At 68.4% G+C, this 114,154-nt stretch carries 108 protein-coding genes and 2 pseudogenes (1 of these 110 cut by a window edge); 73 read left to right on the forward strand and 37 right to left on the reverse strand.

What is annotated here, in order from left to right:
• Positions 1–280: 280 nt before the first annotated feature.
• From pgl to tkt, 5 genes are read right to left on the reverse strand one after another with little or no spacing between them, the layout of a single operon-like run.
• The gene (gene pgl / locus MELE44368_RS19610) at positions 281–1,015 is read right to left on the reverse strand and encodes a 6-phosphogluconolactonase (RefSeq protein WP_128110032.1); all 735 of its coding nucleotides are present in this window, start codon (positions 1,013–1,015) and stop codon (positions 281–283) included.
• Positions 1,012–1,923 (reverse strand): glucose-6-phosphate dehydrogenase assembly protein OpcA, encoded by a 912-nt coding sequence (opcA, locus tag MELE44368_RS19615; RefSeq protein ID WP_128110033.1) that lies wholly within the window; start codon positions 1,921–1,923, stop codon positions 1,012–1,014. The genes pgl and opcA overlap by 4 nt, the downstream gene beginning before the upstream one ends.
• Entirely contained in the window at positions 1,920–3,479 is a 1,560-nt protein-coding gene (gene zwf / locus MELE44368_RS19620) for a glucose-6-phosphate dehydrogenase (protein WP_128110034.1), read from the reverse strand. Before zwf ends, opcA begins: the two co-directional genes overlap by 4 nt.
• A complete protein-coding gene (gene tal, locus MELE44368_RS19625; RefSeq protein ID WP_128110035.1) occupies positions 3,476–4,594 on the reverse strand; it encodes a transaldolase in 1,119 nt (372 codons plus the stop codon). Before tal ends, zwf begins: the two co-directional genes overlap by 4 nt.
• A gap of 15 nt (positions 4,595–4,609) precedes the next feature.
• The gene (tkt, locus tag MELE44368_RS19630) at positions 4,610–6,700 is read right to left on the reverse strand and encodes a transketolase (protein ID WP_128110036.1); all 2,091 of its coding nucleotides are present in this window, start codon (positions 6,698–6,700) and stop codon (positions 4,610–4,612) included.
• A gap of 210 nt (positions 6,701–6,910) precedes the next feature.
• Here tkt and MELE44368_RS19635 point away from each other — a divergent pair, with 210 nt between their 5' ends.
• Positions 6,911–7,831: a heme o synthase gene (locus MELE44368_RS19635; RefSeq protein WP_128110214.1), complete on the forward strand. Its 921-nt coding sequence runs from the start codon at positions 6,911–6,913 to the stop codon at positions 7,829–7,831.
• Between the two features lie 22 nt (positions 7,832–7,853).
• Here MELE44368_RS19635 and MELE44368_RS19640 read toward each other — a convergent pair whose 3' ends face one another.
• A complete protein-coding gene (locus MELE44368_RS19640) occupies positions 7,854–8,825 on the reverse strand; it encodes a quinone oxidoreductase family protein (RefSeq protein ID WP_128110037.1) in 972 nt (323 codons plus the stop codon).
• 29 nt (positions 8,826–8,854) lie between these two features.
• Here MELE44368_RS19640 and MELE44368_RS19645 point away from each other — a divergent pair, with 29 nt between their 5' ends.
• Positions 8,855–9,553 carry a DcsG N-terminal domain-containing protein gene (locus tag MELE44368_RS19645; RefSeq protein ID WP_128110038.1) on the forward strand — a complete coding sequence of 233 codons (699 nt, stop codon included), beginning with the start codon at positions 8,855–8,857 and terminating at the stop codon, positions 9,551–9,553.
• Here the strand turns inward: MELE44368_RS19645 and MELE44368_RS19650 are convergent.
• From MELE44368_RS19650 to MELE44368_RS19675, 6 genes are read right to left on the reverse strand one after another with little or no spacing between them, the layout of a single operon-like run.
• On the reverse strand, positions 9,503–10,453 hold the full coding sequence (locus tag MELE44368_RS19650) for a COX15/CtaA family protein (RefSeq protein ID WP_128110039.1): 951 nt from the start codon (positions 10,451–10,453) through the stop codon (positions 9,503–9,505). The two genes, MELE44368_RS19645 and MELE44368_RS19650, sit on opposite strands and share 51 nt — an antisense overlap.
• A gap of 59 nt (positions 10,454–10,512) precedes the next feature.
• Positions 10,513–11,190, reverse strand: coding sequence for a DUF429 domain-containing protein (locus MELE44368_RS19655; protein ID WP_128110040.1), 678 nt, complete (start codon positions 11,188–11,190; stop codon positions 10,513–10,515).
• A 32-nt stretch (positions 11,191–11,222) separates the two neighbouring features.
• Positions 11,223–12,002: an ABC transporter permease gene (locus MELE44368_RS19660; protein ID WP_241566698.1), complete on the reverse strand. Its 780-nt coding sequence runs from the start codon at positions 12,000–12,002 to the stop codon at positions 11,223–11,225.
• Complete coding sequence (locus MELE44368_RS19665; RefSeq protein ID WP_241566699.1) at positions 11,999–12,943, reverse strand: ABC transporter ATP-binding protein; 945 nt, start codon at positions 12,941–12,943, stop codon at positions 11,999–12,001. The genes MELE44368_RS19660 and MELE44368_RS19665 overlap by 4 nt, the downstream gene beginning before the upstream one ends.
• Positions 12,940–14,658: a polyprenol phosphomannose-dependent alpha 1,6 mannosyltransferase MptB gene (mptB, locus tag MELE44368_RS19670; RefSeq protein WP_164890164.1), complete on the reverse strand. Its 1,719-nt coding sequence runs from the start codon at positions 14,656–14,658 to the stop codon at positions 12,940–12,942. The genes MELE44368_RS19665 and mptB overlap by 4 nt, the downstream gene beginning before the upstream one ends.
• Positions 14,659–14,683: 25 nt before the next feature.
• The gene (locus MELE44368_RS19675) at positions 14,684–15,691 is read right to left on the reverse strand and encodes an NADP-dependent oxidoreductase (protein WP_128110042.1); all 1,008 of its coding nucleotides are present in this window, start codon (positions 15,689–15,691) and stop codon (positions 14,684–14,686) included.
• Between the two features lie 86 nt (positions 15,692–15,777).
• Between MELE44368_RS19675 and MELE44368_RS19680 the strand changes: the two genes are divergently transcribed.
• Genes MELE44368_RS19680 through MELE44368_RS19710 form a run of 7 tightly spaced genes read left to right on the forward strand, consistent with a single transcriptional unit; the run spans position 15,778 to position 21,960 of the window.
• Entirely contained in the window at positions 15,778–16,506 is a 729-nt protein-coding gene (locus tag MELE44368_RS19680) for a helix-turn-helix transcriptional regulator (RefSeq protein ID WP_409366141.1), read from the forward strand.
• Positions 16,503–17,948 (forward strand): Fe-S cluster assembly protein SufB, encoded by a 1,446-nt coding sequence (gene sufB, locus MELE44368_RS19685; protein WP_128110044.1) that lies wholly within the window; start codon positions 16,503–16,505, stop codon positions 17,946–17,948. The genes MELE44368_RS19680 and sufB overlap by 4 nt, the downstream gene beginning before the upstream one ends.
• The gene (sufD, locus tag MELE44368_RS19690) at positions 17,945–19,123 is read left to right on the forward strand and encodes a Fe-S cluster assembly protein SufD (RefSeq protein WP_128110045.1); all 1,179 of its coding nucleotides are present in this window, start codon (positions 17,945–17,947) and stop codon (positions 19,121–19,123) included. The genes sufB and sufD overlap by 4 nt, the downstream gene beginning before the upstream one ends.
• A complete protein-coding gene (gene sufC, locus MELE44368_RS19695) occupies positions 19,124–19,891 on the forward strand; it encodes a Fe-S cluster assembly ATPase SufC (protein WP_128110046.1) in 768 nt (255 codons plus the stop codon).
• 1 nt (position 19,892) lies between these two features.
• The gene (locus tag MELE44368_RS19700; protein WP_128110047.1) at positions 19,893–21,155 is read left to right on the forward strand and encodes a cysteine desulfurase; all 1,263 of its coding nucleotides are present in this window, start codon (positions 19,893–19,895) and stop codon (positions 21,153–21,155) included.
• Positions 21,156–21,164: 9 nt separating this feature from the next.
• Complete coding sequence (gene sufU / locus MELE44368_RS19705) at positions 21,165–21,635, forward strand: Fe-S cluster assembly sulfur transfer protein SufU (RefSeq protein ID WP_128110048.1); 471 nt, start codon at positions 21,165–21,167, stop codon at positions 21,633–21,635.
• Positions 21,613–21,960: a metal-sulfur cluster assembly factor gene (locus MELE44368_RS19710; RefSeq protein ID WP_128110049.1), complete on the forward strand. Its 348-nt coding sequence runs from the start codon at positions 21,613–21,615 to the stop codon at positions 21,958–21,960. Before sufU ends, MELE44368_RS19710 begins: the two co-directional genes overlap by 23 nt.
• 34 nt (positions 21,961–21,994) lie before the next feature.
• Here MELE44368_RS19710 and MELE44368_RS26745 read toward each other — a convergent pair whose 3' ends face one another.
• Both MELE44368_RS26745 and MELE44368_RS19720 read right to left on the reverse strand, forming a co-directional pair.
• Positions 21,995–22,135 (reverse strand): hypothetical protein, encoded by a 141-nt coding sequence (locus tag MELE44368_RS26745; RefSeq protein WP_164890165.1) that lies wholly within the window; start codon positions 22,133–22,135, stop codon positions 21,995–21,997.
• An 84-nt stretch (positions 22,136–22,219) separates the two neighbouring features.
• On the reverse strand, positions 22,220–22,948 hold the full coding sequence (locus tag MELE44368_RS19720; protein ID WP_128110050.1) for an MSMEG_1198 family transcriptional regulator: 729 nt from the start codon (positions 22,946–22,948) through the stop codon (positions 22,220–22,222).
• 188 nt (positions 22,949–23,136) lie between these two features.
• Here MELE44368_RS19720 and MELE44368_RS19725 point away from each other — a divergent pair.
• The 6 genes and pseudogenes from MELE44368_RS19725 to MELE44368_RS19750 all read left to right on the forward strand — a co-directional run.
• Positions 23,137–23,352, forward strand: a pseudogene (locus tag MELE44368_RS19725) (LuxR C-terminal-related transcriptional regulator); the annotation flags it as partial.
• 61 nt (positions 23,353–23,413) lie between these two features.
• Positions 23,414–23,803 (forward strand): hypothetical protein, encoded by a 390-nt coding sequence (locus tag MELE44368_RS19730; RefSeq protein WP_128110052.1) that lies wholly within the window; start codon positions 23,414–23,416, stop codon positions 23,801–23,803.
• Between the two features lie 99 nt (positions 23,804–23,902).
• A complete protein-coding gene (trxA, locus tag MELE44368_RS19735; protein WP_128110053.1) occupies positions 23,903–24,268 on the forward strand; it encodes a thioredoxin in 366 nt (121 codons plus the stop codon).
• A 26-nt stretch (positions 24,269–24,294) separates the two neighbouring features.
• Positions 24,295–25,116, forward strand: coding sequence for an enoyl-CoA hydratase (locus tag MELE44368_RS19740; RefSeq protein WP_128110054.1), 822 nt, complete (start codon positions 24,295–24,297; stop codon positions 25,114–25,116).
• 24 nt (positions 25,117–25,140) lie between these two features.
• Positions 25,141–26,778 carry an ABC-F family ATP-binding cassette domain-containing protein gene (locus MELE44368_RS19745; RefSeq protein WP_128110055.1) on the forward strand — a complete coding sequence of 546 codons (1,638 nt, stop codon included), beginning with the start codon at positions 25,141–25,143 and terminating at the stop codon, positions 26,776–26,778.
• 125 nt (positions 26,779–26,903) lie between these two features.
• The gene (locus tag MELE44368_RS19750; protein WP_128110056.1) at positions 26,904–27,098 is read left to right on the forward strand and encodes a helix-turn-helix domain-containing protein; all 195 of its coding nucleotides are present in this window, start codon (positions 26,904–26,906) and stop codon (positions 27,096–27,098) included.
• On the opposite strand, the gene MELE44368_RS19755 is transcribed toward MELE44368_RS19750, so the two are convergent.
• Complete coding sequence (locus MELE44368_RS19755) at positions 27,095–27,664, reverse strand: TetR/AcrR family transcriptional regulator (protein ID WP_128110057.1); 570 nt, start codon at positions 27,662–27,664, stop codon at positions 27,095–27,097. The two genes, MELE44368_RS19750 and MELE44368_RS19755, sit on opposite strands and share 4 nt — an antisense overlap.
• Positions 27,665–27,667: 3 nt before the next feature.
• On the reverse strand, positions 27,668–30,484 hold the full coding sequence (acnA, locus tag MELE44368_RS19760; protein WP_206613818.1) for an aconitate hydratase AcnA: 2,817 nt from the start codon (positions 30,482–30,484) through the stop codon (positions 27,668–27,670).
• A gap of 146 nt (positions 30,485–30,630) precedes the next feature.
• Here acnA and MELE44368_RS19765 point away from each other — a divergent pair, with 146 nt between their 5' ends.
• The 10 genes from MELE44368_RS19765 (at position 30,631) to MELE44368_RS19810 (ending at position 40,579) form a co-directional block, all read left to right on the forward strand.
• Complete coding sequence (locus MELE44368_RS19765; RefSeq protein WP_128110059.1) at positions 30,631–31,155, forward strand: Rv1476 family membrane protein; 525 nt, start codon at positions 30,631–30,633, stop codon at positions 31,153–31,155.
• Positions 31,156–31,402: 247 nt separating this feature from the next.
• Positions 31,403–32,836: an NlpC/P60 family peptidoglycan endopeptidase RipA gene (ripA, locus tag MELE44368_RS19770; RefSeq protein WP_128110060.1), complete on the forward strand. Its 1,434-nt coding sequence runs from the start codon at positions 31,403–31,405 to the stop codon at positions 32,834–32,836.
• A 14-nt stretch (positions 32,837–32,850) separates the two neighbouring features.
• Complete coding sequence (ripB, locus tag MELE44368_RS19775; RefSeq protein WP_206613813.1) at positions 32,851–33,552, forward strand: NlpC/P60 family peptidoglycan endopeptidase RipB; 702 nt, start codon at positions 32,851–32,853, stop codon at positions 33,550–33,552.
• A 148-nt stretch (positions 33,553–33,700) separates the two neighbouring features.
• Entirely contained in the window at positions 33,701–34,852 is a 1,152-nt protein-coding gene (gene moxR1 / locus MELE44368_RS19780; protein WP_128110061.1) for a chaperone MoxR1, read from the forward strand.
• Positions 34,849–35,796: a DUF58 domain-containing protein gene (locus tag MELE44368_RS19785; protein WP_128110062.1), complete on the forward strand. Its 948-nt coding sequence runs from the start codon at positions 34,849–34,851 to the stop codon at positions 35,794–35,796. Before moxR1 ends, MELE44368_RS19785 begins: the two co-directional genes overlap by 4 nt.
• A 31-nt stretch (positions 35,797–35,827) precedes the next feature.
• Entirely contained in the window at positions 35,828–36,835 is a 1,008-nt protein-coding gene (locus MELE44368_RS19790; RefSeq protein ID WP_128110063.1) for a VWA domain-containing protein, read from the forward strand.
• A gap of 18 nt (positions 36,836–36,853) precedes the next feature.
• Positions 36,854–37,864 (forward strand): VWA domain-containing protein, encoded by a 1,011-nt coding sequence (locus MELE44368_RS19795; protein WP_128110064.1) that lies wholly within the window; start codon positions 36,854–36,856, stop codon positions 37,862–37,864.
• Positions 37,865–37,990: 126 nt separating this feature from the next.
• Entirely contained in the window at positions 37,991–38,758 is a 768-nt protein-coding gene (fabG1, locus tag MELE44368_RS19800; RefSeq protein ID WP_046751148.1) for a 3-oxoacyl-ACP reductase FabG1, read from the forward strand.
• Between the two features lie 15 nt (positions 38,759–38,773).
• A complete protein-coding gene (gene inhA, locus MELE44368_RS19805; RefSeq protein ID WP_128110065.1) occupies positions 38,774–39,583 on the forward strand; it encodes an NADH-dependent enoyl-ACP reductase InhA in 810 nt (269 codons plus the stop codon).
• A complete protein-coding gene (locus MELE44368_RS19810; RefSeq protein WP_128110066.1) occupies positions 39,584–40,579 on the forward strand; it encodes a ferrochelatase in 996 nt (331 codons plus the stop codon).
• Positions 40,580–40,683: 104 nt separating this feature from the next.
• Here MELE44368_RS19810 and MELE44368_RS19815 read toward each other — a convergent pair whose 3' ends face one another.
• The gene (locus MELE44368_RS19815) at positions 40,684–41,529 is read right to left on the reverse strand and encodes an Rv1486c family protein (RefSeq protein WP_128110067.1); all 846 of its coding nucleotides are present in this window, start codon (positions 41,527–41,529) and stop codon (positions 40,684–40,686) included.
• A 59-nt stretch (positions 41,530–41,588) separates the two neighbouring features.
• On the opposite strand from MELE44368_RS19815, the gene MELE44368_RS19820 reads away from it, so the two are divergent.
• Together MELE44368_RS19820 and MELE44368_RS19825 are read left to right on the forward strand one after the other, a co-directional pair.
• A complete protein-coding gene (locus MELE44368_RS19820) occupies positions 41,589–42,020 on the forward strand; it encodes an NfeD family protein (protein ID WP_128110068.1) in 432 nt (143 codons plus the stop codon).
• A gap of 22 nt (positions 42,021–42,042) precedes the next feature.
• Positions 42,043–43,275, forward strand: a complete 1,233-nt coding sequence (locus tag MELE44368_RS19825) for an SPFH domain-containing protein (protein WP_128110069.1) — start codon at positions 42,043–42,045, stop codon at positions 43,273–43,275.
• Here the strand turns inward: MELE44368_RS19825 and MELE44368_RS19830 are convergent.
• Positions 43,179–44,012 carry a TVP38/TMEM64 family protein gene (locus MELE44368_RS19830; protein WP_128110070.1) on the reverse strand — a complete coding sequence of 278 codons (834 nt, stop codon included), beginning with the start codon at positions 44,010–44,012 and terminating at the stop codon, positions 43,179–43,181. The genes MELE44368_RS19825 and MELE44368_RS19830 overlap by 97 nt on opposite strands.
• Positions 44,013–44,115: 103 nt before the next feature.
• Between MELE44368_RS19830 and mutA the strand changes: the two genes are divergently transcribed.
• Genes mutA through lipL form a run of 4 tightly spaced genes read left to right on the forward strand, consistent with a single transcriptional unit; the run spans position 44,116 to position 50,508 of the window.
• Positions 44,116–45,939, forward strand: coding sequence for a methylmalonyl-CoA mutase small subunit (gene mutA / locus MELE44368_RS19835; RefSeq protein WP_128110071.1), 1,824 nt, complete (start codon positions 44,116–44,118; stop codon positions 45,937–45,939).
• Position 45,940: 1 nt separating this feature from the next.
• Positions 45,941–48,199 carry a methylmalonyl-CoA mutase gene (gene scpA, locus MELE44368_RS19840; protein WP_128110072.1) on the forward strand — a complete coding sequence of 753 codons (2,259 nt, stop codon included), beginning with the start codon at positions 45,941–45,943 and terminating at the stop codon, positions 48,197–48,199.
• Entirely contained in the window at positions 48,200–49,174 is a 975-nt protein-coding gene (gene meaB, locus MELE44368_RS19845) for a methylmalonyl Co-A mutase-associated GTPase MeaB (RefSeq protein ID WP_128110073.1), read from the forward strand.
• 59 nt (positions 49,175–49,233) lie between these two features.
• On the forward strand, positions 49,234–50,508 hold the full coding sequence (gene lipL / locus MELE44368_RS19850; protein ID WP_128110074.1) for an esterase/beta-lactamase LipL: 1,275 nt from the start codon (positions 49,234–49,236) through the stop codon (positions 50,506–50,508).
• 4 nt (positions 50,509–50,512) lie between these two features.
• Here the strand turns inward: lipL and MELE44368_RS19855 are convergent, their stop codons facing one another.
• Together MELE44368_RS19855 and MELE44368_RS19860 are read right to left on the reverse strand one after the other, a co-directional pair.
• On the reverse strand, positions 50,513–51,250 hold the full coding sequence (locus tag MELE44368_RS19855; RefSeq protein WP_128110075.1) for a hypothetical protein: 738 nt from the start codon (positions 51,248–51,250) through the stop codon (positions 50,513–50,515).
• A gap of 43 nt (positions 51,251–51,293) precedes the next feature.
• Positions 51,294–51,656, reverse strand: a complete 363-nt coding sequence (locus MELE44368_RS19860; protein ID WP_164890167.1) for an XRE family transcriptional regulator — start codon at positions 51,654–51,656, stop codon at positions 51,294–51,296.
• Between the two features lie 136 nt (positions 51,657–51,792).
• Here MELE44368_RS19860 and MELE44368_RS19865 point away from each other — a divergent pair, with 136 nt between their 5' ends.
• Positions 51,793–52,449 (forward strand): hypothetical protein, encoded by a 657-nt coding sequence (locus MELE44368_RS19865; protein ID WP_164890168.1) that lies wholly within the window; start codon positions 51,793–51,795, stop codon positions 52,447–52,449.
• Between the two features lie 218 nt (positions 52,450–52,667).
• Positions 52,668–55,889, forward strand: a complete 3,222-nt coding sequence (ileS, locus tag MELE44368_RS19870; protein ID WP_128110077.1) for an isoleucine--tRNA ligase — start codon at positions 52,668–52,670, stop codon at positions 55,887–55,889.
• 80 nt (positions 55,890–55,969) lie between these two features.
• Here the strand turns inward: ileS and MELE44368_RS19875 are convergent, their stop codons facing one another.
• Complete coding sequence (locus MELE44368_RS19875) at positions 55,970–56,185, reverse strand: RNA-binding S4 domain-containing protein (RefSeq protein WP_128110078.1); 216 nt, start codon at positions 56,183–56,185, stop codon at positions 55,970–55,972.
• Between the two features lie 37 nt (positions 56,186–56,222).
• On the opposite strand from MELE44368_RS19875, the gene MELE44368_RS19880 reads away from it, so the two are divergent.
• Positions 56,223–57,587 (forward strand): DNA polymerase IV, encoded by a 1,365-nt coding sequence (locus MELE44368_RS19880; RefSeq protein ID WP_128110079.1) that lies wholly within the window; start codon positions 56,223–56,225, stop codon positions 57,585–57,587.
• Here the strand turns inward: MELE44368_RS19880 and MELE44368_RS19885 are convergent.
• The gene (locus MELE44368_RS19885; protein ID WP_128110080.1) at positions 57,569–58,024 is read right to left on the reverse strand and encodes a hypothetical protein; all 456 of its coding nucleotides are present in this window, start codon (positions 58,022–58,024) and stop codon (positions 57,569–57,571) included. The genes MELE44368_RS19880 and MELE44368_RS19885 overlap by 19 nt on opposite strands.
• A 12-nt stretch (positions 58,025–58,036) precedes the next feature.
• A complete protein-coding gene (locus MELE44368_RS19890) occupies positions 58,037–58,954 on the reverse strand; it encodes an asparaginase (RefSeq protein ID WP_128110081.1) in 918 nt (305 codons plus the stop codon).
• Between the two features lie 42 nt (positions 58,955–58,996).
• On the opposite strand from MELE44368_RS19890, the gene lspA reads away from it, so the two are divergent.
• The 6 genes and pseudogenes from lspA (at position 58,997) to MELE44368_RS19920 (ending at position 66,263) form a co-directional block, all read left to right on the forward strand.
• Positions 58,997–59,620 (forward strand): signal peptidase II, encoded by a 624-nt coding sequence (lspA, locus tag MELE44368_RS19895; RefSeq protein WP_409366140.1) that lies wholly within the window; start codon positions 58,997–58,999, stop codon positions 59,618–59,620.
• A complete protein-coding gene (locus MELE44368_RS19900) occupies positions 59,620–60,549 on the forward strand; it encodes an RluA family pseudouridine synthase (RefSeq protein ID WP_128110082.1) in 930 nt (309 codons plus the stop codon). Before lspA ends, MELE44368_RS19900 begins: the two co-directional genes overlap by 1 nt.
• On the forward strand, positions 60,546–61,460 hold the full coding sequence (gene rarD / locus MELE44368_RS19905; protein WP_128110083.1) for an EamA family transporter RarD: 915 nt from the start codon (positions 60,546–60,548) through the stop codon (positions 61,458–61,460). Before MELE44368_RS19900 ends, rarD begins: the two co-directional genes overlap by 4 nt.
• Before the next feature lie 57 nt (positions 61,461–61,517).
• Entirely contained in the window at positions 61,518–62,222 is a 705-nt protein-coding gene (locus MELE44368_RS19910; protein ID WP_264030919.1) for a TetR/AcrR family transcriptional regulator, read from the forward strand.
• A 78-nt stretch (positions 62,223–62,300) separates the two neighbouring features.
• Positions 62,301–65,843: a DNA polymerase III subunit alpha gene (gene dnaE, locus MELE44368_RS19915; RefSeq protein ID WP_128110085.1), complete on the forward strand. Its 3,543-nt coding sequence runs from the start codon at positions 62,301–62,303 to the stop codon at positions 65,841–65,843.
• Positions 65,844–65,860: 17 nt separating this feature from the next.
• Positions 65,861–66,263 (forward strand): annotated as a pseudogene (locus MELE44368_RS19920) (SRPBCC family protein).
• 1 nt (position 66,264) lies between these two features.
• On the opposite strand, the gene MELE44368_RS19925 reads toward MELE44368_RS19920, so the two are convergent.
• On the reverse strand, positions 66,265–66,459 hold the full coding sequence (locus tag MELE44368_RS19925) for a hypothetical protein (protein WP_128110087.1): 195 nt from the start codon (positions 66,457–66,459) through the stop codon (positions 66,265–66,267).
• 89 nt (positions 66,460–66,548) lie between these two features.
• Between MELE44368_RS19925 and MELE44368_RS19930 the strand changes: the two genes are divergently transcribed.
• Complete coding sequence (locus MELE44368_RS19930; RefSeq protein WP_128110088.1) at positions 66,549–67,019, forward strand: nitroreductase family deazaflavin-dependent oxidoreductase; 471 nt, start codon at positions 66,549–66,551, stop codon at positions 67,017–67,019.
• Complete coding sequence (gene ilvA / locus MELE44368_RS19935; RefSeq protein ID WP_128110089.1) at positions 67,016–68,305, forward strand: threonine ammonia-lyase; 1,290 nt, start codon at positions 67,016–67,018, stop codon at positions 68,303–68,305. The genes MELE44368_RS19930 and ilvA overlap by 4 nt, the downstream gene beginning before the upstream one ends.
• Here ilvA and treZ read toward each other — a convergent pair.
• From treZ to MELE44368_RS19955, 4 genes are read right to left on the reverse strand one after another with little or no spacing between them, the layout of a single operon-like run.
• Entirely contained in the window at positions 68,302–70,044 is a 1,743-nt protein-coding gene (gene treZ / locus MELE44368_RS19940) for a malto-oligosyltrehalose trehalohydrolase (protein ID WP_128110090.1), read from the reverse strand. The genes ilvA and treZ overlap by 4 nt on opposite strands.
• A complete protein-coding gene (gene treY / locus MELE44368_RS19945; RefSeq protein WP_128110091.1) occupies positions 70,037–72,322 on the reverse strand; it encodes a malto-oligosyltrehalose synthase in 2,286 nt (761 codons plus the stop codon). The genes treZ and treY overlap by 8 nt, the downstream gene beginning before the upstream one ends.
• 3 nt (positions 72,323–72,325) lie before the next feature.
• Positions 72,326–74,473 carry a glycogen debranching protein GlgX gene (gene glgX / locus MELE44368_RS19950; protein WP_128110092.1) on the reverse strand — a complete coding sequence of 716 codons (2,148 nt, stop codon included), beginning with the start codon at positions 74,471–74,473 and terminating at the stop codon, positions 72,326–72,328.
• A complete protein-coding gene (locus tag MELE44368_RS19955; RefSeq protein WP_164890170.1) occupies positions 74,473–76,653 on the reverse strand; it encodes an acetyltransferase SucT in 2,181 nt (726 codons plus the stop codon). Before MELE44368_RS19955 ends, glgX begins: the two co-directional genes overlap by 1 nt.
• 23 nt (positions 76,654–76,676) lie before the next feature.
• Here MELE44368_RS19955 and MELE44368_RS19960 point away from each other — a divergent pair, with 23 nt between their 5' ends.
• The 4 genes from MELE44368_RS19960 (at position 76,677) to MELE44368_RS19975 (ending at position 80,388) form a co-directional block, all read left to right on the forward strand.
• Positions 76,677–77,969 carry an adenosylmethionine--8-amino-7-oxononanoate transaminase gene (locus tag MELE44368_RS19960; protein WP_128110094.1) on the forward strand — a complete coding sequence of 431 codons (1,293 nt, stop codon included), beginning with the start codon at positions 76,677–76,679 and terminating at the stop codon, positions 77,967–77,969.
• Positions 77,970–78,068: 99 nt separating this feature from the next.
• On the forward strand, positions 78,069–79,217 hold the full coding sequence (locus MELE44368_RS19965; RefSeq protein ID WP_128110220.1) for an 8-amino-7-oxononanoate synthase: 1,149 nt from the start codon (positions 78,069–78,071) through the stop codon (positions 79,215–79,217).
• Positions 79,214–79,882 (forward strand): dethiobiotin synthase, encoded by a 669-nt coding sequence (gene bioD, locus MELE44368_RS19970; RefSeq protein ID WP_128110095.1) that lies wholly within the window; start codon positions 79,214–79,216, stop codon positions 79,880–79,882. The genes MELE44368_RS19965 and bioD overlap by 4 nt, the downstream gene beginning before the upstream one ends.
• Entirely contained in the window at positions 79,882–80,388 is a 507-nt protein-coding gene (locus tag MELE44368_RS19975; RefSeq protein ID WP_128110096.1) for a 2'-5' RNA ligase family protein, read from the forward strand. The genes bioD and MELE44368_RS19975 overlap by 1 nt, the downstream gene beginning before the upstream one ends.
• A 28-nt stretch (positions 80,389–80,416) precedes the next feature.
• Here MELE44368_RS19975 and MELE44368_RS19980 read toward each other — a convergent pair whose 3' ends face one another.
• On the reverse strand, positions 80,417–81,007 hold the full coding sequence (locus MELE44368_RS19980; RefSeq protein WP_128110097.1) for a TetR family transcriptional regulator: 591 nt from the start codon (positions 81,005–81,007) through the stop codon (positions 80,417–80,419).
• 70 nt (positions 81,008–81,077) lie between these two features.
• Here MELE44368_RS19980 and bioB point away from each other — a divergent pair, with 70 nt between their 5' ends.
• From bioB to MELE44368_RS19995, 3 genes are all read left to right on the forward strand, one after another.
• Positions 81,078–82,073 carry a biotin synthase BioB gene (gene bioB / locus MELE44368_RS19985; protein ID WP_128110098.1) on the forward strand — a complete coding sequence of 332 codons (996 nt, stop codon included), beginning with the start codon at positions 81,078–81,080 and terminating at the stop codon, positions 82,071–82,073.
• A gap of 24 nt (positions 82,074–82,097) precedes the next feature.
• Complete coding sequence (gene bsaP, locus MELE44368_RS19990; protein ID WP_128110099.1) at positions 82,098–82,289, forward strand: biotin synthase auxiliary protein BsaP; 192 nt, start codon at positions 82,098–82,100, stop codon at positions 82,287–82,289.
• A 93-nt stretch (positions 82,290–82,382) separates the two neighbouring features.
• A complete protein-coding gene (locus MELE44368_RS19995; protein ID WP_241566700.1) occupies positions 82,383–83,033 on the forward strand; it encodes a DUF2567 domain-containing protein in 651 nt (216 codons plus the stop codon).
• On the opposite strand, the gene MELE44368_RS20000 is transcribed toward MELE44368_RS19995, so the two are convergent.
• Positions 82,990–84,327 carry a lipase family protein gene (locus tag MELE44368_RS20000; RefSeq protein WP_128110101.1) on the reverse strand — a complete coding sequence of 446 codons (1,338 nt, stop codon included), beginning with the start codon at positions 84,325–84,327 and terminating at the stop codon, positions 82,990–82,992. The genes MELE44368_RS19995 and MELE44368_RS20000 overlap by 44 nt on opposite strands.
• Positions 84,328–84,361: 34 nt before the next feature.
• Positions 84,362–85,075 (reverse strand): NUDIX hydrolase, encoded by a 714-nt coding sequence (locus tag MELE44368_RS20005; protein ID WP_128110102.1) that lies wholly within the window; start codon positions 85,073–85,075, stop codon positions 84,362–84,364.
• A gap of 66 nt (positions 85,076–85,141) precedes the next feature.
• On the opposite strand from MELE44368_RS20005, the gene nadA reads away from it, so the two are divergent.
• From nadA to nadC, 3 genes are read left to right on the forward strand one after another with little or no spacing between them, the layout of a single operon-like run.
• Positions 85,142–86,167 (forward strand): quinolinate synthase NadA, encoded by a 1,026-nt coding sequence (gene nadA / locus MELE44368_RS20010; protein WP_206613820.1) that lies wholly within the window; start codon positions 85,142–85,144, stop codon positions 86,165–86,167.
• Positions 86,164–87,741, forward strand: coding sequence for an L-aspartate oxidase (locus MELE44368_RS20015; RefSeq protein ID WP_128110104.1), 1,578 nt, complete (start codon positions 86,164–86,166; stop codon positions 87,739–87,741). The genes nadA and MELE44368_RS20015 overlap by 4 nt, the downstream gene beginning before the upstream one ends.
• The gene (gene nadC, locus MELE44368_RS20020; RefSeq protein WP_128110105.1) at positions 87,741–88,607 is read left to right on the forward strand and encodes a carboxylating nicotinate-nucleotide diphosphorylase; all 867 of its coding nucleotides are present in this window, start codon (positions 87,741–87,743) and stop codon (positions 88,605–88,607) included. The genes MELE44368_RS20015 and nadC overlap by 1 nt, the downstream gene beginning before the upstream one ends.
• Here nadC and MELE44368_RS20025 read toward each other — a convergent pair.
• Positions 88,604–89,014, reverse strand: a complete 411-nt coding sequence (locus MELE44368_RS20025) for a nitroreductase family deazaflavin-dependent oxidoreductase (RefSeq protein WP_128110106.1) — start codon at positions 89,012–89,014, stop codon at positions 88,604–88,606. The two genes, nadC and MELE44368_RS20025, sit on opposite strands and share 4 nt — an antisense overlap.
• A gap of 164 nt (positions 89,015–89,178) precedes the next feature.
• Here MELE44368_RS20025 and MELE44368_RS20030 point away from each other — a divergent pair, with 164 nt between their 5' ends.
• The 10 genes from MELE44368_RS20030 (at position 89,179) to MELE44368_RS20075 (ending at position 97,094) form a co-directional block, all read left to right on the forward strand.
• Positions 89,179–89,676 carry a hypothetical protein gene (locus MELE44368_RS20030; protein ID WP_128110107.1) on the forward strand — a complete coding sequence of 166 codons (498 nt, stop codon included), beginning with the start codon at positions 89,179–89,181 and terminating at the stop codon, positions 89,674–89,676.
• A gap of 79 nt (positions 89,677–89,755) precedes the next feature.
• Complete coding sequence (gene hisD, locus MELE44368_RS20035; protein ID WP_241566701.1) at positions 89,756–91,129, forward strand: histidinol dehydrogenase; 1,374 nt, start codon at positions 89,756–89,758, stop codon at positions 91,127–91,129.
• Complete coding sequence (locus tag MELE44368_RS20040) at positions 91,126–92,232, forward strand: histidinol-phosphate transaminase (protein ID WP_128110108.1); 1,107 nt, start codon at positions 91,126–91,128, stop codon at positions 92,230–92,232. Before hisD ends, MELE44368_RS20040 begins: the two co-directional genes overlap by 4 nt.
• The gene (hisB, locus tag MELE44368_RS20045; protein WP_128110109.1) at positions 92,229–92,855 is read left to right on the forward strand and encodes an imidazoleglycerol-phosphate dehydratase HisB; all 627 of its coding nucleotides are present in this window, start codon (positions 92,229–92,231) and stop codon (positions 92,853–92,855) included. Before MELE44368_RS20040 ends, hisB begins: the two co-directional genes overlap by 4 nt.
• A complete protein-coding gene (gene hisH / locus MELE44368_RS20050; RefSeq protein WP_128110110.1) occupies positions 92,852–93,472 on the forward strand; it encodes an imidazole glycerol phosphate synthase subunit HisH in 621 nt (206 codons plus the stop codon). The genes hisB and hisH overlap by 4 nt, the downstream gene beginning before the upstream one ends.
• Positions 93,473–93,477: 5 nt before the next feature.
• Positions 93,478–94,218: a bifunctional 1-(5-phosphoribosyl)-5-((5-phosphoribosylamino)methylideneamino)imidazole-4-carboxamide isomerase/phosphoribosylanthranilate isomerase PriA gene (gene priA, locus MELE44368_RS20055; protein ID WP_128110111.1), complete on the forward strand. Its 741-nt coding sequence runs from the start codon at positions 93,478–93,480 to the stop codon at positions 94,216–94,218.
• The gene (locus MELE44368_RS20060; RefSeq protein WP_128110112.1) at positions 94,219–95,037 is read left to right on the forward strand and encodes an inositol monophosphatase family protein; all 819 of its coding nucleotides are present in this window, start codon (positions 94,219–94,221) and stop codon (positions 95,035–95,037) included.
• A complete protein-coding gene (gene hisF / locus MELE44368_RS20065; protein WP_128110113.1) occupies positions 95,034–95,816 on the forward strand; it encodes an imidazole glycerol phosphate synthase subunit HisF in 783 nt (260 codons plus the stop codon). The genes MELE44368_RS20060 and hisF overlap by 4 nt, the downstream gene beginning before the upstream one ends.
• 13 nt (positions 95,817–95,829) lie before the next feature.
• Positions 95,830–96,174 carry a phosphoribosyl-AMP cyclohydrolase gene (gene hisI / locus MELE44368_RS20070; protein ID WP_128110114.1) on the forward strand — a complete coding sequence of 115 codons (345 nt, stop codon included), beginning with the start codon at positions 95,830–95,832 and terminating at the stop codon, positions 96,172–96,174.
• Positions 96,171–97,094: an alpha/beta fold hydrolase gene (locus tag MELE44368_RS20075; protein WP_128110115.1), complete on the forward strand. Its 924-nt coding sequence runs from the start codon at positions 96,171–96,173 to the stop codon at positions 97,092–97,094. The genes hisI and MELE44368_RS20075 overlap by 4 nt, the downstream gene beginning before the upstream one ends.
• On the opposite strand, the gene MELE44368_RS20080 is transcribed toward MELE44368_RS20075, so the two are convergent.
• Positions 97,086–97,550, reverse strand: a complete 465-nt coding sequence (locus MELE44368_RS20080) for a peroxiredoxin (protein ID WP_164890172.1) — start codon at positions 97,548–97,550, stop codon at positions 97,086–97,088. The genes MELE44368_RS20075 and MELE44368_RS20080 overlap by 9 nt on opposite strands.
• A 236-nt stretch (positions 97,551–97,786) precedes the next feature.
• Between MELE44368_RS20080 and MELE44368_RS20090 the strand changes: the two genes are divergently transcribed.
• The 7 genes from MELE44368_RS20090 to MELE44368_RS20120 all read left to right on the forward strand — a co-directional run bounded on the left by MELE44368_RS20090 (position 97,787) and on the right by MELE44368_RS20120 (position 106,604).
• Entirely contained in the window at positions 97,787–99,313 is a 1,527-nt protein-coding gene (locus tag MELE44368_RS20090; RefSeq protein WP_128110117.1) for an anthranilate synthase component I, read from the forward strand.
• Positions 99,310–99,903, forward strand: coding sequence for a TIGR02234 family membrane protein (locus MELE44368_RS20095; RefSeq protein ID WP_128110118.1), 594 nt, complete (start codon positions 99,310–99,312; stop codon positions 99,901–99,903). The genes MELE44368_RS20090 and MELE44368_RS20095 overlap by 4 nt, the downstream gene beginning before the upstream one ends.
• A gap of 72 nt (positions 99,904–99,975) precedes the next feature.
• Positions 99,976–100,794, forward strand: coding sequence for an indole-3-glycerol phosphate synthase TrpC (gene trpC, locus MELE44368_RS20100; protein ID WP_128110119.1), 819 nt, complete (start codon positions 99,976–99,978; stop codon positions 100,792–100,794).
• 3 nt (positions 100,795–100,797) lie between these two features.
• Positions 100,798–102,057, forward strand: coding sequence for a tryptophan synthase subunit beta (gene trpB, locus MELE44368_RS20105; RefSeq protein ID WP_128110120.1), 1,260 nt, complete (start codon positions 100,798–100,800; stop codon positions 102,055–102,057).
• Positions 102,054–102,842: a tryptophan synthase subunit alpha gene (gene trpA, locus MELE44368_RS20110; protein WP_128110121.1), complete on the forward strand. Its 789-nt coding sequence runs from the start codon at positions 102,054–102,056 to the stop codon at positions 102,840–102,842. Before trpB ends, trpA begins: the two co-directional genes overlap by 4 nt.
• Positions 102,839–105,136, forward strand: a complete 2,298-nt coding sequence (gene lgt, locus MELE44368_RS20115; protein WP_128110122.1) for a prolipoprotein diacylglyceryl transferase — start codon at positions 102,839–102,841, stop codon at positions 105,134–105,136. The genes trpA and lgt overlap by 4 nt, the downstream gene beginning before the upstream one ends.
• A gap of 199 nt (positions 105,137–105,335) precedes the next feature.
• Positions 105,336–106,604: an HNH endonuclease signature motif containing protein gene (locus MELE44368_RS20120; RefSeq protein ID WP_128110123.1), complete on the forward strand. Its 1,269-nt coding sequence runs from the start codon at positions 105,336–105,338 to the stop codon at positions 106,602–106,604.
• Between the two features lie 39 nt (positions 106,605–106,643).
• Here the strand turns inward: MELE44368_RS20120 and MELE44368_RS20125 are convergent, their stop codons facing one another.
• Complete coding sequence (locus MELE44368_RS20125) at positions 106,644–108,101, reverse strand: flavin-containing monooxygenase (protein ID WP_128110124.1); 1,458 nt, start codon at positions 108,099–108,101, stop codon at positions 106,644–106,646.
• 78 nt (positions 108,102–108,179) lie between these two features.
• Between MELE44368_RS20125 and MELE44368_RS20130 the strand changes: the two genes are divergently transcribed.
• From MELE44368_RS20130 to MELE44368_RS20145, 4 genes are all read left to right on the forward strand, one after another.
• Positions 108,180–108,578 (forward strand): TM2 domain-containing protein, encoded by a 399-nt coding sequence (locus MELE44368_RS20130; RefSeq protein WP_046753408.1) that lies wholly within the window; start codon positions 108,180–108,182, stop codon positions 108,576–108,578.
• Positions 108,568–108,978: a DUF2752 domain-containing protein gene (locus tag MELE44368_RS20135; protein ID WP_128110125.1), complete on the forward strand. Its 411-nt coding sequence runs from the start codon at positions 108,568–108,570 to the stop codon at positions 108,976–108,978. The genes MELE44368_RS20130 and MELE44368_RS20135 overlap by 11 nt, the downstream gene beginning before the upstream one ends.
• A 114-nt stretch (positions 108,979–109,092) precedes the next feature.
• Positions 109,093–110,511, forward strand: a complete 1,419-nt coding sequence (pyk, locus tag MELE44368_RS20140; protein ID WP_128110126.1) for a pyruvate kinase — start codon at positions 109,093–109,095, stop codon at positions 110,509–110,511.
• An 8-nt stretch (positions 110,512–110,519) separates the two neighbouring features.
• Positions 110,520–111,422 carry an acyl-CoA thioesterase II gene (locus MELE44368_RS20145; protein ID WP_128110127.1) on the forward strand — a complete coding sequence of 301 codons (903 nt, stop codon included), beginning with the start codon at positions 110,520–110,522 and terminating at the stop codon, positions 111,420–111,422.
• On the opposite strand, the gene MELE44368_RS20150 is transcribed toward MELE44368_RS20145, so the two are convergent.
• The 3 genes in view from MELE44368_RS20150 to cydD are tightly spaced (each overlapping or abutting the next) and all read right to left on the reverse strand, a layout consistent with a single transcriptional unit that may run on beyond the window.
• Entirely contained in the window at positions 111,419–111,928 is a 510-nt protein-coding gene (locus MELE44368_RS20150; protein WP_128110128.1) for a DUF4190 domain-containing protein, read from the reverse strand. The genes MELE44368_RS20145 and MELE44368_RS20150 overlap by 4 nt on opposite strands.
• Positions 111,925–113,409 (reverse strand): ATP-binding cassette domain-containing protein, encoded by a 1,485-nt coding sequence (locus tag MELE44368_RS20155; protein WP_128110129.1) that lies wholly within the window; start codon positions 113,407–113,409, stop codon positions 111,925–111,927. The genes MELE44368_RS20150 and MELE44368_RS20155 overlap by 4 nt, the downstream gene beginning before the upstream one ends.
• Positions 113,402–114,154: the 3' portion of a thiol reductant ABC exporter subunit CydD gene (cydD, locus tag MELE44368_RS20160; protein WP_128110222.1), read on the reverse strand. It continues 798 nt past the right edge of the window; the window shows 753 of its 1,551 coding nt (coding positions 799–1,551); the start codon falls outside the window, past its right edge — the gene reads right to left on this strand; its stop codon occupies positions 113,402–113,404. The genes MELE44368_RS20155 and cydD overlap by 8 nt, the downstream gene beginning before the upstream one ends.

Here is a 114,154-nt window from a genome sequence, read left to right on the forward strand (position 1 = left end):
TCCTCACCCATGTAGTCGATGAGCTCCGCATCCGACACCACTTCGAACATACGTTCGACACTACCCCGCCCCACTGACTCATACTTTTTGGCAGGGTTGCAGCTGTGGATAACTGCGGGCGGTGTCGGAAGGGTTGTGGATATGGCGCGATCACGACGGACAAAGATTGCTGCCGCGGAGAAAACCCGTCGAAACAGGCATACCTCAACAACAAAAACCTGCCAACTTCTTGACTCAAGACACGACGCCGCCGACAAGGCCGGGGGTCGCTAGACGAGTCTCAGAGGTTGGCGGCCGCGTCCTCGTCGAGCAGCCAGACCGTCGCCTCGCGGCCAACCGCGCCCGCCGCGGGCCAGTCGTCGGGGTCAGCACCGCCGACCGCCGCGGCCACCGCGTCGGCCTTGCCCGCGCCCGAGACCACCAGCCACACCTGCCGGGACCGTTGCACGGCGGGCAGCGTCAGCGTGATGCGCCGCGGTGGCGGTTTGGGGGAGTCGGTCACGGCCACCACCAGCCGGTCCTTCTCGCGCACGGCGGCGGTATGCGGAAACAGCGAGTTGATGTGGCCCTCGGGCCCCATCCCCAGCAGGTGCACATCGAAATACGGGCTCGGCTCGCCGGATTCGGCGGCGGCCAGCACGCGCTCGTAATCCCGCGCGGCGGCCTCGATGTCGTCGTCGAACGCGCCGCCGCTCGGCGCCATCGGATGCACGTTGGCCGCGGGGATGTCGATGTGGTTCAGCAGCGCCTCGACGGCCTGCTTGTGGTTTCGCTCGTCGTCGTCTGCGGGGACGAACCGGTCGTCGCCCCAATACAGATGCACCTTCGCCCAGTCGATTTCGGAGCCCCGCGCCCGGACCCGGTCGAGCAGGGCGATGCCCGTGCCGCCTCCGGTCAGCACGATGTGGGCGGTGCCCCGTTCGGCCAGCGCATCGTTGATCGCGCCGATCAGCCGATCACCGGCGGCCTCGACCAAAGCGGTGGTGTCCGGGTACTTCTCGACGATCGTGCTCATGCGTATTGCACCCTGTCTATGCCCTGTAGAGCTTCGTGGTAGATCTCGTCGGGGTCGAGCCTGCGCAGATCCTCGGCCAGACATTCCTTGGCCTCCCGGCGCGCCAGCGGGATACGCGCCTCGGGCCTGCTGGTGCGGGTCAGCGTGGCCGTGACGCCGGTCTGCGGCCGCTGCAGCGTGATCGTCTCGCCGGGGCGGACCAGTTCCACCTTGAGCTCACCTGCCACCCGCTGGACCTGACCGTCGATCCTGCTGGCCAGCCAACCGGCCAGGATGTCGAGCGCCGGTTCGTTCTTCAGGCCCGACACCAGCGCCGAATCGATCTCTTCGTGCGGCTCCAGTTCGACGGCGGCCGCCAGCAGCGCCCGCCAGTAGGTCACCCGGCTCCACGCCAGATCCGTGTCACCGGCGGAGTAGCCGTCCAGCCGGCTCTTGATGGCGGCCAGCGGGTCGGGGCTGTTGGTGGCATCGGTGATACGGCGAATCGCCAACTTGCCCAACGGATCCTGCGCGGGAACCGGTGGGGCGGCACCGGGCCACCACGCCACCACCGGGGTGTCGGGCAGCAAGAACGGCAGCACCACGCTGTCGGCGTGTTCGGCGAGTTCGCCGTGCAGCCGCAGCACCACCACCTCGCCCGCACCCGCGTCGGCGCCGACACGGATCTCACCGTCCAGTCGAGGTTGTGCGGCATCCCGGTCGCCGGCGATCGCCACGATCACCCGGCACGGGTGTTCACGGCTGGCGTAGTTGGCCGCCTCTACCGCGTCCTCGAGGCACTGGTCGGAATCGGGCGCGATGACCAGCGTCAGCACCCGGCTCAGCGTGATCGCGCCACCCTCCTCGCGCAGCCCCGTGATCTTCCGGCTGACGTCGGTGGTGGTGGTATCCGGCAGGCTGACGATCACGGCCGCCTCCATTCCCGCCCCATCCGGTGCAGCATGTCGACCGCCGACTGCGGGCCCCACGTCCCGGCCTTGTAGGGCTCCGGTTTGCCGTGGGCCGCCCAGTAGTCCAGCACGGGATCGAGTATCTCCCAAGACAATTCGACTTCAGCATTGACCGGGAACAGCGACGGTTCGCCGAGCAGCACATCCAGGATCAACCGCTCGTAGGCCTCCGGGGAGTCCTCGGCGAACGCAGAGCCGTAGGAGAAGTCCATGTTGACGTCGCGCACTTCCATCTGGGTGCCCGGCACCTTCGATCCGAACCGCGTGGTGATGCCCTCGTCGGGCTGGATTCTGATCACCAGCGCGTTCTGCCCGAGCTCCTCGGTCATGGTCTTGTCGAACGGCAGAAAGGGCGCCTTCTTGAAGATCAGCGCGACCTCGGTGACCCTGCGGGCCAGCCGCTTGCCCGTGCGGAGGAAGAACGGCACCCCGGCCCAGCGCCGGTTGTCGACCTCGAGGGTGATCGCGGCGAAGGTCTCCGTCGCCGAATCCTTCGAGAACCCTTCCTCATCGAGCAACCCGGGAACCTTCACGCTGCCCTGCCAACCGGCGGCGTACTGCCCGCGCGCGGTCGTCTGATCCAGCGGGCGCATCAACCGCGTCGCCGACAACACCTTGATCTTCTCGGCCTGCAGATGGCGCGGCCCGAAGTTGACGGGCTCCTCCATGCACACCAGGGCCAGCAGCTGCAGCAGGTGATTCTGGATCACGTCCCTGGCGGCGCCGACGCCGTCGTAGTAGCCGGCCCGCCCGCCGAGACCGATATCCTCCGACATCGTGATCTGCACGCTGTCCACGTAGTTGGCGTTCCAGACCGGCTCGTACAGCTCGTTGGCGAAGCGCAGCGCCAGGATGTTCTGCACGGTCTCCTTGCCGAGGTAGTGGTCGATCCGGAACACCGACTCCTCGGGAAACACGGCGTTGACGACCGCGTTGAGCTCACGGGCGCTCTGCAGGTCGTGACCGAACGGCTTCTCGATGACCACCCGGCTCCAGTGACCGTCCTGCGGACGCGCCAGACCGGACTTCTGCAGCTGTTCGCAGACCACCTGAAAAGCGTTGGGCGGGATGGAGAGATAGAACGCGTGGTTGCCCGCGGTGCCGCGTTCGGCGTCCAGCTTCTCCAGCGTCTCGGCGAGCGGCGCGAACGCCGCTTCGTCGTCGAAAGTGCCTTGGACGAACCGGATTCCCTCGGCCAGACGATCCCAGACCTCTTGGCGGAACGGGGTGCGCGCATTCTTCTTGACGGCCTCGTAGACCACCTGGCTGAAGTTCTCGTCGGCCCATTCCCGCCTGGCGAAGCCCACCAGGCTGAAGCTGGCCGGCAGCAGGCCGCGGTTGGCCAGGTCGTAGATGGCCGGCATGAGCTTCTTGCGGGCGAGGTCTCCGGTAACGCCGAAGATGACCATTCCGCATGGTCCGGGGATGCGGGGCATTCTCTTGTCCCGCTTGTCCCGCAACGGGTTACGCCATCCCTCGCCGCCCGAGGCGGCTCGTTGGGCCGCCGAGGTCATTTCTTCGCGGCGTCGAGCTGACCCTGCGTCGCCTCGAGCAGTTCGAGCCAGGACTTCTCGAACTTCTCAACCCCTTCGTCTTCCAACACCTTGAACACGTCAGGCAGATCGATGCCGACGCCTGCGAGCTTGTCGAACAGATCCTGGGACTCCGCGGCCCTGCCGGTGACCGTGTCGCCGGTGATGACGCCGTGGTCGGCGACCGCCTCAAGCGTGTTCTCCGGCATGGTGTTCACCGTGTTGGGGGCGACCAGTTCGGTGACGTAGAGCGTGTCGGAGTACTCGGGGTTCTTCACGCCGGTGGACGCCCACAGCGGACGCTGCACCCGGGCGCCGTCGGCCTTGAGCGCCTCGTAGCGCGAGCCACCGACGAACACCTCCTCGTAGGCGGCGTAGGCCAGCCGCGCGTTGGCGATACCCGCCTTACCGCGCAGCGCCAGCGCCTCGGCCGACCCGATCTTCTCCAGTCGGTTGTCGATCTCGGTGTCCACCCGCGACACGAAAAAGGATGCGACGGAATGGATCTTGGACAGGTCGTGGCCGGCCTCCCTGGCCTTCTCCAGCCCGGCCAGGTAGGCGTCCATGACCATTCGGTGCCGCTCGACGGAGAAGATCAACGTGACGTTGACCGAAATGCCCTCTGCGAGCACTGCGGTGATCGCGGGCAGGCCGGCCATGGTGGCCGGGATCTTGATGAACAGGTTGGGCCGGTCGACGATCTTCCACAGCTCGATGGCTTGCAGGATCGTCTTGTCGGTGTCGTGCGCCAGCCGCGGGTCCACCTCGATGGACACCCGGCCGTCCACTCCGTCGGAGGCCTCGTGGACCTTGGCGAAGACGTCGCAGGCGTTGCGCACGTCGTCGGTGGTAACGGTGCGGACCGTGGCGTCCACGTCGGCACCGCGCTCGGCGAGCTCGGTGACCTGAGCGTCGTAGGCAGTGCCGTCGGCCAGCGCCTTCTGGAAGATCGTCGGGTTGGTGGTGACGCCCACCACGCACCTGGTGTCGATCAGCTGCTGCAGGTTGCCGGTCTGCAGGCGCTCCCTGGAGAGGTCGTCGAGCCACACCGACACGCCCGCGGCGGACAGCGCCTCCAGGTTCGGATTCTGGGCCATTGGTTTACCTTTCCTTCAGTTGTCCAGCGAACGCTCCGCGGCGGCCACCACAGCTTCTGGGGTGAACCCGTACTCGCGGAACAGCGTCTTGTAATCGGCGGATTCCCCGTAATGCTCGATCGACACGATCTCGCCGGTGTCACCGACCAGCTTGTGCCAGCTCTGCGCGACCGCCGCCTCCACAGCGACCCGGGCGGACACCGCGGGCGGCAGCACGCTGTCGCGGTACTCCACCGGCTGCGCCTCGAACCACTCCACGCACGGCATGGACACCACCGACGCGGTGATTCCCTTGCCCGCCAGGATCTTCTGCGCTTCCACACACAACTGCAGCTCTGAGCCCGTGCCGATCAACGCCACATCCGGCTGCTTGTCGGGGGCGCCGCCGAGCACGTATCCGCCCCTGGCCACGCCTTCGGCGCTGGTCCCCTCCAGCACCGGGATGGGCTGGCGGGTCAGGATCAGGCCGACCGGACCGCTGTTGGCGCCGCGTTCGATGATCGTGCGCCACGCGTAGGCGGTTTCGTTCGGATCGCCGGGACGCACCACCGACAGGTTCGGGATGGCGCGCAGGGCCGCGAGGTGTTCGATCGGCTGGTGGGTGGGACCGTCCTCACCGAGCCCGATCGAGTCGTGGGTCCAGATGTAGATGGTGTCGATGTCCATCAGCGAGGCCAGCCGCACCGCCGGGCGCATGTAGTCCGAGAACTGCAGGAACGTGCCGCCGAACGCGCGGGTCGGACCGTGCAGCACGATGCCGGACAGGATCGCGCCCATGGCGTGTTCGCGAACACCGAAGTGCAGCACCCTGCCGTACGGGTCGGCGGTGTACTCCTTGGTCGAAATCGACGGTGGGCCAAACGATTTGGCGCTCTTGATCGTCGTGTTGTTACTACCGGCCAGGTCGGCTGAGCCGCCCCAGAGCTCGGGCAGTTTCGGCGCGACGTCGTTGAGCACCTGGCCGAAGGCGGCGCGGGTGGCGATCTCCTTGGAGCCGGGCTCCCAGTGCGTCAGGTCGGCGTCCCAGCCCTCCGGCAGCTTGTGCGCCAACAGCCGGTCCAGCAGCGCCTTGCGTTCCGGCTCGCGCTCGGCCCAGGCGTCGAACTCGCTCTGCCACTTCGCGCGGGCCTCCTTGCCGCGGTCGACCAGTTTGCGGGTGTGCTCGAGCACCTCGGGAGCCACCTCGAACGACTTGTCCGGGTCGAAGCCGAGGATCTTCTTGACCGCGGCGACCTCGTCCTCGCCGAGCGCGGCGCCGTGCGCCTTGCCGGTGTTCATCAGGTTGGGCGCGGGATAGCCGATGACGGTGCGCAGCGCGATGAACGACGGCCTGTCGGTCACCTTGCGTGCGGCCTCGATGGCTTCCTCTATCCCGGTGACGTTCTCGCCGCCCTCGACCTCCTGCACGTGCCAGCCGTAGGCGCGGTAGCGCGCGGCGGTGTCCTCCGACAGCGCGATGTTGGTGTCGTCCTCGATTGAGATCTGGTTGTGGTCGTAGAAGACGATCAGGTTGCCCAGCTGCTGGGTGCCGGCCAGCGAGCAGGCCTCGCTGGTGACGCCCTCCTCGATGTCGCCGTCGGAGGCGATCACGTAGATGTAGTGGTCGAACGGGCTGGTGCCCGGTGCGGCGTCGGGATCGAACAGGCCGCGCTCGTACCGCGACGCCATCGCCATGCCGACCGCCGACGCCAGCCCCTGGCCCAGCGGGCCGGTGGTGATCTCCACGCCCTTGGTGTGACGGAACTCGGGGTGCCCCGGCGTCTTGGACTTCCAGGTGCGCAGCGCCTCGATGTCGGAGAGCTCCAGCCCGAAGCCGCCCAGGTAGAGCTGGATGTACAGGGTCAGGCTGGAATGACCGCAGGACAGCACGAAACGGTCGCGGCCCAGCCAGTGTTGGTCGGTGGGGTCGTGGCGCATCTGACGCTGAAACAGCGTGTACGCCAAGGGAGCCAGGCTCATCGCGGTGCCGGGGTGGCCGTTGCCGACTTTCTGCACCGCGTCCGCGGCGAGCACCCGCACCGTGTCGACCGCACGCGAATCGACCTCCGTCCAGTCGTCCGGGTGGTTCGGGCGGGTGAGGGCGGAAATCTCTTCGAGTGTGGTCACTAGGCGCTCCTGGTCGAGGGTCGGGCTCGGCACGCTGCTCGTAAAAACACCCTAGTGTGGGATAGTCATCCTCGGCAGTCAGCTCGGGGGAGGATTAGGCCGCGGTTGAGGCGAGGTCTACCATCGTCTGTAGTAGACGCCGCGCGCTGGCGCCATTTCTGAGGAGTTACCTGCGTGAGAATTCGGGAAGGCCACCTCGCCGAGGGGACGCTGGACCGGACCTCGACCGCCGCGCGGCTGCGGCGCCAGGTCATCACCAAGGTGATCGGCTACGTCGCGTTGACGAAGCCGCGGGTCATCGAGCTGTTGCTGGTCACCACGATCCCGGCGATGCTGCTGGCGCACCGCGGAAGCGTCGACCCGCTGTTGATTCTCAACACGCTGGTCGGCGGGCTGCTGGCCGCCGCGGGCGCCAACACGCTCAACTGTGTGGCCGACGCCGACATCGACAAGGTGATGAAGCGCACCGAGCGCAGGCCGCTGGCCCGCGCCACCGTGCCGCGCAGCCACGCGCTGGTGTTCGGGCTCGCGCTGTCGGTCACCTCGTTCTTCTGGCTGTGGTGGACCACGAACCTGTTGTCGGCGCACCTGGCCGGCCTCACGATCGCGTTCTACGTGCTGGTGTACACACTGCTGCTCAAGCGCCGCACGTCGCAGAACGTGGTGTGGGGCGGCGCGGCCGGCTGCATGCCGGTGATGATCGGCTGGTCGGCGGTCACCGGCACCATTGAATGGCCCGCGCTGGTGATGTTCGCGATCATCTTCTTCTGGACGCCGCCGCACACGTGGGCGCTGGCCATGCGCTACAAGGAGGACTACCGCGCGGCCGGGGTGCCGATGCTGCCCGCGGTGGCCACCGAGCGCCAGGTCACTAAACAGATCGTCATCTACACGTGGCTGACGGTGGCCGCGACGTTGGCGCTGGTGCCCGCGACCGGGTGGCTGTACGCGGCGGTGGCGCTGCTGGCGGGCGCCTGGTTCCTGCTGATGGCCCACCAGCTCAACGCCGGCGTCCGCCGCGGTGAACCGGTCAAGCCGCTGCGGCTCTTCCTGCAGTCCAACAACTATCTGGCCGTGGTGTTCTGCGCGCTGGCCATCGACTCGGTGCTGGCGCTGCCGACGGTGTTCTGACCCCGACTCCGACCCGCGCCGGTTACGGCACCAGCACCACCGAACCGATCGTTTTCCGGCCCTCCAGATCGCGGTGCGCGGTCTCGGCGTCTTCGAGGCGGTAGCGCTCGCTGACCGTGATGTTGAGGGTGCCGTCGGCGATCGCTTCGAGCAGTTCCCCCGCGCGCCAGGCGAATTCGTCGGGTGTGCGGGTGTAGTGCACGAGGGTCGGGCGGGTCAGGAACACCGAACCCGCGGTGTTGAGCCGTTGCGGGTCGAACGGCGGAACGGGTCCGCTGGAGGCGCCGAACAACGCCAGCGTGCCCCGTACCGCCAGGCTGGCCAGGCTGGCGTCGAAGGTGGCCGCGCCCACGCCGTCGTACACCACCGAGACACCGCCGTCGGTGAGCTCCTTGATCTTCGCGCCGAACTCGGCCGGGTCGTCCGGGTAGTCGAGCACCTCCACGGCACCGGCGTTGCGCGACATCTCGGCCTTCTCCGGGGTGGACACCGTGGTGATCACCCGGGCGGCCATGCTGGTCGCCCACTGCGTCAGGATCAGGCCCACCCCGCCGGCGCCCGCGTGCAACAGCACGGCGTCGCCCTGCTGCACCGGGTATGTCGACTTGATCAGGTAGTGCGCGGTCATCCCCTTGAGCAATGACGCCGCGGCCACCTCGGGGCTGACCCCGTCCGGCACGTAGGCGCAGAAATCGGCTGCGGCGACGCTGTATTCGGCGTAGGCGCCGTTCGCCTGTGCGGTGACGACGCGGTCGCCGACCTTCAATGCGGCGACGTCCTGGCCGACGGCCTCGACGGTCCCGCACACCTCGTTGCCGACGACGAACGGTGTCTCCCGCGGATACAGCCCGGAGCGGAAATAGGTGTCGAGGAAGTTCACGCCGATCGCCTCGGCTTTGATCAGTACCTCGCCGGGGCCGGGAGCGGGCTTGGATTTCTCGACGTAGCTGAGGACCTCGGGTTCGCCCGTCTCGGTGATCTCGATTGCGTGCATGCTCACATCCTGCCAATATCCTTGCCGTTGTGAAGCTGGCCCGTCCCGACGTCTTCCACCCGCGCATCGTGTTGGCGGGTTCACCGGCGCTGCCCGAGGGTGACCGCGACGACGCCGGGCTGATCCCGGCGTTGCGTAAGCACGGGCTACATGCCCGGTGGTTGCCCTGGGACGACCCGGCCACCCTGAAGGCCGACCTCGTGATCCTGCGCGCCACCCGCGATTACGGCGATCGGCTCGACGAGTTCCTGGACTGGACGCGTCGGGTGCGCAACCTCGTGAACGCGCCCGAGGTGGTGGCCTGGAACACCGACGAGCGCTACCTGGCGGACCTGGCCGACGCCGGCGTGCCGACGGCGACATCGGCGCATGACCACGCGACCCCCGAAACCGCGCTGGTGTTCCTCGGTGGCAGCCAGTCGCACGCGTTCAGCGACCGCGGTGAGGCCGAGCCGGATTTCGAGGTGTGGGACCTGGGCCACGCGGCGCTGGCCGCCGCAGCCGAGCGTCTGCGGCTGGCGCCGACCGACCTGCTGTACGCGCGCGCCGATGTGGTCGGGGAGCGGACCGATCCGCGCCTGCGGCGCCTCGACCTCGTCGCGCCGTCGCTGGGTTGGCAGCGACTGGACGCCACTACCCGGGCACGACAGCAGCGTGTGTTCGTCCTCGGCGTGGAGTCAGCCCTGGACCGGCTCGGGCTCGGCCCGCTGTCGCATCGACGCCCATAGCGCGGCGGTGGCGGCGGTGCACAGCGCGGCACCCGCCACATGCACCGCTACCAGCGCCGCGGGAACTCCGGTGTAGAACTGCACCACACCCACCAGCCCCTGCGCGCACACCAACACGAGCAGCACCGCCAGCCGGACGAGCACCGGGCGAGCGGCGTGCACGGCCAGCAGGCCGAAGCCGAGACCGACCAGCAGCGCCAGATACGCCACCAGCAGCGACGAGTGCAGGTGCACCAAGGTGGTGATCTCGACCTCGAGCCGCGGGATCGTGCGGGCGATGCTCCTGTCGCCGGCGTGCGGGCCCGCGCCGGTCACCAACGTCCCGGTCACCAGCACCGCGGCCAACGTCACAGTGCTGAGAAACGTCAACTGCCGCAACGGTTTCGGCACACGGCGCACGACGACGCCGTCGTCGGGCTCGCCGACCTTGACGAAGAGCAGCACCGCGAGCCACACCATGGTCATCGACGCCAGCAGGTGGACGGCCACCGTCCACCACAGCAGTCCGGTCAGCACCGTGATGCCGCCGATCACCGCCTGCACGACGGTCGACGCGGGCATCAGCCACGCGTAGACGAGCACCTCACGTCGGCGCCGGGCGCGGGTGACCGCGAGCACCGCTGCGGCCGCGGCCAGCACCACCAGAAACGTGACCAGGCGGTTGCCGAACTCGACCACCTGGTGCAATACCGGCACCTCGGCCACCGGAACTGGGGTGAAGCTGCCCGGAAAGCACTGCGGCCACGTTGGGCACCCGAGGCCGGAGGCGGTGACGCGCACGATCGCGCCGGTGACCGAGATGCCGCCCTGGGTCAGGATGACCAGGAACGCGATGACGCGCTGAGCCCGCAGGCTGGGCAGCGGCAGCAGGTCGACCAGCCGCAGAAAGAGGCGTCGCACGACCCGATCCTAGATCAGCCAACTACAGGCCGTAGTAGCGGGTGACGGAGGCCCGCCCGTCACTGCCAGATCGCCATCGGCTGACCGCGTTCGTTGCGCTGCGGCGGATCCGGCAGACAGGTCGCCTGCCCGTGCGCGATGCGCTCGGCGCTCCACGCGGCCGCCGCCGCGTCCAGCACGTCGTCGGCAGGCACCTTCGCGACGGGCGCGCCGAGGTCCTCGGGCAAGACGATTCCCGCGCGGGCCAGCACCCGCAGCCTCGCCCGCTGCCCGCGCCAGGACTTCTTGGTGCCGTCCTCGTAGCGCAGGCCGAGCCGCTGAAACGACAGCTCCGGATGGACTTCGTGCAGCACCGTGCCGGCGTCGTAAAGCCGGTTGGCCTCAAGCACTTTCGCGCGCAGCCCCCAGGCCTGCCTGCTGGGCATCCAGCCGACCAGAGACTGGCAGCGGCGCTTCGCCGCGTCGTAGTCGGGCTCGTCGAAGACCGGCCGCGGCGGCGTGATGAACACGCTGGATCCGCGGCGGCCCAGCATCGCGCGGGCCGCCCGGTCGGCGACGCGTTCCCCGGAATGCGTCAGGCCGAGCGGAATGTCGACGGCGATCACGTCGGCATCCGGGACATGCGTGACGAGATCGCTGATCAGCACGGCGCAGTGGGCGGCGGCGAAGCGGCCGTCGCGCAGCTGCACGCCGACCCAGCCGCCGCGCCAGGCGTCGACGCCGAGCACGGTCGTCATGGCCGGCGAGGCGCGACGAACGGCACCAGCACTCAGGTGAACCGGAACCAGCGCAGCGCACACAGCGCGGCGACCAGGCCCCACACGAACAGCACCAGAAGGCCGAACCAGTCCACTGACAGCGTCATCGCCTGCGACAGCGCCTCGGTCAGCGCACCCGACGGGGTCAGCCGGGCGATCAACTGGACTGCCTGCGGCACCATGCCGCCCTCGAGGGTCAATGCGCCGAGCCCGGCGAACACGAACCACAACAGGTTGGCGACCGCCAACACGATCTCGGCGCGCAGTGTGCCGCCAAGGAGCAGCCCCAGCGCCGCGAATCCCGCGGTGCCCAACGCGATGATGGCCGCGCCGAGCGCCAGCCCCGCCGGCTCCGGGCGCCAGCCCAACGCAAAGCCGATGCCGCCCAACACGATCGACTGCAGAAAGACCACCGCCACCACGGCGAGGGACTTGCCGGCGATGATGCCCCACACCGGAAGGGCCGTCGCGCCGAGTCGTTTGAGCGCGCCGTAACGGCGGTCGAAGGCCACCGCGATCGCCTGCCCGGTGAACGCCGTCGAGATCACCGCGAGCGCCATGATCGCGGGCACGAACGTCGCCGGCCGGTCCGGGCCGAACGATCCCAGCGGCAGCAGGATCAACCCCACGAGCAGGGTGATCGGGATGAACATCGTCAGCAGCAGTTGCTCGCCGTTGCGCAGCAGCAGCCGAAGCTCCAGCCCGAACTGCGCGGCCAGCATCTTCGGCACCGGCGCGGGGCGCGGGTCCGGTGAAAACGTCCCTGGGGCAAAGCGATTCGGAGCGGTCACGGTCGCAACTCCCTACCGGTGAGCTCGAGGAACACGTCCTCGAGGCTGCGCTGTTCGACGCGCATGTCGGTGGCCAGCACGTCCAGGCGCGCACACCACGCCGTCACGGTGGCCAGCACCTGCGGGTTGATCGCGCCCTCCACCAGATACTCGCCGGGCGCGGCCTCGGAGGCCTGATAGTTCTCCGGCAGCGCCGAGATCAGCAGCGAAAGGTCCAGCCTGCGCGGCGCCCGGAAGCGCAGCTGGTTCTGCGCGCCGCTGCGCATCAACTCCTCGGGCGTGCCCGTCGCCACCGCCGACCCGTGGTCGATGATCAGAATCCGGTCGGCCAGCTCCTCGGCCTCGGTGAGCTGGTGGGTCGTCAGCACCACCGTCACCCCGTCGCGGCGCAGCGCATCGATCAACTCCCACACCACGATTCGGGCGTGGGCGTCCAAACCGGCGGTCGGCTCGTCGAGGAAGACCAGTTCGGGGCGGCCGACGACCGCGCACGCCAGCGCCAACCGCTGCTGCTGGCCGCCCGACAGCCGTCGGTAGGTGGTGCGCGCGGCATCGGTCAGCCCCAGGGTGTCCATCAACCACTTCGAGTCGAGCGGGTTGGCGGCGTAGGCGGCGACGAGGTCGAGCATCTCGCCGGCGCGCGCCGCCGGATATGCGCCGCCGCCCTGCAGCATCACCCCGATGCGCGCCCGCACCTGGGCGTTGTCATCGAACGGGTCGAGCCCGAGAATCTCGATGGTTCCCGAGTCGGGCTTGACGAACCCCTCGCACATCTCGACCGTGGTGGTCTTGCCCGCGCCGTTGGGGCCGAGTAACGCGAAGACCTCTGCGGCCTGGACCTCCAGATCCAGGTTCGACACCGCGGTCGTCGAGCCGTAACGCTTGCTGACGCCGCGCAGGCGCACGGGCACCGACGAAGCCCGCGATCCGAGATCGGTCACGGGGAATCAGCGTAGGCGTCGGGCTTCACCGGTGGTGGGGGCGGTAGCGACGGCTTGTCCGGGAGCGTGTTCGTGATGCGGTCGGGCGCCGGCTCGTCGTCGGTCGGCACTTTGCGCCAGGGCAGGCGGTTGTAGGTCAGCACCATCAACACCAGCACGGTCACGGTGCTCGCCACGACGGCGAGCAGGATCTGGAAGAGCGTGAACCGGTCCCCGTTGGCCGTCGGGCCGAAGATGCCGACCACCAGGGTCACGACGATCGTCGTGCTGCGGAACGCGGGCCGGGTGGCCCACGCCGCCAGCGGGATCACCGCCCACAGCACGTACCACGGCTGGACCACGGGGAAGAGCAGCACCGTCATCCCGAGCGCGACGCCGAGCCCGCCGACCGGGTGCAGCCGGCCCCGCAGCACCGCCAACAGCAGCCACGTCACCAGGATCGCGATGAGCAGCACGCCGATCCCGCGGGTCAGACCGAGCACCGCGGTGGTGTGATCACCCAGCCCGAGCAGGATGCCGACCTGGCCGGTGCCAAGGGCCAACAGGGTGGGCAGCGACATCCAGCTGCGTACGACGTTGGCGGTGCCGAGGGTGAACAACCAGCCGAAGCCCAGCCCGCTGGCCCAGCCGATCAGCGCCATCACCGCCACCGACACCGCGGCCAGCGAACCTGACGAGACGACAAAGGCCTTGACGGTGCCGCCCCAGCGGTGCGCCAGCGCCATCGCCGCGAAGCCCAGTGCGAGCAGCGACGGCAGCTTGACCTGCGAGGACATCGTGATCAGCACGACCCCGAGCAGCAGCATCGCCAGCGGCTGCCACTGCATCCAGTCCGCGCGGGTGTGCGGCCACGACAGCGGTCGCGGAAGAAGCGAGGTGGCGCCGTCGACCCCGCGCAGGGCGAACTCCGTGCCCGCCAGCATCAGGCCGAGCATGAGCGCTTCGTTGTGGATGCCTGCGACCAGATGCATGATCAGCAGCGGGTTGGCCGCACCCAGCCACAGCGCGCTGACCTCGGCCACCCCGCACCGGTGCGCCAGCCGGGGCGTGGCCCACATGATGAGCGCCACCCCGAGCAGCACCACCAGCCGGTGGCACAGCACCGCGGCGACGATGTTCTCGCCGGTGATCGCCGAAATGCCTTCGCCCAGCCACACGAAAAGCGGGCCGTAGGGCGCGGGCGTCTCGCGCCACATGGTCGGCACCGACAGCGTGAAGACGTGGTCGAGACCGAGACCGGTGGCGGGACCCACCCGGTAGGGGTCCAGGCCCTTGCTCGCGATCTCGCTTTGCGCCAGGTAGGAGTAGATGTCGCGGCTGTACATCGGCGGGGCGATGAGCAGCGGCAGCACCCAAAGCAGCAGGGTGCGGTCGAGCTGGCTGCGCGACATGCGGCGATCGCCGAGCACGAAGCGGCCCAGCATCAGCCACGCCAGCGCCATCATCACCGCGCCGGTGGTGGTCATGGTCAGCGACACCGTCTGGATCCGCGACGGGAGGTTGAGCAGCCGCACCCCGAAGGTGGGGTCCTGCACCACCGGCCGGGCGCCGACGCCCAGGGCCCCGATCGCCATCAGCACTGTGCCGGTGGCTCCGAAGATGCGCGTGCGGCGCAGCGCGATGACCTCGGCGTCGTTCAGTGGCGAGCCGACCGGCGGCTCGTCGGCGTGCCAGCGGGCGATCGACGACGACAGGGATTTGAGGCGGGCAGCCACCACAGCAGCGTAGCGGCCGCAGTTCTCAGACCTCGACGATCACCTTTCCGGTGTTCCCACCGGAGAACAACAGGTTGAGCGCGTCCGGGGCGTTCTCGAGGCCCTTGACGATGTGCTCGGAGGACTTGATCTTTCCCTCGGCGAGCCATCCACCCATTTCGGCCTGCGCGGGCGGAAAGCGGTCGAGGTAGTCGAGGACGATGAAGCCCTCCATGCGTCCACGGCGGATCAACAGGCTGAGATAGTTGGACGGGCCCGGCGGAGAGTCGTCGCTGTTGTAGGTCGAGATCGCGCCGCACAGCACCACGCGCGCGCGCATCGCCAGGTTGGCCAGGCAGTCGTCGAGGATCGACCCGCCGACGTTGTCGAAGTACAGGTCGATGCCGTCCGGACATGTCTCGCGCAGCCGGGCGGCGACGTTCTCGTTCTTGTAGTCGATGGCGTCGTCGAAGCCGAGTTCTTCGACGATGTAGCGGCATTTCTGCGGTCCGCCCGCGATGCCGACAACCTTGGCGGCGCCCTTGAGCTTGGCGATCTGGCCCGCGGTGGAGCCGGTGGCGCCCGCGGCGCCGGAGATGACGACGACATCGCCGGGTTTGACACCGCCCACGTCGGTCATGCCGAAGTACGCCGTCATCCCGGTGACGCCCAGCACACCGATGGCCAGCGGGGGAGGCACGCCGTCGGGCAGCACCTGCATCGCGCGCTCGCCGGCGTCGATGACGACGTAGTCCTGCCAGCCGGTCATGCCGAACACCGACTGGCCGGGCTGGTAGGCCTCGCAGCGGCTTTCGACGATTTCACCGACCCCGCCGCTGCGGATGACCTCGTCGATCTGGATCGGCGGCAGGTAGCTGGGGACGTCGTCCATCCAGGTGCGGATGGTCGGGTCGATGGACAGGTAGCGGACTTTGACCAGGGCCTCGCCGTCGGATATCTCGGGTACTGGTTGAATCTCCATGCGCGTGGTTGATTCGTTCACCAGGCCGGAGGGTCGTTGTGCCAGCACCAGACGGCGGTTCTGTTCGGTCATCCGGTGATATTAGGCACGATCCCACCGGATAAGGGTGCCCTTGCTTTACATGGGTTTTCGAATTCCGTCACAATGGTGTTGTGAAAATCAGTCCGGAAGTCGGCAGCGACCGCCACACGCGTGGCGCGATCGTTCAGATGCTGCTGGAATCCGGGCCCATCACCGCAGGTGAGATAAGCGAACGGCTCGGCATCTCCGCAGCGGGCGTGCGCAGGCATCTCGATGCGCTGATGGAGGCCGGCGACGCGCAAGCCAGCGCCGCGGCGGCCTGGCAGCACAGCGGCCGCGGCCGCCCTCCCAAGCGCTATCGGCTCACCGCCGCGGGCCGGGCCAAGCTCGGCCACCGGTACGACGACCTGGCCGCCGCGGCGATGCGGCGACTGCGCGAGATCGGCGGCGACGACGCCGTGCGGACCTTCGCCAGGCAGCGCGTCGACAGCATCCTGGCGGGAGTAACCGATGGGTCCGATGACGTTGCATCTACTGCGGACCGAGTGGCGGCGGCGCTGACAGAGGCCGGCTACGCCACCACCACGACACCGGTCGCCGGTCCGGTCGACGGCATCCAGCTGTGTCAACACCACTGCCCGGTGTCGCATGTCGCCGAGGAGTTCCCGGAGCTCTGCGAGGCCGAACGGGAGGCGTTCGCCGAGGTGCTCGGTACGCACGTGCAGCGGCTGGCCACCATCGTCAACGGCGACTGCGCGTGTACCACGCACGTGCCCCTTGCCGAGAAGAGCAAGGCGAAGCAGAAGACCCTTCGGCGCACAGCCCGCGCCGAAGCCCCTACAAGCAAGCAAGGAGCGTCGCGATGACGACCACCCCCGAGGTTCAAAAGGTAGGCGAACCGCTCAGCCAGGAAGAGGCCATCGCCTCGCTGAGCCGGTACGGCTACGGCTGGGTGGACTCCGACGACGCGGGCGCGTCCGCTCAGCGCGGGCTGTCCGAAGCGGTGGTGCGTGACATCTCGGCGAAGAAGAACGAGCCGGAGTGGATGCTCGAGAGCCGGCTGCGTGCGCTGCGCACCTTCAACAAGAAGCCGATGCCCAAGTGGGGCTCCAACCTCGAAGGCATTGACTTCGACAACATCAAGTACTTCGTGCGCTCGACCGAGAAGCAGGCCGCCTCCTGGGAGGACCTGCCGGAGGACATCCGGAACACCTACGACAGGCTCGGGATTCCAGAAGCCGAAAAGCAGCGGTTGGTCGCCGGTGTGGCCGCCCAGTACGAGTCAGAGGTGGTCTACCACCAGATCCGCGAAGACCTCGAGGCGCAAGGCGTCATCTTCCTGGACACCGACACGGGCTTGAAGGAGCACGAGGACATCTTCAAGCAATATTTCGGCACGGTGATCCCGGCCGGCGACAACAAGTTCTCCGCGCTGAACACCGCGGTGTGGTCGGGTGGTTCGTTCATCTATGTGCCGCCGGGTGTGCACGTCGACATCCCGCTGCAGGCCTACTTCCGGATCAACACCGAGAACATGGGCCAGTTCGAGCGGACGTTGATCATCGTCGACGAAGGCGCCTACGTGCACTACGTCGAGGGCTGCACCGCGCCCATCTACAAGTCGGATTCGCTGCACTCCGCGGTGGTGGAGATCATCGTCAAGCCCGGCGGCCGGTGCCGGTACACCACGATCCAGAACTGGTCGAACAACGTCTACAACCTCGTCACCAAGCGCGCCCGTGCCGAGGCCGGCGCGACGATGGAGTGGATCGACGGCAATATCGGCTCGAAGGTCACGATGAAGTACCCGGCGGTCTGGATGACCGGTGAGCACGCCAAGGGCGAGGTGCTGTCGGTCGCGTTCGCCGGCGAGGGCCAGCACCAGGACACCGGCGCGAAGATGCTGCACCTGGCGCCGAATACGTCGAGCAACATCGTGTCGAAATCGGTGGCCCGTGGCGGCGGACGTGCGTCCTACCGCGGCCTGGTTCAGATCAACAAGGGTGCGCACGGCTCCAAGTCGAGCGTGAAATGCGATGCGCTGCTTGTTGATACGGTCAGCCGCAGCGACACCTACCCGTACGTCGACATCCGCGAGGACGACGTGACGATGGGCCACGAGGCCACCGTGTCGAAGGTCAGCGAGAACCAGCTGTTCTATCTGATGAGCCGCGGCCTGACCGAGGACGAGGCGATGGCCATGGTGGTGCGCGGCTTCGTCGAGCCGATCGCCAAGGAACTCCCGATGGAGTACGCGCTGGAGCTCAACCGGCTGATCGAGCTGCAGATGGAAGGCGCGGTTGGGTGACGACTCACAACTTGACCACGGCCGTCGAGGGCCAGAACAAGGGCGAGCTGTTCACGTCGTTCGACGTCGAAGCCTTCGAGGTGCCCCGGGGGCGTGACGAGATCTGGCGGTTCACCCCGCTTCGGCGGCTTCGCGGTCTGCACGACGGCACCGCGCCCGCAACCGGAAGTGCCCGCATCGACGTGTCGCAACGTGACGGCGTGACGGTGGAAACCGTGCGCCGCGGTGACCCGCGGCTGGGCGAAGGGGGCGTGCCCGCCGACCGTGTTGCCGCGCAGGCGTTCTCGTCATTCAACAACGCGACGATCGTCACCGTGGGGCGGAACAGGGTGGTGGACGACCCGATCGACATCGTGGTGACCGGTCCCGGTGAGGGCGCGACGGCATACGGCCATCTGCAGGTGCGAGTCGAAGAACTCGCCGAGGCCGTGGTCGTGATCGACCAGCGCGGCAGCGGAACCTACGCCGACAACATCGAATTCGTCGTCGGTGACGCCGCGACCCTGAAGGTGGTGTCGATCGCCGACTGGGCCGACGACGCGGTCAACGTCAGCATGCACCACGCGTCGCTGGGCAAGGACGCGGTGTTCCGGCACACGGCCGTCACGCTGGGCGGCGACCTGGTGCGGATGACGGGACGGGTGCGCTACTGCGCGCCGGGCGGGGACGCCGTGCTGCTCGGCCTGTACTTCGCCGACGACGGACAGCACTTCGAGTCGCGTCTGCTAGTCGACCACGCCGAGCCCAACTGTCGTTCACAGGTGACGTACAAGGGTGCGCTGCAAGGCGATCCGGCGTCGCCCAAACCCGACACCCGCACGGTGTGGATCGGCGACGTGCTGATCCGCGCGGAGGCCGAGGGCACCGACACGTTCGAGACCAACCGCAACCTCGTGCTCACCGACGGCGCCCGCGCCGACTCGGTGCCGAACCTGGAGATCGAGACCGGCGAGATCGCAGGCGCCGGGCATGCCAGTGCGACAGGACGATTCGACGACGAGCAACTGTTCTATCTGCAGGCTCGCGGCATCCCCGAGGATCAGGCCCGACGGCTGATCGTGCGGGGGTTCTTCGGCGAAATCATCCAACAGATCACCGTGCCCGCCGTACGCGAGCGGCTCACCGACGCCATCGAAAAAGAGCTCGAGCTCACCGAAACACTGCAAGGAAGCTAGATGACCACGCTTGAAATCAAAGACCTGCACGTCAGCGTCGCAGCGACCGAAGCCGCTGACGAGATCCCCATCCTCAAGGGCGTCGACCTCACCGTGAAGTCGGGGGAGGTGCACGCGCTGATGGGCCCCAACGGTTCCGGGAAGTCGACGCTGTCCTACGCCATCGCCGGGCACCCGAAGTACACGGTGACATCGGGTTCGATCACACTCGACGGCGAGGACGTGCTGGCGATGTCCGTCGACGAGCGTGCCCGCGCCGGGCTGTTCCTGGCGATGCAGTACCCCGTGGAGGTCCCCGGGGTGTCGATGTCGAACTTCCTGCGCACGGCGGCCACGGCCGTCCGGGGCGAGCCGCCCAAACTGCGGCACTGGGTCAAAGAGGTCAAGGGCGCGATGGAGGCCCTCGAGATCGATCGGTCGTTCGCCGAACGCAGCGTCAACGAGGGCTTTTCCGGCGGTGAGAAGAAGCGTCACGAGATTCTTCAGCTGTCGTTGCTGAAGCCCAAGATCGCGATCCTCGACGAGACCGACTCCGGTCTGGACGTCGACGCGCTGCGCGTCGTCAGCGACGGGGTGAACCGGTATGCCGAGTCCGAGAACGGTGGCATCCTGCTCATCACGCACTACACCCGGATTCTGCGGTACATCCGGCCGCAGTTCGTGCACGTGTTCGTCGGTGGCCGCATCGCCGAGTCCGGCGGCCCCGAACTGGCCGACGAGCTGGAGGAGCACGGCTACGAGCGGTTCGCGCAGGCTGTGGGGGCGTGACGTGACGACCGCGCAGACTCTGGACGTCACCAGGATCCGGGCTGACTTCCCGATCCTGAAAAAGGTGATGCGCGGCGGAAACACGTTGGCCTACCTGGATTCCGGGGCCACGTCGCAACGTCCGGTGCAGGTGCTCGAGGCGGAGCGGGAGTTTCTGACCAACTCCTACGGCGCAGTGCACCGTGGTGCGCATCAGCTGATGGAGGAGTCCACCGACGCCTACGAGCAGGGCCGTGCGGACATCGCCGCGTTCGTCGGTGCACAGCCCGACGAGCTGGTGTTCACCAAGAACGCGACCGAGGCGCTCAACCTGGTGTCCTATGCGCTGGGCGACAACCGGTTCGCCCGTGCCGTCGGCCCCGGAGACGTCATCGTCACCACCGAGCTGGAGCACCACGCGAACCTGATCCCGTGGCAGGAGCTGGCCCGGCGTACCGGCGCGACGCTCAAGTGGTATCAGATCACCTCCGAGGGACCCGACGCGGGACGCATCGACCTCGACTCGCTTCAGCTCGACGAACGCGTGAAAGTCGTTGCGTTCAGCCATCACTCGAATGTGACCGGTGCGTTGGCCCCGGTCGAGGAACTGGTGGCACGGGCCAAGGCGGTCGGTGCGCTGACCGTGCTGGACGCCTGCCAATCGGTTCCGCACCAACCCGTGGACTTCGGTGCGCTGGACGTGGACTTCGCGGCCTTCTCCGGGCACAAGATGCTGGGGCCCACCGGTATCGGGGTGTTGTACGGGCGACGTGAACTGCTCGAGGCGATGCCGCCGTTTCTCACCGGCGGCTCGATGATCGAGACCGTCACGATGGAGGGCGCCACCTACGCGCCGCCGCCGCAGCGCTTCGAAGCCGGCACGCCGATGACCTCTCAGGTCGTCGGATTGGGCGCGGCCGCACGGTATCTGACCGAGGTCGGGATGCACGCCGTCGAGGCGCACGAGGCCGAATTGGTGGCCGCCGCGCTCGAGGGGCTGGCCGGTGTCGACGGCGTCCGCATCATCGGGCCCACGTCGCTGGAGAACCGCGCATCCCCGGTGGCGTTCGTGGTCGACGGTGTGCACGCCCACGACGTGGGGCAGGTGCTCGACGACGACGGCGTCGCGGTGCGCGTCGGACACCACTGCGCGTTTCCGCTGCACCGCAAGTTCGGCATCGCCGCGACCGCCCGCGCGTCGTTCGCGCTGTACAACACGCTCGATGAGGTCGATCGCCTGGTCGCCGGTGTGCGCCGGGCCGTGGAGTTCTTCGGCAGGGCCTGAGGTTTCGCGATGCGGCTGGAGCAGATCTATCAGGAAGTGATCCTCGATCACTACAAGCACCCGCACCACCGCGGACTCCGTGAACCGTTCGCCGCTGAAGTGCACCACGTCAACCCGACCTGCGGTGACGAGGTGACGCTGCGGGTGGCGCTGTCCGAGGACGGGGAGACGGTCACCGACATCTCCTACGACGGGCAGGGCTGTTCGATCAGCCAGGCGGCGACGTCGGTGCTCACCGATCAGGTCATCGGGCAGAGCGTGGGCGATGCCCTCAAGACGGTCGCGGCGTTCAGGGAAATGGTTTCGTCACGCGGGACCGTTGAAGGAGATGAAGACGTGCTCGGCGACGGCGTCGCGTTCGCGGGGGTGGCCAAGTACCCCGCGCGCGTGAAGTGCGCGCTGCTGGGCTGGATGGCTTTCAAGGATGCGCTCGCGCAGGCCAGTGAGGAGATGTCAGATGAGCGACACCGCAGTGCCTAACGAGGAGCTGTTGTTCGATCTCGAAGAGGCGATGCGCGACGTCGTCGATCCCGAGCTGGGGATCAACGTCGTCGACCTCGGCCTCGTCTACGGTCTGAACGTCGAGAAGGGGGAGCAGGGCACCGTCGCGTTGCTCGACATGACGTTGACTTCGCCGGCTTGCCCGTTGACCGACGTGATCGAGGACCAGTCGCGCAACGCGCTGGTGGGCAGCGGCCTGGTCAGTGAGATGAAGATCAACTGGGTGTGGAACCCGCCGTGGGGCCCGGACAAGATCACCGAGGACGGTCGCGAGCAGCTTCGCGCACTGGGCTTCACCGTCTAGCCGACCCGGTCCGGGCGTGAGCCCCAGTCCTCGACTACCGCACCGGAATCCACGCGGCGGCCGAGGAAGCCAAGCCGCTGCGCTGGCTGTTGCCCGTCGTCCTGGCTGTCGGTGTGGTGACCGCCGGGTGGGACGCCGTCTTCGGATCCTGGGGCAACGCGGTGGCGTCGTTCATCTACCTGGTTCTGCTACTGGCGCAGTTGTTCTGGTGGCCGAAAGAGACGCGCGCAACTTCTGTCCAACGTCGACTGCGCGGCGCTCAGCCCCGGATGACCGAGCTGTGCCCGTTGCGGCGGCACCAACTCACCAGATAGCTCGCGTGCAGGCCGCACCAGCGGTACACGGCCGCAAGCGTCAGAGGTAGCTCGGGATCGTGCTCACCGCGCTGGCTGATGATCGGGCCGAGGTAGTGGGTCGCGACCTTGGTGGCGGTGTTCAGCGCGACGCCGGCGGCCGCCGCCAGGCTCGCGCCGTCGGACGCGCGCCCGGACGCGATGGCGCCCGCGAGCCTGCCGGCGGTCTGGCCCTTGCGTCCGTCGAACAACTCGTACAGCGGCGGCTTGGGTGGCCGGCATCCGGCGCGGGGATCGCGCTTGCCGACGGCGGCGTCGCGGATCACCGACGGCAGTGCTTCCGCACCGGTGGACTTCGAGATCACGTACGCGACCTCGGGACGTAACCGCGCCTCGTCGAGGTGATCCTGTTCCATGCGGTGACCCTGCATGGCGATCACCACCGGGGCCAGACGGTCGGCGTCGCGTAGCACGTCGATGACGTCCAGGCCGTCGAACCGGAACTCCAGCGCGGGGTTGTTCCACACCAGGTCGGCGACCACCACGTCGAAGCGGACCCGACCCGTCACCTCGCGCCGTACCGCGGCCTCGTCGACCGCGACCCGCACCGTCGCCTCGGGAAACGCCGTGGTCAGGATCGGTAGGACGACCTTTCCCAGCGGAGATGCCACCAGAATCCGCGATTGCCCGTGCACGCTGACATTCTGTGCGTTCAAGCAAGATCTTGCCTGAGCATCACCGATTTTGTGGCTGTGCGCCTGATTCCCGAACTGATGGGTGACTGCCGACGCTGTTTTCCTTGTCGTCCGAACGGACGATATGGGAATCGGGTGTTCGAGGAGACAAACCCATGGGCCGCGGCGACACGATTCCGAAACCGTGCCTGGCGGCGCGCGAGATAGAGGTGCTTCTGAGTTGGCTGCAGACCGAGAGCAAGGAGATGGTCGCGGAGCACTTACACATTTCACCGACGACCGTGCGCACTCACCTGCAACGCATCCGGGCGAAGTATGCCGCGGTGGGCAGGCCCGCACGAACCAAAGCAGCGCTGGCCGCACGCGCGATCCAGGACGGGCTTCTCACGGTCGACGACCTGTGACCGCTTCAGAAGTGTCGAAACCACCGGCGGCGCAACGAAATCAGAAAGAGGGTTGGGATAGATGAGCCACACGTTCCAGGGGCGCTGTCGGTTCTGCGACGAGTCGTTCACGGTGAGCCAGGGCGACGGCGTGTTCTTCCACCTTCTGCACTGCGATCGCTGCGGCGAGGCCGAGCCGATCGGCTTCGAGGAACTCGGCGAGTTGCACCTGCGCTACCTCGAGTCGCTGCCCAACGGTCACTGCCTGCTCGACGCGCATCGCGACGCCTACGTCCGCGTCCACATCCCGGTGGAACCCGTCTCCACCGCCGACTACCGCGCCGGTGTGCACGCGCTCGCCGGAGAGTGCGGCTGTGGCGGGCGGTTTCGGTTCGACGCCCCGCCGCGGTGCCCGGTGTGCCGCTCGACCCGGATCACGCTGGCACAGGGATCCGGCAGCCAGAGCATGTGACCATCACCGCGCCGGGCCAAGCCGCGATAACCCGGTGGCCGGTCTGCGCGGACCCCTATGGTGGGAACATCGAGCCCGTCCCCGGCGTTAGGAACAATCGTGGCTACGAAAGACATCACCGCCGAAGAGTTCAACGACACCATCAACGACAACGAGATCGTGCTGGTGGATTTCTGGGCGTCGTGGTGCGGCCCTTGTAAGGCGTTCGCCCCGACGTTCGCGGCGTCCGCGGAGGCACACCCCGACGTCGTGTTCGCGAAGGTTGACACCGAGGCGGAGCAGGAACTCGCGGCCGCGGCAGACATCCGCTCCATTCCCACCCTGATGGTGTTCAAGAAGGGCAAGCTGGTGTTCAACCAGGCCGGCGCATTGCCGCCTGCGGCCCTGGAGGAACTGGTGCAGAAAGTCAAGGAGTTCGACGTCGACGCGGCGATCGCGGCGCAGAACGACGGCCACAAGGAGTGAGCGAGCGCACGCGATAGCGTGCATCCGTGACCGAGCAAACCGACTTCGTACTCGTCAACCGCCCGCGCCCCGGTATCGCGCTGGTGACCCTGAACCGGCCCGAGCGCATGAACTCGATGGCGTTCGACGTCATGGTTCCCCTTCAGAAGATCCTCGACGAGCTGAACGACGACAACTCCGTGCGCGTGATCGTGCTCACAGGCGCGGGCCGCGGCTTCTCCTCGGGCGCCGACCACAAGTCGGCGGGCAGTGTGCCACACACCCAGGGCCTGACCCGGCCGACGTTCGCGCTGCGGTCGATGGAAGTCCTCGACGACGTGATCCTGACGCTGCGCAGAATGCATCAGCCGGTCATTGCCGCGGTCAACGGGGCGGCGATCGGCGGAGGCCTGTGCCTGGCCCTGGCCTGCGACATCCGGGTGGCGGGCGCCGGCGCCTACTTCCGCGCGGCCGGGATCAACAACGGCCTGACCGCCAGCGAGCTGGGACTGTCCTATCTGCTGCCGCGCGCCATCGGGACCTCGCGGGCATTCGAGTTGATGCTCACCGGCCGCGACGTGGACGCCGAGGAAGCCCAGCGGATCGGCCTGGTGTCTCAGTCGGTACCCGACGACCAGCTGCTCGAGGTCTGCTACCAGATGGGCGAACGGATCGCATCGTTCTCCCGGCCCGGAATCGAGTTGACCAAGCGCACGCTATGGAGTGGACTGGACGCCGCTAGCCTGGAAGGGCACATGCAGGCCGAAGGCCTGGGCCAACTCTATGTGCGTCTGCTCACCGCCAACTTCGAAGAGGCGGTGGCCGCGCGCGCGGAGAAACGGGCCCCCATCTTCACCGACGACAAGTAACACGAGCAGTAGGAGAGCAGCAGCGTGATCACCGCAACGGACCTCGAGGTCCGCGCCGGCGCGCGCACGCTGCTGTCCACCGACGGTTCGGCGCTGCGGGTGCAGCCCGGCGATCGCATCGGGCTGGTCGGCCGCAACGGCGCGGGCAAGACCACCACCATGCGGATTCTGGCGGGCGAGGGCGAGCCGTACGCCGGAACGATCTCACGGTCGGGCGAAATCGGTTACCTGCCACAGGATCCCAGAGAAGGCGACCTCGACATGCTGGCGCGCGACCGGGTGCTGTCCGCACGCGGTCTCGACACGCTGCTCGCCGACCTGGAGAAGCAGCAGGTGCTGATGGCTGAGGTCGCCGACGACGCCGCCCGCGACAGAGCCGTTCGGCGCTACGGCCAACTGGAGGAGCGGTTCGCCGCGCTGGGCGGCTACGCCGCCGAGAGTGAGGCCGGCCGGATCTGCGCGAGCCTCGGCCTGCCCGAACGCGTTCTCACCCAGCCGCTGCGCACGTTGTCGGGCGGACAGCGGCGCCGGGTGGAGTTGGCCCGCATCCTGTTCGCCGCGTCGGAAGGCGGCGCCGGCGCTTCGGGTTCGACGACGACCCTGCTGCTCGACGAGCCGACCAACCACCTCGACGCCGACTCCATCGGGTGGCTACGCACATTCCTGCAGAACCACACCGGCGGGTTGGTGGTCATCAGCCACAACGTCGATCTGCTCGCCGACGTCGTCAACCGGGTCTGGTTCCTGGACGCCATCCGCGGTGAGGTCGACGTCTACAACATGAGCTGGCAGCGCTACCTCGACGCCCGTGCCACCGACGAGCAGCGCCGCCGCCGTGAACGCGCCAACGCCGAACGCAAGGCCGCCGCGCTGCGCACCCAGGCCGCCAAGATGGGCGCCAAGGCGACCAAAGCCGTTGCTGCGCAGAACATGCTGCGTCGAGCCGACCGGATGATGGCCGCGCTCGACGAGGAACGGGTCGCCGACAAGGTGGCCCGGATCAAGTTCCCGACGCCTGCCCCCTGCGGACGCACGCCGTTGGTGGCCAAGGGACTGACCAAGAATTACGGTTCGCTGGAAGTGTTCTCGGGTGTCGACCTGGCCATCGACCGCGGCTCACGCGTGGTGGTGCTCGGCCTCAACGGCGCGGGCAAGACCACCCTGCTGCGTCTGTTGGCCGGTGCCGAGTCACCGGATGCCGGTGTGATCGAACCGGGCCACGGCATGAAGGTCGGATACTTCGCCCAGGAGCACGACACCCTCGACAACGCGGCCACGGTGTGGGAGAACATCCGGCACGCCGCGCCCGACACCGGCGAGCAGGATCTGCGGGGCCTGTTGGGTGCATTCATGTTCAGCGGTCCGCAACTCGACCAGCCGGCGGGCACGCTGTCCGGTGGCGAGAAGACCCGGCTGGCACTGGCCGGCCTCGTCGCGTCGACGGCCAACGTGCTGCTGCTCGACGAGCCGACCAACAACCTCGATCCCGCGTCGCGCGAACAGGTGCTCGACGCGCTGCGCAGCTACGTCGGCGCGGTGGTGCTGGTGACCCACGACCCCGGCGCGGCCGAGGCGCTGGATCCCCAGCGCGTCGTGCTGCTGCCCGACGGCACCGAGGACTTCTGGTCCGAGGACTATGCGGAGCTGATCGAGTTGGCCTGACCCGCTCGGGCGCCAGATAGCCGAATTGCGAACCGTTTCACTCAATTCCACCCGCCGGGTGTAGCCGCTTCCTACCCTGGGTATCCGTCGGGGCATCACAACTGTGCGGGGAGGTGCCAGGCACGATGACGCAGAAGAAGGCCGAAAAGCCACGGGATCAACTGTTGACCGAGTTGCGGAGCGCATACGAGAACGGCGCGAGCATCCGGACGTTGGTCGCATCGACCGGCCGCTCGTACGGCTCGATTCACAGCATGCTGCGCGAATCGGGTACCACGATGCGCAGCCGCGGCGGCCCGAACCACCGCAGCCGTCGTTAGCCTTGCTGCTGGCGCAGCGACGCCTCGACCAGGTCCAGTACGGCGCTGAGCTTTTCGGGATCGTCGCCGGACGCCAGCCGTGCGACCAGGCCGTCGAGCACGAGGTCGAGGTACGTCTGCAGCACGGCGCTGGGAACGTCGTCGCGTAGCCGTCCGGCCTGCTTCTGCCGGCGCAGCCTCGCGGTGGTCGCTGCCGACAGTTCCGCGGAGCGCTCCTTCCATCCGCGGCGGAAATCCGGGTCGTTGCGCAGCTTGCGGGCGATCTCCAACCGGGTCGCCAGCCAGTCGAACTGCTCGGGCGCGGCGAGCATGTCACGCATCACCTGGACGAGGCCTTCGCGCGCTGCGACGTCGGCCATCCGCTCGGCATCCTCACGGGCCAGCTCGAAGAACAGCGTGTCCTTGTCCCGGAAGTGATGGAAGATGGCGCCGCGCGACAGCCCGATGGTCTGCTCGAGCCGCCGCACGGTCGCCTTGTCGTAGCCGTACTCCGCGAAACACCGCCGGGCGCCGTCGAGGATCTGACGACGGCGGGCCGCCAGATGCTCGTCGGTGACCCGCGGCATCTGTCAGGACTTCAACATGTTGCGCAGCACGAACTGCAGGATCCCGCCGTTGCGGTAGTAGTCGGCCTCGCCGGGTGTGTCGATCCGCACCACCGCGTCGAACTCGACGGTGTCACCAGAGCCATCGGCTCCGTCGTTCTTGGTGGCGGTGACGTGCACCGTCTTGGGCGTCTTACCCTCGTTGAGCGCCTCGATGCCCGTGATGTCGAACGTTTCGGTGCCGTCCAGCTTCAGGCTGGCCGCCGACTCGCCCTCGGGGAACTGCAGCGGGATGACGCCCATGCCGATCAGGTTGCTGCGGTGGATCCGTTCGAACGACTCGGCGATCACCGCGCGGACACCCAGCAGGCTGGTGCCCTTGGCGGCCCAGTCCCGCGACGAACCCGATCCGTACTCCTTGCCACCCAGCACGACGAGCGGAATGTTCTGTGCCGCATAGTTTTGCGCGGCATCGTAGATGAACGCCTGCTCGCCGCCCTTGGTGAAGTCGCGGGTGTAGCCCCCGGCGACGTCGTCGAGCAGCAGGTTGCGCAACCGGATGTTGGCGAACGTGCCGCGGATCATCACCTCGTGATTGCCGCGCCGTGACCCGTAGGAGTTGTAGTCCTTACGTTCCACGCCGTTGGCCTCGAGGTACTGCGCCGCCGGGGTGCCCGGCTTGATGGCACCGGCCGGGGAGATGTGGTCGGTGGTCACCGAATCACCCAGCAGCGCCAGCACTCTGGCGCCCGAGATGTCGGACACCGGCTGCGGCTCGGCGGACATGCCGTCGAAGTACGGGGGTTTGCGGACGTACGTCGAGTCGGGGTTCCACTCGAACGTGTTGCCGCTCGGGGTGGGCAGATTGCGCCAGCGCTCGTCGCCCTTGAAGACGTCCGCGTAGTTCTTGGTGAACATCTCGCGGTTGATCGCCGAGGCGATCGTGTCGTCGATGTCCTTCTGCGACGGCCAGATGTCCTTGAGGTAGACCTCGTTGCCGTCCTTGTCGCGGCCCAGCGGCTCGGCGTCGAAGTCGAAGTCCATCGTGCCCGTCAGCGCGTAGGCGATCACCAACGGCGGGGACGCGAGGTAGTTCATCTTCACGTCGGGGTTGATCCGGCCCTCGAAGTTGCGGTTGCCCGACAACACCGCGGTGACCGACAGGTCGTTGTCGTTGACGGCCTGCGAGATCTCGTCGGGCAGCGGGCCGGAGTTGCCGATGCACGTGGTGCAGCCGTAGCCGACCAGATAGAAGCCCAGCTTCTCCAGGTACGGCCACAGCCCGGCCTTCTCGTAGTAGTCCGTGACCACCTGCGAGCCGGGCGCCATCGTCGTCTTCACCCACGGCTTGGTGCTCAGGCCCTTCTCCACGGCGTTGCGGGCCAACAGCGCGGCACCCAGCATCACCTCGGGGTTGGATGTGTTGGTGCACGAGGTGATCGCCGCGATCACCACCGCGCCGTGGTCGATGACGAACTCGCCACGCTCGGCGGACTTCACCTCGACCGGGTTGGTCGGCCGCCCGTTGGCGCCGACGGCCGCCGACGGAACGACCGCGTCGTCGTCGGCGAAGGCCAGGCTGGCCGCGGGGTCACTGGCCGGGAAGGTGTCCTCGACCGCCTCGTCGAGCTTGGTGTGCGAGACGGGCATGTGCTCTTCGACGTAGTTGTGGATGTCTTTGCGGAACGCCGTTTTCGCGTCGTTGAGCGCGATCCGGTCCTGCGGCCGCTTCGGCCCGGCGATCGACGGCACCACCGCGGACAGGTCGAGCTCGATGTATTCGCTGTACCTGGGCTCCCGCTTCGGGTCGTGCCACATGCCCTGTTCCTTGGCGTAGGCCTCGACCAGCGCGAGCTGCTCGTCGCTGCGCCCGGTGAAGCGCAGGTAGCTGATGGTCTCTTCGTCGATCGGGAAAATCGCTGCGGTGGAACCGAATTCGGGGCTCATGTTGCCCAGCGTGGCGCGGTTGGCCAGTGGCACCTCGGCGACGCCCTCGCCGTAGAACTCGACGAACTTGCCGACCACCCCGTGCTGGCGCAGCATCTCGGTGACGGTGAGCACGACGTCGGTGGCGGTGACGCCGGGCCTGCGCTCACCGGTGAGCTTGAAGCCGACCACGCGCGGGATCAGCATCGACACCGGCTGGCCCAACATGGCGGCCTCGGCCTCGATGCCGCCGACACCCCAGCCCAGCACGCCGAGCCCGTTGACCATCGTGGTGTGGCTGTCGGTGCCCACGCAGGTGTCCGGGTAGGCCACCCCGTTGCGGTCCATCACCACCGACGCCAGGTACTCGATGTTGACCTGGTGCACGATGCCGGTGCCCGGCGGCACCACCTTGAAGTCGTTGAACGCGCCCTGGCCCCAGCGCAGGAACTGGTAACGCTCCCCGTTGCGCTCGTACTCGATCTCGACGTTGCGCTCGAACGCGTCGGCGCGCCCGAACAAATCGGCGATCACCGAGTGGTCGATCACCAGGTCGGCCGGCGCGAGCGGATTGACCTTTTCCGGGTCGCCGCCGAGTTCGGCGATCGCCTCGCGCATGGTGGCCAGGTCGACGATGCACGGCACGCCGGTGAAGTCCTGCATCACCACCCGGGCCGGGGTGAACTGAATCTCCACACTGGGTTCGGCGCTGGGATCCCAGTTGGCGATCGCCTCGATGTGGTCCTTGGTGATGTTGGCGCCGTCCTCGGTGCGCAGCAGGTTCTCGGCAAGCACCTTGAGGCTGAACGGAAGTTTCTCGGTGCCCGGCACCGCGTCGAGGCGATAGATCTCGTAGCTTTTGTCGTTGACCTTCAACGTGTCACGGGCATCGAACGAATTTAGGGACGTGTTCACCGAATCCTTGCTGCTCACATCAACTCCCGGCTAGTTCTCGCCGCCGACGGGCTGAGTCGACGGCCCACATAACCCTAACAGTACGCTTGTCCTGCAATACGGCCAGGGTCGTCGCTTTACGGGTACCCATAACGTACGGTTCTCCTGTGACCGCGCCGCACGTGATTCCGTTTCTGCCCGGCTATATCCCGCCGGATGTCGACATGAACCAGATCAACGCCGACGTCGCCGATGACGGGGTCGCCGTGCCGCCCTCGGCCGCCGCGGACGTGCCCGGGTTGCGTGAGGTCGTCGAGCAGGCCGGCCAACAGGGCATCGACCTGAAGATCGTCGTCGTCGCGAACAACCCGCCGATCGACACCCCGCTGCGCGACATCGCCACCGAGGTGGGCCAGGCGCATCCGGGGTCGACGGTGCTGGTGCTCAGCCCGTCGGAGTCCGGGACGTACAGTCCGACCATCGATCGGGTCACGCTCGAAGCCGGCCAAGACGTCGCCGAAGGCCGCGGTGCGGTGCAGGGCGCGAAGAACTTTCTCAGCGAGGTGACGACCGATCACTTTCCGTGGACGACATTCACGATATTGCTCGTGCTCGGGGTGGTCGCCGCCGTCATCGCGACGCGAATGTTGCAAGTTCGTAGCAAGCGCGTGCTTGTGCGCGACGAGCGCTAAAACCACACTCTGACAGCAAGTTCCGCCGGATATCAGCCCTAGTCGGCAAAAGAAAAGATCACGGCGAGATAACACTTTTCGCAATTACAAACTTGTAGTTTGTGACTAAAGTTTCTTCGGCGTCAGATGTGACATACGGTGCAGACGGTGGCTGATGTTGTAGATGTGCTTGATGTGACTTCTGCGTACTCAGACGCCCGACGAATGTGTCCGCACGTTCGCGTGGAGCCATAGGAGACACAAGCCGATGAGACGCAACCCTGGCGCCTCTGCCTTGCGGTCGCGCGGACGTCTTTGCGCGGCTTTGCTGGCAATGGGACTGTTGTTCGCGACGCCCGGTCTGGTGACACCGCCGCAGGCCGCCGCACAACCGGGTGGCTCGGACGGCGTCGCGCAACTGGTCGCCGCCGTCGCCAACGCCAACCAGAAGCTGCACGAACTGGGCGCGGCCATCCAGGCCGAGCAGGAGCGTGTCAACAAGGCGATCGTCGACGTGCAGACCGCGCGCGACAATGCCGCCGCCGCGCAACGCGAGGTCGACGCCAGCAGGCAACGTGTCGAGGACGCCAACCGGGCGATCGAGGCCGCCCAGCAGCGCTTCGACCGGTTCGCCGCGGCGACGTACATCAACGGCCCGTCGAACTCGTATCTGACCGCCAGCGACCCGGCCGACATCATCGGCACCGTCGCCGCCGGGCAGACGCTGGCGGTCAGCGCCCAACAGGTGATGGCCGATCTGCAGCGGGCCCGCACCGAGCAGGTCAACCGCGACTCCGCGGCACGGCTGGCCAAGCAGAACGCCGACAAGGCCCTCGCCGACGCCGAAGCCCGTCAGCAGGACGCGGTTTCGGCGCTGACGGACGCGCAGGGCACGTTCAGCGCCCAGCAGGCCGAACTGGACAAGCTCACCGCCGAGCGGGAAGCCGCACAGGCCAAGCTCAACGAGGTCCGCAAGATGTCGGCGACGACACCGGCGAGCGGACAGCAGGCACCGGCGGCCGCGCCGGCGGCCGCGGCCCCCGGCGGTGACTGGGACCGGGCGCCCCAGGGCGTCGACCCGGCCACGGGGAACTGGGCCACCGCCTGGGATCCGTTCCTGCCCGCCATTCCCAGCGCCTTCGTCAGCGGTGACCCGATCGCGATCATCAACGAGGTCCTGAACATCATGGCGACCTCCGCGCAGGTCACCCAGGACCTGGGACGCAGCTTCCTGCAGAAACTGGGACTGCTGCCCACCCCGACGGGCTACACCAACGGCGCGATTCCCCGCGTCCACGGCCGCGAAGCCACCGAGTACGTCATCCGGCGCGCCATGTCCCAGATGGGGGTGCCCTACTCGTGGGGCGGCGGTAACGCGGCCGGACCCAGCCGGGGCATCGACTCCGGCGCGGGCACAGTGGGTTTCGACTGCTCCGGGCTGATGCTCTACGCATTCGCCGGGGTGGGCATCAAGCTGGACCACTACTCGGGCTCGCAGTACAACGCGGGCCGCAAGGTCCCGTCGTCCCAGGCGCGTCGCGGCGACATGCTGTTCTGGGGCCCCAACGCCAGCCAACACGTGGCCCTCTATCTCGGTGACGGCCAGATGATCGAGGCGCCGTACACCGGCTCGGTGGTGAAGATCTCCCCGGTGCGCCACAGCGGCATGACCCCCTACGCGACCCGTCTCATCGAGTGGTGAGAGTAAGGATTACTTTGCGCTTCAAGCTCTTTCGCTTCCTGACCGGCTTGCTGCTCGGGACGTGCGCGCTGGCCGTGGCGGCCGGGCTGGCCACTCCGACGGCAGCGGCGCCCGATGACGGCCAGTGGGATCCGACCCTGCCCAAGCTCATCAGCGCGGGCGCCCCCGGCGACCCGTTGGCGATCGCCAACGCCTCGCTCGCCGCCACCGCGCAGGCCACCGAAGTCACGATGAACCTGGGCCGCAAGTTCCTCGCCACGCTGGGCCTCGCGCCCGCGGAGGCGGCCGGCGTCGCGCCGGGCCGGGTGCGCGGACCTCAGGCCATCGAGTACGTGATCCGCCGGGGCGCGTCGCAGATGGGCGTGCCCTACTCGTGGGGCGGCGGTAAGCCCAACGGCCCGAGCCGGGGCATCGACTCCGGGGCCAACACCGTCGGCTTCGACTGCTCGGGCTTCACCCAGTACTCGTTCGCCGGCGTCGGCGTGCTGATCCCGAAGTATTCGGGCGACCAGTACAACACCGGGCGCAAGGTGCCGACGTCGCAGGCCAAGCGTGGCGACCTGCTGTTTTGGGGGCCCGGCGGCAGCCAGCACGTCGCGCTTTATCTCGGCGGCGGGAAGATGCTGGAGGCGTCCGGCAGTGCCGGGAAGGTGACCGTGAGCCCGGTCCGGCAGGCCGGACTGCAGCCCTACGTGGCCAGGATCATCGAAACCTGAACGCCGCCTGAGCGCAGGCTGAGCGAATCGACGAACTGCACGGGCAACGTCGACGGATCAAGAACTGCCTGGAATAGTTGACGACGAGCGGCCGCGCCGATCCGGTCGAGGCCGCTTTGACCAGCGAGTTGATGTGGAAGGAACGTTGATGACGTCACCGAGTGGGCCGCCGCAGGGCGCTGGAGGGTACTCCGGCCAGGCACCAGCGCAGGGCTACCCGCAGGGCTCGCACGCCGCGCCGTCCAACGCGGCCCCCACCAACGGCGGGCTGCAGCAGGAGGTCCACACCCTCGAGCGGGCGATCTTCGAGGTCAAGCGCATCATCGTCGGTCAGGACCAGCTGGTCGAGCGGATGCTCGTCGGCCTGCTGGCCAAGGGGCACGTGCTGCTGGAGGGCGTGCCCGGCGTCGCCAAGACGCTGGCCGTGGAGACGTTCGCCAAGGTGGTGGGCGGCACCTTCGCGCGTATCCAGTTCACGCCGGACCTGGTGCCCACCGACATCATCGGCACCCGCATCTACCGCCAGGGCCGGGAGGAGTTCGACATCGAACTCGGCCCGGTGGTGGTCAACTTCCTGCTCGCCGACGAGATCAACCGCGCACCGGCCAAGGTGCAGTCGGCGCTGCTGGAGGTCATGGCCGAACGCAAGATCTCGATCGGCGGTAAGACCTTCCCGCTGCCGCAGCCGTTCCTGGTGATGGCGACGCAGAACCCGATCGAGCAGGAGGGCGTCTACGCGCTGCCCGAGGCTCAGCGCGACCGCTTCCTGTTCAAGCTCAACATCGACTATCCGACGCCGGAGGAGGAGCGCGAGATCATCTACCGGATGGGCGTCAAGCCCCCGGAGCCCAAGCAGGTTCTGGCGCCCGGCGATCTGCTGCGCCTGCAGGACGTCGCGTCGAACACGTTCGTGCATCACGCCCTGGTGGACTACGTCGTGCGCGTCGTCACCGCCACCCGTCAGCCCGAGAAGTTCGGCATGCCCGACGCCAAGGCGTGGATCGCCTACGGCGCCTCCCCGCGTGCGTCGCTCGGCATCATCGCCGCGGCGCGTGCGCTCGCGCTGGTGCGCGGCCGCGACTACGTGATCCCGCAGGACGTCGTCGAGGTGATCCCCGATGTGCTGCGCCACCGGTTGGTGCTGACCTACGACGCGCTGGCCGACGAGATCTCGGCCGAGACGGTGATCAACCGCATCCTGCAGACCGTGGCCCTGCCGCAAGTCAACGCCATTCCGCAGCAAGGCCATTCGGTGCCGCCCGTCGTGCCCGCCGCCGCAGGTGCGGCCAGCAGTCGGTGACCAGCTCGCGGCGCACGGTCGACCTGCCGTCACTGAAGCGAGGGGAGATCCGTGATCCCGCGCTGAGCGCGGCGCTGCGCAAGCTCGAGCTGACGGTGCGCCGCAAGCTCGACGGCGTGCTGCACGGCGATCACCTCGGGCTGCTGCCCGGCCCCGGTTCCGAACCGGGGGAGTCGCGGCTCTACCAGCCCGGCGACGACGTGCGCCGGATGGATTGGTCGGTCACGGCGCGCACCACCGAACCGCACGTGCGGCAGATGATCGCCGACCGCGAGCTCGAGACGTGGCTCGTGGTCGACATGTCGGCCAGCCTGGACTTCGGTACCACCGGGTGTGAGAAGCGCGATCTGGCGGTGGCCGCCGCCGCGGCGATCACCTTCCTCAACAGCGGGGGAGGCAACCGGATCGGCGCGATCATCGCCAACGGCGACACCATGCGTCGGGTGCCCGCGCTTTCCGGGCGCATGCACGAGCAGGAGATGCTGCGCACGATCGCCACGATGCCCAAGGCGCCCACGGGAGTTCGCGGTGATCTGGCCGCCGCCATCGACGCGCTGCGCCGTCCGGAGCGTCGCCGCGGGATGGCGGTGATCATCAGCGACTTCCTGGGTCCGATCAACTGGATGCGCCCGCTGCGCGCGATCGCCGGCCGTCACGAAGTCCTCGGCATCGAGGTCCTCGACCCCCGTGACGTCGAGCTGCCGCCCGTCGGCGAGGTCGTCCTGCAGGACGCCGAGACCGGCCAGACCCGCGAGTTCACCATCGACGAGCAGCTGCGTGACGACTTCGCCCGGGCCGCGGCGGCCCACCGTGCCGAGGTCGCCAGGACGCTGCGCCGATGCGATGCGCCGCTGCTGTCGCTGCGCACCGACCGGGACTGGATCGCCGACGTCGTCCGATTCGTCGCCAACCGCAGACGTGGTGCGCTGGCGGGCCGCGCCTAGATCGGGTTGGCCGTGAAATGATTAGGCGCACATGACATTGCCGTTGCTCGGTCCGATGACTCTCTCGGGCTTCGAACACGCATGGTTCTTCCTGTTTCTGCTCGTGGTGCTCGGGATCGTCGGGCTCTACATCGTGGTGCAGCTGTCGCGGCACCGGCGGATGTTGCGCTTCGCCAACATGGAATTGCTGGAAAGCGTTGCGCCCAAACGGCAGGCACGCTGGCGGCATCTGCCCGCGATTCTGGCCGTGATCGCGTTGGTGTTCCTCACGGTGGCCATGGCGGGTCCGACGCACGACGTTCGCATTCCGCGTAATCGGGCGGTGGTGATGCTCGTCATGGACGTGTCGCAGTCGATGCGGGCCACCGACGTGCTGCCGAACCGGATGGCCGCCGCCCAGGAGGCGTCCAAGCAGTTCGCCGACGAGCTGACCCCCGGCATCAACCTCGGGCTGATCTCGTACGCGGGCACCGCGACCGTGCTGGTGTCGCCGACGACGGGGCGCGAGGCCACCAAGAGCGCGATCGACGGCCTGCAGTTCGCCGACCGCACCGCCACCGGGGAGGGGATCTTCACCGCCCTGCAGGCCATCGCCACCGTCGGTGCGGTGATCGGCGGCGGCGACGAACCGCCGCCCGCGCGCATCGTGTTGTTCTCCGACGGTAAGGAGACGGTGCCGTCGAACCCGGACAATCCGAAGGGCGCCTACACCGCGGCCCGCGCGGCCAAGGACCAGGGGGTGCCGATCTCGACGATCTCGTTCGGCACGCCGTACGGGTACGTCGAGATCAACGACCAACGGCAGCCGGTGCCCGTCGATGACGAGATGCTCAAGAAGATCGCCGATCTTTCCGGCGGGGAGGCGTTCACCGCGTCCAGCCTCGAACAGCTGCGCGAGGTCTACGCCAACCTGCAGCAACAGATCGGCTACGAGACCATCAGGGGCGAGGCAAGCACGGGCTGGCTGCGGCTGGGAGCGGTGGCGCTGGCGCTGGCAGCGCTTGCGGCGCTGGCCATCAACCGTCGGCTGCCGAACTGAGACGGGGACGACTCTGAGATGACCCTTCCGCTGCTGGGACCGGTATCACTGTCGGGCTTTCAACACATCTGGTGGTTCGTGCTGTTCCTGGCCGTCGTGCTCGGCCTGGCCGTGCTCTATGTCCTGACCCAGCTGTCCCGGCGCCGGCGGCTGCAGCAGTTCGCCAACACCGAACTGCTCGACAGCGTGGCGCCCAAACGGCCGAGCCCGTGGCGGCACCTACCCGCCGCGCTGCTGGGAATCGCGTTGCTGCTGTGCACGATCGCACTGGCCGGGCCCACCCACGACCAGCGGCTCCCGCGCAACCGCGCGGTCGTGATGCTCGTCATGGACGTGTCACAGTCGATGAAGGCCACCGACGTCGAGCCCAGCCGGCTGGTCGCCGCCCAGGAGGCGTCGAAGAAGTTCGTCGACGAGCTCACCCCGGGCATCAACCTCGGCGTCATCGCGTATGCCGGCACGCCGACGGTGTTGGTCTCGCCGACGACGAACCGGGACTCGAGCCGGCGCGCCATCGACAACCTGCAGGTCGCCGACCGCACCGCCACGGGCGAGGCGATTTTCACGGCGCTGTCGTCGATCTCGACGGTCGGTGCCGTCATCGGCGGCGGCGACACCCCGCCGCCGGCGCACATCGTGTTGTTCTCCGACGGTAAGGAGACGGTGCCGTCGAACCCGGACAATCCCAAGGGCGCCTTCACCGCCGCGCGGGCCGCCAAGGATCAGGGGGTGCCGATCTCGACGATCTCGTTCGGGACCCCGAACGGCTCGGTGGAGGTCAACGGCGAGCGGGTGCCGGTGCCCGTCGACGACAAGATGATGAAGAGGATCGCCGAGCTGTCCGGTGGGGAGTCCTACACCGCGGCCAACCTCGACGAGCTGAACAAGGTCTACGCCACCCTCCAGGACCAGATCGGCTATGAGACCGTCCGGGGTGAGGCCACCACCGGCTGGTTGCGTCTGGCCGCCCTGGTGGCCGCCGTCGCGGCGGTGGCGAGCCTGTTGATCAACCGCCGGCTCCCACTGTGACTGTTTACGCCCGAAGGGACAAACGGGCGGGAAAGTGCGAGTGGATCGCGCCGAAACGTCGATCTCGGCGCCGGCAGGCTCGCGGTGATTTCAGTCAACCGCAGCTCACACGTTAAGTTGGCGGGCATGACGGAGACTGCAGTTCCTGAATCGGAGAGCCAAACGGCAGGCGCACGTCCGCCTTTCGTGTCCCGGTCGGTGCTGGTTACTGGCGGAAACCGCGGGATCGGGCTGGCGATCGCGCGGCGGCTGGCCGCCGACGGGCACAAGGTGGCCGTCACGCACCGCGGTTCGGGCGTGCCCGACGACAACCTGTTCGCCGTAGAGTGCGACGTCACCGACAACGCCGCCGTCGACCGCGCCTTCAAGGAAGTCGAGGAGCACCAGGGGCCCGTCGAGGTGGTGGTCTCCAACGCCGGCATCTCCAAGGACGCGTTTCTCATCCGGATGACCGAGGAGCGCTTCGAGGAGGTCATCAACGCCAACCTCACCGGCGCGTTCCGGGTGGCCCAGCGCGCGTCGCGCAGCATGCAGCGCAAGCGCTTCGGCCGGATCATCTTCATCGGCTCGGTGTCGGGCATGTGGGGGATCGGCAACCAGGCCAACTACGCGGCCGCCAAGGCCGGCCTGATCGGCATGGCGCGCTCGATCTCCCGGGAGTTGTCGAAGGCCAACGTCACCGCCAACGTCGTGGCCCCCGGCTACATCGACACCGAGATGACCCGGGCGCTGGACGAACGGATCCAGGCCGGGGCGCTGGAGTTCATTCCGGCCAAGCGCATCGGCACCGCCGAGGACGTCGCCGGAGTCGTCAGCTTCCTGGCCTCCGAGGACGCCGGTTACATCGCCGGCGCGGTCATCCCGGTCGACGGCGGCATGGGCATGGGCCACTGAGAGATAAGGACAGACATGGCAGCGATTCTCGAAGGCAAGCGCATCCTCGTCACGGGGATCATCACCGACTCCTCGATCGCGTTCCACATCGCGCGGGTGGCGCAGGAAGCCGGCGCAGAGCTGGTGCTGACCGGATACGACCGGATGAAGCTCATCCGGCGGATTGCCGACCGGCTGCCCAGGGAGGCGCCGCTGTTGGAGCTCGACGTGCAGAACTCCGAGCACCTCGACACGCTGGCCGACCAGATCACCGAGGTGATCGGCGAGGGCAACAAGCTCGACGGCGTCGTGCATTCGATCGGGTTCATGCCGCAGTCGGGCATGGGGATCAACCCGTTCTTCGACGCGCCCTACGAGGACGTCGCCAAGGGCATCCACATCTCGGCGTACTCCTACGCCTCGCTGGCCAAGGCGACGCTGCCGATCATGAACCGGGGCGGCAGCATCGTCGGCATGGACTTCGACCCCACCCGGGCGATGCCCGCGTACAACTGGATGACGGTGGCCAAGAGCGCGCTGGAGTCCGTCAACCGGTTCGTCGCGCGTGAGGTCGGGCCGCACGGTGTGCGTTCGAATCTGGTTGCGGCAGGCCCGATCCGCACGCTGGCGATGAGCGCCATCGTGGGCGGAGCGCTGGGTGAAGAGGCCGGCGAGCAGATGCGCCTGCTCGAGGAGGGCTGGGACCAGCGCGCACCCGTCGGCTGGGACATGAAGGATCCGACGCCGGTGGCCAAGACGGTGTGCGCCCTGCTCTCGGACTGGCTGCCCGCCACCACCGGCACCGTGATCTACGCCGACGGCGGCGCCAGCACGCAGCTGTTGTAGATGGCTCACCCGGTCTTCGACGCCCTTCTGCTGCTGTCCTTCGGCGGGCCGGAGGGCGAGGCCGACGTGATGCCGTTCTTGGAGAACGTCACCCGCGGTCGCGGCATCCCGCGTGAACGGCTTGCCGACGTCGCCGAGCACTACCTTCACTTCGGCGGGGTGTCGCCGATCAACGGGATCAACCGCGCGCTGATCGAGCGGCTGCGCACGCTCGTCGACGTGCCGGTCTACTTCGGCAACCGCAACTGGCAGCCCTACGTCGAAGACACCGTCACCGCGATGGCCGAGGACGGCGTCACGCGCGCCGCGGTGTTCGCCACCTCCGCGTGGGGTGGCTACTCCAGCTGCACGCAGTACGTCGAGGACATCGCCCGGGCACGCGCGGCCGCCGGCGACCGCGCCCCGCAACTGGTCAAAATCCGCCAGTTCTTCGACCATCCGACGTTCGTGCAGATGTTCGCCGACGCGGTCGCCGAGGCCGCGCGGAGCGTGCCCGACGACGCGCGGCTGGTTTTCACCGCGCACTCCATTCCGCTGTCCGCCCGATCCCGTTGCGGCCCCGAACTTTACGAACGCCAAGTGGCCCATGCCACCCGGCTGGTGGCCGCCGCGGCGGGATACGACGACTACGACCAGGTCTGGCAGTCACGCTCGGGGCCGCCCCAGGTGCCCTGGCTGGAACCCGATGTGGCCGACCACCTCCGGGCGCTCGCCGACGGTGGCGCCACGGCGGTGATCGTGTGCCCGATCGGCTTCGTCGCGGACCACATCGAGGTGGTGTGGGATCTCGACCACGAACTCAAGGCGCAGGCCGACGACGCGGGTATGGCATTCGCGCGGACCGCCACACCCAACGCCGACCTCGCCCTGGTGGCCGCCGACCTGTTCGACGAGCTGCGCACCGGGCGGGCGCCCATCCGCGTTCAGACACCGAATCCGCCGCCGCTGCAGGGTTTCTCCGTCGACGGCGCGCTGTGCACACCGAACTGCGGATAGCGCCGCGCCTCATAGCGCACCTCGTAGCGCACCTCGTAGCGCGAGAAGACGTGAAAACCCCCTTTTCGACGGGTTTTCAGGGGTTTTCGCGTCTGCTCGCGGGGTCAACCCCAGGCCGAGTGCAGGATCGTGGTGACCGCAGCCAACCGCGCCGAGCGCACCACGGCCGAAAGGGGTCGCAGCACATCGGAGGCCAGCCGCAACTCCGAGGAGCTGTGCAGGCCAATGGGAATCAACTCAGCGCTCACGGAGACGATGGCATCGACCTGCGCCGCGTTCTCGAGCACTCGTAACGCCCGTGAGGGGGCGTGGCCGGGAATGCGGTGTCGGCGCTCGGATTCCAGCACCTGCGTCACGAGGCCGCGGGGATCGTCGACGTCCAGGTCGGCGGCGCCCGCGCGGAGCGTCGCCAATGCCTCGGCGGCTGAACGCACCGCGGACCGCAACTCGTACTCGGCCTCACCGAGGTCCGGCGATGCCACCGGCGCGACGGCCGGGATGGAGTAGGCAGTCCAGGACAGCCCGCATGGATCGGCGTCGTCGTCGGTGTCGGTTTCGAGGTCGGGGTACTCGAAATCGGGTACCAGGCCGATCGCCTCGGCGGAGCCGTTCGTGATGACGATCGCCTCGCCGGCCGCCACCGCGTCGCGCTGGAACTGTGTCCCGGCGGGCAGGCCCCTGACGTCACCGGGGACCGGCAGCACAAGCGACATCGGGGGATTCGCCGGCGCGCCGGCCGCGGTGCGCAGCGTCTGAAGCAGCGAGACGGCGCCCGCGTCAACCAGATCCGGCCACGGCAGGCCCGTGCGGCCGGCGGCGACCGAGTCGTAGGCGGTCACGGAATGCTGTGGTGCCCACTGAGATAGCGCGTCGAGGACGTCGTCCGGGGCGGCCGCGCCTGCGAGCCAGGCGTTGGCCCACATCGACAACGAGACACTGGGGCACCACATGATGCTCGCAGTGTAGTTGTTACCGGTTGCGCAGCACGGTCGCGCGCTAGGCTGAAGCCATGCCTGCCGCCCTGATCTGGCTTGTCGCCGCGCTGGCCCTCGCGGGAGCCGAGGCGCTGACCGGCGACATGTTCTTGCTCATGCTGGGCGGTGGTGCACTGGCGGCGGCGGGCTCGAGCCTCATCTTCGACGAGCTGTGGGTGCACGGCGCGGTGTTCGCCGTCGTGTCGGTGCTGCTGCTGGTGCTGGTGCGCCCCGCGCTGCGCAGGCATTTCCTATCCGGCCGCGGCCTGCCCGAACCGGTCAAGGCGCTGGAGGGCAAGAGCGCGCTGGTGCTCGACCGGGTGGCGCGCCACGAGGGGCGGATCAAGCTCGAAGGTGAGGTCTGGACCGCGCGCCCGCTGAACGAAAACGATGTGTACGAGGAGGGCGACCACGTGACCGTGGTGCACATCGACGGCGCCACCGCCGTCGTCCACAGGCTCGACTAGAGGCACAACGGAAGGAACCACCATGGACGGTGCCATCGCCGGTCTGATCCTCTTGGCCGTACTGGTGGTGTTCGCCGCCATCGTCGTCGCCAAGTCGATCGCGCTGATCCCTCAGGCCGAGGCCGCGGTCATCGAGCGGCTGGGCCGCTACAGCCGCACGGTCAGCGGCCAACTGACGCTGCTGGTGCCGTTCGTCGACCGGATCCGGGCCCGGGTCGACCTGCGCGAGCGGGTGGTCTCGTTTCCCCCGCAGCCGGTGATCACCGAGGACAACCTCACGGTCGCGATCGACACGGTGGTGTATTTCCAGGTCACCAACCCGCAGGCGGCGGTGTACCAGATCAGTAACTACATCGTCGGCGTCGAGCAGCTCACCACGACGACGCTGCGCAACCTGGTCGGCGGCATGACCCTGGAGCAGACCCTGACGTCGCGCGACCAGATCAACACCGCGCTGCGCGGCGTGCTCGACGAGGCCACCGGCCGGTGGGGGCTGCGGGTGGCGCGGGTGGAGTTGCGCGCCATCGACCCGCCACCCTCGATTCAGGACTCGATGGAAAAACAGATGCGCGCCGACAGGGAGAAGCGCGCGATGATCCTCACCGCCGAGGGCCAGCGGGAGTCGGCGATCAAACAGGCCGAGGGCCAGAAGCAGGCGCAGATCCTGGCCGCCGAGGGCGCCAAGCAGGCCGCCATCCTGGCGGCGGAGGCCGACCGCCAGTCGCGCATGTTGCGGGCCCAAGGTGAACGGGCCGCCCAGTACCTGCAGGCCCAGGGCCAGGCCAAGGCGATCGAGAAGACATTCGCCGCGATCAAGGCCGGCCGTCCGACACCTGAGCTGCTGGCCTACCAGTACCTGCAGACACTGCCGCAGATGGCCAAGGGGGAGGCCAACAAGGTGTGGTTGGTGCCAAGCGATTTCGGCGCCGCGCTGCAGGGCTTCACCAAGCTGCTCGGTGCGCCAGGCGAGGACGGCGTCTACCGGTACACCCCGTCGCCGGTCGAGGACGATCTGCCCAAGCCCGAGGACGATTCCGACGAGGTGGCCGATTGGTTCTCCACCGAGACCGATCCGGCGATCGCGCAGGCGGTGGCCAGGGCCGAGGCAGAAGCCCGTACCCCGGTGCAGCAGCCGGGATATTCCACGCCGCAGCTGGGTCAGTCGCCGACGGTGCAGCCCGGCGCACCGACCCCGCCGTCGACTCCGGCATCGACCCCGTCGCCCCGTGACGGCGGAGGCTCACACGCCCGGTAGGGCACCGAAAGCGCAGGGGGCGGAACCGATTCGGTGAGGCCCCGGTGGTGACGGCGGTGGGCGCGCACCTCATAGACCAGGCCCGCGATGCCCACGCTGGCGGTGCACGCCGACACCAGCACCAACAGGGGGTCGACGTTGCCGGTCAGCGCGTCGCCGAGGATCACGACGGCCGCCGTCCCGGGAAGCAGCCCCACCAAGGTCGCCAGCGTGTATGGCAGGGTGCGCACAGCGGAAGCGCCCGCGGCGTAGTTCAGCACCGAGAACGGCACGGCGGGAATCAACCGCATCGAGATCACGGTGGGCCAACCCCGTTGCCGCAGGCGCGCGTCCAATGAGTCGACGCGGGGGTGCCGCACCAAGCTGTTGAGCTGCCACCCCACGGCGCGAACCACGAGCAATGCGATCACCGCGCTGACCGTGGCCGCGGCCACCGCCAGCGGGATTCCGAGCGCAGGACCGAAGAGCAGGCCCGCAGCCAGCGTGAACGCCGTGCGCGGAAACGGGAAGACGGTCACGACGATGTGGGCGCCGAGAAACGCGAGCGGGAACCACGGCCCGACCGAGGTGGCCCAGTCGCGCAGCTGCACCGCCGTCGGCAGCGGCACGAACAGCGCGAATGCGACGAGAATCACAATCACGGTGCCGATCGTGACCACGCGCCGCCTGGGCAGGCCGGCCGCCGTGGCGATCACGGCCGCGCGGACCGCGCGCAGGGTTCTGACGACGGTGTTCACGCCTACCAAGAGTACGGAACCCCGGGCGCCCTCCCGGTCAGCGCCGGCGCGAGTCGGCTGCCCGGCGGACAACGGTCGAAGGGCGATCATTTAGCCTGATGGCGTGCAGAAATCCACTGCGATCGAAGCCGATCTCCAGCGTTGGCGCTCTTCTGTGGCCGGGGTGCTGGCAAAGACCACCCGACGGGATCCCGCCGATCTGCCGGCCGAGCCGGAGCGGCTGCTGGACTCGCCGACCTATGAAGGCTTCCCGATCCGGCCCCTCTACACCAGCCTCGACGCGATCGCCGAGCATCCGCTGCCCGGCCAGTGGCCCTACGCGCGCGGCGGGGATGCGCTGCGCGACGTCAAGGCGGGATGGAAGGTGGCCGAGGCGTTTCCGGCCAACGGATCCGCCGCGGCCGGGCAGCAGAACGGTGCGCTGCTGCTCGCGCTGACCGAAGGGGTCAGCAGCCTGGTGCTCAAGATCGGCGAGCCCGGCGGTGTGCCCGCGGCCGAGCTGGACCGGCTGCTGGACGGCGTGTTCCTCGACCTGGTGCCGGTGGTGCTCGACGCGGGACGCGATTACGTCGCGGCCGCCGACGCGGTGCTCGAGCTGGTGGCCGATTTCGACGACGACCAGCGTTCGCGGCTGTCGCTGGACCTGGGCGCCGATCCGTTGACCGCTGCGGTGAGCGGTCGTCCCGCTGCCGCCGTCACCGACGTCGTGAAGATGGCGGCTGAGATCACCGGCCACGACGGGCACGTGCGCGCCATCACGGTGGACGGCCCGGCCTTCCACAACATCGGCGCCAACGCCTCGTGGGAACTGGCGGGCAGCGTCGCGGCCGCGGTGACGTATCTGCGGCTGCTCGCCGAGGGCGGTGTCACCGGTGCCGACGCCGTGCGGCAGATCAGCTTCCGGCTGGCCGCCGACGACGACCAATTCATGACGATCGCGAAAATGCGCGCGGCGCGGCAACTGTGGGCGCGGGTGGCCGAGGTGGTCGGCGCCGGCAATGCGGCCCGTGCCGGGGCGGCGACGTTGCACGCGGTGACGTCGCTGCCGATGATGACCAAGCGCGATCCGTGGGTGAACATGCTGCGCACCACGCTGGCGGCCTTCGCCGCGGGCGTCGGCGGCGCCGACACCGTGCAGGTGTATCCGTTCGACGTCGCGATCGTCGGCGGATTCCCCGGCACCTCAGCCAGTTTCGCCCGCCGCATCGCGAGAAACACCCAGCTGCTGCTCATCGAGGAGTCCCATGTCGGCCGGGTGCTCGACCCGGCGGGCGGCTCCTGGTACGTCGAAGACCTCACCGACCAGCTGGCCGAACAGGCCTGGAAGCAGTTCCAGGACATCGAGTCGCGCGGCGGGTTCCAGACCGCGCAGAGTTACGTCGTCGAGCAGATCACCGAGGTGGCAGTGCAGCGCGCCACGGACATCGCGCATCGCCGCACCGCGATCACCGGGGTCAACGAATATCCGAACCTGGCCGAACCTCCGCTGCCGCTAGGGGAGTCGCTGCCGGGGGTGGCCCGCTACGCGGCCGGGTTCGAGGCGCTGCGGGACCGCTCGGACGCGTTCCTGGAGAAGACCGGCGCCAGGCCGCGGGTGCAACTGCTGCCGCTGGGCCCGCTGGCCGAGCACAACACCCGAACCACGTTCGCGACCAACCTGCTGGCGTCCGGCGGCATCGAAGCGGTGACCGACACCGACGAGGCACAGTCGGCCACCGTCGCGGTGATCTGCGGCACCGACGCGCGGTACGCGACCGAAGCCTCCGCGGCCGTCGACGCCGCCCGCCGAGCCGGCGTCTCGCACGTGCTGCTCGCCGGGCCGGAAAAGGCGGTGGCCGAGGCGGATTCGAAACCGGACGGCTACCTGACGGCGAAGATCGACGCGGTCAGCGTGCTGTCGGACCTGCTCACCAGATTGGGGGCCTGAGATGACCGTCAACGATGTCGCCGGGGCGGCCGCGACAGACATCGCCAGCTTCGCCGACGTGCCGTTGCGCCCCGAACGGAGCCCCGCTCCGCCGACGCCCGCCGACGTGGCATCGCACATCGAGGCGGCGGCCGCGGCCCACGGGTACACCGGGGAGCAACTGACCTGGGAGACCCCCGAGGGCATCGGCGTCAAGCCGGTCTACGTCGGCGCCGACCGCGACGCGGCCGTGGCAGCCGGATACCCGCTGGACACCTTCCCGGGCGAGCCGCCCTACATCCGCGGGCCGTACCCGACCATGTACGTCAACCAGCCGTGGACCATCCGCCAGTACGCCGGGTTCTCCACCGCCGCGGAATCCAACGCGTTCTACCGCCGCAACCTGGCGGCCGGCCAGAAGGGCCTGTCGGTGGCGTTCGACCTGGCCACCCACCGCGGTTACGACAGCGACCATCCACGGGTTCAGGGCGACGTCGGAATGGCCGGCGTGGCAATCGATTCCATCCTGGACATGCGCCAGCTGTTCGACGGCATCGACCTGTCGGCGGTCTCGGTGTCGATGACCATGAACGGCGCCGTGCTGCCGATCCTGGCGCTGTACGTGGTGGCCGCCGAGGAGCAGGGGGTGTCGCCGGAGAAGCTGGCGGGGACCATCCAGAACGACATCCTCAAAGAGTTCATGGTCCGCAACACCTACATCTACCCGCCCAAGGCGTCGATGCGGATCATCTCCGACATCTTCGCCTACACCAGCGCCAGGATGCCGAAGTTCAACTCGATCTCGATCTCCGGCTACCATATCCAAGAAGCCGGTGCCACAGCGGATTTGGAGCTGGCCTACACGCTGGCCGACGGCGTGGAGTACATCAAGGCAGGCCTGGACGCCGGTCTGGACATCGACAAGTTCGCGCCGCGGCTGTCGTTCTTCTGGGGCATCGGCATGAACTTCTTCATGGAGGTCGCCAAGCTGCGCGCCGGGCGGATGCTGTGGAGCGAGCTGGTCGCCCGGTTCGAACCGAAGAATCCGAAATCCCTTTCACTGCGCACACATTCGCAGACCTCCGGGTGGTCGTTGACCGCTCAGGACCCGTTCAACAACGTCGCACGCACCTGCATCGAGGCGATGGCGGCCACCCAGGGCCACACCCAGTCGCTGCACACCAACGCGCTCGACGAGGCGCTGGCGTTGCCGACGGACTTCTCGGCCCGCATCGCCCGTAACACGCAGCTGCTGTTGGCCCAGGAATCCGGGACCACCCGGCCGATCGACCCGTGGGGCGGCTCCTACTACGTCGAGGCGCTGACCCAGGCGCTGGTGGAGAAGGTCCGCGAGCACATCCGCGAGGTCGACGAGCATGGCGGCATGGCACAGGCGATCAGCGACGGCATCCCCAAGCTGCGCATCGAGGAGGCGGCCGCACGCACCCAGGCGCGCATCGACTCCGGTGCCCAGCCGGTGATCGGCGTCAACAAGTACCAGGTCGACGAGGACCACGAGATCGAGGTGCTCAAGGTCGACAACAGCAGGGTGCGCGCCGAACAGCTCGCCAAGCTGGCGCAGCTGAAGGCCGACCGCGATCAGCGTGAGGTCGACGCCGCGCTGGAGGCACTGAGCCGTGCCGCGGAATCGGATGACTCGAAGTCGGGCGGCAACCTGCTCGAGCTGGCGGTCAACGCCGCCCGCGCGAAGGCAACCGTCGGCGAGATCTCGGACGCGCTGGAGCGGGTTTGGGGGCGCCATCAGGCCGAAATCCGTACCATCGCCGGGGTCTACCGCGACGAAGTCGGAAAGGTCAGCAACATCTCAAGCGCTAGCGAGTTGGTCCAGAAGTTCGCCGAGCTCGACGGGCGCCGGCCGCGCATCCTGGTGGCCAAGATGGGTCAGGACGGCCACGACCGCGGACAGAAGGTCATCGCAACGGCGTTCGCGGACATCGGCTTTGACGTCGACGTCGGCTCGCTGTTCTCCACCCCGGACGAGGTGGCGCGCCAGGCCGCCGACAACGACGTCCACGTGATCGGGGTGTCGTCGCTGGCCGCCGGCCACCTCACGCTGGTCCCCGCGCTGCGTGAGGCGCTGGCCGAGGTCGGCCGGCCCGACATCATGATCGTGGTCGGCGGCGTGATCCCGCCCGGCGACTTCGAGGAGCTCTACGCCGCGGGTGCGACGGCGATCTTCCCGCCGGGCACCGTGATCGCCGACGCCGCGATCGGCCTGCTGAACAAGCTGGCCGAGCGGTTGGGATACCAGCTGAGCTAAATGGTCGCCACCGAGCTTGCGGCGGGCATCGTCAAGGGGGATCGCGCTGCGCTGGCGAAGGCGATCACCCTGGTCGAATCCACCCGGCCCGATCACCGTGAACAGGCTCAGCAGCTGCTGCTCGAGCTGACACCGAAGGCCGGGAACGCGATCCGCGTCGGCATCACCGGGGTGCCCGGCGTCGGCAAGTCCACCACGATCGAGGCGCTGGGCATGTACCTCATCGAGCAGGGCCACCGTGTCGCGGTGCTGGCCGTCGACCCGTCGTCCACCCGCACCGGCGGATCGATCCTGGGCGACAAGACCCGGATGGCCCGGCTGGCGGTGCACCCCGACGCCTACGTCCGCCCGTCGCCCACGTCGGGCACGCTCGGCGGGGTCGCCAAGGCGACCCGGGAGACCATCGTGCTGCTGGAGGCCGCCGGCTTCGACGTGATCCTCGTCGAGACGGTCGGCGTCGGGCAGTCCGAGGTGACGGTCGCCGACATGGTGGACACGTTCGTGTTCCTGACCCTGGCGCGCACCGGAGATCAGTTGCAGGGCATCAAGAAAGGGGTGCTCGAACTCGCCGACATCGTCGTGGTGAACAAGGCCGACGGCGAGCACGCCGTGGAGGCCAGGTCCGCCGCCCGTGAGCTCGGCCAGGCGATCCGGCTGATCTATCCGCGCGAGACGGTCTGGCGACCACCGGTGCTGACCATGAGCGCGCTGGAAGGCGTCGGCCTCGCCGAGTTGTGGGACACCGTGCTCAAACACCGTCAGGTGCTCACCGAGGCGGGGGAGTTCGAGGCCCGCCGGCGGGCACAGCAGGTGAACTGGACGTGGTCGATGGTCCGCGACGCCGTGCTGGACCGTGTGCTGTCACATCCGGCAGTAAAGGAAATCCGCAGTGAGGTCGAGCGCCAAGTCAAGGCCGGCGAGCTCACGCCCGCGCTTGCTGCGCAACGGCTTCTCGACGCCGCTGAACTGCGCTGACCTAACAAATGGGTAACGCCTGGTTTATTTGCCGGGGCACCAGGTAAATTCAAAGCATTGTGGCGTACGTCAATAATCGGGAGCGCAGCGCCGCGCTCCCGCACGGTATCCAGGGCGCTGCGGACTCCAACTTCGCGTGCAGCCTGCGCGCCTTCTCGCAGCTGTTCCCCGGCCGCAGGTTCGGCGGCGGCGCCCTGTCGGTCTACCTGCACGGCGAGCCCGTCGTCGACGTGTGGACCGGGTACTCCGACCGCCGCGGCACCGAGTACTGGACGGCCGACACCGGCGCCATGGTCTTCTCCGTCACCAAAGGCATGGCCTCGACCGTCATCCACCGGCTGGCCGATCGCGGCCTGATCGACTATGACCGGCCGGTCGCCGCGTACTGGCCGGAGTTCGGCGCGAAGGGCAAGGCGGCCATCACGGTGCGCGAGGTGATGCAGCACCGCGCGGGGCTGTCACACCTCAACGGCTGCACCAAGGCCGAGCTGCTCGACCACCAGGCGATGGAGGAGCGCGTCGCCGCCGCACCGGTGAGCCGGCTGCTGTACGGCCATCAGGCCTACCACGCGCTGACCTACGGCTGGCTGATGTCCGGGCTGGGACGCGCGGTCACCGGCAAGGGCATGCGCGATCTGATCCGCGAAGAGCTCGCCGAGCCGCTCAACACCGACGGGCTGCACCTGGGCCGGCCGCCGGTGGAGTCACCCACCCGCGCCGCGCAGATTCTGGCGCCGCAGGGCACGATGGCCAATCCGATCTTCAACTTCGTCGCCCCCCGGGTGGCGGCGCTGGGCATCTCCGGCATGTTCGGCTCGATGTACTTCCCGGGCATGAAAGCCGTCGTGCAGGGCGACACACCGTTCCTGGACGCCGAGATCCCTGCCGCCAACGGGGTGGCCACCGCGCGGGGCCTGGCGAAGATGTACGGCGCGATCGCCAACGGCGGCCGCATCGACGGCACCCAGTTCCTCTCCCAGGAGCGTGTCGCGGGCCTGACCGGGAAGCCGGTGTTGTGGCCGGACCGGAACATCTTCGTGCCGTTGAGTTTTCACCTGGGCTATCACTCGGTGCCGTTCCCGCCCGGGTTCCTGCCGGGCTTCGGGCACGCCGGGCTGGCCGGCTCGGTGGGCTGGGCCGACCCGTCGACCGGACTGTCGTTCGGCTTCGTGCACAACCGGCTGCTCACCAGAATGCTCTTCGACCAGATCACGTTCGCGGGGCTGGGGGCACTGATTCGGCGCGACGCCGCCCGCGCGCGCAGGCGCGGCTACGAGACGGTGCCGTCGTTCGGTGCGCCGTACTACCCGGTGCCCAAGCCCGTCGCGGGCTAGCCCGTCAGTGGCTGGCGCTGGTGAACCACTTGGTCTTGTTGCGCCACGATTCGGCCGAGGTGATCGCGAACCCGGCGCCGCAGCCACAGGCGAACACCCACACCAGCACTGAACCGTTGTCCCACGCCTGCAACTGAGGAATGAAAGCCGTGGCAAGGCGGGCCAGACAGGCGGCCACGCCCGAGGCGGACGCGACGAGGTAAATGTTGGCAACCTTGCGGGACCGCGGGTCCCGACGCAGCACCAGCAGCGCCCGCGCACCGTAGCCCAGCAAGTAGATCAGGGTGGCGCACAGCAGCAGCCAGTACATGTTGAGCCAGAAGTCGGTCGGCACCGTGAAGAGGTCGGCGGCATAGATCTTGGCGCCGTTGCCGAGCGTGAAGGTGACCAGCAGCAGCGGGATGCACAACGTCGCGGGCATCTCGACGAACTGCTTGAACGATCGCTGCAGGTCGTGATCGTCCTGGAGCCTACCGAGGGTGTTGTACACCACGGCCGAGGCGGCCACGATGTAGAGGTCGTGACCGATGTAGTCCTCGAGGTTGTATTTGCCCGTGAGGGTGTGCAGCACGACGCCGACGGTCTCGGAGGCCCAGGGCGACATCAGCAGGACAGCCCCGCCCTGCAAAGCGATATTGAGGGTTGCCGCAAACTCCCAACGCGACGACCACGTGAGGCGTCGAATCCACAGGCTCCACGCGATACAGCAAAGCGTAATCACGATGAGAGTTGCCAGAGCCATTCGAGTCGCCTTTGGGCCGCAGTGTACTCAGCAAAGTATAGGGCTACAGCGGGGGCGCGTCACTCCGCGGCTTGAGTTCTGACAGTTTGGGCGGGCGCGATTTACTGGTTGCTTTCGCTTCCCGGACAGCGGTGACGGTGAATGCGGGGGACTCGACGTAATTCCAGACCTCCTGCCGGCTCATCAAGCCGAACCTGATCTGCAAATCCGGATAGCTGAGGCCGAACCTATCGGCGACTCTTCGCAGCTCTTCGGCGTCTGGATAGTCGGATTCCTTGATACGCCGGTAGTACGTGCTGCTGGAGGTGCCAAGCGCGTCGTAGATCTCCTTTGCTTCGACCTCTCCGTCGAGGAGATAGTCGAGCAGGGCCTTCAGCTGTCTGCCGTTCTCATCCGTCCTGGGCACCCCCATACCTTAGACCAATCTCTCGGCATTGGGCAGTGCCACCCGCAAACTGGAAATGGTTGCCTTAATTGACACTGCCGTCACAGTTTTGGGAGGTCTCTCCCAAATTTGGGACATGTGGGCTATCTTGATGCCCATGGTTGCTCCCTCCCTGGACAGGCCGACGGCACAGGTTCGGCACACGCTCGGAGATTTTGCTCTGGCAATGATCAGCATCGCGGACTACGATCCGCCGGACATCGCCGATCCCGCCCGCCCCGCCGCCATGGCGAAGGTCTCCACACCCCCCAGCAGCGAGCTGACGGCGGAGTTGGACGGCGCCACCGAGTGGCTGGACCTGCCCTCGGACGAGATCCTGTTGGGCGCGTTGACCCGCACGATCGCCCGCACCCTCGGCGAAGGCGTGGTCGCGGTCGACCTCGCAAGCGGACGAGGGCCACTGCTGGATGCGGTGCCGCTGGCCTGCGTCACAGCGCGGCATGCGACCTCCACCGAAGTTCTCGCCGGCGTGCACCGCGCACTGGCGGCCGGCTCCGAAAGCGTCTCGTCGGCGCCCTCGGAGGTGTACTTCAACCACATCGGTGCGGTGGGCGACGGTGCCGAATCGGTCCAGGAGACGCCGTCGGCGCTGGGCCACATGCTCGAGGTGCGGGTGTACCGCGCCGACGGCGACGTCCACATCGACTGGTGGTATGACACCAGCCGGTTCGCCCCGCATACGATCACCGAACTCAGCGAGCAGTTCCCGCTGGCCCTCTACGAGATGACCTCGGACGCGCTGCCGCCGTTCTGACGATTAGAATCGGGCCATCGGCGTCGATCCGGCCATCACCGGGGAGTCTTCGGAAGAACAGCTGAACCAGCCCAGTAGAACCGAACGGGTGGGCCCGTCATCGCCCGAAGTGAGCGGCGCACATCGAGTGCGCAAGCGGGGTGGTACCGCGGCGCTCGCGTACCGCGCGACGTCGTCCCCGTGCCTGGATCTTGTGGCACAGGAGACAACGCATCACCGTGACCGCCTATCCGAAGCCGAGCAGCGGAGCGCCGGACTTCCCGGCGCTCGAAATCGACGTCCTCGATCACTGGGAGCGTGACGACACGTTCCGGGCGAGCATCGCCCGACGTGCCGATGCGCCGGAATACGTGTTCTACGACGGCCCGCCGTTCGCCAACGGCCTGCCGCACTACGGGCACCTGCTCACCGGGTACGTCAAGGACATCGTGCCGCGGTACCGCACGATGCGGGGCTACAAGGTCGAGCGCCGGTTCGGCTGGGACACCCACGGCCTGCCCGCCGAACTCGAGGTGCAGCGCCAGCTCGGCATCACCGACAAGGCCCAGATCGAAGAGATGGGCATCGAGAAGTTCAACGAGGCCTGCCGGGCGTCGGTGCTCAAGTACACCGACGAATGGCGTGCGTACGTCACCCGCCAGGCCCGCTGGGTGGACTTCGACAACGACTACAAGACGCTGGATCTCGGCTTCATGGAGTCGGTGATCTGGGCGTTCAAACAGCTCTGGGACAAGGGTCTTGCCTACGAGGGCAACCGGGTGCTGCCGTACTGCTGGAACGACGAGACCCCGTTGTCCAGCCATGAGCTGCGCATGGACGACGACGTCTACCAGAGCAGGCAGGACCCTGCGATCACCGTCGGCTTGAAGGTCACCGACGGCCCGTTCGAAGGGGCCTACCTGCTGATCTGGACCACCACGCCGTGGACGCTGCCGTCCAACCAGGCCGTCGCCGTCAACCCGGACGTCACCTATGTCCACGTCCAGGGGCCCGACGGCAGACGGTACGTGCTGGCCCAGGCGCGGCTCGCGGCGTACGCGCGCGAACTCGGCGAGGAGCCCGAGGTGCTGGACACCATCGCGGGCCGCGACCTGCTCGGCGCGCACTACCTGCCACCGTTTGCGTACTTCGTCGACGACGACGAGGCGCACAACGCATTTCAAGTGCTGCCCGCCGAGTTCGTCAGCACCGAGGACGGCACCGGCATCGTCCACATGTCACCGGCCTACGGCGAGGACGACATGGCCACCGCTCAGGCCGCGGGCATCGTCGCCGTCACGCCGGTCGACGCCAAAGGCCGCTTCGACGAGACCGTGCCCGATTACGCCGGCCAACACGTCTTCGACGCCAACCCGCAGATCATCCGCGACCTGAAGAACCAGGCAGGGCCCGCAGCGGTCAACGGCGCCGTGCTGCTGCGCCATGAGACCTACGACCACTCCTACCCGCACTGCTGGCGATGCCGAAACCCGTTGATCTACCGGGCGGTGTCGTCCTGGTTCATCAAGGTCACCGAGTTCCGCGACCGCATGGTCGAGCTGAACCAGCAGATCACGTGGTATCCCGAACACGTCAAGGACGGGCAGTTCGGCAAGTGGCTGGCCGGCGCCAGGGACTGGTCGATCTCGCGAAACCGCTACTGGGGCACACCGATTCCGGTGTGGAAGTCCGACGATCCGGCGTATCCGCGCATCGACGTCTACGGCACCCTCGACGAGCTGGAGCGCGACTTCGGGGTGCGCCCGGACAACCTGCACCGGCCCTACATCGACGAGTTGACCCGGCCCAACCCCGACGACCCGACCGGCCGTGCCACGATGCGGCGCATCCCCGATGTCCTCGACGTGTGGTTCGACTCCGGCTCGATGCCGTTCGCGCAGGTGCACTATCCGTTCGAGAACCGCGACTGGTTCTTGGGGAGGCAGGCGGGAGAAGGCGGAGCAACCGTCACCCAGGAGGCGCATTTCCCCGGCGACTTCATCGTCGAGTACATCGGCCAGACCCGCGGCTGGTTCTACACGCTGCACGTGCTGGCCACGGCGTTGTTCGACAAGCCGGCGTTCAAAACCTGTGTGGCACACGGCATCGTGTTGGGCAGCGACGGGCAGAAGATGAGCAAGTCGCTGCGCAACTACCCGGACGTCACCGAGGTGTTCGACCGCGACGGTTCCGACGCGATGCGCTGGTTCCTGATGGCCTCGCCGATCCTGCGCGGCGGCAACCTCATCGTCACCGAGCAGGGCATCCGCGAGGGCGTGCGCCAGGTGCAGCTGCCGCTGTGGAACGCCTACACGTTCCTGTGCCTGTACGCGCCGAAGCGGGGCACGTGGCGGACCGACTCGACACACGTGCTGGACCGCTACATCCTGGCCAAGCTCGCCGCGCTGCGCGACGACCTCACCGAGGCCCTGGACGTCTGCGACATCTCCGGCGCGTGCAACCAGCTGCGCCAGTTCACCGACGCGTTGACGAACTGGTATGTCCGTCGGTCACGGTCGCGGTTCTGGGACGAGGATCCCGACGCGATCGACACACTGCACACCGTGCTGGAGGTCACCGCCCGGCTGGCCGCACCGCTGCTGCCGTTGACCACCGAGATGATCTGGCGCGGCGTGACCGCCGAACGGTCGGTGCACCTGACCGACTGGCCGGAAACGGATCTGCTGCCCGCCGACCCCGAGCTGGTGGCTGCGATGGACCAGGTTCGCGAGGTGGCCTCCGCGGGCTCGTCGCTGCGGAAGGCCAAGAAGCTGAGGGTGCGGCTGCCGCTGCCGAAACTGACGGTGGCGGTGGACAACCCGCAACGGCTGCAACCCTTCACCGATCTCATCGCCGACGAGCTGAACGTCAAGGCGGTGGAGCTCACCGACGACATCGCGGCCTACGGCCGTTTCGAGCTCACGGTCAACGCGAAGGTGGCCGGGCCGCGGCTCGGCAGGGACGTGCAGGCCGCGATCAAGGCGGTGAAGGCAGGGCAGGCCGTCGCGAACCCCGACGGCACGCTGACCGCGGGTCCGGCGGTGCTGCGACCCGAGGAGTACAGCTCGCGGCTGGTGGCCGCCGATCCGGACCACACCGCGGCGCTGCCCGACGGGTCCGGGTTGGTGGTGCTGGACGCGACGGTGACGCCGGAGCTGGAAGCCGAGGGGTGGGCCCGTGACATGATCCGCGAACTCCAGGAGGCCCGCCGGCGCGCCGGATTCGACATTGGAGATCGCGTACGCGTCCGGTTGCAGGTCCCGGAGTTGCCGGCTGGATGGCGCGATGAGTTCCGTGAACTGATCGCCAATGAAATCCTGGCCTTGGACTTCCAATTGGAGTCCGGAGGGGAACTGAGACTCGATATGCAGCGTGGCGCACTGCGCGTGGACGGCGACACCGTTACAGGAACGATCGGTAACGGCTACCCGGTGAAGATGGTGCGTGTGACCAAGTCGTGAGCACTCGCCGAACGTGCGCGTGTGCTCGAAAATTTCGGAGAATCTCGAACACACGAGCACGTTCGGGAGATGCGCGAGACCTAGCTGGTGACCACCGCGGTGCGCCCGGCGATCGACACCTCGTCGCCGACCTGCAGTTTCCTGCCGCGTCGGCGCTCGACCTCACCGTTGACGGTGACCAAACCGTTCGCGACCACACCTTTGGCGTCGGCGCCTGACTCGATCAGCCCGGCGAGCTTGAGGAACTGGCCGAGCCGGATGGTGCCGTCGGTGATCGCCACCTCATCCCTAGCCACCCCGACAGGATGTCACGGCGCAATAGCATCCTCAGATGTGGAGGGTCGCTGGGTGCTGCACCTCGACATGGACGCGTTCTTCGCGTCGGTCGAGCAGCTGACCCGCCCTACGCTGCGCGGGCGGCCGGTCCTGGTGGGCGGGCTGGGCGGCCGGGGCGTCGTCGCGGGCGCAAGCTATGAGTCGCGGGTGTTCGGCGCGCGATCAGCGATGCCCATGCACCAGGCGCGCCGGCTGGTCGGCGTCTCCGCCGTGGTGTTGCCGCCGCGCGGCGTGGTGTACGGGGTCGCCAGCCGCCGGGTCTTCGACACCGTCCGCACGATGGTCCCTGTGCTGGAACAGCTTTCGTTCGACGAGGCGTTCGGCGAGCCCGCCGAGCTCGCAGGGGCCTCCGGCGACGAGGTCGAGGAGTTCTGCAGGGCGCTGAAGGCCAGGGTGCTCGACGAGACCGGGCTGGTCGCCTCCGTCGGCGCCGGATCGGGTAAGCAGGTCGCCAAGATCGCCTCCGACCTCGCCAAGCCGAACGGCATCCGGGTCGTGCGCCGCGCCGAGGAACGGGCGCTGCTCAACGGGTTGCCGGTGCGTCGGCTGTGGGGCATCGGGCCGGTCGCCGAGGAGAAGCTGCACCGGCTCGGCATCGAGACCATCGGGGCATTCGCCGCGCTGAGCGACGCCGAAGCCGCCAACATCCTCGGCGCCACCGTCGGGCCCGCGCTGCACCGCCTCGCCCAGGGCATCGACGAGCGGCCCGTCGCCGAGAACGCGCCCGCCAAGCAGATCAGCGCCGAGTCCACTTTTCCCACCGACCTGATCAGCCTCGATCAGTTGCGCGAGGCGGTCGCCACGATCGGCGAACACGCGCACACCCGGTTGGAGAAGGACGGCCGCGGGGCCCGCACCGTCACCGTCAAGCTGCGGAAGTCCGACATGAGCATCCTCACCCGCTCCGCCACCCTGCCGTACGCCACCGTCGACGCGGCCACCCTGATCGCCACGGCACGGCGGTTGCTCCTCGACCCTGTCGAGATCGGGCCGATTCGCCTTGTCGGCGTTGGGTTTTCGGGTCTTTCGGAAGTGCGTCAGGAATCGCTGTTCCCGGACCTGGACCTGGTCGCCGAAGAGGTGTCGGACACCGAGTTGCCGCCGACGCTGACCGACGCCGCCGCGACCCCGCCGGCCTGGCGCGTCGGCGACGACGTGACCCACACCGAGCACGGGCACGGCTGGATCCAGGGCGCCGGACACGGGGTGATGACCGTGCGCTTCGAGACCCGAAGCAGCGGGCCCGGCGTGGCGCGCACGTTTCCCGACGACTGCGCCGACATCGCCCGCGCCAACCCGGTCGACAGCCTGGACTGGGCGGACTACCTCGAGGAGCTCAGCCGCTACCAGAGCTCGCCGTAGTCGGCGGCCAGACGAAACCCGTGCGAGTTGTACGTCTCGCAGCGCACCACACCCGGGTCTTCGACCGCGCAGGTCGCACCCCAGTTCTCCAGCCGGTACCCCACGGGCAGGACGTCCACGTCCCTGGTGAACGTTCGGCTGTCGGAGTGGCGGTACTCCGCGGGCGCCCAGCTGTTGACGACCGTCTGGTTGGTGCCCGGCGGCGCACCGTCCGGCACGGCATCGCAGCCGACCGGACCGCCGTTCGGTCCGATGCCGCAGGAGCGGCCGTCGGGTGTCTTGAAGAAGACGTGATAGAAGTCGTCGGGCGTGCTGTACCGGCCTTGTGCGACGGGGTAGTCGCGGATGTCGTCGTCGGGACCCGGCTGGGCCGCCGCGACCGGAGCCCCGGTCAGGGCCAGGCCGAGGAGCCCGACGGCGACGTAACGAACAGTCACCGTTCCTCTCTATCAGCCCCAGCGGGCGAAGGCATCGGGGACGGGGTATTCGGCGGCCAGCGCCGCCATCAGCAGCACCCTGGCCTGCGGAGCCCGCAACCGCGGCACCACAACGGCGCCCGCAGCGACCAGTTCCGCGCCGGGCCCGTAGCTCGCGGTGACCCGCCCACCCGGGACCCGGGTGGACACCGCCACCGCGACGCCCGCACCGATGTGCCGTCGGACCCCGTCGATCACCGCCGGTCCGGCGTTGCCGGCGCCCAGCGCCTCGAGCACGATTCCCCGGGCTCCTGCGGCCACACATGCGTCCAGCGCGACCGCATCCGCGCCGGGATATGTGGCGACGATGTCGACCCTCGGCGCGGCCGCGGCCGACAGAGCGCCGAGAAACGGGCGCTCTTTCGGGGTGTGCAGGGTGAGAGCTCCGTCGGCCACGGCCCCGATCGCCCGGCCCTCGAAACACTGCCGCCCGCCGGTGGCCACCTTCTGCAACCCCAGCGGCTGCCAGACGGTGCCCGCGAAGCTCACCGCCACACCCATGCCGGACGCCGCCGGGCTGCCCGCCACCGTCAGCGCGTCGCGAAGATTGGCCGGTCCGTCGGCATCGGGCGCGTCAGCGCTGCGCTGAGCGCCGGTGAGGACCACCGGCACGGCGCCGTCGTAGGTGAGCTCCAACCACAGCGCCGTCTCCTCCATGGTGTCGGTGCCATGGGTGATCACCACACCGGCGGCATCGCCGGGCAGGGCGGCGCGGATCCGGTCCCAGTCGGCGGGGGTCAACTCGGAGCTGTCGACGGACATCAGATCGACGACCTCGACGTCGAGACCCGAGGTCAGCTGGGCCCCGGTGCGCGTCGGACGCATGATGCCGTCGTCGCCGGTACTGGTGGCGATGGTGCCGCCGGTGGTGACGACGACGACGCGGGCCATGGGCCGAATTCTTCCTCATCGAAACTTTGGAATGATGGGGGAGTGACTGATGAAACCTCGGGGTCGGCCCGCAGCCGCACCGGCGGCGAGATGGAGGCTGTGCCGATGACCGACGAGGGTGATGGTGCCGTGACGCCGGACGGCGAGGCGGCGCTGCCTGCACCGAAACGACGGCTGCGATTGCTGCTCACCGTCGCCGCGGTGGTGTTGGCGACCGACATCGTCACCAAGGTGCTTGCGGTCAAGCTGCTGACACCCGGTCAGCCGGTCTCGATCATCGGCGATACCGTCACCTGGACCCTGGTGCGAAATTCGGGGGCGGCCTTCTCGATGGCCACCGGATACACCTGGGTGCTCACCTTGATCGCGACCGGTGTGGTGATCGGCATCATCTGGATGGGCCGGCGGCTGGTGTCACCGTGGTGGGCGGTCGGGCTCGGAATGATCCTCGGCGGTGCGATGGGCAACCTGGTCGACCGGTTCTTCCGCTCGCCGGGGCCGTTGCACGGTCATGTGGTCGACTTCCTGTCCATCGGGTGGTGGCCGGTGTTCAACGTGGCCGACCCGTCGGTGGTGGGTGGGGCCATCCTGCTGGTGGTGCTGTCGCTGTTCGGATTCGACTTCGACACCGTCGGCCGTCGTCGCGCGGGCGACGAAGGCGGCTGATGGCCGACCGCTCGATGCCGGTCCCCGACGGGCTGGCGGGAATGCGTGTGGACGCCGGTCTGGCGCGGCTGCTCGGGCTGTCGCGCACGGCGGTCGCCGCACTGGCCGAGGAGGGCGGGATCAACATCGACGGCGCGCCGGTCGGCAAGTCCGACAGGTTGACCGCCGGCGCCTGGCTGGAGGTGCGGCTACCGGAACCGCCTGCGCCGGTTGAGAACACGCCCGTCGAGATCGAAGGCATGTCGATCCTGTACTCGGACGCCGACATCGTCGCTGTCGACAAGCCACCCGGCGTTGCCGCCCACGCCACCGTCGGGTGGACCGGGCCGACGGTGCTCGGCGGGCTGGCCGCGGCGGGGTTTCGCATCAGCACCTCGGGCATCCACGAGCGTCAGGGCATCGTGCACCGCCTCGACGTCGGCACGTCGGGGGTCATGGTGGTGGCGCTGTCCGAACGCGCCTACACCGCGCTGAAGCGGGCGTTCAAGCAGCGCACCGTCGAAAAGCGCTATCACGCACTGGTGCAGGGACATCCCGACCCGTCCAGCGGCACCATCGACGCGCCGATCGGTCGTCACCGCGGGCACGACTGGAAGTTCGCCGTCACCGAGCACGGCAGGCACAGCATCACCCACTACGACACCCTCGAGGCGCACCAGGCCGCCAGCCTGCTCGACATCGAGCTGGAAACCGGGCGCACCCACCAGATCCGCGTGCACTTCGCGGCCCTGCACCACCCCTGCGTCGGCGACCTGACCTACGGCGCCGACCCCACCCTGGCGAAACGGCTTGACCTGACGCGGCAGTGGCTGCACGCCCGGTCGTTGGCGTTCGCGCATCCCGCCGACGGCCGGCGTGTCGAGATCACCAGCCCGTACCCCGCCGATCTGCAGCACGCCCTCGACGTGCTGCGCAATCACGAACTGTGACCCAGCCCCGCCGGTCCGGGCTGCTGTTCGGGGTCGGGGCTTACGTGTGGTGGGGTCTGTGCCCGGGGTTCTTCCTGCTGCTGCTGCCTGCCACCGCCACCGAGGTGCTGGCGCACCGCTTCGTGTGGAGCGCGGTGTTCCTGTTGGTGGTCCTCGCCGTCGCCCGCCGACTCGGTGACCTGCGCCGGCTCAGCGCACGCACCTGGCTGCAGCTGCTGGCGGCTGCGGCGTTCATCGGAATCAACTGGGGCACCTACATCTGGGCCGTCACCAACGGACACGTCGTGGACGCCGCGCTCGGGTACTTCATCAACCCGCTGATCAGCGTGGCGTTGGGCATGGTGATCTTTCGTGAGCGGCTGGGCGCCTGGCAGCTCCTCGCGCTGGCCCTGGCGATCGTCGCGGTGGGCATCTTGACCGCGGAGGTCGGCGAGCCGCCGTACATCGCGCTGGTGCTGGCCGTGTCGTTCGGTCTGTACGGGTTGATCAAGAAGGTGGTCGACGCCGACCCGCGGGTGAGCGTGACGGTCGAAACGCTGTGGGGGCTGCCGGTGGCGGTCGGCTATCTGGTCTGGTTGCAGATCGCCGGCCAGGCGCACTTCGTCAACCACGGAGCCGGCCACGCGATGCTGCTGTTGCTGGCCGGGCCGGTGACGGCAATCCCGTTGCTGCTCTTCGCCGCCGCCGCGCAACGCCTGCCATTGGTGACGCTCGGATTGCTGTTCTATCTGAACCCGGCACTGCAGATGGCCTGGGGCGTCGTCATCGGAGCCGAACCGATGCCACCGATGCGCTGGCTCGGATTCGGGCTCATCTGGGCGGCGCTGGGGGTGTTCAGCGTCGACGCGGTGAGGCGCGCCCGCGTCGATCGACGGGCGCCCGCACTGACCGGTGATCCAGCTAACCTGTAACCCGTTCGAATGGTCGTTGCTGTTGACCTTGGTCCAGCAATGCCATAACGTTTGCTCGTGGATTGTCGGAGCCGGCCGGCAGCAGGCGGACGTAGACGTGGACGACCGACCGGTACCGATTCTGCCGAGACGCGCGCGAGCATCCTGCGTGCGGCACGCCACGTGATCAACGAACGCGGCTACGAAGCGGCGACCTTCCAGGCCATCGCTGAACGCGCCGGGTTCAGCCGCCCCACGATGCACTACTACTTCGACACCAAAGAGCAGATCTACGACGAGCTGATCAGCGAAGCACACGGCGTCATCGTCGGCTGCATCGACGTCGCCAAGCGTGAGCGGGGCCTGCTGAAACAGCTGACGGCGTTCGTCAGCGCGGCCCGCAGGCGCGATGCGTCCGACGGGTCGATCATGCGGTTCGTCATCGCGTCGCGGCTGGAACTGCACCGCAGCCCCACGCTGCGCGACGGCGCCTCGCCCATCGCCGATGCGGTGGCCGGGTTCTACCGGTGGATGGTCGAGGACGGGGTCCGGCGAGGGGAGATCCCCGGCGGCGCCGACACGAATGCGGTCGCCGACATGCTGTCGGCCATGTTCTGGGGCATGGGGTTCTTCGCCAGTTTCGTGCAGCAGCCCGACGAAACCTCCAAAATTGCCAAGCAACTACATCGGCTCCTGGTCGGCGGATTGCTGAAGGAAGCGCCGCAGACCCGTCCGCTCACCCTCGGTCCGGCCTTTGAATGGCCGAACCCCAGCGCGAATTAGGGGATCGGCCGACCGCCCAGAGACACGCAGCGCGACACGCCGAGAAGTGTCGGAGGTCGGTCATAGACTGGCCTGCCTATGAGCGGTTCGTCTTCGCGGTCCTTCGTGCACCTCCACAACCACACCGAGTACTCGATGCTGGACGGCGCCGCAAAGATCACGCCACTGCTGGCCGAGGCGCAGCGGCTCGAGATGCCCGCGGTCGGCATGACCGACCACGGAAACATGTTCGGCGCCAGCGAGTTCTACAACACGGCCACCGAAGTCGGGATCAAGCCGATCATCGGTGTCGAGGCCTACATCGCCCCGGCGTCAAGGTTCGACACCAAACGCGTCCTGTGGGGCGATCCGAGCCAGAAGGGCGACGACGTCTCGGGCAGCGGGGCCTATACCCACATGACGATGGTCGCCGAGAACGCGACCGGGTTGCGCAACCTGTTCAAGTTGTCGTCGCTGGCGTCGTTCGAGGGCCAGTTGGGCAAGTGGTCGCGCATGGACGCCGAGATCATCGCCGAACACGCGACGGGCATCATCGCCACCACCGGCTGTCCGTCCGGGGAGGTGCAGACCCGGTTACGGCTCGGCCATGACCGCGAAGCGCTGGAAGCCGCCGCCAAATGGCGGGAGATCTTCGGACCCGACAACTACTTCCTCGAGCTGATGGACCACGGCCTGGACATCGAGCGGCGGGTCCGCGAGGGGCTGCTCGAGATCGGCCGCAAGCTCGGCATCCCGCCGCTGGTCACCAACGACTGCCACTACGTCACCCGCGACGCCGCCCAGAACCACGAGGCGCTGTTGTGCGTGCAGACCGGCAAGACGCTGTCGGACCCCAACCGGTTCAAGTTCGACGGCGACGGCTACTTCCTCAAGTCCGCGGCCGAGATGCGCGCCCTGTGGGACGACCAGCTTCCCGGGGCCTGCGACGCCACCCTGCTGATCGCCGAACGGGTCTCGTCCTACGCCGAGGTGTGGGAACCCCGGGACCGGATGCCGACGTTCCCGGTGCCGGAAGGCCACGACCAGGCGTCGTGGCTGCGCCACGAGGTCGACGCCGGGTTGGCGCGGCGCTTTCCCGCGGGCGTGCCGCAGCAGTACGTCGACCGGGCCGCCTACGAGATCGAAGTGATCTGCGCGAAGGGCTTTCCGTCGTACTTCCTGATCGTGGCCGACCTGGTGAACTACGCGCGCTCGGTCGACATCCGCGTCGGGCCCGGCCGGGGATCGGCGGCCGGATCGCTGGTCGCGTACGCGCTGCGCATCACCGACATCGACCCGATCGAACACGGTCTGCTCTTCGAGCGGTTCCTCAACCCCGAACGGGCGTCGATGCCCGACATCGACATCGACTTCGACGACCGGCGCCGCGGTGAGATGGTGCGCTACGCCGCCGACAAGTGGGGCCAGGACCGGGTCGCTCAGGTCATCACGTTCGGCACCATCAAGACCAAGGCTGCGCTGAAGGACGCCGCCCGCGTGCACTACGGCCAGCCCGGCTTCGCGATCGCCGACCGGATCACCAAGGCGTTGCCGCCGCCGATCATGGCCAAGGACATCCCGCTGTCGGGCATCACCGACCCGAACCACGAGCGGTACAAGGAGGCCGCCGAGGTCCGTGGCCTGATCGACACCGACCCCGACGTGCGCACCATCTACGAGACCGCGCGCGGCCTGGAGGGGTTGATCCGCAACGCGGGTGTGCACGCCTGCGCGGTGATCATGAGCAGCGAACCGCTGACCGAGGCGATCCCGCTGTGGAAACGGCCGCAGGACGGGGCGATCATCACCGGCTGGGACTATCCGTCGTGCGAGGCCATCGGCCTGCTGAAGATGGACTTCCTGGGCTTGCGCAACCTGACGATCATCGGCGACGCGCTGGAGAACATCAAGGCCAACCGGGGCGTCGACCTGGACCTGGATTCGGTGCCGCTGGACGATCCGGCCACCTACCAATTGCTTGGGCGCGGTGACACGTTGGGCGTGTTCCAGCTCGACGGCGGCCCGATGCGTGACCTGCTGCGCCGCATGCAACCCACCGGGTTCGAGGACATCGTCGCGGTGCTGGCGCTGTACCGGCCCGGCCCCATGGGCATGAACGCCCACAACGACTACGCCGACCGCAAGAACGGCAAGCAGGCCATCAAACCGATCCATCCCGAGCTCGAGGAACCGCTGCGGGACATCCTCGCCGAGACCTACGGCCTGATCGTCTACCAAGAGCAGATCATGCGCATCGCGCAGAAGGTGGCCGGCTACTCGCTGGCACGAGCAGACATTCTGCGAAAGGCAATGGGCAAGAAGAAGCGTGAGGTGCTCGACAAGGAGTACGAGGGCTTCTCGGAGGGGATGAAGGCCAACGGGTTCTCCGCCGCCGCCATCAAGGCGTTGTGGGATACCGTGCTGCCGTTCGCCGACTACGCGTTCAACAAGTCTCACGCTGCCGGCTACGGGCTGGTGTCGTACTGGACCGCCTACCTCAAGGCCAACTATCCGGCCGAGTACATGGCCGGGCTGCTGACGTCGGTGGGTGACGACAAGGACAAGGCCGCGGTGTACCTCGCCGACTGCCGCAAGCTGGGGATCACGGTGTTGCCGCCCGACGTCAACGAGTCCGCGATGAACTTCGCCTCGGTCGGCGAGGACATCCGCTACGGCTTGGGCGCTGTGCGCAACGTCGGCGCGAACGTCGTTGCGTCACTGATCAATACGCGTACCGCCAAGGGCAAGTTCGTCGACTTCTCCGACTATCTGAACAAGATCGACATCGCGGCCTGCACCAAGAAGGTGACCGAGTCGCTGATCAAGGCCGGCGCGTTCGACTCGCTGGGGCATCCGCGCAAGGGGTTGTTCCTGGTGCACACCGACGCCGTGGAGTCGGTGCTGGGCACCAAGAAGGCCGAGGCGATGGGCCAGTTCGACCTGTTCGGCGGCGCCGATACCGCCACGGACGCGGTGTTCACGATCAAGGTGCCCGACGAGGAGTGGGAGGACAAACACAAGCTGGCGCTCGAACGCGAGATGCTCGGCCTGTATGTGTCGGGGCATCCGCTCGACGGCATCGCGCACCTGCTGGCCGCCCAGGTCGACACACCCATTCCCGCCATCCTCGACGGCGATGTGCCCAACGACACGCAGGTGCGGGTCGGCGGCATCCTCGCCTCGGTGAACCGCAGGGTGAACAAGAACGGGTTGCCTTGGGCCTCAGCGCAATTGGAGGACCTCACCGGCGGCATCGAGGTGTTGTTCTTCCCGCAGACATATTCCACGTTCGGCGCGGAGATCGCCGATGACGCGGTGGTGCTGGTCGGCTCCAGGGTGGCCATCCGCGACGACAGGATCGCGCTGATCGCCAACGAGTTGGTGGTGCCGGACTTCTCCAACGCGGTCCTGGACCGGCCGCTGGCGGTGAGCCTGCCGACGCGGCAGTGCACCGTCGACAAGGTCAGCGCGCTCAAACAGGTGCTCGTCCGCCACCCGGGCACGTCGCAGGTTCATCTGCGGCTGGTCAGCGGAGAGCGGATCACCACGCTGGAACTGGATTCGTCGCTGCGAGTGACGCCGTCGTCGGCGTTGATGGGCGACCTCAAGGCCTTACTCGGGCCCGGCTGCCTCGGCGGCTGATGGGTCACGGCGACGCCATGCAGACCCGACACATCAGGCGTGTGGATCGACGCCCCGGCCGAAGCGGTCTACGAGTTCGCCGCCGATCCGGAAACCTGGCCGCGGTGGGCGGCCGGCCTCGCCGAGGGCGGGTTGCGGCGCAGCGCCGACGGGTGGGTGGCCGATTCACCGATGGGACGGGTGACGGTCGAGTTCTCGCCACTGAACGAGTTCGGGGTGCTCGATCACGTCGTGCGGTTGCCGTCCGGACAGGCGGTCTACAACCCGTTGCGGGTGATTCCCGGCGGCGTCGACGAGGCCGGCTGTGAGGTGGTGTTCACGCTGCGGCGACAGCCCGGAATGACCGACGAGCAGTTCGAGGCGGACGCCGACGCGGTGGCCGCTGATCTCGCGACGCTGCGCCGGCTGGTCGAAAGCTGAGCTAACCCGCTCGCTGAAACGGACGCAGGGCCACCCAGGTCACCGTGGCTGTGGCCGCTCCAGCGAGCACGGCGGGCGCCGCGGACGTCGTGGCGATCATCACGATCCCGAACACCAGCAGGCCGATCACGACGGACAGCACCTTGTACATCGGCCAGGGAACACCGGCGATGCTGACTTCATCGTGCACGGTCATGAGTTCACGATAGCTCGCAACATAGATTTCGGCCAGCCGAAACACTGAGTCAGGGCGCGGAGTTTTTCGCCGCCCCTATGGTGGGTGACATGCCACTTTCCGGAGATTATGAACCGAGCCCGTGGGATTGGGTGCGCGAACACGCCGACCAGATCATGGCGTCGGGCAGCACCGAGGGTGTCGAGATGAAGGGCAAGCCGCTGGTCCTGCTGACCACCGTCGGAGCGAAGACCGGAAAGATCCGCAAGACGCCCCTGATGAGGGTCGAACACGACGGCCAGTACGCGATCGTGGCGTCGCTGGGGGGCGCGCCCAAGAACCCGGTCTGGTACCACAACGTCAAGGCGCATCCGCGGGTGCAGTTGCAGGACGGGGCCGTCACCAGGGATTACGAGGCCCGCGAGGTGTTCGGCGACGAGAAGGCCCTCTGGTGGGAGCGCGCGGTGAAGGCGTGGCCCGACTACGCGGAGTACCAGACGAAGACCGATCGTGCGATCCCGGTGTTCGTGTTGACCCCGATTAGCCGATATGCGCAGCTTGGTGGCACCATTGTGCGGTGACCGCTGACCTGAGCCAGAGTATTCGCCCGCGTTCTCCGCAGCCCCTTCGCGCCGCGGACATCGACGAGGCGGCTCAGCGAATCTCCGGCGTGGTGCTGCAAAGCCCGCTGGAGTTCAGCGAACGGCTCTCGGATGCCATCGGTGCCTCGGTGTACCTCAAGCGCGAGGATCTGCAACCCGTGCGCTCGTACAAGCTGCGCGGCGCGCACAACATGCTGATGCAGCTGTCTCCCGAGGAGACCGCCGCCGGGGTCGTCTGCTCGTCGGCGGGCAACCACGCCCAGGGCTTCGCGATGGCGTGCCGCTCGATGGGCATCCACGGCCGTGTCTACGTCCCCGGCAAGACCCCGAAGCAGAAGCGTGACCGCATCCGCTACCACGGGCGGGAGTTCATCGAGTTGATCGTGGTCGGCAAGACCTACGACGAAGCCGCCGCGGCGGCGCTGGACGACGTCGCACGCACGGGCGCGACGTTGGTGCCGCCGTACGACGACCTGCGCACGATCGCGGGGCAGGGCACCATCGCCGCCGAGATCCTCGAGCAACTCGACGACGAACCCGATCTGGTGATCGTGCCCGTCGGCGGCGGCGGCTGTATCGCCGGCATCACGACGTATCTGGCCGAACGGACATCCGGCACGTCGGTGCTCGGCATCGAACCCGCGGGTGCGGCGGCGATGATCGCCGCTTTGGCGGCCGGGGAGCCGGTGACCCTCGAGCACGTCGACCAGTTCGTCGACGGCGCCGCGGTGAACCGCGCGGGCACGTTGACCTACGCGGCGCTGGCCGCCGCCGGCGACATGGTGTCGATCACGACGGTCGACGAGGGCGCGGTGTGCACGGCGATGCTCGACCTCTATCAGAACGAGGGCATCATCGCCGAGCCCGCAGGCGCGCTGTCGGTGGCCGGGCTGATGGAGGCCGACATCGAGCCGGGATCCACTGTGGTGTGCGTGATTTCCGGCGGCAACAACGACGTGTCGCGGTACGGGGAGGTGCTCGAGCGCTCGCTGGTGCACCTCGGGCTCAAGCACTATTTCCTCGTCGACTTCCCGCAGGAGCCCGGTGCGCTGCGCCGCTTTCTCGACAGTGTGCTCGGCCCGGGCGACGACATCACGCTGTTCGAGTACGTCAAGCGCAACAACCGCGAGACCGGTGAGGCCCTGGTGGGCATCGAACTCAGTTCGGCGGCCGACCTCGAGGGCCTGCTGGAGCGGATGAAGGCCTCCGACATCCACGTCGAGGCGCTCGAGCCCGGCTCGCCGGCCTACCGCTTCCTGCTCTAGTCAGACGTCGCCTGGGCCGGCGACTTGACGATCGCGAATGAATGTCCCGGCAGCTGCGTGCCTTTCGCGCCGATCGTCGGCTCATCCCACGCCAGCACCAGCTCCCCGGTGACCGGCACGTCGACGGGCTCGGCGCCGAGATTGCACGCGACCGCGAACGCTCCGCGGTGCATCACCAGCCAGCGCCGGGCCTCGTCGTAATCGATCCGCAGATGGTCCAGCCACGGGTCGGCGAATTCGGGGTGGTGGTTCCGCAACGCGATCAGCTGCTGATAGGTCCGGCGCAGCCGTCCGTGCTCGCCGTCGTCGACCTCGTCCCACTTCAGTTTGGAGCGCAGGAACGTCTCCGGGTCTTGAGGGTCGGGAATCTCGTCGGCGTCCCAGCCGTGTTCGGCGAACTCGCGTTTGCGGCCCTCGGCGGTGGCCCTGGCCAGTTCGGGCTCCGGATGGGAGCTGAAGAACTGAAACGGCGACGACGAACCCCATTCCTCGCCCATGAACATCATTGCGGTGTAAGGCGACGTGAGCACCAGCGCCGCCTTCACGGCGAGCTGCCCGAACGTGAGGTTCTGCGACGGCCGGTCACCGACCGCGCGGTTGCCGACCTGGTCATGCGTCAGCGTGTAGGCCAGCAGCCGGGTGGCCGGGATGGACGACGTGTCCAGCGGCCGCCCGTGTCGACGGTGCCGGAACGACGAGTAGGTGCCGGCGTGGAAGTAGCCGTTCTTGAGTGTGGTAGCCAGCGCTTCCAGGGATCCGAAATCGCCGTAGTAGCCCTGGCGTTCGCCAGATACCGCGGCATGGATGGCGTGGTGGATGTCGTCGTCCCACTGCGCCGTCATCCCGTAGCCGCCGCGGTCGCGCGGCGTGATCAGCCGCGGGTCGTTGAGGTCGCTCTCGGCGATCAGCGACAGCGGGCGGCCCAATTCCTCGGCCAGCGCGTCGGTTTCGGCGGACAGCTCCTCGAGGATGTGGATGGCGGTGGTGTCGACCAGCGCGTGCACGGCGTCCAGACGCAGGCCGTCGGCGTGGAAGTCGCGCATCCAGCGCAGCGCGCAGTCGAGGATGTAGCGGCGCACCTCGTCGGCGTCGGGACCGGAGATGTTGATCGACTCACCCCACGGATTGCTGCCCGACGACAGATAGGGGCCGAAGCGCGGCAGGTAATTGCCCGAAGGGCCGAGGTGGTTGAACACCGCGTCGATCAGCACTCCCAGCCCGCGGCGGTGGCAGGCGTCGATGAGGCGGACCAGCCCGTCGGGTCCGCCGTACGGCTCGTGCACGGCGTACCACAGCACGCCGTCGTAACCCCATCCGTGCGTGCCGCCGAACGCGTTCACCGGCATCAGCTCGACGAAGTCGATGCCCAGATCGACTAGGTAGTCCAGCTTTTCGATCGCCGCGTCGAACGTGCCCTGCGGCGTGAAGGTGCCCACGTGCAGTTCGTAGATCACGGTGCCCTCGATCGAGCGGCCCGCCCAGTTCCCGTCGGTCCAGGCGTCTGGATCCGGTGACCACAGCTGCGAGCGGTCATGGACACCGTCGGGCTGGCGGGGTGACCGCGGATCCGGCAGCACCGTCTCGTCGTCGTCGAGGACGAACCCGTAACGGGCATCCGGTCGCGCGCTCACCTCGGTGCGCCACCAGCCGTCGTCGGAGCGGTCCATGTCGTAGCGGGTGCCGTCGACGTCGAGGCGGACCCGCTCAGGCGTGGGCGCCCACACGGCGAACTCAACCATCGACCCGCTCCAGCAGCGCCACCGGCAGGTCGGCGAACAACTCGGCGACCAGCACCGTGCCGGCGTGACGGCCGCCGGTGAGCCGATCGGTCCACATCCCCGGCGGCAGCGTCAACGAGGTGTCAGCCCAACCGGTTTCGGACAGCCGCACGGTGTGGCGAGTGACCGCGGTCAGCACGTCGTGGCCCCGTGTGAATGCCAGCAGGTGATCGGCGGCCGGCCCGTCGGCGAGCATCGGCGTGTAGCCGCCCTCGATGAAGGTGTCCGGCCGGGCCCGCCGCACCGCCAGCGCCGCGGAGACCACCCGCAGCTTCGGATGCCGGTTGGCGTCCAGCGCCTCTCGGCGCGCCGCGTAGTCGACGGGCCTGCGGTTGTCGGGATCGACCAGGCCGTCCTCCCACAGTTCGGTGCCCTGGTAGACGTCGGGTATGCCAGGCGCGGTGAGGGCGACCAGTTTCTGGCCCAGCGCATCGCTGCGGGCATGCATGTCGAGGCGGGCCACCAGTGACGTCATCTCGGGCGCGACCGGCCCGTCGAACACGGCGTCGAGCCACCTGTGCACCTTGGACTCGAAATCGTCGTCCGGGTCGTTCCAGGTGGTGTGCACGGCGGCTTCGCGGATCGCCTTCTCGGCGTAAGCGTGTACCCGCCGGCGCAGGTCGTCGGTGATCCGCCCGTCGGCGGGCCAGACGCCGAAAACGTTCTGCCACAGGAACAGGCCGGTGCGCGCGTCGGGCGGCGGAGTGCTCACCGTCCACTTGCCGACCAGTTCCGCCCACAGCGACGGCACCTGGGACAGGACCCCGATGCGCGCGCGCACGTCTTCACCGCGTTTGGTGTCGTGGGTGGTCAACGCGACCATCGCGGTCGGCCACATCCGTGCGCGCACGGCGGCCCGCTGGTGGAACTCGGCGACGCCGACCCCGAAGTGGTGCGGTTCGGAGCCGACTTCGTTGAGCGAGACCAGGCGGGCGTCACGGTAGAACAGGCAGTCCTCCATCGACTTCGCGGTCGCCGCACCGCACAGCTGCTGCAGCCGCACCTCCGCCTCGGTGCTGACGGCCAGCGCGGCGGCGACGAGTGCCAGCGCCGGGGCCAGATTCGGATGTGCGGCGGCCGTTTCGGCGAACGCGCTGGGCAACACGCCGGCCAACGAGCGGTAGTCGGACCGGTAGACGCCGATGCGGCTGAGCAGCGCCGCGATCGCCGCGGGCAGGTCGTCGTGGTCGGTGCCGACTGCGGCCGCGACGACCCGACGCAACCGGGCCAGCTCGCTGGCCAGGGTCTCGGTCACGGCGTCGGCCTTGAGGATTCGCGCGAGATCCGGCATCGAGCTGTGGGGCACGCCGGTCGAGTCGAACAGGTTGGTCAGCGCCCGCTCACCGCTGGGATCGACGAAGACACCGCCGATCTCGCGCATCGCGTCGTAACCGGTGGTGCCCGCGACCGGCAGCGTCGGTTCCAGCGGCTCGTCGACGGCCAGGATCTTCTCGATGACGATCCACGCGTCCGGCCCGGTGAGCTCACGCAGCCACGCCAAATATCCAGTGGGGTTCGACAGCCCGTCGGGGTGGTCGATGCGGACGCCGTCGACCAGGCCCTCGTCGAACCAGCGTTTCACCTCCGCATGGGTGGCGTCGAACACCGCGCGGTCTTCCTGTCGGAGCCCGGCCAGCGAGGTGATCGAGAAGAACCGCCGATACCCGCAGATGCCGTTGCGCCAACCGATGAGCCGATAGTGCTGGCGCTCATGGACTTCGGCGCCCGTGCCGTCGCCGGTGCCGGGGGCGATCGGAAACACCAGGTCACCCAGGCGCAGCCGGTCGTCGTCGACCATCAGGTCGGCGACGTCGTCGTCAGAACCCAGGACGGGAAGCACGATCCGGCCGTCGGCGAGATCCCAGTCGATATCGAAAAAGGAGCTGTACGCCGATTCGCGACCGTGCTTGAGCACGTCCCACCACCACGCGTTGTGCTCGGGGCGCTCCACGCCGACGTGGTTGGGCACGATGTCCACGATCAGTCCCATGCCGCGGGCGCGCGCGGCATGGGACAACCGCGCCAGGCCGTCGGGCCCGCCCAGCGCCGCGGACACCGTCGTCGGGTCGGTGACGTCGTAACCGTGCGTCGACCCTTTCCCGGCCGTCAGGATCGGCGACAAGTACAGATGTGAGACACCAAGCGCGTCAAGGTAATCCAGTTGCTTCTCGGCATCGGCGAAAGTGAAGCAGTCACCGCGCATCTGCAACCGATACGTCGAGAGCACACGAGCAGACATACGCTACGCGGTCTTACGCATCACCAGCAGGGACCGTGCCTGCAGTGAGATCTTCTCGCCGGCGTGCACGACCAGATCGCTGGCGCCCGTCGGGTGTGCGGTGTCCAGCGCGGCGGTCCACTGCGCGGCGTAGTCGCCCGCCGGGGTGATGAAGTCCTGCGGCTGGTCGTTGGCGTTGAAGCACAACAGGAACGAATCGTCGATGACGCGTTCACCGCGCGCGTTCGGCGTCGTGATCGCGTCACCGTTGAGAAACACCGCGACGCACTTGCCGAGGCGGTGCTCCCAGTCTTCCGGGGTCATCTCCTCGCCCGCGGGGGTGAGCCAGGCGATGTCACGGATCTGGTCACCGGTGCGGATCGGCTTGCCCTCGAAGAACCGTCGCCTGCGAAACACCGGATGGTCGGTGCGCAATTGCACCACCTTGCGGGTGAACTCCAGCAGGTCGGCGTTTCGTTCGCACAACGACCAGTCCATCCACGAGAGTTCGGAGTTCTGGCAGTAGACGTTGTTGTTGCCCAGCTGGGTGCGGCCGATCTCGTCGCCGTGGCTGATCATCGGCGTGCCCTGCGACACCATCAGCGTGCCCATGATGTTGCGCATCTGTTTGGCCCGCAGCGCCAGAATGTCGGGATCGTCGGTGGGGCCCTCCACGCCGCAGTTCCACGACCGGTTGTGGCTCTCTCCGTCGCAATTGTCCTCACCGTTGGCTTCGTTGTGCTTTTCGTTGTAGGACACCAGGTCGTTGAGAGTGAACCCGTCGTGGCAGGTGACGAAGTTGATGCTGGCACTGGGCCGCCGACCGGTCGCCTCGTAGAGGTCCGAGGATCCGGTCAGCCGCAAGGCGAACTCGCCGAGGGTTGCGGGTTCGCCCCGCCAATAGTCACGCACAGTGTCGCGATACTTCCCGTTCCACTCGGTCCACAAACCTGGGAAGTTGCCCACCTGGTAGCCGCCCTCGCCGACGTCCCACGGTTCGGCGATCAGCTTGACCTGGCTGACGACCGGGTCCTGTTGCACCAGATCGAAGAACGCGCTGAGGCGGTCGACGTCGTAGAACTCGCGGGCCAGGGTGGCCGCCAAGTCGAACCGGAAGCCGTCGACGTGCATCTCCAGCACCCAGTAGCGCAGCGAGTCCATGATCAGCTGCAGCGTGTGCGGGTGGCGCGCGTTGAGGCTGTTGCCGGTGCCGGTGAAGTCCTTGTAGTAGCGCTTGTCCTCGTCGAGCAGCCGATAGTAGGCGGCGTTGTCGATGCCGCGGAAGTTCAGCGTGGGCCCCAGGTGGTTGCCCTCGGCCGTGTGGTTGTAGACCACGTCGAGGATGACCTCGATACCGGCTTCGTGGAACGCGCGGACCATGGCCTTGAACTCCGCGACCGCGCCGCCGGCATGCTTGTTGGCGGCGTACTCGTAGTGAGGCGCGAAGAAGCCGAAAGTGTTGTAGCCCCAGTAGTTTCGCAGGCCCAGATCGATCAGCCGGTGATCGTGGAGGAATTGATGCACCGGCATCAACTCGATCGCGGTGACGTTCAGCGACTGGAGGTGCTCGATGATCACCGGATGCGCCAGCCCGGCGTAGGTGCCCCGCAGGCCCTCGGGTATGCCGGGGTGGGTCTGCGTCATGCCCTGGACGTGTGCCTCGTAGATCACGGTCTCGTGGTAGGGGGTGCGGGGTGCGCGGTCCGAGGCCCAGTCGAAGTACGGGTTGATCACCACGCTGGTCATCGTGTGGCCCAGCGAGTCGACCATCGGTGGGACGCCGCCCGATGCGGGATCCTCGGCGTTCAGGTCGTAGGAGTACAGCGCCTGGGAGAAGGTGAAGTTGCCGTGGAAGGACTTACCGTACGGGTCGAGCAGCAGCTTGCTCGGATCGCAGCGGTGCCCGGACGCGGGATCCCACGGCCCGTGCACGCGGTAGCCGTAGCGCTGACCCGGGGTGACGGTCGGCAGGTAGCAGTGCCACACGTAGCCGTCGACCTCGTCCAGGGCGATCCGCTGCTCGGTGCCGTCCCTGGCGATCAGGCACAGCTCGACCTTCTCGGCGATCTCGGAGAACAGCGAGAAGTTCGTGCCGGCGCCGTCGAAGGTGGCGCCCAAGGGGTAAGGCGCACCGGGCCAGACGGTGGATACCGGTGTGCGCCCGGAGGACATCAGTCAACCCACCAACCGGTGGCGGCGCCCATCTGACGCCCCAGTTCGGTGGTCATGGTCCGCATGTAGGTCGTGGTGAAGTGGTGGGCGTCGTGGTAGACGAGCACGTTGCCCTCCATCACACGGCACACGTCCCTGCGGCACACCGCATCGCTCATGTCCAGCGGGCGCAGGTTCGGGAACCGGGTGAGGTAGTTGAGCGTCGGGTTCCGCGAACTCAGCACGTCGGATCGCTTCATGCCGCAGGACACCGCGGTGCCGCCGTCGGCCAAACAGTCCGCGGCCAGATACGGTTTGCCGTCGTCGCGCACCAGCCACGGGGTGTCGCGCATGGCCAGCACCGGAATGTCGTTGTCCGCGAACGCCTGCCAGATTCCGAGGTAAAAGCTCGGCATCACGTCGCCGGGCTTGATGTTCCACGGCCGGGTGGAGGTGGTGAACACGAAGTCGGGACGGTCGGCGACGAGCTGGGGCAGCACCCGATCGTTCCACTCGCGGCACTCCGGGTACGGCCGGTTGTTGCCCATGACCCGCGGCATCTGCTGGGTGCTCAACGGGCAGCCCATCTTCAGATAGGTGACGACCTTGAAGTTGTGCAGCCGGCCGAGCAGATCCAGGGCGGTGATCCAGTGCTCGGCGTGTGAACCGCCGGCCAGCGCGACGGTGCGGGTGGCGTCCTTGTCGCCGTACGTGCAGTTGATGACGTCGACGCTGTCGAAATCGCTGATACAGCCGTCGTTAGTGGTCTGCGGGATGTCCCTCTTGGCCTCCAGCACCGTGGGACGCATCGGCAGCTTGGGCACGCGGGCCTTCTCGACCAGCGCGCGGGCGCCGGGATAGTCGCGCGACGAAAGACCGGCGAGCTCTTTGCCGCTGGCGCGTTGGACGACGATGTGCTCGCGCCACGTGAACGACGTGGCCGTCAACGCCACGCCAAGCAGCGCGACCACCGAACCGAGCACCATCGTCGGCCTGCGCAGCCGGATCCTGAGCGGCACAACGGGCGCCGTCGACGCCTGCGCGCGGTAGCGCAACGGGTTCTCCACGTACTTGGTGGTCATCCACGCCAGCGCGACGGAGACGAGCAGCACTGCCGCGCCCTCGAAAAAGCCGGCGCTGCTGTGGCCGCTGTAGGCCAGCCAGAAGATCAGCAGCGGCCAGTGCCAGAGGTACAGCGAGTACGCGATGGACCCCAGCCAGACGAACGGCGCGGTGGCCAGCAAGCGATTCGGCGCGGGCATGAGGCCCGCCGTGTGCGGATCGGCGACCCGATTGGCCGCCGACAGGACGAGCAGCATCGTCGCGCCCACCGGCACCAGCGCCCACGGGCCGGGGAACTCGTTGACGCCGTCGATCAGCGCGCCGCAGGACAGGATCGCGCACAGCGCCACCACAGCCACCGTCGTGCGCAGCCACATCGGCCAGCGGACGTAGGGCACCATCGCGCCGACGAGCGCACCCAGCAACAACTCCCACGCCCGCGCGAAGCTGTTGTAGTAGGCGGCCGCCTGGTCGGCGTTGTGGACGATGATCGCGTACACGAACGACGCGACGGTCACCGCGGTCAGCAGCGCGACGAACGCCACCCGCATGTGCCTGCCGAGGACCCGCCGAAACAGATAGGCGAACCCGAAGATCAGGATCAGAAACGCGATGTAGAACTGGCCCTGCACCGACATCGACCAGATGTGCTGCAGCGGGCTGACGGACTCCCCGGCGCGCAGATAGTCCGCGGCGCTGTTGGCCAGTTCCCAGTTCTGGAAGTAGCCGAGGCTAGCCAGGCTCTGATCGGCGAACGCCTCCCACCGGGTCTCGGGCTGGATGAGGATCGTCAGCACCGCCGCGCCCGCGAGCACCACCACCAACGCGGGCAACAACCGCCGCACCAGCCGCGTCAACTCGGGTACCGGCGACAGCGACGCGGCGGGCGTCATCGCCGCGCGCAGCAGACGCCCCCCGAAGAAGAACCCCGACAACGCCAGGAAGACGTCCACGCCGCCGGACACCCGGCCGAACCACACGTGAAACAGCGCGACGAGAAGGATTGCGATTCCGCGTAGTCCGTCGAGGTCGTGGCGGTAGAACCCGGAGTCGCGCGCGCTCGTCCTGGTCGTGGTCGCACGCGGGAACGGTCCCGGGCCGGTGACGGGCGCCGGCCGGGGAGGGGCGAGGGTCATCATGGTCGCCCGATAATCTACCGAAGGTGCCGGAAATGACGCCTGCCGAGATCAGCAGGATCGACGCCGCGCACGTCTGGCATCCCTACAGCACGATCGGTGCAGGCGCACAGGCTCCCATCGTCGCCGTCGGTGCCCGCGGCGCCTACCTGACCCTGAACTACGACGGCCGCGACGTCGACGTCCTCGACGCGATGGCGTCGTGGTGGACCGCCATCCATGGCCACGGCCACCCCGTGTTGGATGCGGCGATCACCGAGCAGCTGGCCACCATGAACCACGTCATGTTCGGCGGGCTGACCCACGAACCCGCTGCGCGCCTGGCCCAGTTGTTGGTCGAGCTCACCCCCGACGGCCTCGACACCGTGTTCTTCAGCGACTCCGGCTCGGTGTCGGTGGAGGTGGCGGCCAAGATGGCGCTGCAGTACTGGCGCAGCATCGGCCGCGGCGCCAAACACCGGCTGATGACGTGGCGGGGCGGCTATCACGGCGACACCTTCACGCCGATGAGCGTGTGCGACCCCGACGGCGGCATGCACGAGCTGTGGACCGACGTGCTCACCCAGCAGGTGTTCGCGCCGCAGGTGCCGTCCGACTACGACCCCGGCTACAGCGAGGCGTTCGAGAAGCAGCTGGCCGAGCACGCCGCCGAGCTTGCCGCCGTGATCGTCGAACCCGTCGTGCAGGGCGCGGGCGGTATGCGGTTTCACGACCCGCGCTACCTGACCGACCTTCGCGAGATCTGCGATCGCCACGACGTGCTGCTGATCTTCGACGAGATCGCCACCGGCTTCGGGCGCACCGGCGAGATGTTCGCCGCCGACCACGTCGGCGTCACCCCGGACATCATGTGCGTCGGCAAGGCGCTCACGGGCGGCTACCTCACGCTGGCCGCCACCCTGTGCACCCGCGACATCGCGCACACGATCAGCACCAACGAACCCGGCGCGCTGATGCACGGCCCGACGTTCATGGCCAACGCGCTGGCGTGCGCGGTCGGGGTGGCGTCCGTCGAAGTCCTGCTCAGCGACGACTGGCGGGCGCGGGTGGCGGCCATCGAGGACGGGCTGCGCTCGGGGCTGGCGCCCGCCGCGACGCTTCCCGGCGTCGCCGACGTGCGGGTGCTGGGGGCCATCGGCGTGATCGAGATGGACGCGCCCGTGGACCTGCGGCGGGCGACACCCGTCGCGATCGAGTACGGGGTGTGGCTGCGCCCGTTTCGCAACCTCGTCTACGTCATGCCGCCCTACATCTGCACGGCCGAGGAGGTCGCGCAGATCTGCTCGGCGATGATCGCCGTGGCCCGTGCACTAACCTGAACGGTGTTCAATGCTCGGCTCGCCGAGGTGTTCAATTCTCGGCTCGCCGAGGTGTTCAATGCTCGGCTCGCCGAGGTGTACAAGTCTCCGGAGGTGCCCGTGACCCGCGCAGGGCTTTCGCCGCTGGCGTGGCTCGACGACGTCGAGCAGCAGCGCCGCGACGCCGGGCTGCGGCGGTCACTGCGCGCCCGGGCACCCGGGGCCGCCGAGGTCGACCTGGCATCCAACGACTACCTCGGGCTCGCGCAGCATCCCGACGTCATCGACGGCGCGGTGGCCGCATTGCGCACCTGGGGCGCCGGATCGACCGGCTCGCGGCTGGTCACCGGCAACACCGAGCTGCACGAGGCGTTCGAGACGGCGCTCGCCGACTTCGTCGGCGCGGAATCGGCCCTGGTGTTCTCGTCGGGTTACACCGCCAACATCGGCGCGGTGGTCTCGCTGTCCGGACCCGGGTCGCTTCTGGTGTCGGATGCGCTGACGCACGCGTCGCTGGTCGACGCCTGCCGACTGTCGCGGGCCAGGGTGGTGGTGACCCCGCATCGCGACGTCGCCGCGGTGGAGGCGGCGCTGGCGGGCCGCGACGAGGAACGCGCGGTCGTGGTCACCGACTCGGTGTTCTCCGCCGACGGTGTGCTCGCCCCGCTGCCTGCGCTGCACGACGTCTGCCGCAGGCACGGGGCGCTGCTGATCGTCGACGAAGCGCACGGGCTGGGGGTACGCGGAATCGGCGGCCGCGGCCTGCTGCACGAGGTCGGGTTGGCCGGGACGCCCGACGTCGTGATGACAACGACGCTGTCGAAGGCGCTCGGCAGCCAGGGCGGCGTCGTGCTCGGACCCGCCGCGGTGCGCGACCATCTCATCGACGCGGCGCGGCCGTTCATCTTCGACACCGGCCTCGCCCCCGCGGCGGTGGGGGCGGCGTGGGCCGCGCTGAACGTATTGATCGCCGAGCCGTGGCGCGCCGAGGCGGTGCTGGCCCACGCGCAGACGCTGGCGTCGGTGTGCGACGTGTCGCCGCGGCCGGAGTCGGCGGTGGTTTCGGTGATCCTCGGTGAGCCGGAAGTCGCGCTGGCCGCTGCGGTGGCGTGCCTGGACCGCGGGCTGCGGGTCGGCTGTTTCCGCCCGCCGACCGTGCCCGCGGGCACCTCGCGGCTGCGGCTGACGGTTCGGGCGTCGCTGTCCGAGGACGAGATGGCGCTGGCGCGTGCGGTTTTGACCGACGTGCTCGACCACGCCCGCCGGTGAGCACGCTCGTCATCACCGGGACCGACACCGGTGTCGGGAAGACGGTGACCACCGCGGCGTTGGCATGTGCGGCGCGGCTGGCCGGTATCGACGTGGCGGTGTGCAAACCCGTGCAGACCGGAAGCTCGCACGACGACGACCTCGCCGACGTGGCGCGGCTGTCGAGGGTCACCGCGTTACACGGCGGGTGGCGCTACCCCGAGCCGCTCGCACCCGTCGCCGCCGCGCACCGCGCGGGCACGCGGCTTCCGACCCGCACGGAGCTGGTCGACTCGATACGCGACGTCACAGCGCAACTCGTTCTGGTCGAAGGCGCGGGCGGGCTGCTCGTGGAGCTCGCAGAGGGCGGCGCGACCCTGCGTGACGTGGCCCGCGACCTGGGCGCGCCGGTGCTCGTCGTCGCCGCTGCCGGGTTGGGCACGCTCAACCACACCGCACTGACCCTGGAAGCTCTTGATGGGCAAGGCATTCCATGCGCCGGATTGGTCATCGGCGGGTGGCCGCAGGCGCCTGGTCGCGCCGAGGAGGGAAACCGTGAGGCATTGGCGGCGTTGGCGCCGCTGCGCGGTGTGCTGCCCGCGGGCGCGGGGGCGTTCAGCGCGGCGCAGTTCGAGGCCATGAGCGCGACGGCCTTCGACACCGACTGGATCTCCGGGCTGGCGTGATGGTTCATTCCGTCGAATTGGTCTTCGACCCCGACACCGAAGCGGTGATTCGGGATATCTGGGACGCGTTGCGCGCCGCGGGGATTCCGAGCCAAGCGCCGGCCAGCAGACCGCATGCCACGCTGACGGTCGCCGAGCGGATCGACCCCGCGGTCGACGAGTCGCTGTCTTCGCTGACGAATCGGTTCCCGATGCCGTGCACCATCGGGGCGCCGCTGTTCTTCGGCCGCGCCAAGGCCGTGCTCGCCCGTCTGGTGGTGCCCACCGCGGCGCTGCTCGACGTGCACGCCGAAGTGCATTCCCGGTGTATGCCGCACCTGCACCCGGGCCCGATGGCCAATGCATTGCCCGGCGCATGGACCGCGCACGTGACCATGGCGCGTCGCGTGGTGCCCGCTCAGATGGGCCAGGCGGTGCGGATAGCGGGGAAACCGGCCGAGATCAAGGGCGCGATCGTGGGGTTACGTCGCTGGGACGGCGATACCAAGCGCGAGTTCCCGATTTGAGCAGGGCCCGCCGCCGCCGAACGTGCGCTCATGTTCGAGAAATCGGCGAATCTTCGCACATAAGCGAACGTTCGGCGACGCGGATGCCGTCGACGAGCACCCCCAAGCCAAAACGGAACCGCGCGTCGGCGTCGTCGGCGAGCACCGACTGCTCGTCGGGCAAGTCCGCCCCGGCGGCGTCCCACTGCAGCCGGGACTGCTCGTCGACGGTGAAACCCAGCACGTAGTAGACGACGGTGCGGGCCGCTAGTTCGGCGTGCGCCGCGTCAAGGCCCGTTTCGCCCGCCGCGGCGGCGAGCGAGGTCAGGACCTGCTTCATCACCTCGGACTGACCGGCGGCGAAGCTGGCCGACACCAGCTCGGCGCCGTCGGTGTGCGACAGCAGGGCGTTCCGCAGCCTGGTGCACACGTCGACGACACCCACCGCGGACGGCACGCCGTCGAGCACCCGGTCGGCCACGGCGCCGAGCAGTTCCTGCTTGTTGGCGAAATGCCAGTACAGCGCGCCGGGGGACACGTCGAGCTCACGGGCCAGCCGGCGCATCGTCAGGTCGGCCAGTCCGTAGTCGTCCAGCAGCGTGGCCGCGGTCTCGACCACGTCGCGTTTGGTCAGCTGCACGCCCGTACCCTAGCCTGAACACCGTTCAATTGTCGGCCCGCCGACGTGTTCAAGTGTCGAGAGGTGATCCGTGAGCGACATTCTGGTTCAGGCGCGCGAGCAGGTGCTTGAGGGCGGCGAAGGCCTCGACCAGGAGCAGACGCTGCAGGTGCTGCAGCTGACCGACGACCGGCTCGACGACCTGCTGTCGCTGGCCCACGACGTGCGGATGCGCTGGTGCGGTCCCGACGTCGAGGTCGAAGGCATCATCAGCCTCAAGACCGGCGGCTGCCCGGAGGACTGCCACTTCTGCTCGCAGTCCGGGCTGTTCGCCTCGCCGGTGCGCAGCGCGTGGCTGGACGTGCCGAGCCTGGTGGAAGCCGCCAAGCAGACGGCCAAGACCGGTGCGACGGAGTTCTGCATCGTCGCCGCGGTGCGAGGCCCCGACGAGCGGTTGCTGGCTCAGGTCGCCGCCGGCATCGAGGCCATCCGCAACGAGGTCGACATCCAGATCGCCTGCTCGCTGGGCATGCTCACCAAGGACCAGGTCGAGCAGCTGGCCGAGATGGGCGTGCACCGCTACAACCACAACCTGGAGACCGCCCGCTCGTTCTTCACCAATGTCGTCACCACCCACACCTGGGAAGAGCGCTGGGACACGCTGCAGATGGTCCGCGAAGCCGGCATGGAGGTCTGCTGCGGCGGCATCCTCGGCATGGGCGAAACCCTCGAGCAGCGGGCCGAATTCGCGGCCAACCTCGCCGAGCTCGACCCCCACGAGGTGCCGCTGAACTTCCTCAACCCGCGCCCCGGCACCCCGTTCGGTGATCTCGAGGTGCTGCCTGCCTCCGAGGCGCTCAAGGCGGTCGCCGCGTTCCGGCTCGCGCTGCCGCGCACCATGCTGCGGTTCGCGGGCGGTCGGGAGATCACGCTCGGCGACCTCGGCGCCAAGAAGGGCATCCTCGGCGGCATCAACGCCGTCATCGTCGGCAACTACCTGACCACGTTGGGTCGCCCGGCCGAAGCCGACCTGGAACTGCTCGACGATCTGCAGATGCCGATCAAGGCACTCAACGCCACCATCTGAGCCCGGCCTGTCAGACTTCATCCGATGGCGTTCAACGTCTACACCGGCGAGCCCGACGGCACCGCGATGCCGCCCGCGGCCCAGTTGGGCCTCGAGCCGCCCCGGTACTGTGCCGAGTGTGGTCGCCGGATGATCGTGCAGGTGCGTCCCGACGGTTGGTCGGCCAAGTGCTCGCGCCATGGTGTCACCGACTCCAAAGACCTGGAGCTGCGATGAGCGCTTGCGCGAAGAGCCGAGAGATGCGATGAGCGCTTGCGCGAAGAGCCGAGAGATGCGATGAGCGACGCGCCCGAAGAGCAGAGAGCTGCGATGAACGACGCGCCCGAAGAGCAGAATTCCCTTGTTGCACCGAGGATTTCACGAACCCGGGCGGCGCTGACCGTCGTCGTCGGCTTGACGGCGGCCGGGGTGGCGGTCGGGGCGCTGTGGGCGTGGCTGGCCCCGCCGATCCACGGTGTCGTCGCGCTCACCAAGGACGGCGACCGGGTCCGGGCATACCTCGGCAGCGAAGGCGACCACTTCTTCACCGCGGCGTTTCTGCTCCTCGGCATGAGCAGCGTGGTCGCGGTGGTGACCGCGGTGCTGGTCTGGCAGTGGCGCGCCCACCGCGGCCCGACGATGGCGTCGGCGCTGGCCATCGGCTCTGCGGCAGGCGCTGCTGTCGCGGCCGCCGTGGGGGCGGTGTTGGTGCGGCTGCGCTACGGGGTCATCGACGTGGCCGCCGCGCCGATCTCACCCGAACACCGCGTTCACTATGTCGTCGAGGCGCCGCCGGTCTTCTTCGGGCACTCGCCGCTGCTGATCGCGTTGACGATCATGTTTCCCGTGGCCTCGGCGGCGCTGGTGTACGCGCTGATCGCCGTCGCCACCCAGCGTGACGACCTGGGCGCGTGGCCGCCGGTCGACGACCGGCAGGTCACAGCGGACGGCGCTCTACTCTCCGCCCCGTCATCACCTTGACCGCGATCTTGACCAGCCGCGCCATCCCGACGTAGGTGATCGGGTTGAACAGCGTCGGCCACGTCGTCCGCACCAGGTGGTCGTTGACGGGCTTGCCTTCGAACCGGTCGATCAGCCAGCGCAGCGCCATCGGTGCCGACATCGGGTGCAGCAGCATGTGTTCGCTGAACATGTCGCGGTGGTAGGTCACCGACGCACCGCCGGACTGGTACGCGTGGGCGAGCTCGTCGATATCGTCGACGGACACGATCCGGTCATGCACCGCCTGCACGACCAGCACTGGGGGCGTGGGCACCGCGGTGCCGAGCTTGATGCTGTCGAACACGTGCTTGACCTCGGGCGTGTCGAGGATCGTCTCCAGCGGCGGGTCGACCAGCTGGTCCATGTCCATGCCGGCGAGCCGGAGCACCGCATGCGCGGTGGTCATGTCCTGCACCCGCAACAGCATCGCCTTGCCCTCGTCGGTGGCGTGCTGCTGGATGACTCGGTGCAGGTCGGGATAGACATGCGACAGTGCCGCCACCACCATCGCGGGCAGCCCGGCGTAGAAGCTGCCGTTGAGCCTGCGGAAGGCGCTGCCGAGGTCGGCGACCGGTGAGCCGAGCACCGCGCCCACGATGTTGAGCTCGGGTGCGTACTCGCCACACATCTCGGCGGCCCATGCGGACGCCAGACCGCCGCCCGAGTAGCCCCACAGCCCGACCGGCGCGGACTCATCGAGGCCGAGGCGCTCGGTGCTCACCGCGGCGCGCAGGCCGTCGAGGATGCGGTAGCCCGGCTCATACGGGGTGCCCCAGATGCCGCGAGAGCCCTCGTGGTCGGGCACCGACACAGCCCAGCCCTCGGCCAGCGCCGTGGCGATCAGGAAGAACTCGAACTGCGCGAGCGCCCCCGCTGCCACGGCCTTGCGGCGCAGGGCATAGGACGGGAAGCAGCGCGACGTCACCGCGTCGATCGCGCACTGGTAGGAGATGACCGGCAGCACGTCGCGGCCGGCGCGCTGGGCGGGCACGATCACCGTGGTGACACTGGCCTCCGGGTCCCCGTTGAGGTCCGTGGTGCGGTACAGCAGCTGGGTGGCGGTGAACTTCTGCGGAATCAACCCGAGAAACGCCAGCTCGACGTCGCGGCTGCGCAGCACCGTGCCCGGCACCGCATGCTGGAAACCCGCCGGAGGTTCGTAGAACGGGTCGTCGGCGGGCAGCTTGGGACGGCGACCGCGCACCAGCTCCTCGTGCGGAGCATGGCCGATCCACTCGGCACCTGCTGCCGGCGCGACGCTGCCAAAGTTCATTCCGCCATTCATACCTTAAGAAAGCCCTAAGAAGCTAGTCCGGCTCGGCGGGTGGTCGCAGTGCGGCGAACTCGTCGGTGACGCGGTAGCGCGCGTCGGCGAACTTGTACAGGGCGGCGGGCCTGCCGCCGCTGCGCCCCGACCGCGCGGTGGTGCCGGTGCGGGTGATGACCTTGCGCCGTTCCAGCACGCGTTGCAGGTTCGTGGCATCGACCTGATGGCCGAGCGCGGCGTGGTAGATGTCACGGAGCGTCGACAACGCGAATTCGGTTGGCGCCAACGCGAATCCGATGTTGGTGTAGGACAGCTTGGCGACCAGCCGGGTGCGGGCGTGCTCCACCATGGGCCCGTGATCGAACGCCATTGGCGGCAGGTCGGCCACCGGGTGCCAGCGGGTGTCCGGCGGCAGTTCGGGCGTCGCGGGGGAGGGCACCAGGCCGAGGAAGGTCGACGCGATGGTGCGCACCCCGGGCACCCGGTGCGGGTCGGAGAACACCGCGAGCTGCTCGAGGTGAGCAATTTCACGGAGGTCGACTTTTTCGGCAAGCTGGCGTGAAACGGAGCTGGTCAGGTCCTCATCCGCGCCGAGCCGACCGCCGGGCAACGACCACTTGCCCCGCTCGGGATCCAGTGCCCGCTGCCATAACAGCACGTGAAGCGCCGGCTTCGTGGTTTCGTCCTGGGGCGCAACCCCCCGAACCTGGAACACGACGGCGAGCACTTCGTGCGCGGTGTTACCATGGCTCATGTTTTCGATTATAAGTCGAAAACCCCGATACGGGATGGAGGAGACACCGTGACGGTTCTCGACCGTATGCCGGCCGACAATCTGGCCAGCCGGATCACCGATGGGCCGACCGGCTACTCCGGCGTCGACGGCGACGAGGAATGGGCCGCCGAGATTCGTCGGCTGGCCGATCTTCGGGGCGCGACGCTGTTGGCGCACAACTACCAACTGCCGGCCATCCAGGACGTCGCCGACCATGTCGGTGACTCATTGGCGCTGTCGCGCATCGCCGCCGAGGTGCCCGAGGACACCATCGTGTTCTGCGGCGTGCACTTCATGGCGGAGACCGCCAAGATCCTGTCCCCGGACAAGACCGTGTTGATTCCGGACCAGCGTGCGGGCTGCTCGCTGGCCGACTCGATCACCGCCGACGACCTGCGGGCCTGGAAGGCCGAACACCCCGGCGCGGTGGTCGTCTCCTACGTCAACACCACCGCGGCGGTGAAGGCCGAGACCGACATCTGCTGCACGTCGTCCAACGCGGTCGACGTCGTCGAGTCGATCCCGGCCGACCGTGAGGTGCTCTTCTGCCCGGACCAGTTCCTCGGCGCGCACGTCCGGCGGGTGACCGGGCGCGAAAACATCCATGTGTGGGCCGGCGAGTGCCACGTGCACGCCGGGATCAACGGCGACGAGCTCGCCGACCAGGCCCGCAACCACCCGGAGGCCGAGCTGTTCGTCCATCCCGAATGTGGTTGCGCCACTTCGGCGTTGTATCTGGCCGGTGAGGGATCGTTCCCCGAGGACCGGGTGAGGATCCTGTCGACCGGGGGCATGCTGGAGGCGGCTCGCGACACCGGCGCGCGCCAGGTGCTGGTGGCCACCGAGGTCGGCATGCTGTACCAGTTGCGCCGCGCGGCACCGCAAGTCGACTTCCAGGCCGTCAACGACCGGGCGTCGTGCAAGTTCATGAAGATGATCACCGCCGCCGCCCTGCTGCGTTGTCTGGTGGAGGGCAAGGACGAGGTCGACGTCGACCCCGAGACGGCCCGGCTGGCGCGGGCCAGCGTGCAGCGCATGATCGAGATCGGCCAGCCCGGCGGCGGCGAATGACGCGTCCCGTGGCCTGCGGCTCCGGGCCGTGGCCGGGCCATTGGCAGCAACGCGCCGACGTCGTCGTCATCGGCACCGGGGTCGCCGGCCTCGTCGCGGCCCTGGCCGCGCACCGTCACGGTCGAAAAGTCATGGTGCTGAGCAAGACCGACCAGTTGTGGGGGACCACCGCCACCTATTTCGCCCAGGGCGGCATCGCCGTGGTGTTGCCGGAGGCGCTACGTGAGGACGGCGACTCGATCGAGGCGCACGTCTCCGACACGCTCGCGGCCGGCGCGGGCGTGTGCGACCCCGAAGCGGTCCGCTCGATCGTCGCCGACGGCCACCGTGCGGTCAGCGAACTGGTCGGTGCGGGAGCCCGGTTCGACGAAAGCGCCGCGGGGCGTTGGTCGTTGACCCGCGAGGGCGGCCATTCGCGACGGCGCATCATCCACGCCGGAGGGGACGCGACCGGCGCCGAGGTGCAGCGCGCCCTCAACGGCGCCGCTTCCGTGTTGGACATCCGGCACAACCACACAGCGATCGAACTGCTCTGTGACGGCGACGCGGTCACCGGCGTGCTGGTGCTGAGCGACGACGGCCCCGGCGTCGTGCACGCACCTTCGGTGATCCTGGCGACCGGGGGACTGGGGCACCTCTACTCGGCCACCACCAATCCGGCAGGGTCGACGAGCGACGGTGTGGCGCTGGCGATATGGGCCGGGGTGCCGGTTGCCGACCTGGAATTCGTCCAGTTCCACCCGACCATGCTGTTCGACCGGAACGCCGGTGGCCGACGGCCGCTGATCACCGAGGCCGTTCGCGGTGAAGGTGCCGTCCTGGTCGATTCCCGTGGCGATTCGGTCACCGAAGGGGTGCACCCGCTGGGCGATCTGGCGCCGCGCGACGTGGTGGCAGGGGCGATTCACGCCCGGCTGGAGGAGACCGGCGACGAGTGCGTGTACCTCGACGCGCGCCGGATCGGCAATTTCACCGCCCGGTTTCCGACCGTGACCGCCGCGTGCCGGGCGGCGGGCATCGATCCGACCGTCGAGCCGATCCCCGTGGTGCCCGGTGCGCACTACAGCTGCGGCGGCGTGATCACCGACGTGCACGGGCGCACCGAGATGGCGGGGCTGTTCGCGGCCGGCGAGGTGGCGTGCACCGGAATGCACGGCGCGAACCGGCTGGCGTCCAACAGCCTGCTCGAGGGGTTGGTGGTCGGCGGACGTGCCGGAAAGGCCGCCGCCGCACACGCTTTGGCAGCCGGCCCGGTCACGGCGCAGCGGCCCGAACCGGCGCCACGCCGCGCGCTGCGGCGGGCAGACCTGCAGCGGGCGATGTCGCGGTACGCCTCGGTGATGCGCGATGGCACCGGTCTTGGCGTGCTGGCGAAGGAACTGGACTGCGCGCCGCACCGAATTCTCCGCTCGCGCACCGATTTCGAGGATGCCGCACTGACCACCACCGCGGGCGCCGTGGCTGCGGCCGCATCGGCTCGTACCGAGTCCCGCGGTTGCCATCACCGGCGGGATTACCCGGCCTCCGATCCTGCGCTGGCGCGCAGCCTCGTCGCGGCGGTGGCGTGCTGCTGATGGAGCTCACCGCCGACGAGTTGACCGAGGCGCGCAGGGTGATCGCCCGCGCGCTCGAAGAAGACCTGCGCTACGGGCCGGACGTCACCACGCTGGCGACGGTGCCCGCCGACGCCACGACGACGGCGTCGATGGTCGCACGCGAGGCGGGAGTGGTCGCGGGCGTGGATGTCACGCTGCTGGTGTTGGACGAGGTGCTCGGCGCCGACGGCTACCAGGTGAAACATCGCGTGCCGGACGGGGCGCGGCTGGAACCCGGCGCCGTGGTGCTGGCGGTGGAGGCGCCCACGCAGGACCTGCTGACCGCCGAGCGGACGATGTTGAACCTCGTCTGTCACCTCTCGGGAATCGCGACCACGACCGCGGCGTGGGTGGACGCGGTGTCCGGTACGAAGGCCAAGATCCGCGACACCCGCAAGACGCTGCCGGGCCTTCGGGCCCTGCAGAAGTACGCGGTGCGCGTCGGCGGCGGTGTCAACCACCGCATGGGGCTGGGGGATGCGGCGCTGATCAAGGACAACCACGTGGCGGCCGCCGGTTCGGTGGTCGCCGCGCTGCGGGCCGTTCGCGCCGCGGCGCCGGAGCTGCCCTGTGAAGTCGAGGTCGACTCGCTCGAACAGCTCGATGAGATCCTCGGCGAGGATCTGGGTGACGAAGCGCTGGTGCTGCTCGACAACTTCCCGGTGTGGCAGACGCAGATCGCCGTCCAGCGACGCGATTCGCGTTCGCCGGCAACCAAACTGGAGTCCTCAGGCGGATTGTCGCTGGCGACAGCGGCAGAGTACGCGGGCACCGGCGTGGACTACCTGGCCGTCGGCGCCCTCACCCACTCGGTGTCGGTTCTCGACATCGGCCTGGACCTCTAGTCGACGTCGGCGACGAGCACACCCATCTTTCGCGACTGCAGGCGTGCCATGAACGGAAGGCCTTCGGCGTCGCCGCCTGCGGGCACGATCCGCGGGTTGCTGATGTGCACTGTGCGCGAACCGAAGTCCACCTCGGCCTCGCCGGCGGCGAGCACGTTCTTCACCCAGTCCGTCTTGCCGTGGCCGAGCACGATGGCCAGCGTGTTGCCCTTGCGGAACGGGGTGACCAGGGTTTCGTAGGGCTTGTTCGACTTGCGTCCGCGATGTCTGATCTTGGCGACCCCCGGCATGAACCGCGCGATCCGCTTGACGACCGGATTCATGTACTTGATCTGCAGGCGCTCGAACGCCGGCGGATACACCATCGGGACACCCGGGGCGTGGTTGGGATGATCCTTGGCGGCCATGAGGTGGACATTAGTTGACGATGCCCGCTCCACGAAGGGAACGGGCATCGGGAACGGGCATCGCCATCTCCGGGTGCGGCCTCAGCAGGCCCGACGACCGACTAGCCGCTGTCGCCGACCGAACATGCCGAGACCATCCTCGCCGGGTCGCTACGATCGGCCGCATGTCTGAGCCATCGGGGTCATCACGCAGTTTCGTCGTTGCCATCGCGGCGTTGGTCGTCGCACTTGCCGCGGGAGGCATCGCCGTCTGGGCGTTGGTGAAGGAACCGGCGGAGCCGCCGCAGTCGACATCGGTGTTCACCGGCACCACCACCGACGACCCGAAGGCCAGCGTCTGCGACGCCTTCAACATCGTGCGAAACGGTGTGCAGATCAACACGAATCTGCAGCCGCCCGGCGGGCCGGAAGACGTCACCGGCTCGCTGGCGGTGGCGGGCAACGCACGGGTGGCGCTCTACGACGGCGGCCAGTACCTTCTGGCCCGCCTGCAGCCGGACACCCCACCGGAGCTGGCCGACGCGGTTCGGGAGTTCGCCAACCACCTGATGGACATCGGTGCCCGCTCGACCTCGGGCATCCCGAACACCGATGCCGACCAGGCCGCGCGGCTCAAGGAAGCCGATGCCGCCAACAACAGGATCACCAATCTGTGCAAGTGAGCGCCCGTCTCACCTGATCTGAGCACGTGCCGCTTGCCTGCGGCGATATCGATTTGGCCTGTTCTGGGACAATGGCTGTGTGAGCCCATCATCACCGGATGTCGAGGTCGTCGCAGGGGCGGCTTCCACGATCGCCCGCATCGATCTGCGCGGCGCGGAGCTTTCCGCTGCGCGACTGCGGTCGGCGCTGCCCAGAGGCGGCGTCGACGTCGACGCGGTGGTGCCCAAGGTGCGCCCGATCGTTGATTCGGTGGCCACGCGCGGCGCGGCAGCCGCCCTAGAGTACGGCGAATCCTTCGACGGTGTACGCCCGGCACAGGTGCGGGTGCCGCAGGAGCGTCTCGACGCGGCGCTGGCCGACCTCGACGCCGATGTCCGCACCGCGCTGGAGGTGGCCATCGAACGCGCCCGCGCCGTGCACGCCGACCAACGTCGCAGCGACACCACGACGACGCTGGCGCACGGCGCGACCGTCACTGAACGCTGGGTGCCCGTGGAGCGGGTCGGGCTGTACGTGCCCGGTGGAAACGCCGTCTACCCGTCCAGCGTGGTGATGAACGTCGTGCCCGCCCAGACGGCCGGGGTGGACTCACTGGTGATCGCCAGCCCGCCGCAGTCCGAGGCCGGACCCTTCCGCGGCCTGCCGCATCCGACCATCCTGGCCGCCGCCGCGCTACTCGGCGTCGACGAGGTGTGGGCCGTCGGCGGTGCCCAGGCCGTCGCGCTGATGGCGTACGGCGGAACCGATACCGACGGCGCCGGCCTCGCCCCCGTCGACATGATCACCGGCCCGGGAAACATTTACGTCACGGCCGCCAAGCGCATCTGTCGCTCCCAGGTCGGCATCGACGCGGAGGCGGGCCCCACCGAGATCGCCATTCTCGCCGATCACACCGCCGACCCCGCGCACGTCGCCGCGGACCTGATCAGCCAGGCCGAGCACGACGAGATGGCCGCCAGCGTGCTGGTCACCCCCGATGTCGCGCTCGCCGACGCCACCGAGCGCGCGCTGGTTCAGCAGCTGGAGACCACCGTGCACCGCCAGCGGGTGACGGCCGCGCTGGGCGGCAAACAGTCGGCGATCGTGCTCGTCGACGACCTCGAGGACGGCATCCGTACGGTCAACGCGTACGCGGCCGAGCATCTGGAGATCCAGACCGCCGATGCGCGTGCCGTCGCGGCCAAGATCCGTTCCGCGGGAGCGATTTTCGTGGGCCCGTACGCACCGGTCAGCCTCGGCGACTACTGCGCGGGGTCCAATCACGTGCTGCCGACCGCCGGATGCGCACGACACTCCAGCGGGCTGTCGGTGCAGACGTTCCTGCGCGGCATCCACGTCGTGGACTACGACGAGGCGGCGCTCAAGGACGTGTCCGGATACGTCATCACGCTGGCGGAGGCCGAGAACCTGCCCGCGCACGGTGAAGCGGTGCGGCGGAGGTTCGAAAGGTGACGCTCGGTAAGGACGTCACCCTGGACGATTTGCCGCTGCGCGAGGACCTGCGCGGCAAGTCGCCGTACGGCGCACCGCAGTTGGACGTGCCGGTCCGGCTCAACACGAACGAGAACCCGCATCCGCCGACCAAGGCCCTGGTCGACGATGTGACGGCCTCGGTCCACGCGGTCGCCGGCCAACTGCACCGGTACCCCGACCGTGACGCGGTGGAGCTGCGTGCCGACCTGGCCGCATACCTGAGCCTGCAGACCGGTACCGCGTTGAGCGTGGAAAACCTCTGGGCCGCCAACGGTTCCAACGAGATACTGCAGCAGCTGCTGCAGGCCTTCGGCGGCCCGGGCCGCAGCGCGATCGGTTTCGTGCCGTCCTATTCGATGCATCCCATCATCTCCGACGGCACCAGGACCGAATGGCTGGTGGCCAACCGCGCAGAGGACTTCAGCCTGGACACCGACGTCGCCGTGGCCGCGATCAAGAGACACCGCCCCGACATCGTGTTCATCGCGAGCCCGAACAACCCGTCGGGGCAGAGTGTTTCGCTCGACCAGCTCCGGCTGCTCCTGGAGGCCCTGCCCGCCGGCGTCGTCATCGTCGACGAGGCCTACGGCGAGTTCTCCTCGCAGCCCAGCGCCGTCCACCTCCTCGAGGACTATCCGGCCAAGCTCGTCGTCACCCGCACCATGAGCAAGGCCTTCGCGTTCGCCGGTGGGCGGCTCGGATATCTGGCGGCCGCACCGGCGGTGATCGACGCGCTGCTGCTGGTGCGGTTGCCGTACCATCTGTCGTCGATCACCCAGGCCGCCGCGCGGGCGGCGCTGCGGCACGCCGACGACACGCTGGGCAGCGTGGCCAAGCTCATCGCCGAACGCAACCGAGTCACCGAAGCGTTGACTGCCATGGGTTTCCGTGTCATCCCCAGCGATGCCAACTTCGTGTTGTTCGGCGAGTTCGCCGACGCGGCCGCCACCTGGCAACGCTACCTGGACGCCGGGGTGCTGATCCGCGACGTCGGCATCCCCGGATACCTGCGTGCGACCACCGGCCTGGCCGACGAGAACGACGCGCTGCTTGCCGCCAGCGCCCGAATAGGAGCATCGTGACCGAACCCGTGCGCGCGCCCCGCCGCGCGAAGATCGAACGCAAGACCAAGGAATCCGACATCACCGTCGAGCTCGACCTCGACGGCACCGGACGCGTCGAGATCGCCACCGGCGTGCCGTTCTACGACCACATGCTGACCTCGCTGGGAAGCCACGCCAGCTTCGACCTGACCGTGCGCGCCACCGGCGATGTCGAGATCGAGGGCCACCACACCATCGAGGACACCGCGATCGTGCTGGGTCAGGCGCTGGGCCAGGCGCTGGGCGACAAGAAGGGCATCCGCCGGTTCGGCGACGCGTGGATCCCGATGGACGAGACCCTCGCCCACGCCGCCGTCGACGTCTCCGGCCGGCCGTACTGCGTGCACACCGGCGAGCCGGAACACATGCTGCACTCCACGATCGCGGGTTCTGAGGTGCCCTACCACACCGTGATCAACCGCCACGTGTTCGAAACCCTGGCCTCCAACGCCCGCATCGCGCTGCACGTGCGCACGATCTATGGCCGCGACCCGCACCACATCACCGAGGCGCAGTACAAGGCCGTGGCGCGTGCGCTGCGCCAGGCCGTCGAGTTCGATCCGCGGACGACGGGCGTGCCGTCCACCAAAGGGCTGCTGTGACAGCGAAAGTCGTCATCCTGGACTACGGTTCGGGCAACCTACGCTCCGCGCAACGGGCACTGGAGCGGGTCGGCGCCGAGGTCACGGTGACCTCCGACACGCACGCCGCACAGAACGCCGACGGTCTGGTGGTGCCCGGTGTCGGCGCGTTCCAGGCCTGCATGACGGGGTTGCGCAAGATCGGCGGCGAAAAGGTCATCGCCGATCGGGTGGCGGCCGACCGTCCGGTGCTCGGGGTGTGCGTCGGCATGCAGATCCTGTTCAGCCGCGGGGTCGAGTTCGGTCACCAGAGCGACGGCTGCGGCCAGTGGCCGGGCGCGGTCGTCCGGTTGGACGCGCCGGTCATTCCGCACATGGGCTGGAACGTCGTCGACGCACCGGAGGGCAGCCAACTGTTCGCCGGGCTGGACCCTGACACCCGGTTCTACTTCGTGCACTCCTATGCCGCGCAGCAGTGGGAAGGCCGCCCCGACGCGCGGCTGACGTGGGCCACCCACCATGTCCCGTTTCTGGCCGCGGTCGAGGACGGGGCGCTGTCGGCGACCCAGTTCCACCCCGAGAAGAGCGGTGACGCCGGTGCCGCATTGCTCACCAACTGGGTAAAGGGGCTAGGTTGACCGGCGTGCGACAGCAATTGATCCTTCTTCCCGCCGTCGACGTCGTCGAGGGCCGCGCCGTGCGTCTGGTTCAGGGCCAGGTGGGCAGCGAAACCGTGTACGGTTCGGCACTCGATGCGGCGATGACCTGGCAACGGGACGGCGCGGAGTGGATTCACCTCGTGGACCTCGATGCCGCGTTCGGCCGCGGCAGCAACCGCGAGCTGCTCGCCGAGGTGGTCGGCAAGCTCGACGTCGCCGTAGAGCTGTCGGGCGGCATCCGTGACGACGAATCGCTGGCGGCCGCGCTGTCAACCGGCTGTGCGCGCGTCAACCTCGGCACCGCCGCGCTGGAGAACCCGCAGTGGTGCGCCGCCGTCGTCGCCGAACACGGCGACCGCGTCGCCGTCGGCCTGGACGTGAAGATCGTCGACGGCGAGCACCGGTTGCGCGGCCGCGGCTGGGAAACCGACGGCGGCGACCTGTGGGATGTACTGGAACGCCTTGACCGCGAAGGATGTTCACGGTTCGTCGTGACCGACGTCACCAAGGACGGCACGCTGAAGGGACCCAACCTCGAGCTGTTGGCGAAGGTCACCGAGCGCACCGACGCCCCGGTGATCGCGTCCGGCGGCGTGTCCAGCCTCGACGACCTGCGGGCCATCGCGACGCTGACCGACCGCGGGGTGGAGGGCGCGATCGTGGGCAAGGCCCTCTACGCCGGGCGGTTCACGCTGCCGGAGGCGCTGGCCGCGGTGAGGCAGTAGATGGGGCTGAACACCGCCGAACTCGACGAACTGGTGGCGGAGGCCACCGCGATCCTCGACGATGCGGCCAAACCGTTCATCGAAGGTCACCGCGCGCAATCCGCCGTGCAGAAGAAGGGCAACGATTTCGCCACCGAGGTGGACCTGGCCATCGAACGCCAAGTGGTCGACGCGCTGAAGGCCAACACCGGCATCGACGTGCACGGTGAGGAGTTCGGCGGCGCGGATCTGGACTCGCCGCTGGTGTGGGTGCTCGACCCGATCGACGGTACGTTCAACTACGCGGCCGGCCTGCCGCTGGCGGCGATTCTGCTGGGCCTGCTTCAGGACGGCGAACCGGTGGCCGGCCTGACGTGGCTGCCGTTCACCGGGGAACGGTTCACCGGCGTCGCCGGCGGCCCGCTGCGCTACAACGGCGTCGAGCAGGAGCCGCTGCGACCCGTCGAGCTGGAGGAATCCATCGTCGGGGTCGGCACGTTCAACGTCGACTCCCGCGGCCGGGTGCCCGGCCGGTACCGGCTGGCGATCATCGAGCACCTGAGCCGGAGGTGTTCGCGGCTGCGGATGCACGGCGCGACGGGAGTCGACCTCGCGTACACCGCCGCGGGAATCCTCGGCGGCGCAGTCAGTTTCAGCGGTCATGTGTGGGACCACGCGGCCGGGGTCGCGTTGGTGCGCGCCGCAGGCGGTGCGGCCACCGACCTGGCCGGTAACGACTGGTCGACGGCGTCGCCGTCGGTGCTGGTCGGGTTGCCGGGCATCCACGAACAGCTGCTCGAACTCATCGCGTCGGTCGGCGAGCCTGAGGACTACCGATGAACCCAAGAGACCTTGCGGTACGTGTCATCCCGTGTCTGGATGTCGACGACGGCCGCGTCGTCAAGGGCGTCAACTTCGAAAACCTGCGTGATGCGGGCGATCCGGTCGAGCTGGCCGCCGTCTACGACGCCGAGGGCGCCGACGAGCTGACGTTCCTGGACGTCACCGCGTCGTCGTCGGGGCGGGCCACCATGCTGGAGGTCGTCAAGAAGACCGCCGAGCAGGTGTTCATCCCGTTGACCGTCGGCGGCGGGGTGCGGTCGGTGGCCGACGTGGATGCGCTGCTGCGGGCCGGTGCCGACAAGGTTTCGGTCAACACCGCCGCGATCGCCAACCCCGAGCTGCTGGCCGAACTGTCCCGCCAGTTCGGGTCGCAGTGCATCGTGCTGTCCGTCGACGCCCGCACGGTTCCGCAGGGTCAGCAGCCCACGCCGTCGGGGTGGGAGGTCACCACGCACGGCGGCCGGCGCGGCACCGGCATCGACGCCGTCGAATGGGCCACCCGGGGTGCCGAGCTTGGGGTCGGCGAAATCCTGCTGAACTCGATGGATTTCGACGGCACCAAGGCCGGATTCGATATTCCGATGATCAAGGCGGTCCGCGGGGCGGTCAACGTGCCGGTGATCGCCAGCGGCGGTGCGGGGGCGGTGGAGCACTTCGCACCCGCGGTGTTCGCCGGCGCGGACGCGGTGCTGGCCGCCAGCGTGTTTCACTTCCGTGAACTCACCATCGCCGAGGTGAAGGCGGCGATGGCGGCCGAAGGAATCGTGGTGCGATGAGCGCAGGGCACAGATGAGCCTGGATCCGGGTATCGCGGCGCGGCTCAAACGGGACGCCAACGGCTTGTTCACCGCGGTCGCGCAGGAACGCGGCACCGGCAAGGTGCTGATGGTGGCGTGGATGGACGACGCCGCGCTGGCCCGCACCCTGGAAACCCGCCAGGCGACCTACTTTTCGCGCTCACGCCGGCAGCAGTGGGTCAAGGGCGAGACGTCGGGACACACGCAGTACGTGCACTCGGTGCGCCTGGACTGCGACGGCGACACCGTGCTGCTGGAGGTCGATCAGGTCGGCGCGGCCTGCCACACCGGCGATCACACGTGTTTCGACGCCGACGAACTGCTCGGACCGGCGTGACCGAGTCGAAGCGTGCGGCCCCCGTCGTGCTGGAGGGATCGGGTATCGAGCCGCCGGTCGACCCTCGGGTGCGTCGGGCGTTCTGGTGGCTGGAGCGCGTCGCGCCCGGCATCGGGTCGCGATGGGCGGTCGAACTGTGGTGCACCCCGCCGGTTCTGGAGTCCAGCCTGCGCATGCCGCCTGGCGTCGCGCCCGGCGAGCCGCTGGACGCGCGCTGGAACGGCCACCGCATCGTGGGCGAATCGTGGGGCGAGGGACCGCCGGTCTATCTCGTGCACGGCTGGGGCGGGCGGCGCCCACATCTGGGCATGTTCATCAAACCGCTCGTCGAATCCGGCCACCGGGTGATCGCGTTCGACCTGCCCAGCCACAACGAGTCCGAAGCGGGGGCGCTCAAGCCCGGTCGCACCACGCTCATCGAGTGTGCGGAAGCGGTCCGGGCGATCATCGGGGAGTTCGGGCCGGCGCGTGCGGTCATCGCGCACTCCCTGGGCGCCAACGCCACCACGTTCGCGGTCGCGAACGGCGCGAAGGTCGGGCGTCTGGCGTACCTCGCGCCGATGGGCGAATTCCCGCTCTATCTGGACCTTTTCGCCGTACGGCACGGCTTCGGGCCGCGCATCCGCGCGGGTCTGCATCGGCGTCTGGAGCACCGCATCGAGATGCCGCTGCATGAGACCAACATGACCGTCGTCGGCGCCCGCACCGGGTATCCGCCCTTGTTGCTCATCCATGACCCGGACGACCCGGACACGCCCTACGAGACGAGCGAACGGGTCGTCGCGTCATGGCCGGGTGCGAGGCTGGTGACCACCAAAGGCCTGGGCCGGTTGGCGCACTACCGGATTCTGCGGCATCGCCCCGCGATTCGCGCGGTGGTCGACTTCATCGGGCCAGCGGATCAGCCGCTGTCAGGCTGACTGGCGCTGCCTGAGCACCTCGAGGGCTTTGTCGGCGTGGCTGTCCATGCTGATCTCCGAGGCGATCACGGCGAGCACGGTGCGGTCGGTGTCGATGACGAACGTGGTCCGCTTGACGGGCATGAACTTTCCGAGCAGGCCGCGCTTCACGCCGAACTGGGTCGCCACCGCGCCGTCGGCGTCCGACAGCAGCGGATAGTCGAAGCCCTCCTTGTCGGCGAACTTGGCCTGCTTGTCGACGGGATCGGTGCTGATCCCGACCCGGCTGGCGCCGACCGCGGCGAACTCCGACGCCAGATCGCGGAAGTGGCATGCCTCCTTGGTGCAGCCGGGGGTCATCGCGGCGGGGTAGAAGAACAGCACGATCGGCCCGTCGGCGAGTAGTTCGGTGAGGCTGCGGACGGTGCCCGTCTGGTCCGGCAGCTGGAACTCGGCAACCTTGTCACCCTGTTTCATGCCCGTCACGCTACGCCTGACCCGCCGCTTTATCGCGAGGCCGACGCTTTGGCTGGTTTTCGGCCGTCGGATCGACCATAGCGTCGGAGTCGAGGACCGAAAAGGGTTGCACTCACCCTGCCGACGAGCACCGCGGCACCACCCCGAGGTTCACGGCGCAGTCACCTGTCGTGCTCGCCAGCCCGCTGACCCCGGCGTCGTCCTCGCCGCTGGGCAGCATCTGGGAGAATTGAGCCGTGCAAATCACCGCCAGCCTCTCCGTGACCACGTCGCGCGAGGACTTCCGGGCGCTGGCCGGCGAGCACCGGGTGGTGCCGGTGACGCGCAAGGTGCTCGCCGACAGCGAGACGCCGCTGTCGGCCTACCGCAAGCTCGCCGCCAACCGCCCGGGAACGTTCCTGCTCGAATCGGCCGAAAACGGCCGGTCGTGGTCGCGCTGGTCGTTCATCGGTGCGGGTGCGCCGTCGGCGTTGACGGTGCGCGACGGGGAGGCGGTCTGGCTGGGCACGACGCCCAAGGACGCCCCCAGCGGGGGTGATCCGCTGGCCGCGCTGGCGGCGACGCTGAAGCTCCTCGAGACCGAGCCGCTGCCCGGCCTGCCGCCCCTGTCGAGCGGCCTGGTCGGCTTCTTCGCCTACGACATGGTGCGCCGCCTCGAGAAGCTGCCCTCGCTCGCCGTCGACGACCTCGGCCTGCCCGACATGCTGCTGCTACTGGCCACCGACATCGCTGCTGTCGACCACCACGAAGGCACCATCACGCTGATCGCCAACGCGGTGAACTGGAACGGCACCGACGAACGCGTCGACTGGGCCTACGACGACGCGGTCGAGCGCCTCGACGTGATGACCGCCGCCCTGTCGACGCACCTGCCGTCGACTGTGGCCACGTTCAGCAGACCCGAACCGCTGTACCGCTCGCAACGCACGCTCGAGGAGTACACCGCGATCGTCGACAAGCTGGTGGGCGACATCGAGGCCGGCGAGGCGTTCCAGGTGGTGCCCTCGCAGCGGTTCGAGATGGACACCGACGCCGACCCGCTCGACGTGTACCGGATGCTGCGGGTGTCCAACCCGAGCCCCTACATGTACCTGCTCAACGTGCCCAACGCCGATGGCGGGCTCGACTTTTCGGTGGTGGGCTCCAGCCCGGAGGCGTTGGTGACGGTCAAGGACGGACGCGCCACCACCCACCCGATCGCGGGCACGCGCTGGCGCGGCGCCACCGAGGAGGAGGACCTGCTGCTCGAGAAGGAGCTGCTGGCCGACGACAAGGAGCGTGCCGAGCACCTCATGCTCGTCGATTTGGGCCGCAACGATCTGGGCCGGGTGTGCCGCCCGGGCACCGTGCGGGTCGAGGACTACAGCCACATCGAGCGTTACAGCCACGTCATGCATCTGGTGTCGACGGTGACCGGCCTGCTCGCCGACGGCAGGACCGCGCTGGACGCGGTGACGGCCTGCTTCCCGGCAGGCACGTTGTCGGGGGCGCCGAAGGTCCGCGCGATGGAACTCATCGAAGAGGTCGAAAAGACCCGACGCGGCCTCTACGGCGGCGTGCTGGGCTATCTGGACTTCGCGGGCAACGCAGACTTCGCGATCGCCATCCGCACCGCGCTGATGCGCGACGGCGTTGCCTACGTTCAGGCGGGCGGGGGCGTCGTGGCCGATTCGAACGGGCCCTACGAGTACACCGAGGCCTCCAACAAGGCGCGTGCGGTGCTCAACGCCATCGCCGCCGCCGAAACGCTGACCGAACCATGATCAGGATCGCCCAGGTGGCCCTCGTGCTGGCTGCCGCCGCGCTGTGGGGCGCGTCGCGCATCACGTGGGTCGAGGTGACCTCGTTCGACGGGCTGGGCCAGCCCAAGACCGTGGCGTTGTCCGGCGCCCAGTGGTCGACGGCGATCGTGCCGCTGGCCGTGCTGCTGGTGGCCGCTGCCGTGGCCGCGCTGGCGGTGCGGGGCTGGCCGCTGCGGCTGTTGGCGCTGCTGGTCGCGGCCGCCAGCGCCGGAATGGCCTACCTGGCGATCAGCTTGTGGACGGTCCGCGACGTGGCCGTGCGTGCGTCGCACCTCGCCGAGGCGCCGGTCGCTGACCTGGTGGGCCGCCAGCGGCACTACGGGGGCGCGGTGCTCACGGTGGTGGCCGCGGTGGTCGCGCTCGTCGGCGCGGTGCTGCTCATGCGGGCGGCGACGACGGAGCGCTCCGGCGCCAAGCGCTATGCCCGCCGGGCCGCGACGCCGGCCGAGGAGGGCGGCACCGCGATGTCCGAACGCATGATGTGGGACGCCCTCGACGAGGGCGCGGATCCCACCCGCGACCCCACCGATCCGGACAGCAAGGGCCGGTGATTGGCGGCGACGTGCGGCCGGTACCCTTCGATGCAAGGTCATTCGGCGCTACCGGGGAAGGGATTCGGACGGATGGGTTCGGCAACCGTACTCGACTCGATCATCGAGGGAGTCCGCGCCGACGTCGCCGCCCGTGAAGCCGTCCTCCCGCTGGCCGAGGTCAAGGACCGGGCCAAGGATGCGCCGCCGCCGTTGGACGTGATGGCCGCGCTGCGCGCACCCGGTATCGGGGTGATCGCCGAAGTCAAACGCGCCAGCCCGTCGCGCGGTGAGTTGGCCCCGATCGGCGATCCGGCCGAGCTGGCCCGTGCCTATCAGGACGGCGGCGCTCGGATCGTCAGCGTGCTGACCGAACAGCGCCGGTTCAACGGTTCGCTCGACGATCTGGACGCCGTCCGCGCCGCTGTGTCAATTCCGGTGCTGCGCAAGGATTTCATCATCCGGCCATATCAGATCCACGAGGCCCGCGCGCACGGTGCGGACATGTTGCTGCTGATCGTCGCGGCGCTTGAGCAGCCGGTGCTGGAATCGCTGCTGGAGCGCACCGAGTCGTTGGGGATGACCGCGCTGGTCGAGGTGCACACCGAGGAGGAAGCCGATCGCGCGCTTTCGGCCGGTGCCACCGTGATCGGCGTCAACGCCCGAGATCTCAAGACGCTGAACGTCGATCGGGACTGCTTCGGGCGGATCGCGCCGGGGCTGCCGACCGACGTCATCCGCATCGCGGAGTCCGGGGTGCGCGGCCCCGCGGACCTGCTCGCCTACGCCGGTGCCGGCGCCGACGCAGTGCTGGTCGGCGAGGGCTTGGTCACCAGCGGCGATCCTCGCACCGCCGTTGCCGATTTGGTCACCGCCGGCGCGCATCCGTCGTGCCCTAAACCCTCGCGCTGACACGTGGCCGACCAGACCGGGCCGGAGCTGCCGAAGTCGAGCGCGGCGGTGGCCGAACCCACGGTCCACGACCCCGACGCGCGTGGGCACTTCGGTGTCTACGGCGGCCGGTTCGTGGCCGAGGCGCTGATGGCGGTCATCGAGGAGGTCACCGCCGCCTACGAGAAGGCCCGCGGCGACCAGACTTTCCTCGACGAGTTGGACCGGCTGCAGCGCCACTACAGTGGGCGGCCGTCACCGCTGTACGAAGCCGAACGGCTCTCCGAACACGCCGGCGGCGCGCGGCTGTTCCTCAAGCGAGAAGACCTGAACCACACCGGATCTCACAAAATCAACAACGTGCTCGGCCAGGCGCTGCTCGCGCGGCAGATGGGTAAGACGCGGGTGATCGCCGAGACCGGGGCGGGCCAGCACGGGGTGGCCACCGCGACGGCGTGTGCGCTGCTGGGCCTGGAGTGCGTGATCTACATGGGTGCCGTCGACACGGCGCGTCAGGCGCTGAACGTCGCGCGGATGCGACTGCTGGGTGCGCAGGTGGTGTCGGTCGAAGCCGGTTCCAAGACGCTCAAAGACGCCATCAACGAAGCATTCCGCGACTGGGTCACCAACGCCGACAACACCTACTACTGCTTCGGCACGGCCGCCGGTCCGCACCCGTTTCCGATGATGGTGCGTGACTTTCAGCGGGTGATCGGGCTGGAAGCGCGCGCCCAGATCCTCGACCAGGCCGGCCGCCTGCCTGACGCGGTGACGGCCTGTGTCGGCGGCGGATCCAACGCGATCGGGATCTTCCACGCGTTCATCGACGACCCGAACGTCCGGCTGGTGGGCTACGAAGCCGCCGGGGACGGCGTCGAAACCGGCCGCCACGCGGCGACTTTCACTGGCGGATCGCCGGGCGCATTCCAGGGCTCGTACTCGTACCTGCTGCAGGACGAGGACGGCCAGACCATCGAATCGCATTCGATTTCTGCGGGTCTGGACTATCCGGGCGTCGGTCCGGAACACGCCTTCCTGAGGGACAGCGGCCGTGCGGAGTATCTGCCGATCACCGACAGCGAGGCGATGGACGCGTTCCGCCTGCTGTGTCGCGCCGAGGGGATCATCCCGGCCATCGAGTCGGCGCACGCGGTTGCCGGGGCTTTGCAACTGGGCCGCGAAATCGGCCGTGGCGGCATCGTTCTGGTGAACCTCTCGGGCCGAGGAGACAAGGATGTCGAGACCGCGGCGAAGTGGTTCGGGCTGCTGGACGGTGCATCGTGAGTCGACTCGGGCCGTTGTTCGACGCGTGCCGGGCCGAGGAGCGTTCGGCGCTGATCGGCTATCTGCCCACGGGTTATCCCGATGTGCCGACGTCGATCTCGGCGATGACGACGCTGATCAAGTCGGGCTGCGACCTTGTCGAGGTCGGTATCCCGTATTCGGATCCCGGGATGGACGGCCCGACGATCGCGGCGGCGACGAACGCGGCGCTGCGCGGCGGGGTGCGGGTGCGTGACACGTTGACCGCGGTCGAGGCGATCAGCAACGCCGGCGGGCGGGCCGTGGTGATGACCTATTGGAATCTGGTGTTGCGCCGAGGCGTTGACGCGTTCGCACGCGACCTGGCGTCGGCGGGCGGGCTCGGCATCATCACCCCGGATCTGATTCCGGATGAGGCGGACGAATGGTTCGCCGCGTCGGACGCCCACAACCTCGACCGGATCTTCCTGGTGGCGCCGTCATCCACGCCGGAGCGGCTGGCGGCCACGGTGCAGGCGTCGCGCGGATTCGTCTACGCCGCGTCGACCATGGGCGTGACCGGGGCGCGCGACGCCGTGTCGGCGGCCGCCCCCGAGCTGGTCCGCCGCGTGAAGGCGATCTCGGACATTCCCGTCGGAGTCGGGCTGGGTGTGCGCTCGCGCGAGCAGGCAGCGGAGATCGCGGCTTACGCTGACGGGGTGATCGTGGGCTCGGCGTTGGTGTCGGCGCTGGAGGACAGCGTCGAAGCGGTCGGCAAGCTGACCGCGGAACTGGCCGAAGGTGTTCGGCAGAGGGTCACCGCGTGACGACGACCGTCCTGGCCGCCATTCCCAGCCCGTCGCAGGGGGTGTGGCAGCTCGGCCCGGTGCCGCTCCGCGCGTACGCGTTGTTCATCATCCTCGGCATCGTGGCGGCGCTGATGATCGGCGACCGGCGGTGGGAAGCCAGGGGTGGCGAGCGCGGCGTCATCTACGACATCGCACTGTGGGCGGTGCCGTTCGGGCTCATCGGCGGCCGGCTCTACCACGTGATGACCGACTGGTGGCGCTATTTCGGCGAAGGCGGCGCAGGCCTCGCCGGGGTGGTCCGGATCTGGGACGGTGGGCTCGGCATCTGGGGCGCGGTGGCGCTCGGGGGCGTTGGGGCGTGGATCGGATGCCGTCGTCGCGGCATCCCGCTGCCGGCTTTCGGGGATGCCATCGCGCCGGGAATCATTCTGGCCCAGGGCATCGGCAGGATCGGCAACTACTTCAACCAGGAGCTGTACGGCAGGGACACGACGCTGCCGTGGGGTCTGAAGATCTACGAACGCAGGACCCCCGACGGGCTCGTCGACAACCTCAACGGGGTGTCGACGGGCGAAGTGCTGCAGATCGTCCATCCCACGTTCTTGTACGAATTGCTGTGGAACCTGCTGGTTTTCGCGGCGCTGATCTATCTGGACCGGCGCTTCAAGCTCGGCCACGGCCGGTTGTTCGCGATGTATGTCGCGGGCTACTGCGTCGGCAGGTTCTGGATCGAACTGCTGCGGGTCGATGACGCGACGCTCATCGACGGTGTGCGGATCAACTCGTTCACATCGACGTTCGTCTTCATCGGCGCGGTGGTCTACATCATGGTCGCGCCGAAGGGACGCGAAGATCCGGCCACGCTCAAGGGCAAGCAGGCGGCGGTGTCCGGTGAGGATCTGACGGAGGAGCTTGCCGCGGTCGGCGCGACGGCGGGTGTGGTGGCCGCGGCGAAGGTCGCCGCCGAGGAGGACGCCGACGAGTCCAAATCGGAGGCGGAGATCGAAGCGGAGGCCCTTACCGTCGACGTCCTCACAGCGCCGTCGGACGACATCGTCGAGGCCGAGGAGTTCGCCGAAGCGGGTGAGGAAGCCGAGATCGCCGCCGAGGCAGAGAAGCTCGGCGCGGACGTGGCGGGGGTGCCGGCCGACGATCTCGCCGAAGCTGAGGAGTTCGCGGCAGACGGCGAACCGACGGCACCCGCAGAGTCCGAAGGCGTATCCGAGGCCGCAGAGGAAGCCGAAGCACTCGCCGACGATGTCGAAGAAGCACCCGCGGAAGACATCGCCGAAGCGCAGGAGTTCGCAGAGGCCAAGGAAGGCGCAGGGCCCGAGGCCGGTGTCGGCGCGGTCGAGGGTGAGGAAGCCGAAGAGGCCCAGGCCGCAGCGCCTGAAGCGCATGAGGCGGCCGTGGAGGGTCTCGAAGAAGCCGAAGAGGTCGCCGCAGAGGTGCACGAGGACGCCGAGACCGAGGCCGCGGTAGACGAAGCCGACGAGCTCGGCGCGGAACTCGACGAAGCCGCCGACGCCATGGCCGAGGAAGCAGCCGAGACCGCAGGGGACCAGCCCGAGGCCGGGGTCGGTGCCGTGGAGGGCGAGGACGCCGAAGAGGTCGCCGCGGAGGTGCACGAGGACGCCGAGACCGAGGCCGCGGTAGACGAAGCCGACGAGCTCGGCGCGGAACTCGACGAAGCCGCCGACGCCATGGCCGAGGAAGCAGCCGAGACCGCAGGGGACCAGCCCGAGGCCGGGGTCGGTGCCGTGGAGGGCGAGGACGCCGAAGAGGTCGCCGCGGAGGTGCACGAGGACGCCGAGACCGAGGCCGCGGTAGACGAAGCCGACGAGCTCGGCGCGGAACTCGACGAAGCCGCGGACGCCATGGCCGAGGAAGCAGCCGAGACCGCAGGGGACCAGCCCGAGGCCGGCCTCGAAGAAGCCGAGGAAGTCGCCGCCGAGATCGACGACGACGACACCGATGTCGCGGAATCCAAGGGGGAGCGGCCCGAGGCCGGTGTCGGTGCGGTGGAGGGCGAGGACGCCGAGGAGGCCGACGCCGCAGCGGCCGAAGCGCATGAGGCAGCCGTGGAGGGCCTCGAAGAAGCCGAGGAAGTCGCCGCCGAGATCGACGACGAGGACACCGAACAGGACGACGCCGACGACGCCGCTGAGTCCGAAGCTGGTGAAGACTTCGCCGTGGCCAGTGACACCGAGTCAGCAACGTCCGACGGCGAAGAGTCGACGCCCTCGCCGCCCAGCCAAGCCGAACCCGGTGGACGCCTACGCCGCTGGATGCGCCGCCGCCGCAACCGCTGACCGGCTGGTTATCCACAACTGCGAATTCATCCACAGGTCGAGGCTCGCGCAACCGCACAGTGGCGCGGTGTCGGGCTCGCCCCGATCCGTGATATTCGTCAAATGTCCTGATAGACAAGGCAATTCCGGCTAGCCGGTCCGCAACATCCAACTCCGAGCTGCCACGTTGGGTGTCGGGGCCGGCTGTGATGATGCGGATATGTCTTCGACCGCATCCGTTGCCGACGCTGAATTGACGCCATGTCAGCGTCTCGATGCGTTGTTCGAGGAGTTGGCGGAGTTGACCGGCCAACGCAACGCCATCGATGGGCGCATTGTCGAGATCATCGCCGAGATAGACCGCGACGGGCTGGCGGGTTCTACCGGGGTACGATCGCTGCCCGCGTTGGTGGCCTGGAAGATCGGGGCGTCGCAGAAGAACGCCACCACCATCGCCACCGTGGCCCACCGCCTGGCGGAATTTCCCCGCTGCGCGCAAAGCCTGCGTGAGGGCCGGGTATCGCTGGATCAGATCGGAGTGATCGCCCAACACGCCGCCACCGGCTCCGATGACCACTATGCGCAGCTGATCGAAAACGCCACGGTCAACCAGCTGCGCACCGCGGTCAAACTCGAACCCCGCCCGGAACCCGAACCCGAACCCGAGGCGCCGCCCGAACCGGCGTGCACGATCAACAAGACCACCGGCGCCGACGGGTCCTGTTGCTACCGAATCACGCTCACCTCAATCGAGGCCGCCAAATTCGACGCCGCCCTGCAGTCTCATCACGACGCGCTCTTCAATGCGTGGAAGGCCGACCACCCCGCCGACACGACACCAGCGCCGGCACAGCGCCCGCCGATGCCCACGCTCAGCGATGCGTTCCTACAGCTGGTCGCCGATAGCTGGGACGCCGAGGCCACCCGCCGCCCGCACAGCCAGCACACCACCGTGGTGGTGCACGTCGATGTCAAAGACCGCGTCGGCGCGCTGCACCTGGGCCCGCTGCTCTCTGATGCCGACCGCCAATACCTGACCTGTGATGCCACCTGTGAGGTGTGGTTTGAACGCGACGGCCAACTCATCGGCGCCGGGCGAACCACCCGCCAGATAAACCGCCGGCTGCGCCGCGCGCTGCAGCACCGCCACCCCACCTGCGCGGTACCGGGGTGCGGCGCAACCCGCGGGCTACATGCTCACCACATCATCCACTGGGAAGACGGCGGAACCACCGAACTCGACAACCTGGTGCTGGTATGCCCTTACCACCGCCGACTGCACCACCGCGGCCTCATCACCATCACGGGGCCCGCCGATCGGCTCACCGTCACCGACAGCGCCGGGCGCATCCTCACCAACAGCTCTCTGGCGCGCCCGCCCACCACACCACCACCCGCGGTACCACCCTGCAACGGACCCACCGGCGAACGCGCCCAATGGTGGTGGTACGACCCGTTCCAACCGCAACCACCACCAGCGCTCAATTAGCCCATCCGCCGCATCGGGCAGTCGGCCCAGCGGGTATGTCTAACCGGCGCGGGTGATGTGGAAGTCGCGGTCGTCGGGCTGTCTCAGCATCGCGGCCATCGTCTTTCGATCGTATGGCCAAAGATCGACGTTTCCTTCGTCGGTGAGATACCACGAGTTACAACCGGTATGCCACACCGTCGGGCCGAGCGCCGCGGCGACGTCGTCGTTGAATTTCGTGGTCGCTTCCTCGGTGACTTCGACGGTGTCGATGTCGCCGTCACGGAATCGCCGCAGCCACTTGGCGATATAGCGTGCGGTCAGCTCCGCGGAGTACTGCAGCGAGATCGAGCCCGTCGGCGAGTTTGGGCCGAGAACAGTGAAGAAGTTCGGAAACCCGGGGATCGCCGTCATACGATAGGCGCGTGGGCCTTTCGCCCATGCATCGTCGATGGACACGCCGTCGCGGCCCCGCAAGTTCATCGGGCGCATGTAGTGGTGCGCGTGAAAGCCGGTGGCCAGTACCAGCACATCCAGGTCGACGATCGCACCGTCGGCAGTCCGCACACCCCCGGGCGTGACCGCTTCGATCGGCGCCGTGACCAACCGAGCGTTGGGGGCCCGCAATGCGCGGTAGTACGAACCCGAAACCACCTGACGCTTGCACAGCGGCTGGTAGTCCGGTGTGAGGCTGCGTCGCAAGCCGGCGTCGCGAACCTGAAAGCGCAACGACCACCGCGCATATGCCTGCACAAGCCGGCGCCGCCAACTCGGTCGTGTGGTGACATCGGCCAGGATTCCCGACCCCACCAACAGCACCCCGTACAACATCCGGTGCATGCGCGGCCTCGCGCGCAGCAGCCTGCCGACCAGCTCGGCCTGTCGCGCGTTGGTGGGAACCCACATCACCCACTGCGGGGTCCGCACGAAATGCGTGATCTCCGAAACCTTTGGCTGCAACGCCGAAACGATCTGCACCCCCGTGGAACCGTTGCCGATCACGCCCACACGCCGCCTGCGGACCTCGACGTTGTCATCCCACCGGGCGGTGTGCATCACCGCCCCGTCGAAGGAATCCAATCCCGGAATCGGCGGCGTGAACGGATGATGCAGCACACCCGTCGCGGCGATCACGAAGTCGGCTTCCAGACGTCCGCCATCGGCCGTGCCGATTTGCCAACCCGCAGCGGTGAACTCCGCTGAAACCACCTCCGAGTTCAACCTGACACACCGGTCGAGTCCGAACCGGTCGACGACGTCGCGCAAGTACTGCTGGATCTCGGCACGCGAGGCGAATATCGACGACCAGTCCGGCTTGGGGGCGAACGAGAACTGGTACAGCTGCGACGGCACGTCGCACGTCAGACCGGGGTAGCGGTTCCAGTGCCAAACGCCTCCGACGTCGGCGCCCTTTTCCAAGATGGTCAGCCGATGAAAACCTGCCCGCTGCAGCGTCACTGCCGCCGCGATACCAGCGACGCCGGCGCCGATGATGACGATCCTCGGTTCCCGGCTCATGGCTGCGGCTTGCTTTCCGATTGAAGAGGTGGGTTTTCCTTACTTACTGGCCCGGTCGGATTCTGGCATGCTGGCCTTATGACTGAGCCGCAGTTCGGTGGCAACGAGCACTCCACCCCGCCTCCGCCACCACAGCAGCCGTATCCGCAACCTGGTCAGTACGGCCCGCCGCCAGGCGCTTATCCGCCGGTCTACACCGATCCGGCCGCGCCGTTCGGCCGCCATCCGCTGACCGGCGAGCCGCTTTCGGACAAATCCAAAGTGGTCGCGGGCCTGCTGCAGTTGATCGGCCTCGTCGGCATCGTCGGCATCGGCCGCATCTACCTCGGCTACACCGGACTGGGCATCGCCCAACTCGTCGTGGGGCTGGTCACCTGCGGTATCGGCGCGGTCGTCTGGGGCATCGTCGATGCCGTACTGATGCTGACCGACAAAGTGCGCGACCCCGAGGGGCGTCCGCTGCGCGATGGCACCTAGCGCCCTCACCAGCCGAACAGGGCTCTACACAGCGCTCGGAGCGGGCGCGGCGACGGTGGGTGCGCTCGCCTACATCGGCCTGGCTGACCCGCACCGGCCCGGCTTCTTCTTTCCCGCCTGCCCGTTCAAGGCCCTGACCGGCCTTGACTGCCCCGGGTGCGGCGGTCTGCGCATGCTGCACGACCTGCTACACGGTGATCTGGCCGCAGCCGTCGTCGACAACCTCTACCTGCTCGTCGGGCTGCCCCTGTTGCTGGTCTGGGCACTCATGCGATGGCGGACGAACCGACCTGTGTGGAACATCACCGTCGTCGCCGTCATCATCGTCACGGCCGTGACGTGGGCCGTGGTGCGCAACCTGCCCGGCTTCCCGCTGGTCCCGACCATCCTCGACGGTTAACCACGCAACCCGAAAAACACACGCGCAGTGCGCATTCGCTCACCGGCGGCGGTCGCGGCAGGCTCATGGCGGCGACTCGGCATCTGAATCGATCAACGACTATGCTGAGAGGTCGTGAGTAGACGCGGGAAGATCGTCTGTACGTTGGGGCCGGCCGCCGCGACTGACGAAACCGTCAGGGCGCTGGTCGACGCCGGCATGGACGTTGCACGGCTGAACTTCAGCCACGGCGGCTACCCCGATCACGAAGCCACCTACAAGCGCGTCCGCGCCGCTTCCGACGCATCCGGTCGCGCCGTCGGCATCCTCGCCGATCTGCAGGGACCCAAGATCCGGCTGGGCCGGTTCGCCGCAGGGCCGACCTACTGGGCGACCGGCGACATCGTGCGCATCACCATCGACGACCTGGACGGCACGCACGACCGGGTGTCGACCACCTACAAGCGGTTGGCCCAGGACGCCAAGCCCGGCGACCGGGTTCTGGTCGACGACGGCAATATCGGCCTCGTGGTGGACAGCATCGACGGCAACGACGTGGTGTGCATCGTCACCGAAGGCGGTCCGGTCAGCAACAACAAGGGCATGTCGATGCCGGGGATGAACGTGACGGCACCCGCGCTGTCCGAAAAGGACGTCGAGGATCTGGAGTTCGCGTTGCGCCTCGGCGTCGACCTCGTGGCGCTGTCGTTCGTTCGCTCGCCGGCCGACATCGAGGTCGTGCACGAGGTGATGGACCGCGTCGGCAGGCGCGTCCCCGTCATCGCCAAACTGGAGAAGCCCGAAGCCATCGACAACCTCGAGGCGATCGTGCTGGCGTTCGACGGGATCATGGTCGCGCGTGGCGACCTCGGCGTGGAGCTGCCACTCGAAGAGGTCCCACTGGTCCAAAAGCGTGCCATCCAAATGGCAAGGGAGAACGCCAAACCCGTCATCGTCGCGACCCAGATGCTGGAGTCGATGATCGAAAACTCCCGACCCACACGGGCAGAAGCATCCGATGTCGCCAACGCGGTGCTCGACGGTACCGACGCCGTGATGCTCTCCGGCGAGACCTCGGTGGGCAAGTACCCGCTGGAGGCGGTCAAGACGATGGCCCGCATCATCTCCGCGGTCGAGGAGAACTCGGTGGCCGCGCCGCCGCTGACCCACGTGCCGCGGACCAAGCGGGGCGTCATCTCGTATGCCGCCCGCGACATCGGGGAGCGACTCGACGCCAAGGCGCTGGTGGCCTACACCCAGTCCGGCGACACCGTGCGCAGGCTGGCCCGGCTGCACACGCCGCTGCCGCTGCTCGCGTTCACCTCGCTGCCCGAGATCCGCAGCCAGCTGGCTTTGACCTGGGGCACTGAGACATTCATCGTGCCGCACATCCAGACCACCGACGGCATGATCCAGCACGTGGACAAATCGCTGCTCGAGCTGGGGCGCTACAAGCGCGGCGACCTGATCATCATCGTGGCGGGCGCCCCGCCGGGCACCGTGGGGTCCACCAACATGATCCACGTGCATCGCATCGGCGAGGAGGACGTATAAACAGGCCCGTGCCTTCCGACGAGCGGCCCGAGCGATCAGCAGCCAACTCCGCAGACTTCGACGAACTGCTGGCGATTCTGGACCTGAAGCAGGTCGACGACGACGTCTACGTCGGCTCGCACCCGAGCAAGAACCCGGTACGCACCTTCGGTGGTCAGATGATGGCGCAGTCGTTCATGGCCGCCAGCCGGAGCCTGAGCCATCCGAACCCGCCGAGCGCGCTGTCGGTGCACTTCATCGCTGGTGGCGACCCGGACAAGGACCTCGAGTTCCACGTCGTGCGCTTGCGCGATGAGCGCCGGTTCGCCAACCGCCGCGTCGACGTCATGCAGGACGGTCAGTTGCTGACCACGGCGATGGTGTCCTATCTGTCCGGCGGCCGCAGCCTCGAGCACGGCATCGCACCGCCCGACCTGCCCGACCCGATGTCGGTGCCGCCGGTCGACGATCTGCTCCGCGGCTATGAGGACGTGGTGCCGCATTTCGTCAACGCGCTGCGGCCGATCGACTGGCGCTACACCAACGACCCCACCTGGGTGATGCGCAAGAAGGGGGAGAAGCTGCCGCACAACCGGGTCTGGATGAAGGCGCTGGGCCAGATGCCCGACGACCCCGTCGTGCATGCCGCGGCATTGGTGTACTCGTCGGACACCACGGTCCTCGACTCGATCATCACGACCCATGGGCTCTCGTGGGGGTTCGACCGCATCTTCGCGGTCACCACCAACCATTCGGTGTGGTTTCACCGGCCGGTGCGGTTCGACGACTGGGTGCTGTATTCGACGTCGTCGCCGGTGGCCGCCGACTCGCGCGGCCTGGGGACCGGGCACTTCTTCGACCCGTCGGGTCAGCTGGTGGCGACCGTGGTGCAGGAAGGCATCGTCAAGTACTTCCCGGGAGCCAACCGCTAGCGGGTCGGTTCCATCGAGAACTGGTCTTCGACGCGTTGCTGGAACTCGTCGGCGCACTGTTCGAGCGCCACCTGGTCGTTACCCGCCCGCGACACGCAGTCCAGATAGTCGGTGCCGCCGGCGCGGTCGAAGCCCCACACCAGAAGCGCGATCGCCGCGATCGCCTCGATGATGCTGACGATCCCCAGCACGATGCCCGCTACGGCCATACCGCCGTTGGTCGCCTCGCCGCGCTTGGCCCTGCCCCAGCCGAGGAAACCGAAGATGATCGCGACGACACCGAGCACGACGCCGAAGATGACCGAGGCCAGCGCGACGATCGCGATCACCAGGGCGGCGATGCCGAAGCCGTTCTTGGGTCCGGTCGGCGGCGGCGCGTATCCGCCATAGGCGCCATAGGGCTGCGGCGGGGGAGGTGGATAGCTGCCGGGATACGGCCCGTACTGCGCAGGGCCGGGCGGTGGTTGAGCTGGGGGCGGCGTCTCGGGTTTCTCCGGCTCGCTCATACCGACGAGGTTACCCCGGTGACGTCGAGGTTCAGGGTCTGACAGCGAACATGTTCGGGCAGATGGTGGGTGGCGACGACGACAGTGCGGTCCGCGCCGAACAGCTCGCCGGGGGTGAGCAGCGCGGTGAGAATTTGCTGGCCGTCTTCGGCATCGAGGTGCTCGGTGGGTTCGTCCAGCAGCACCGTCGGCGCCGGACAGATCAGCGCGCGCGCCAACAGAAGTCGCCTGCGCTGCCCGGCGGAGACCGCAGCCGCACCGCCGACGAGGACCGTGGACAACCCGTCGGGCAGCGCCTCGAGCCACTCGCCAAGTCCGACGCGGTGCAGGGCATCTCGCAGTTCGTCATCGGTTGCGTCCCCGCGGGCGACCAACAGGTTGTCGCGCACCGTGGTGGCGAACAGGTGCGCGTCCTCGGCGAAGAATGCTGTCTCCGACGGGTTTTCGGCCATCGCCATGAGCAGCGTGGTCTTGCCCGAGCCGCTGGCGCCGAGCACCGCGAGCCGCGCCCCCGGTGCCAGTTCGATCGGGGTCGCCGGCGGGCGGACCCGCTCGGCGGGCGCGGTCAGTTCGCTGATCCGGCGGGCGGCGACGCGGGAGCGGGTGAGTTGCGTTGCGGCAGCGGGCAGTGCGGTCGTCGCCTCGAACGCCGACAGCGGAAGCAACATGAGGATCGCCAGCGTCGTCGGGGCGACGGCATCCGCGAGCGCAATCGCGGCGACGACGGCGCCCAGCACGCTGAGCCCGATCGCCGCGGTCGGTGCGGCGGTGGCCATGGCGGCCGGAGCGGCCGCCCGGTCGGCCTCGCGGCCCCACTGCCGGTGCCTGCGGCCGGCTTCGGCGATGACATCGTCCAGACGGCCCCCGACGCGAAGCTCGGGAGCGTGCTCGAGCGCAAGCATCACCGCGACATCACGACCGGAATGATGCTGCGCGGCAACGGCTTCAGCGGCCGCCGCGGCACGCGCGGCGGTCCACGGCGCGACGACTCCCGCGACGAACAGGCAGATGGCCAGCACCGCGGCCGCCGCCGGGGAGATGACCGCGATCGCCGCGACCGAGATCGTCGAGAGCACCGCGGCCACGGCGATCGGCAGCACGGCGCGCACCAGCACATCGGCCAACTCGTCGACCGAGCCGCCGATACGGGCCACCAGCTCGCCGCTCGGCAGCCGCGACGCCGCCTCCGCGGGCGCGTCGGCCAGCCGGCGGAACAAGGCTTCGCGAACGTCTGCGGCCGACCGCAGGGCGGTGTCGTGGGATGCCAGGCGCTGGCAGTAACCGAGCACACCGCGGGAGATGCCCAGTGCGCGCACCGCGACCACAGCGACCGTCAGATCCAGCACGGGCGGCATCTGCCATGCCCGGGTGATCAGCCACGCCGAGATCGCGGCCAGCGCCAGCGCGCTGCCCAGCGACAGCACCCCGAGCACGACCGCCAGTGACAGTCGCGCGAGCCGGGGCCGCAGCAGCTCAAGCATGAACGAGCCTCCCCATGTGCAGCACCCGGTCGCCGATCGCGCACACGGCGTCGCGGTGGCCGACGACCAGCACGGTGGCACCCGCGCGGGCCCGCGCCACGATCGCGTCGAGCACCCGCGCTTCCATGTGGGCGTCGAGGTGCGATGTCGGCTCGTCGAGCAACAGGATCGGGGCAGGCGAACCCAGCACCCTGGCCAGCCCGAGCCGCTGCCGCTGGCCCAACGACAACCCGACACCCCCGCGGCCCAGCACGGTGTCCAGACCGTCGGGCAGCGTGGCGAGCACCTGGTCGAAGCCCGCTGCCTGACAGGCACTCTGCATGTCGCGCAACGGCCCGAACAGCTCGAGGTTCTCGCGGACGCTGCCGGGGATCAGCACCGGCCGATGTGGCAACCACGCCACCTGCCGCCACCAGTCCCGCGGGGCGAGATCGGTGACCTCGACACCGTCGACGAGGACCCGGCCCGGGTGTAACCCGAGGATGGTCTCCAACAGGCTGCTCTTGCCGACACCGTTCGGTCCGGTGAGCACGGTGACCTTGCCCGGTTCGACGTCCGCGTCCAGCGCGTCGAGGTGGATGGTGGCACCGCGCGCCGTGACGGTGCGGGTGCCCGCCGCGCGGTGCGGCAGCGTGTCGAGCAGACGAAACGCCTTGTCCGCGGCGGCCTTACCGTCCTGGGCGGCGTGGAACTCCACCCCGACGCGGCGCAGCGGCCAGAACACCTCCGGAGCCAGCAGCAGCGC

Source organism: Mycolicibacterium elephantis DSM 44368, from assembly GCF_004014805.1.
In the GTDB taxonomy this organism is placed as follows: Bacteria; Actinomycetota; Actinomycetes; order Mycobacteriales; family Mycobacteriaceae; genus Mycobacterium; species Mycobacterium elephantis.

Excerpts from the sequence above, each read along its gene's own strand:
- dnaE (WP_128110085.1), top strand. The coding sequence starts at position 62,301 with ATGAGCGGTTCGTCTTCGCGGTCCTTCGTGCACCTCCACAACCACACC.
- nadA (WP_206613820.1), top strand. The coding sequence starts at position 85,142 with ATGCCGGCCGACAATCTGGCCAGCCGGATCACCGATGGGCCGACCGGC.
- MELE44368_RS19755 (WP_128110057.1), bottom strand. The coding sequence starts at position 27,664 with ATGCCGCGGGTCACCGACGAGCATCTGGCGGCCCGCCGTCGTCAGATC.
- pgl (WP_128110032.1), bottom strand. The coding sequence starts at position 1,015 with ATGAGCACGATCGTCGAGAAGTACCCGGACACCACCGCTTTGGTCGAG.
- zwf (WP_128110034.1), bottom strand. The coding sequence starts at position 3,479 with ATGACCTCGGCGGCCCAACGAGCCGCCTCGGGCGGCGAGGGATGGCGT.
- MELE44368_RS20135 (WP_128110125.1), top strand. The coding sequence starts at position 108,568 with ATGGCACCTAGCGCCCTCACCAGCCGAACAGGGCTCTACACAGCGCTC.
- meaB (WP_128110073.1), top strand. The coding sequence starts at position 48,200 with ATGGTCGCCACCGAGCTTGCGGCGGGCATCGTCAAGGGGGATCGCGCT.
- sufU (WP_128110048.1), top strand. The coding sequence starts at position 21,165 with ATGCGGCTGGAGCAGATCTATCAGGAAGTGATCCTCGATCACTACAAG.
- MELE44368_RS20000 (WP_128110101.1), bottom strand. The coding sequence starts at position 84,327 with ATGAACTTTGGCAGCGTCGCGCCGGCAGCAGGTGCCGAGTGGATCGGC.
- sufC (WP_128110046.1), top strand. The coding sequence starts at position 19,124 with ATGACCACGCTTGAAATCAAAGACCTGCACGTCAGCGTCGCAGCGACC.
- MELE44368_RS20120 (WP_128110123.1), top strand. The coding sequence starts at position 105,336 with ATGTCTTCGACCGCATCCGTTGCCGACGCTGAATTGACGCCATGTCAG.
- moxR1 (WP_128110061.1), top strand. The coding sequence starts at position 33,701 with ATGACGTCACCGAGTGGGCCGCCGCAGGGCGCTGGAGGGTACTCCGGC.
- MELE44368_RS26745 (WP_164890165.1), bottom strand. The coding sequence starts at position 22,135 with ATGAACGACGCCACCGCGTTGCCCCAGGATCCGAAGACGGCGTCCCAC.
- MELE44368_RS19655 (WP_128110040.1), bottom strand. The coding sequence starts at position 11,190 with ATGACGACCGTGCTCGGCGTCGACGCCTGGCGCGGCGGCTGGGTCGGC.
- MELE44368_RS19790 (WP_128110063.1), top strand. The coding sequence starts at position 35,828 with ATGACATTGCCGTTGCTCGGTCCGATGACTCTCTCGGGCTTCGAACAC.
- MELE44368_RS20125 (WP_128110124.1), bottom strand. The coding sequence starts at position 108,101 with ATGAGCCGGGAACCGAGGATCGTCATCATCGGCGCCGGCGTCGCTGGT.
- glgX (WP_128110092.1), bottom strand. The coding sequence starts at position 74,473 with ATGTCCTCCGGGCGCACACCGGTATCCACCGTCTGGCCCGGTGCGCCT.
- MELE44368_RS19855 (WP_128110075.1), bottom strand. The coding sequence starts at position 51,250 with ATGGCTCTGGCAACTCTCATCGTGATTACGCTTTGCTGTATCGCGTGG.
- sufB (WP_128110044.1), top strand. The coding sequence starts at position 16,503 with ATGACGACCACCCCCGAGGTTCAAAAGGTAGGCGAACCGCTCAGCCAG.
- trpC (WP_128110119.1), top strand. The coding sequence starts at position 99,976 with ATGGGTTCGGCAACCGTACTCGACTCGATCATCGAGGGAGTCCGCGCC.
- MELE44368_RS20130 (WP_046753408.1), top strand. The coding sequence starts at position 108,180 with ATGACTGAGCCGCAGTTCGGTGGCAACGAGCACTCCACCCCGCCTCCG.
- fabG1 (WP_046751148.1), top strand. The coding sequence starts at position 37,991 with ATGACGGAGACTGCAGTTCCTGAATCGGAGAGCCAAACGGCAGGCGCA.
- treZ (WP_128110090.1), bottom strand. The coding sequence starts at position 70,044 with ATGGTTGAGTTCGCCGTGTGGGCGCCCACGCCTGAGCGGGTCCGCCTC.
- MELE44368_RS19975 (WP_128110096.1), top strand. The coding sequence starts at position 79,882 with ATGGTTCATTCCGTCGAATTGGTCTTCGACCCCGACACCGAAGCGGTG.
- MELE44368_RS19815 (WP_128110067.1), bottom strand. The coding sequence starts at position 41,529 with ATGTGGTGCCCCAGTGTCTCGTTGTCGATGTGGGCCAACGCCTGGCTC.
- MELE44368_RS19710 (WP_128110049.1), top strand. The coding sequence starts at position 21,613 with ATGAGCGACACCGCAGTGCCTAACGAGGAGCTGTTGTTCGATCTCGAA.
- MELE44368_RS20080 (WP_164890172.1), bottom strand. The coding sequence starts at position 97,550 with ATGAAACAGGGTGACAAGGTTGCCGAGTTCCAGCTGCCGGACCAGACG.
- ripA (WP_128110060.1), top strand. The coding sequence starts at position 31,403 with ATGAGACGCAACCCTGGCGCCTCTGCCTTGCGGTCGCGCGGACGTCTT.
- bsaP (WP_128110099.1), top strand. The coding sequence starts at position 82,098 with ATGGCGTTCAACGTCTACACCGGCGAGCCCGACGGCACCGCGATGCCG.
- MELE44368_RS19810 (WP_128110066.1), top strand. The coding sequence starts at position 39,584 with ATGGCTCACCCGGTCTTCGACGCCCTTCTGCTGCTGTCCTTCGGCGGG.
- hisI (WP_128110114.1), top strand. The coding sequence starts at position 95,830 with ATGAGCCTGGATCCGGGTATCGCGGCGCGGCTCAAACGGGACGCCAAC.
- MELE44368_RS19795 (WP_128110064.1), top strand. The coding sequence starts at position 36,854 with ATGACCCTTCCGCTGCTGGGACCGGTATCACTGTCGGGCTTTCAACAC.
- MELE44368_RS20155 (WP_128110129.1), bottom strand. The coding sequence starts at position 113,409 with ATGCTTGAGCTGCTGCGGCCCCGGCTCGCGCGACTGTCACTGGCGGTC.
- MELE44368_RS19820 (WP_128110068.1), top strand. The coding sequence starts at position 41,589 with ATGCCTGCCGCCCTGATCTGGCTTGTCGCCGCGCTGGCCCTCGCGGGA.
- MELE44368_RS20025 (WP_128110106.1), bottom strand. The coding sequence starts at position 89,014 with ATGGCCGCCAAGGATCATCCCAACCACGCCCCGGGTGTCCCGATGGTG.
- treY (WP_128110091.1), bottom strand. The coding sequence starts at position 72,322 with ATGTCTGCTCGTGTGCTCTCGACGTATCGGTTGCAGATGCGCGGTGAC.
- MELE44368_RS20150 (WP_128110128.1), bottom strand. The coding sequence starts at position 111,928 with ATGAGCGAGCCGGAGAAACCCGAGACGCCGCCCCCAGCTCAACCACCG.
- MELE44368_RS19865 (WP_164890168.1), top strand. The coding sequence starts at position 51,793 with ATGGTTGCTCCCTCCCTGGACAGGCCGACGGCACAGGTTCGGCACACG.
- hisF (WP_128110113.1), top strand. The coding sequence starts at position 95,034 with ATGAACCCAAGAGACCTTGCGGTACGTGTCATCCCGTGTCTGGATGTC.
- MELE44368_RS19890 (WP_128110081.1), bottom strand. The coding sequence starts at position 58,954 with ATGGCCCGCGTCGTCGTCGTCACCACCGGCGGCACCATCGCCACCAGT.
- MELE44368_RS20095 (WP_128110118.1), top strand. The coding sequence starts at position 99,310 with ATGATCAGGATCGCCCAGGTGGCCCTCGTGCTGGCTGCCGCCGCGCTG.
- MELE44368_RS19995 (WP_241566700.1), top strand. The coding sequence starts at position 82,383 with ATGAACGACGCGCCCGAAGAGCAGAATTCCCTTGTTGCACCGAGGATT.
- MELE44368_RS19640 (WP_128110037.1), bottom strand. The coding sequence starts at position 8,825 with ATGCACGCAATCGAGATCACCGAGACGGGCGAACCCGAGGTCCTCAGC.
- MELE44368_RS20060 (WP_128110112.1), top strand. The coding sequence starts at position 94,219 with ATGGGGCTGAACACCGCCGAACTCGACGAACTGGTGGCGGAGGCCACC.
- MELE44368_RS19900 (WP_128110082.1), top strand. The coding sequence starts at position 59,620 with ATGGCCGACCGCTCGATGCCGGTCCCCGACGGGCTGGCGGGAATGCGT.
- nadC (WP_128110105.1), top strand. The coding sequence starts at position 87,741 with ATGGAGCTCACCGCCGACGAGTTGACCGAGGCGCGCAGGGTGATCGCC.
- tal (WP_128110035.1), bottom strand. The coding sequence starts at position 4,594 with ATGGCCCAGAATCCGAACCTGGAGGCGCTGTCCGCCGCGGGCGTGTCG.
- inhA (WP_128110065.1), top strand. The coding sequence starts at position 38,774 with ATGGCAGCGATTCTCGAAGGCAAGCGCATCCTCGTCACGGGGATCATC.
- MELE44368_RS19825 (WP_128110069.1), top strand. The coding sequence starts at position 42,043 with ATGGACGGTGCCATCGCCGGTCTGATCCTCTTGGCCGTACTGGTGGTG.
- MELE44368_RS19930 (WP_128110088.1), top strand. The coding sequence starts at position 66,549 with ATGCCACTTTCCGGAGATTATGAACCGAGCCCGTGGGATTGGGTGCGC.
- MELE44368_RS19925 (WP_128110087.1), bottom strand. The coding sequence starts at position 66,459 with ATGACCGTGCACGATGAAGTCAGCATCGCCGGTGTTCCCTGGCCGATG.
- MELE44368_RS19750 (WP_128110056.1), top strand. The coding sequence starts at position 26,904 with ATGACGCAGAAGAAGGCCGAAAAGCCACGGGATCAACTGTTGACCGAG.
- MELE44368_RS20030 (WP_128110107.1), top strand. The coding sequence starts at position 89,179 with ATGTCTGAGCCATCGGGGTCATCACGCAGTTTCGTCGTTGCCATCGCG.
- scpA (WP_128110072.1), top strand. The coding sequence starts at position 45,941 with ATGACCGTCAACGATGTCGCCGGGGCGGCCGCGACAGACATCGCCAGC.
- MELE44368_RS20015 (WP_128110104.1), top strand. The coding sequence starts at position 86,164 with ATGACGCGTCCCGTGGCCTGCGGCTCCGGGCCGTGGCCGGGCCATTGG.
- MELE44368_RS20005 (WP_128110102.1), bottom strand. The coding sequence starts at position 85,075 with ATGAGCCATGGTAACACCGCGCACGAAGTGCTCGCCGTCGTGTTCCAG.
- MELE44368_RS19730 (WP_128110052.1), top strand. The coding sequence starts at position 23,414 with ATGAGCCACACGTTCCAGGGGCGCTGTCGGTTCTGCGACGAGTCGTTC.
- MELE44368_RS19955 (WP_164890170.1), bottom strand. The coding sequence starts at position 76,653 with ATGATGACCCTCGCCCCTCCCCGGCCGGCGCCCGTCACCGGCCCGGGA.
- MELE44368_RS19675 (WP_128110042.1), bottom strand. The coding sequence starts at position 15,691 with ATGACCGAACAGAACCGCCGTCTGGTGCTGGCACAACGACCCTCCGGC.